Annotated in this window: 120 protein-coding genes and 6 tRNA genes (2 of these 126 only partly in view); 29 read left to right on the top strand and 97 right to left on the bottom strand. The window is 36.6% G+C overall.

Features of this window, described 5'->3' with window-relative positions; genetic code table 11:
• Positions 1-111, top strand: partial view of a cell division protein FtsZ gene (ftsZ, locus tag MTT30_RS02390; protein WP_021090604.1) — the 3' end only. Its footprint begins 1,029 nt before the window's first position; the window shows 111 of its 1,140 coding nt (coding positions 1,030-1,140); the start codon falls outside the window, past its left edge; the stop codon is at positions 109-111.
• Between the two features lie 89 nt (positions 112-200).
• Here the strand turns inward: ftsZ and MTT30_RS02385 are convergent, their stop codons facing one another.
• The 17 genes from MTT30_RS02385 to rpmH all read right to left on the bottom strand — a co-directional run bounded on the left by MTT30_RS02385 (position 201) and on the right by rpmH (position 15,953).
• Complete coding sequence (locus MTT30_RS02385; RefSeq protein WP_021091019.1) at positions 201-494, bottom strand: metal-sulfur cluster assembly factor; 294 nt, start codon at positions 492-494, stop codon at positions 201-203.
• A 3-nt stretch (positions 495-497) separates the two neighbouring features.
• The gene (locus MTT30_RS02380) at positions 498-1,688 is read right to left on the bottom strand and encodes a peptidase M50 (RefSeq protein ID WP_429800857.1); all 1,191 of its coding nucleotides are present in this window, start codon (positions 1,686-1,688) and stop codon (positions 498-500) included.
• A gap of 1 nt (position 1,689) precedes the next feature.
• Positions 1,690-2,028, bottom strand: coding sequence for a hypothetical protein (locus tag MTT30_RS02375; protein WP_429800856.1), 339 nt, complete (start codon positions 2,026-2,028; stop codon positions 1,690-1,692).
• A gap of 73 nt (positions 2,029-2,101) precedes the next feature.
• Complete coding sequence (gene msrB, locus MTT30_RS02370; RefSeq protein ID WP_429800855.1) at positions 2,102-3,142, bottom strand: peptide-methionine (R)-S-oxide reductase MsrB; 1,041 nt, start codon at positions 3,140-3,142, stop codon at positions 2,102-2,104.
• A gap of 80 nt (positions 3,143-3,222) precedes the next feature.
• Positions 3,223-4,755 carry a bifunctional phosphoribosylaminoimidazolecarboxamide formyltransferase/IMP cyclohydrolase gene (gene purH / locus MTT30_RS02365; RefSeq protein WP_429800854.1) on the bottom strand — a complete coding sequence of 511 codons (1,533 nt, stop codon included), beginning with the start codon at positions 4,753-4,755 and terminating at the stop codon, positions 3,223-3,225.
• 22 nt (positions 4,756-4,777) lie between these two features.
• Positions 4,778-5,350, bottom strand: coding sequence for a hypothetical protein (locus MTT30_RS02360; RefSeq protein ID WP_429800853.1), 573 nt, complete (start codon positions 5,348-5,350; stop codon positions 4,778-4,780).
• On the bottom strand, positions 5,351-6,085 hold the full coding sequence (locus tag MTT30_RS02355) for a TerB family tellurite resistance protein (RefSeq protein WP_429800852.1): 735 nt from the start codon (positions 6,083-6,085) through the stop codon (positions 5,351-5,353).
• A 1-nt stretch (position 6,086) separates the two neighbouring features.
• Positions 6,087-7,148, bottom strand: coding sequence for an SDH family Clp fold serine proteinase (locus tag MTT30_RS02350; RefSeq protein WP_429800851.1), 1,062 nt, complete (start codon positions 7,146-7,148; stop codon positions 6,087-6,089).
• Between the two features lie 3 nt (positions 7,149-7,151).
• Positions 7,152-9,341 carry a phosphoribosylformylglycinamidine synthase subunit PurL gene (purL, locus tag MTT30_RS02345; protein ID WP_429800850.1) on the bottom strand — a complete coding sequence of 730 codons (2,190 nt, stop codon included), beginning with the start codon at positions 9,339-9,341 and terminating at the stop codon, positions 7,152-7,154.
• Positions 9,342-9,683: 342 nt separating this feature from the next.
• Positions 9,684-10,421 carry a hypothetical protein gene (locus MTT30_RS02340; protein WP_429800849.1) on the bottom strand — a complete coding sequence of 246 codons (738 nt, stop codon included), beginning with the start codon at positions 10,419-10,421 and terminating at the stop codon, positions 9,684-9,686.
• Between the two features lie 32 nt (positions 10,422-10,453).
• Positions 10,454-11,161: a hypothetical protein gene (locus MTT30_RS02335; protein ID WP_429800848.1), complete on the bottom strand. Its 708-nt coding sequence runs from the start codon at positions 11,159-11,161 to the stop codon at positions 10,454-10,456.
• Positions 11,162-11,213: 52 nt separating this feature from the next.
• Positions 11,214-12,539, bottom strand: a complete 1,326-nt coding sequence (mnmE, locus tag MTT30_RS02330) for a tRNA uridine-5-carboxymethylaminomethyl(34) synthesis GTPase MnmE (RefSeq protein ID WP_429800847.1) — start codon at positions 12,537-12,539, stop codon at positions 11,214-11,216.
• Entirely contained in the window at positions 12,536-13,597 is a 1,062-nt protein-coding gene (locus tag MTT30_RS02325) for a Jag N-terminal domain-containing protein (RefSeq protein WP_429800846.1), read from the bottom strand. Before MTT30_RS02325 ends, mnmE begins: the two co-directional genes overlap by 4 nt.
• Positions 13,597-15,156 carry a membrane protein insertase YidC gene (gene yidC / locus MTT30_RS02320; protein WP_429800845.1) on the bottom strand — a complete coding sequence of 520 codons (1,560 nt, stop codon included), beginning with the start codon at positions 15,154-15,156 and terminating at the stop codon, positions 13,597-13,599. The genes MTT30_RS02325 and yidC overlap by 1 nt, the downstream gene beginning before the upstream one ends.
• Before the next feature lies 1 nt (position 15,157).
• Positions 15,158-15,499 carry a membrane protein insertion efficiency factor YidD gene (gene yidD, locus MTT30_RS02315; RefSeq protein ID WP_103604416.1) on the bottom strand — a complete coding sequence of 114 codons (342 nt, stop codon included), beginning with the start codon at positions 15,497-15,499 and terminating at the stop codon, positions 15,158-15,160.
• Entirely contained in the window at positions 15,496-15,831 is a 336-nt protein-coding gene (gene rnpA, locus MTT30_RS02310; RefSeq protein ID WP_072594909.1) for a ribonuclease P protein component, read from the bottom strand. The genes yidD and rnpA overlap by 4 nt, the downstream gene beginning before the upstream one ends.
• Complete coding sequence (gene rpmH / locus MTT30_RS02305) at positions 15,819-15,953, bottom strand: 50S ribosomal protein L34 (RefSeq protein ID WP_002940373.1); 135 nt, start codon at positions 15,951-15,953, stop codon at positions 15,819-15,821. Before rpmH ends, rnpA begins: the two co-directional genes overlap by 13 nt.
• Before the next feature lie 123 nt (positions 15,954-16,076).
• Here rpmH and MTT30_RS02300 point away from each other — a divergent pair, with 123 nt between their 5' ends.
• Both MTT30_RS02300 and MTT30_RS02295 read left to right on the top strand, forming a co-directional pair.
• Positions 16,077-16,730 carry a uracil-DNA glycosylase family protein gene (locus tag MTT30_RS02300; protein WP_429800844.1) on the top strand — a complete coding sequence of 218 codons (654 nt, stop codon included), beginning with the start codon at positions 16,077-16,079 and terminating at the stop codon, positions 16,728-16,730.
• On the top strand, positions 16,727-17,977 hold the full coding sequence (locus tag MTT30_RS02295) for a hypothetical protein (RefSeq protein WP_429800843.1): 1,251 nt from the start codon (positions 16,727-16,729) through the stop codon (positions 17,975-17,977). The genes MTT30_RS02300 and MTT30_RS02295 overlap by 4 nt, the downstream gene beginning before the upstream one ends.
• 43 nt (positions 17,978-18,020) lie before the next feature.
• Here MTT30_RS02295 and MTT30_RS02290 read toward each other — a convergent pair whose 3' ends face one another.
• The 14 genes from MTT30_RS02290 to MTT30_RS02225 all read right to left on the bottom strand — a co-directional run bounded on the left by MTT30_RS02290 (position 18,021) and on the right by MTT30_RS02225 (position 30,832).
• On the bottom strand, positions 18,021-18,410 hold the full coding sequence (locus MTT30_RS02290) for a YbgC/FadM family acyl-CoA thioesterase (RefSeq protein ID WP_021090498.1): 390 nt from the start codon (positions 18,408-18,410) through the stop codon (positions 18,021-18,023).
• 190 nt (positions 18,411-18,600) lie between these two features.
• On the bottom strand, positions 18,601-19,572 hold the full coding sequence (locus MTT30_RS02285; protein WP_429800842.1) for a DUF4435 domain-containing protein: 972 nt from the start codon (positions 19,570-19,572) through the stop codon (positions 18,601-18,603).
• The gene (locus MTT30_RS02280; RefSeq protein ID WP_429800841.1) at positions 19,565-20,938 is read right to left on the bottom strand and encodes an AAA family ATPase; all 1,374 of its coding nucleotides are present in this window, start codon (positions 20,936-20,938) and stop codon (positions 19,565-19,567) included. Before MTT30_RS02280 ends, MTT30_RS02285 begins: the two co-directional genes overlap by 8 nt.
• 429 nt (positions 20,939-21,367) lie before the next feature.
• The gene (locus MTT30_RS02275; protein ID WP_429800840.1) at positions 21,368-21,895 is read right to left on the bottom strand and encodes a threonine/serine exporter family protein; all 528 of its coding nucleotides are present in this window, start codon (positions 21,893-21,895) and stop codon (positions 21,368-21,370) included.
• Entirely contained in the window at positions 21,888-22,670 is a 783-nt protein-coding gene (locus MTT30_RS02270) for a threonine/serine ThrE exporter family protein (RefSeq protein WP_429800839.1), read from the bottom strand. The genes MTT30_RS02275 and MTT30_RS02270 overlap by 8 nt, the downstream gene beginning before the upstream one ends.
• Positions 22,654-23,133, bottom strand: coding sequence for a DUF4149 domain-containing protein (locus tag MTT30_RS02265; protein WP_429800838.1), 480 nt, complete (start codon positions 23,131-23,133; stop codon positions 22,654-22,656). The genes MTT30_RS02270 and MTT30_RS02265 overlap by 17 nt, the downstream gene beginning before the upstream one ends.
• 10 nt (positions 23,134-23,143) lie before the next feature.
• Positions 23,144-23,956 carry a peptide chain release factor N(5)-glutamine methyltransferase gene (prmC, locus tag MTT30_RS02260; protein WP_429800837.1) on the bottom strand — a complete coding sequence of 271 codons (813 nt, stop codon included), beginning with the start codon at positions 23,954-23,956 and terminating at the stop codon, positions 23,144-23,146.
• Positions 23,946-25,148: a M48 family metallopeptidase gene (locus MTT30_RS02255; protein WP_429800836.1), complete on the bottom strand. Its 1,203-nt coding sequence runs from the start codon at positions 25,146-25,148 to the stop codon at positions 23,946-23,948. Before MTT30_RS02255 ends, prmC begins: the two co-directional genes overlap by 11 nt.
• An 11-nt stretch (positions 25,149-25,159) precedes the next feature.
• Complete coding sequence (locus MTT30_RS02250) at positions 25,160-26,533, bottom strand: sodium-dependent transporter (RefSeq protein WP_429800835.1); 1,374 nt, start codon at positions 26,531-26,533, stop codon at positions 25,160-25,162.
• A gap of 180 nt (positions 26,534-26,713) precedes the next feature.
• Complete coding sequence (locus MTT30_RS02245) at positions 26,714-27,154, bottom strand: hypothetical protein (RefSeq protein ID WP_429800834.1); 441 nt, start codon at positions 27,152-27,154, stop codon at positions 26,714-26,716.
• A 107-nt stretch (positions 27,155-27,261) separates the two neighbouring features.
• Positions 27,262-28,062: a 3'-5' exonuclease gene (locus MTT30_RS02240; protein WP_429800833.1), complete on the bottom strand. Its 801-nt coding sequence runs from the start codon at positions 28,060-28,062 to the stop codon at positions 27,262-27,264.
• A complete protein-coding gene (rpe, locus tag MTT30_RS02235) occupies positions 28,059-28,706 on the bottom strand; it encodes a ribulose-phosphate 3-epimerase (RefSeq protein ID WP_107953363.1) in 648 nt (215 codons plus the stop codon). The genes MTT30_RS02240 and rpe overlap by 4 nt, the downstream gene beginning before the upstream one ends.
• Positions 28,707-28,715: 9 nt before the next feature.
• On the bottom strand, positions 28,716-30,038 hold the full coding sequence (locus MTT30_RS02230; protein ID WP_187424697.1) for a hypothetical protein: 1,323 nt from the start codon (positions 30,036-30,038) through the stop codon (positions 28,716-28,718).
• A gap of 47 nt (positions 30,039-30,085) precedes the next feature.
• Positions 30,086-30,832 (bottom strand): hypothetical protein, encoded by a 747-nt coding sequence (locus MTT30_RS02225; RefSeq protein WP_429800832.1) that lies wholly within the window; start codon positions 30,830-30,832, stop codon positions 30,086-30,088.
• A gap of 173 nt (positions 30,833-31,005) precedes the next feature.
• On the opposite strand from MTT30_RS02225, the gene rpmB reads away from it, so the two are divergent.
• The 3 genes from rpmB to MTT30_RS02210 all read left to right on the top strand — a co-directional run bounded on the left by rpmB (position 31,006) and on the right by MTT30_RS02210 (position 32,667).
• Positions 31,006-31,197, top strand: a complete 192-nt coding sequence (gene rpmB / locus MTT30_RS02220; RefSeq protein WP_021090707.1) for a 50S ribosomal protein L28 — start codon at positions 31,006-31,008, stop codon at positions 31,195-31,197.
• A 23-nt stretch (positions 31,198-31,220) separates the two neighbouring features.
• Entirely contained in the window at positions 31,221-32,351 is a 1,131-nt protein-coding gene (locus tag MTT30_RS02215) for a potassium channel family protein (protein WP_021090478.1), read from the top strand.
• 115 nt (positions 32,352-32,466) lie between these two features.
• A complete protein-coding gene (locus MTT30_RS02210) occupies positions 32,467-32,667 on the top strand; it encodes a YdcH family protein (RefSeq protein ID WP_429800831.1) in 201 nt (66 codons plus the stop codon).
• A 25-nt stretch (positions 32,668-32,692) separates the two neighbouring features.
• On the opposite strand, the gene epsC is transcribed toward MTT30_RS02210, so the two are convergent.
• The 13 genes from epsC to yajC all read right to left on the bottom strand — a co-directional run bounded on the left by epsC (position 32,693) and on the right by yajC (position 47,570).
• On the bottom strand, positions 32,693-33,244 hold the full coding sequence (epsC, locus tag MTT30_RS02205; protein ID WP_429800830.1) for a serine O-acetyltransferase EpsC: 552 nt from the start codon (positions 33,242-33,244) through the stop codon (positions 32,693-32,695).
• 4 nt (positions 33,245-33,248) lie between these two features.
• The gene (cysK, locus tag MTT30_RS02200) at positions 33,249-34,154 is read right to left on the bottom strand and encodes a cysteine synthase A (RefSeq protein WP_429800829.1); all 906 of its coding nucleotides are present in this window, start codon (positions 34,152-34,154) and stop codon (positions 33,249-33,251) included.
• A gap of 118 nt (positions 34,155-34,272) precedes the next feature.
• Positions 34,273-34,941 (bottom strand): endonuclease III domain-containing protein, encoded by a 669-nt coding sequence (locus tag MTT30_RS02195; RefSeq protein WP_429800828.1) that lies wholly within the window; start codon positions 34,939-34,941, stop codon positions 34,273-34,275.
• A complete protein-coding gene (locus MTT30_RS02190) occupies positions 34,938-35,702 on the bottom strand; it encodes an ATP-binding protein (RefSeq protein WP_429800827.1) in 765 nt (254 codons plus the stop codon). Before MTT30_RS02190 ends, MTT30_RS02195 begins: the two co-directional genes overlap by 4 nt.
• Positions 35,699-38,644, bottom strand: a complete 2,946-nt coding sequence (gene mfd, locus MTT30_RS02185; RefSeq protein ID WP_429800826.1) for a transcription-repair coupling factor — start codon at positions 38,642-38,644, stop codon at positions 35,699-35,701. Before mfd ends, MTT30_RS02190 begins: the two co-directional genes overlap by 4 nt.
• Complete coding sequence (locus tag MTT30_RS02180) at positions 38,625-39,827, bottom strand: Mur ligase family protein (protein WP_429800825.1); 1,203 nt, start codon at positions 39,825-39,827, stop codon at positions 38,625-38,627. Before MTT30_RS02180 ends, mfd begins: the two co-directional genes overlap by 20 nt.
• Positions 39,824-41,398: a GGDEF domain-containing protein gene (locus MTT30_RS02175; RefSeq protein WP_429800824.1), complete on the bottom strand. Its 1,575-nt coding sequence runs from the start codon at positions 41,396-41,398 to the stop codon at positions 39,824-39,826. Before MTT30_RS02175 ends, MTT30_RS02180 begins: the two co-directional genes overlap by 4 nt.
• On the bottom strand, positions 41,379-41,918 hold the full coding sequence (lptE, locus tag MTT30_RS02170) for an LPS assembly lipoprotein LptE (RefSeq protein WP_103649415.1): 540 nt from the start codon (positions 41,916-41,918) through the stop codon (positions 41,379-41,381). Before lptE ends, MTT30_RS02175 begins: the two co-directional genes overlap by 20 nt.
• A gap of 3 nt (positions 41,919-41,921) precedes the next feature.
• Positions 41,922-44,387 (bottom strand): leucine--tRNA ligase, encoded by a 2,466-nt coding sequence (leuS, locus tag MTT30_RS02165; protein WP_429800823.1) that lies wholly within the window; start codon positions 44,385-44,387, stop codon positions 41,922-41,924.
• An 8-nt stretch (positions 44,388-44,395) separates the two neighbouring features.
• Positions 44,396-44,734 (bottom strand): DUF6394 family protein, encoded by a 339-nt coding sequence (locus MTT30_RS02160; RefSeq protein WP_021090699.1) that lies wholly within the window; start codon positions 44,732-44,734, stop codon positions 44,396-44,398.
• 9 nt (positions 44,735-44,743) lie between these two features.
• Complete coding sequence (gene secF / locus MTT30_RS02155) at positions 44,744-45,715, bottom strand: protein translocase subunit SecF (protein ID WP_149716350.1); 972 nt, start codon at positions 45,713-45,715, stop codon at positions 44,744-44,746.
• Positions 45,716-45,717: 2 nt separating this feature from the next.
• Positions 45,718-47,298: a protein translocase subunit SecD gene (gene secD, locus MTT30_RS02150; RefSeq protein ID WP_429800822.1), complete on the bottom strand. Its 1,581-nt coding sequence runs from the start codon at positions 47,296-47,298 to the stop codon at positions 45,718-45,720.
• Positions 47,298-47,570 carry a preprotein translocase subunit YajC gene (yajC, locus tag MTT30_RS02145; RefSeq protein WP_429800821.1) on the bottom strand — a complete coding sequence of 91 codons (273 nt, stop codon included), beginning with the start codon at positions 47,568-47,570 and terminating at the stop codon, positions 47,298-47,300. Before yajC ends, secD begins: the two co-directional genes overlap by 1 nt.
• Between yajC and MTT30_RS02140 the strand changes: the two genes are divergently transcribed.
• Positions 47,546-48,838 (top strand): apolipoprotein N-acyltransferase, encoded by a 1,293-nt coding sequence (locus tag MTT30_RS02140; RefSeq protein ID WP_429800820.1) that lies wholly within the window; start codon positions 47,546-47,548, stop codon positions 48,836-48,838. The genes yajC and MTT30_RS02140 overlap by 25 nt on opposite strands.
• 44 nt (positions 48,839-48,882) lie before the next feature.
• On the opposite strand, the gene metK is transcribed toward MTT30_RS02140, so the two are convergent.
• A complete protein-coding gene (gene metK, locus MTT30_RS02135; protein WP_429800819.1) occupies positions 48,883-50,088 on the bottom strand; it encodes a methionine adenosyltransferase in 1,206 nt (401 codons plus the stop codon).
• 138 nt (positions 50,089-50,226) lie between these two features.
• Between metK and sstT the strand changes: the two genes are divergently transcribed.
• The 13 genes from sstT to MTT30_RS02070 all read left to right on the top strand — a co-directional run bounded on the left by sstT (position 50,227) and on the right by MTT30_RS02070 (position 61,969).
• On the top strand, positions 50,227-51,594 hold the full coding sequence (gene sstT, locus MTT30_RS02130; RefSeq protein WP_429800818.1) for a serine/threonine transporter SstT: 1,368 nt from the start codon (positions 50,227-50,229) through the stop codon (positions 51,592-51,594).
• 87 nt (positions 51,595-51,681) lie between these two features.
• Positions 51,682-53,412 (top strand): M3 family oligoendopeptidase, encoded by a 1,731-nt coding sequence (locus tag MTT30_RS02125; protein WP_429800817.1) that lies wholly within the window; start codon positions 51,682-51,684, stop codon positions 53,410-53,412.
• Positions 53,406-53,855 carry a hypothetical protein gene (locus tag MTT30_RS02120; RefSeq protein WP_429800816.1) on the top strand — a complete coding sequence of 150 codons (450 nt, stop codon included), beginning with the start codon at positions 53,406-53,408 and terminating at the stop codon, positions 53,853-53,855. Before MTT30_RS02125 ends, MTT30_RS02120 begins: the two co-directional genes overlap by 7 nt.
• 51 nt (positions 53,856-53,906) lie before the next feature.
• Positions 53,907-55,976: an ATP-dependent helicase gene (locus MTT30_RS02115; protein ID WP_429800815.1), complete on the top strand. Its 2,070-nt coding sequence runs from the start codon at positions 53,907-53,909 to the stop codon at positions 55,974-55,976.
• Positions 55,973-56,794 carry a tRNA pseudouridine(55) synthase TruB gene (gene truB, locus MTT30_RS02110; protein WP_429800814.1) on the top strand — a complete coding sequence of 274 codons (822 nt, stop codon included), beginning with the start codon at positions 55,973-55,975 and terminating at the stop codon, positions 56,792-56,794. The genes MTT30_RS02115 and truB overlap by 4 nt, the downstream gene beginning before the upstream one ends.
• Positions 56,788-57,018 (top strand): carbon storage regulator CsrA, encoded by a 231-nt coding sequence (gene csrA, locus MTT30_RS02105; RefSeq protein ID WP_429800813.1) that lies wholly within the window; start codon positions 56,788-56,790, stop codon positions 57,016-57,018. The genes truB and csrA overlap by 7 nt, the downstream gene beginning before the upstream one ends.
• Complete coding sequence (locus tag MTT30_RS02100; RefSeq protein ID WP_429800812.1) at positions 57,015-57,758, top strand: 4-(cytidine 5'-diphospho)-2-C-methyl-D-erythritol kinase; 744 nt, start codon at positions 57,015-57,017, stop codon at positions 57,756-57,758. Before csrA ends, MTT30_RS02100 begins: the two co-directional genes overlap by 4 nt.
• Positions 57,759-57,772: 14 nt before the next feature.
• Positions 57,773-58,225, top strand: coding sequence for an SsrA-binding protein SmpB (gene smpB, locus MTT30_RS02095; RefSeq protein ID WP_429801800.1), 453 nt, complete (start codon positions 57,773-57,775; stop codon positions 58,223-58,225).
• Positions 58,226-58,233: 8 nt separating this feature from the next.
• Positions 58,234-58,830 carry a TlpA family protein disulfide reductase gene (locus tag MTT30_RS02090; RefSeq protein WP_429800811.1) on the top strand — a complete coding sequence of 199 codons (597 nt, stop codon included), beginning with the start codon at positions 58,234-58,236 and terminating at the stop codon, positions 58,828-58,830.
• Between the two features lie 62 nt (positions 58,831-58,892).
• Positions 58,893-59,327, top strand: coding sequence for a flagellar basal body rod protein FlgB (flgB, locus tag MTT30_RS02085; RefSeq protein WP_429800810.1), 435 nt, complete (start codon positions 58,893-58,895; stop codon positions 59,325-59,327).
• An 8-nt stretch (positions 59,328-59,335) separates the two neighbouring features.
• Positions 59,336-59,836: a flagellar basal body rod protein FlgC gene (gene flgC / locus MTT30_RS02080; RefSeq protein WP_054196420.1), complete on the top strand. Its 501-nt coding sequence runs from the start codon at positions 59,336-59,338 to the stop codon at positions 59,834-59,836.
• Entirely contained in the window at positions 59,836-60,129 is a 294-nt protein-coding gene (gene fliE / locus MTT30_RS02075; protein WP_054196419.1) for a flagellar hook-basal body complex protein FliE, read from the top strand. Before flgC ends, fliE begins: the two co-directional genes overlap by 1 nt.
• Before the next feature lie 7 nt (positions 60,130-60,136).
• A complete protein-coding gene (locus tag MTT30_RS02070) occupies positions 60,137-61,969 on the top strand; it encodes a peptidoglycan D,D-transpeptidase FtsI family protein (protein WP_072594993.1) in 1,833 nt (610 codons plus the stop codon).
• A gap of 112 nt (positions 61,970-62,081) precedes the next feature.
• On the opposite strand, the gene MTT30_RS02065 is transcribed toward MTT30_RS02070, so the two are convergent.
• From MTT30_RS02065 to MTT30_RS01925, 29 genes are all read right to left on the bottom strand, one after another.
• Positions 62,082-62,582, bottom strand: a complete 501-nt coding sequence (locus MTT30_RS02065; protein ID WP_429800809.1) for a hypothetical protein — start codon at positions 62,580-62,582, stop codon at positions 62,082-62,084.
• Between the two features lie 54 nt (positions 62,583-62,636).
• Positions 62,637-63,068 (bottom strand): fatty-acid--CoA ligase, encoded by a 432-nt coding sequence (locus tag MTT30_RS02060; protein WP_429800808.1) that lies wholly within the window; start codon positions 63,066-63,068, stop codon positions 62,637-62,639.
• The gene (ccsA, locus tag MTT30_RS02055; protein WP_429800807.1) at positions 63,069-66,164 is read right to left on the bottom strand and encodes a cytochrome c biogenesis protein CcsA; all 3,096 of its coding nucleotides are present in this window, start codon (positions 66,162-66,164) and stop codon (positions 63,069-63,071) included. It lies immediately after the preceding gene.
• A gap of 45 nt (positions 66,165-66,209) precedes the next feature.
• Positions 66,210-66,767, bottom strand: coding sequence for a c-type cytochrome (locus MTT30_RS02050; protein ID WP_429800806.1), 558 nt, complete (start codon positions 66,765-66,767; stop codon positions 66,210-66,212).
• A 92-nt stretch (positions 66,768-66,859) separates the two neighbouring features.
• Positions 66,860-68,134: a major outer membrane protein gene (locus tag MTT30_RS02045; protein WP_429800805.1), complete on the bottom strand. Its 1,275-nt coding sequence runs from the start codon at positions 68,132-68,134 to the stop codon at positions 66,860-66,862.
• Between the two features lie 255 nt (positions 68,135-68,389).
• The gene (locus MTT30_RS02040) at positions 68,390-68,827 is read right to left on the bottom strand and encodes a hypothetical protein (RefSeq protein ID WP_429800804.1); all 438 of its coding nucleotides are present in this window, start codon (positions 68,825-68,827) and stop codon (positions 68,390-68,392) included.
• A 133-nt stretch (positions 68,828-68,960) separates the two neighbouring features.
• Positions 68,961-69,548 carry a hydrogenase-4 component G gene (locus tag MTT30_RS02035; protein WP_429800803.1) on the bottom strand — a complete coding sequence of 196 codons (588 nt, stop codon included), beginning with the start codon at positions 69,546-69,548 and terminating at the stop codon, positions 68,961-68,963.
• A gap of 82 nt (positions 69,549-69,630) precedes the next feature.
• Entirely contained in the window at positions 69,631-70,065 is a 435-nt protein-coding gene (locus MTT30_RS02030) for a Dps family protein (RefSeq protein ID WP_429800802.1), read from the bottom strand.
• A 154-nt stretch (positions 70,066-70,219) separates the two neighbouring features.
• Complete coding sequence (locus MTT30_RS02025) at positions 70,220-70,597, bottom strand: rhodanese-like domain-containing protein (RefSeq protein ID WP_021090898.1); 378 nt, start codon at positions 70,595-70,597, stop codon at positions 70,220-70,222.
• Between the two features lie 404 nt (positions 70,598-71,001).
• Positions 71,002-71,078: transfer RNA gene (locus tag MTT30_RS02020), tRNA-Arg, on the bottom strand.
• Positions 71,079-71,157: 79 nt separating this feature from the next.
• Positions 71,158-73,236, bottom strand: a complete 2,079-nt coding sequence (fusA, locus tag MTT30_RS02015; RefSeq protein ID WP_103624494.1) for an elongation factor G — start codon at positions 73,234-73,236, stop codon at positions 71,158-71,160.
• A 12-nt stretch (positions 73,237-73,248) separates the two neighbouring features.
• Positions 73,249-73,719: a 30S ribosomal protein S7 gene (rpsG, locus tag MTT30_RS02010; protein ID WP_021090980.1), complete on the bottom strand. Its 471-nt coding sequence runs from the start codon at positions 73,717-73,719 to the stop codon at positions 73,249-73,251.
• A gap of 77 nt (positions 73,720-73,796) precedes the next feature.
• Positions 73,797-74,195 (bottom strand): 30S ribosomal protein S12, encoded by a 399-nt coding sequence (gene rpsL, locus MTT30_RS02005; RefSeq protein ID WP_021090705.1) that lies wholly within the window; start codon positions 74,193-74,195, stop codon positions 73,797-73,799.
• A gap of 131 nt (positions 74,196-74,326) precedes the next feature.
• Positions 74,327-74,716 carry a DoxX family protein gene (locus tag MTT30_RS02000; protein ID WP_054196410.1) on the bottom strand — a complete coding sequence of 130 codons (390 nt, stop codon included), beginning with the start codon at positions 74,714-74,716 and terminating at the stop codon, positions 74,327-74,329.
• Between the two features lie 120 nt (positions 74,717-74,836).
• Positions 74,837-79,351: a DNA-directed RNA polymerase subunit beta' gene (rpoC, locus tag MTT30_RS01995; RefSeq protein WP_021091033.1), complete on the bottom strand. Its 4,515-nt coding sequence runs from the start codon at positions 79,349-79,351 to the stop codon at positions 74,837-74,839.
• Positions 79,338-83,483: a DNA-directed RNA polymerase subunit beta gene (gene rpoB / locus MTT30_RS01990; protein WP_107686545.1), complete on the bottom strand. Its 4,146-nt coding sequence runs from the start codon at positions 83,481-83,483 to the stop codon at positions 79,338-79,340. The genes rpoC and rpoB overlap by 14 nt, the downstream gene beginning before the upstream one ends.
• 118 nt (positions 83,484-83,601) lie before the next feature.
• The gene (rplL, locus tag MTT30_RS01985; RefSeq protein WP_103593119.1) at positions 83,602-83,982 is read right to left on the bottom strand and encodes a 50S ribosomal protein L7/L12; all 381 of its coding nucleotides are present in this window, start codon (positions 83,980-83,982) and stop codon (positions 83,602-83,604) included.
• A gap of 30 nt (positions 83,983-84,012) precedes the next feature.
• On the bottom strand, positions 84,013-84,498 hold the full coding sequence (rplJ, locus tag MTT30_RS01980) for a 50S ribosomal protein L10 (protein ID WP_021090459.1): 486 nt from the start codon (positions 84,496-84,498) through the stop codon (positions 84,013-84,015).
• A gap of 104 nt (positions 84,499-84,602) precedes the next feature.
• On the bottom strand, positions 84,603-85,304 hold the full coding sequence (gene rplA / locus MTT30_RS01975; RefSeq protein ID WP_021091006.1) for a 50S ribosomal protein L1: 702 nt from the start codon (positions 85,302-85,304) through the stop codon (positions 84,603-84,605).
• Positions 85,305-85,363: 59 nt separating this feature from the next.
• Positions 85,364-85,789 carry a 50S ribosomal protein L11 gene (rplK, locus tag MTT30_RS01970; RefSeq protein WP_021091067.1) on the bottom strand — a complete coding sequence of 142 codons (426 nt, stop codon included), beginning with the start codon at positions 85,787-85,789 and terminating at the stop codon, positions 85,364-85,366.
• Positions 85,790-85,799: 10 nt separating this feature from the next.
• A complete protein-coding gene (gene nusG, locus MTT30_RS01965; protein WP_054196403.1) occupies positions 85,800-86,330 on the bottom strand; it encodes a transcription termination/antitermination protein NusG in 531 nt (176 codons plus the stop codon).
• 14 nt (positions 86,331-86,344) lie between these two features.
• Positions 86,345-86,524, bottom strand: a complete 180-nt coding sequence (gene secE / locus MTT30_RS01960) for a preprotein translocase subunit SecE (RefSeq protein WP_087585687.1) — start codon at positions 86,522-86,524, stop codon at positions 86,345-86,347.
• Positions 86,525-86,541: 17 nt separating this feature from the next.
• Positions 86,542-86,617 (bottom strand) — tRNA-Trp (locus MTT30_RS01955).
• 19 nt (positions 86,618-86,636) lie between these two features.
• Positions 86,637-86,795, bottom strand: a complete 159-nt coding sequence (gene rpmG, locus MTT30_RS01950; RefSeq protein WP_087585686.1) for a 50S ribosomal protein L33 — start codon at positions 86,793-86,795, stop codon at positions 86,637-86,639.
• Positions 86,796-86,851: 56 nt separating this feature from the next.
• Complete coding sequence (tuf, locus tag MTT30_RS01945; protein WP_087585685.1) at positions 86,852-88,051, bottom strand: elongation factor Tu; 1,200 nt, start codon at positions 88,049-88,051, stop codon at positions 86,852-86,854.
• 74 nt (positions 88,052-88,125) lie between these two features.
• Positions 88,126-88,200: transfer RNA gene (locus tag MTT30_RS01940), tRNA-Thr, on the bottom strand.
• Positions 88,201-88,326: 126 nt separating this feature from the next.
• Positions 88,327-88,403 (bottom strand) — tRNA-Gly (locus tag MTT30_RS01935).
• Between the two features lie 7 nt (positions 88,404-88,410).
• Positions 88,411-88,495: transfer RNA gene (locus MTT30_RS01930), tRNA-Tyr, on the bottom strand.
• 53 nt (positions 88,496-88,548) lie between these two features.
• Positions 88,549-88,624 (bottom strand) — tRNA-Thr (locus tag MTT30_RS01925).
• A 237-nt stretch (positions 88,625-88,861) separates the two neighbouring features.
• On the opposite strand from MTT30_RS01925, the gene MTT30_RS01920 reads away from it, so the two are divergent.
• On the top strand, positions 88,862-89,110 hold the full coding sequence (locus MTT30_RS01920; RefSeq protein WP_021090800.1) for a hypothetical protein: 249 nt from the start codon (positions 88,862-88,864) through the stop codon (positions 89,108-89,110).
• Between the two features lie 208 nt (positions 89,111-89,318).
• Here the strand turns inward: MTT30_RS01920 and MTT30_RS01915 are convergent, their stop codons facing one another.
• The 11 genes from MTT30_RS01915 to hemB all read right to left on the bottom strand — a co-directional run bounded on the left by MTT30_RS01915 (position 89,319) and on the right by hemB (position 102,212).
• Complete coding sequence (locus MTT30_RS01915; RefSeq protein ID WP_429800801.1) at positions 89,319-89,957, bottom strand: response regulator transcription factor; 639 nt, start codon at positions 89,955-89,957, stop codon at positions 89,319-89,321.
• An 18-nt stretch (positions 89,958-89,975) separates the two neighbouring features.
• Positions 89,976-90,467, bottom strand: a complete 492-nt coding sequence (locus tag MTT30_RS01910; RefSeq protein ID WP_429800800.1) for a DUF5416 family protein — start codon at positions 90,465-90,467, stop codon at positions 89,976-89,978.
• Entirely contained in the window at positions 90,467-91,933 is a 1,467-nt protein-coding gene (locus MTT30_RS01905) for an HlyD family type I secretion periplasmic adaptor subunit (protein WP_429800799.1), read from the bottom strand. The genes MTT30_RS01910 and MTT30_RS01905 overlap by 1 nt, the downstream gene beginning before the upstream one ends.
• A 2-nt stretch (positions 91,934-91,935) precedes the next feature.
• Positions 91,936-94,074 (bottom strand): type I secretion system permease/ATPase, encoded by a 2,139-nt coding sequence (locus MTT30_RS01900; RefSeq protein WP_087579855.1) that lies wholly within the window; start codon positions 94,072-94,074, stop codon positions 91,936-91,938.
• 3 nt (positions 94,075-94,077) lie between these two features.
• Positions 94,078-96,027, bottom strand: coding sequence for a LapD/MoxY N-terminal periplasmic domain-containing protein (locus MTT30_RS01895; protein ID WP_429800798.1), 1,950 nt, complete (start codon positions 96,025-96,027; stop codon positions 94,078-94,080).
• Positions 96,024-96,680, bottom strand: a complete 657-nt coding sequence (locus tag MTT30_RS01890; RefSeq protein ID WP_054196396.1) for a transglutaminase-like cysteine peptidase — start codon at positions 96,678-96,680, stop codon at positions 96,024-96,026. The genes MTT30_RS01895 and MTT30_RS01890 overlap by 4 nt, the downstream gene beginning before the upstream one ends.
• Before the next feature lie 19 nt (positions 96,681-96,699).
• Complete coding sequence (locus MTT30_RS01885; RefSeq protein ID WP_429800797.1) at positions 96,700-98,370, bottom strand: TolC family outer membrane protein; 1,671 nt, start codon at positions 98,368-98,370, stop codon at positions 96,700-96,702.
• 115 nt (positions 98,371-98,485) lie between these two features.
• A complete protein-coding gene (gene hemN / locus MTT30_RS01880; protein ID WP_429800796.1) occupies positions 98,486-99,847 on the bottom strand; it encodes an oxygen-independent coproporphyrinogen III oxidase in 1,362 nt (453 codons plus the stop codon).
• Entirely contained in the window at positions 99,840-100,325 is a 486-nt protein-coding gene (locus MTT30_RS01875; RefSeq protein WP_087579851.1) for a DUF2603 domain-containing protein, read from the bottom strand. Before MTT30_RS01875 ends, hemN begins: the two co-directional genes overlap by 8 nt.
• On the bottom strand, positions 100,322-101,239 hold the full coding sequence (argF, locus tag MTT30_RS01870) for an ornithine carbamoyltransferase (protein WP_429800795.1): 918 nt from the start codon (positions 101,237-101,239) through the stop codon (positions 100,322-100,324). Before argF ends, MTT30_RS01875 begins: the two co-directional genes overlap by 4 nt.
• Position 101,240: 1 nt before the next feature.
• Positions 101,241-102,212 (bottom strand): porphobilinogen synthase, encoded by a 972-nt coding sequence (hemB, locus tag MTT30_RS01865; protein WP_429800794.1) that lies wholly within the window; start codon positions 102,210-102,212, stop codon positions 101,241-101,243.
• 68 nt (positions 102,213-102,280) lie between these two features.
• Here hemB and ribA point away from each other — a divergent pair, with 68 nt between their 5' ends.
• From ribA to htpX, 5 genes are read left to right on the top strand one after another with little or no spacing between them, the layout of a single operon-like run.
• On the top strand, positions 102,281-102,844 hold the full coding sequence (gene ribA, locus MTT30_RS01860; protein ID WP_429800793.1) for a GTP cyclohydrolase II: 564 nt from the start codon (positions 102,281-102,283) through the stop codon (positions 102,842-102,844).
• A complete protein-coding gene (gene rsmG / locus MTT30_RS01855; RefSeq protein WP_429800792.1) occupies positions 102,844-103,410 on the top strand; it encodes a 16S rRNA (guanine(527)-N(7))-methyltransferase RsmG in 567 nt (188 codons plus the stop codon). Before ribA ends, rsmG begins: the two co-directional genes overlap by 1 nt.
• The gene (locus MTT30_RS01850; RefSeq protein WP_009294554.1) at positions 103,407-103,601 is read left to right on the top strand and encodes a hypothetical protein; all 195 of its coding nucleotides are present in this window, start codon (positions 103,407-103,409) and stop codon (positions 103,599-103,601) included. Before rsmG ends, MTT30_RS01850 begins: the two co-directional genes overlap by 4 nt.
• Positions 103,598-103,963: a hypothetical protein gene (locus MTT30_RS01845; protein ID WP_429800791.1), complete on the top strand. Its 366-nt coding sequence runs from the start codon at positions 103,598-103,600 to the stop codon at positions 103,961-103,963. The genes MTT30_RS01850 and MTT30_RS01845 overlap by 4 nt, the downstream gene beginning before the upstream one ends.
• Positions 103,964-103,971: 8 nt before the next feature.
• Complete coding sequence (gene htpX / locus MTT30_RS01840; RefSeq protein ID WP_429800790.1) at positions 103,972-104,841, top strand: zinc metalloprotease HtpX; 870 nt, start codon at positions 103,972-103,974, stop codon at positions 104,839-104,841.
• 237 nt (positions 104,842-105,078) lie between these two features.
• On the opposite strand, the gene MTT30_RS01835 is transcribed toward htpX, so the two are convergent.
• The 5 genes from MTT30_RS01835 to MTT30_RS01815 are packed head-to-tail and all read right to left on the bottom strand — an operon-like array spanning position 105,079 to position 108,125.
• A complete protein-coding gene (locus MTT30_RS01835) occupies positions 105,079-105,480 on the bottom strand; it encodes a hypothetical protein (protein ID WP_429800789.1) in 402 nt (133 codons plus the stop codon).
• Positions 105,471-105,902, bottom strand: coding sequence for a peptide deformylase (locus MTT30_RS01830; RefSeq protein ID WP_072594848.1), 432 nt, complete (start codon positions 105,900-105,902; stop codon positions 105,471-105,473). The genes MTT30_RS01835 and MTT30_RS01830 overlap by 10 nt, the downstream gene beginning before the upstream one ends.
• 9 nt (positions 105,903-105,911) lie before the next feature.
• The gene (locus tag MTT30_RS01825; RefSeq protein ID WP_429800788.1) at positions 105,912-106,925 is read right to left on the bottom strand and encodes an alanine racemase; all 1,014 of its coding nucleotides are present in this window, start codon (positions 106,923-106,925) and stop codon (positions 105,912-105,914) included.
• Positions 106,918-107,157: a CmeU family protein gene (gene cmeU, locus MTT30_RS01820; protein WP_087576821.1), complete on the bottom strand. Its 240-nt coding sequence runs from the start codon at positions 107,155-107,157 to the stop codon at positions 106,918-106,920. Before cmeU ends, MTT30_RS01825 begins: the two co-directional genes overlap by 8 nt.
• A 2-nt stretch (positions 107,158-107,159) precedes the next feature.
• On the bottom strand, positions 107,160-108,125 hold the full coding sequence (locus tag MTT30_RS01815; protein WP_021090919.1) for a L,D-transpeptidase family protein: 966 nt from the start codon (positions 108,123-108,125) through the stop codon (positions 107,160-107,162).
• 137 nt (positions 108,126-108,262) lie between these two features.
• Here MTT30_RS01815 and MTT30_RS01810 point away from each other — a divergent pair, with 137 nt between their 5' ends.
• From MTT30_RS01810 to MTT30_RS01800, 3 genes are all read left to right on the top strand, one after another.
• Positions 108,263-108,685, top strand: a complete 423-nt coding sequence (locus MTT30_RS01810) for a copper chaperone PCu(A)C (protein WP_429800787.1) — start codon at positions 108,263-108,265, stop codon at positions 108,683-108,685.
• Between the two features lie 71 nt (positions 108,686-108,756).
• Positions 108,757-109,152: a hypothetical protein gene (locus MTT30_RS01805; protein WP_021090968.1), complete on the top strand. Its 396-nt coding sequence runs from the start codon at positions 108,757-108,759 to the stop codon at positions 109,150-109,152.
• A 9-nt stretch (positions 109,153-109,161) separates the two neighbouring features.
• On the top strand, positions 109,162-109,704 hold the full coding sequence (locus MTT30_RS01800) for an SCO family protein (protein ID WP_429800786.1): 543 nt from the start codon (positions 109,162-109,164) through the stop codon (positions 109,702-109,704).
• A 297-nt stretch (positions 109,705-110,001) separates the two neighbouring features.
• Here MTT30_RS01800 and MTT30_RS01795 read toward each other — a convergent pair whose 3' ends face one another.
• The 7 genes in view from MTT30_RS01795 to napA are tightly spaced (at most 9 nt apart) and all read right to left on the bottom strand, a layout consistent with a single transcriptional unit that may run on beyond the window.
• A complete protein-coding gene (locus MTT30_RS01795) occupies positions 110,002-110,343 on the bottom strand; it encodes a chaperone NapD (RefSeq protein WP_072594844.1) in 342 nt (113 codons plus the stop codon).
• Positions 110,340-111,275: a WD40 repeat domain-containing protein gene (locus tag MTT30_RS01790; RefSeq protein WP_429800785.1), complete on the bottom strand. Its 936-nt coding sequence runs from the start codon at positions 111,273-111,275 to the stop codon at positions 110,340-110,342. Before MTT30_RS01790 ends, MTT30_RS01795 begins: the two co-directional genes overlap by 4 nt.
• Positions 111,272-111,739: a 4Fe-4S ferredoxin gene (locus MTT30_RS01785; protein WP_429800784.1), complete on the bottom strand. Its 468-nt coding sequence runs from the start codon at positions 111,737-111,739 to the stop codon at positions 111,272-111,274. The genes MTT30_RS01790 and MTT30_RS01785 overlap by 4 nt, the downstream gene beginning before the upstream one ends.
• Positions 111,739-112,266, bottom strand: a complete 528-nt coding sequence (locus MTT30_RS01780; RefSeq protein ID WP_072594841.1) for a nitrate reductase cytochrome c-type subunit — start codon at positions 112,264-112,266, stop codon at positions 111,739-111,741. The genes MTT30_RS01785 and MTT30_RS01780 overlap by 1 nt, the downstream gene beginning before the upstream one ends.
• Entirely contained in the window at positions 112,263-113,054 is a 792-nt protein-coding gene (gene napH, locus MTT30_RS01775; RefSeq protein ID WP_103560247.1) for a quinol dehydrogenase ferredoxin subunit NapH, read from the bottom strand. Before napH ends, MTT30_RS01780 begins: the two co-directional genes overlap by 4 nt.
• Entirely contained in the window at positions 113,051-113,809 is a 759-nt protein-coding gene (gene napG, locus MTT30_RS01770) for a ferredoxin-type protein NapG (protein WP_429800783.1), read from the bottom strand. The genes napH and napG overlap by 4 nt, the downstream gene beginning before the upstream one ends.
• Before the next feature lie 9 nt (positions 113,810-113,818).
• Positions 113,819-115,343, bottom strand: partial view of a nitrate reductase catalytic subunit NapA gene (gene napA, locus MTT30_RS01765; RefSeq protein WP_429800782.1) — the 3' portion only. The gene runs 1,256 nt beyond the window's last position; 1,525 of the gene's 2,781 nt are visible here — the last part of the coding sequence; the start codon falls outside the window, past its right edge; the stop codon is at positions 113,819-113,821.

The following is a 115,343-nucleotide window of genomic DNA, read 5'->3' as shown; positions in this document are numbered from 1 at the left end:
ATCATAAAAAAAGAGCGTATATTAAGACTTAAAAAAGTTAGTGGTGGATATGACGAAGACTATATGTCACAACTTGATGTGCCATCATTTATGCGCCATCAAATGGACTAATAAAAAACAAACTCCTTAAAATTTCTAGAGAGCTTTTGCTCTCTAGCTTATAAAAATTTACAAACTTTCAAATATAAAAACTTAAAAATTTAAACTCCAAGTTGTGCTTTTACAAAATCGCTTGCCATTTGTATATTCCACTCAGGCTCCCAGACAAGATCGATCTCACACTCTTTGACACCTTCTATATCAAGTACAGCAGTTTCTACCCAGCCAAGTATCATTTCGTGCAGTGGACAAGATTTAGTTGAAAGCGTCATAGTAACTTTTGCTTTGCCATTCTCATCGCAGCTCGCATCGTATATAAGTCCAAGCGAAACGATATCAAAGCCAACTTCTGGATCAACGATATTTGACAGTGCGTTATAAATTTTTTCTTTCATTTTTTATCCTTTAAAACCAGTAAATCTAAAAATATTTATTATATTTATTGATAGTAAAACTATACTAAGAGCTATAAACATCATACCAGCTTGCACTAAAATTTCTAGTTCAAAGCAAGTTGAGAAAAGATAGCAAAGAAGCGAGATAGCATTAAAAGCTATACCAAAATAAGCTATCTTTTTTAGTATCATGGCATCAAGAAGTGGCACTTTTACCTTTCCGACAAAAGGTGCTACGTAGTGATACCATATGAGAAATGGTGCGATCTTATAAAGATGAGCTACGATAAAAGCAAACAAAAAGCCATATATTAAAAAATATGCAGCTAAATTTAATTTGCCTAAAGCTATAAAAACAGCAGCACCAAGCAAAGCCACCAACGAAAGTATGATATTTGCATTCCAGTAATCATACGCCTTTCTAACACGCTTTTTTAAAATATAAAGTGCTTGAGCTATAAAAAGTAAAGCCGCCACGCATATTGACAAAACAGATAAATTTTCATTAAAAGCTAGTAAGATACCACCCAAAATATAGCATGCTAGTGAGGCCTTGCTAAGTGTAAATTTTAGATCATGGGCCAATGCAAACATAGGTAGGAGTACGCTAGCAGCTCCAAGTATCACGAGAAACACAAATCCCAGCACAAAATAAACGTGAAATTTTAGTGTCATCTCAAAATCAAGCATCAACGTGCCACTAAGTATCATAAGCAAGCAAAAACCAAGCGTTATTCCAATTACCAAAAAGATAGCTGAAACAAAAAGTGTAAAGGCCGCAAAACTCTTTTTTTCATTATCCATAAAGCTTAATGCATAAGTCGTAGCAAAAAAAGCAAGCGAGCAAAAAAGCAAAACTCCACTAATTTGTAAAATTTTAGCCTCAGCAAATAACATCCCGTAGCACATGCCCAGCAATGATAGACAAAAAATAGCCAAATTTAAAATAGCACCTTTTGCTGTAAAAAACGGCTTTTCTAAGATGACTGAAGTTAGCTGATAAAGTGCTCCGATGATAATGCTCATAACAAAGCCAACAAAAAATATATGCAAAAAACCAGCTGTATTTAGCGAGCTAATTGCATCAAAATCTGCATAAAAGAATGCCGGCACACTTAATGCTAAAAAGAAAATTCCAGCAATAAAATATCCACCAACTAGCTTAAATGGTGGTGCGTAAGTATTTAAAAGCATCTTAGTGGCAAAGACTCGTATCTACGTCTTCTATGTTTGCACCGTCTTTTAGGCTAAAAATCATCTTTACAGCCCCACCATCTATATCTTCACGCTCTATGTCAAAGCTCTTATCTATCTTTGGTATAAGACCAGCTGGAAATTTATGATTTAGCATCATAATTTTTGTATTTTTATCAGCAAATTTAATAGCAATTAATGCATTGACCATTGGCTCTGGCGGCACGCAAGGACGTGAATCAAAGCCAACAAAATTTACACCATTTTCATTAAATTTATAAAATGGCACCGTTGCACCTTCGGCGTTAAACTGCTCTGCATTTTTGAAAAAATCACTCATTTTTTCTCCTTTTGATTTTGGAGAATTATACTCTGATTAAACTTTTCAAACTATTGATTTGCTTCAACAAAAGCTATTTTACGTAAGGTATAAATTCCTCGTATCCAAGCCTAGCCATATCTTCAAGCGGTATAAATTTAAGGCTCGCACCATTTATGCAATATCTTAGCCCACCCTTATCGCTTGGGCCATCGTCAAAAACATGCCCAAGGTGCGCATCGCTATTTTGAGACTTAACTTCGACCCTTTTCATCATAAACGAGTTGTCCTCCTTATACGAAAGAGCTGTTGTCGTGATAGGCTTTGTAAAGCTTGGCCAGCCACATCCTGCATCAAATTTATCTGCACTTGAGAAAAGTGGCTTTCCGCTCGTTATATCTACATAAATGCCTTTTTTATCAAATTTATCATACTCGCTACTAAATGGCCTCTCAGTCGCTGCTTCTTGCGTCACGGCATACTGCTCGCTACTTAAATTTTTCTTTAGCTCATCTTTACTAAGCGGCTTAAATTTCGCCTCATCGTAAAGCGGTTTATCAGCTAAGCCTAGATCGATATGGCAATATCCAAAAGGATTTTTATCAAGATAGTCTTGATGATACTCCTCACCTAAGACGAAATTTTTAAGTGGCGCTACCTCAACCACGATCTTATCTTTAAATTTCTTTTGCTCTATTTTCATAAAGCTCTCTATCGTTGGCAGATCACTTTCGCTCACATAGTAAATTCCGCTTCTATACTGCCTACCGACGTCATTACCTTGTTTATTTAGAGAGGTCGGGTCGATCACTCTAAAAAAGTGAGCCAAAATTTCAGCTAAAGCGACTCTATTTTCGTCGTATTTTACATAAAGTGTCTCAGCATGATCGCTCTCATGAAGCTCGCGGTAGCTAGCATTTTCGCTCTTGCCATTTGCGTAGCCTACCTTTGTATCCACTACGCCAAATATCTTTTTAAAATATCCCTGCATACCCCAAAAGCAACCGCCTGCTAGATAAATTTCTTTTAAATTTTGCCCTGCCATCGTCTGCTCCTTTATAAGCTCATCTTTTGCCATCAAATTTAGACCAAAAAACACCGCCACCATTAAGATAAATTTTAAGATCTTCTTCATTCTATCTCCTTTCATTTTTAAAAGATTATATGAAAATTAAAGTTATAAAGTGTGAAGAAAGGGGCAAGTGCCCCTAAATTTTAGTGCAAGAAGTGCCTAACACCAGTAAAATATAGTGACATGCCGTGTTCATCGGCAGCCTCTATCACCTCATCATCTCTGATGCTACCACCTGGTTCAATGACACATTTTACGCCGACTTTGCTAGCGATGTCGATGCTGTCTCTAAATGGAAAGAACGCCTCACTAGCAAGCACGCAGCCGCTTAGATCGATCTTTAGCTCTTTTGCCTTTGCCACAGCCGCACGTGCAGCATCCACACGGCTTGTCATACCCATGCCAATGGCTACCATAGCGCCGTCTTTTACATAAACTACACAGTTGCTCTTCGTTAGCGCAGCCACTTTCCACGCGATCTGAGCGTCCTTTAGCTCGCTACCAGTTGCAAATTTCTTACTCATTTGCTTCATATTTTCAAGCTCTTCGTCTTTTACATAGTCTCTTTCTTGAAATACAAATCCACCATCAACGTGCTTAAAGTCAAATTTATCATTTGAGCGAACTAAAAATTTATTGTCTTGAGTGAAAATTTTGATGCGTTTTTTACTCTCAAATACTTTAAGAGCTGCATCATCGACATTTGCAGCTATTATTACCTCAACGTAAATTTCATTTATCTTTTTAGCTAGCTTTTCATCAAGTGTACCATTTATAGCGACCACGCCGCCATATGCTGAGATCGGATCGCACTTAAGCGCAGCCTCGTAGCTCTCAAGCAATGTATCTTTTACCGCAAAACCGCAAGGGTTAGCGTGCTTGATGATAGCCACTGCTGGAGCATCATCAAAGCTAGTTGCAAGCATCAATGCACCATTTATATCGGTCATATTATTAAAACTTGCCTCGCCTTTTAGGGCTCTAAAGTTGTTTGTGAAGAAATAATCAAACTCATAAAGTGCGCCTTTTTGATGTGGATTTTCGCCGTATCTCGTGTTAAAAACCTTGCTTCCAACGATAAATCTAGCATCACCAAAACCGCCATTAAATCTATCATTCATATAGTTTGCGATCATGCTATCATAAGCTGCTGTGTGCTCGAATGCCTTTATCATCAGCGATCTTCTAAACTCAAAATCATCGCTTTTCTCTTTTAGGCGCTTTAAAATTTCGTCATAATCAAGCACGCTTGTAACTATAAGCACGTCTTTAAAATTTTTAGCAGCACTTCTTACCATGGCTGGGCCACCGATGTCGATATTTTCGATGATCTCAGCAAAGTCATCTGTCCTAATAGTAGTCTCTTTAAATGGATATAAATTTACACAAACTAGGTCTATGCCATCGATACCATGCTCTTTTGCCTGAGCCACGTGCGTAGCGTCGTCACGTTTGTGCAAGATGCCGCCATGTATCTTTGGATGAAGCGTCTTTACCCTGCCCTCAAACATCTCAGGTGACGCCGTAAATTCGCTAACCTCAGTAGCTTTGACGCCATTTTCTTTTAAAAGCTTAAATGTGCCACCAGTTGAAAGTATCTGCCAGCCAAGCTCTTCTAGCCCCTTTGCAAACTCTACAATGCCCTCTTTATCGCTAACGCTAAGCAATGCTCTCATTTTTTCTCCTTTATTAAATTTTTTATCTTTTTGTTAAACATATACCTTTTACTAGCAGAAGCTGCCCCATTTTTATATCTTTTGCGATATTCTTTATCGATAAGGCTTCTAGCGTAACCATAACATTTGCAGCTGCATCTATATAATAGTCTTTTCTCTCTACAAAGTTTTCACGCTTTTGACCAACAATATCAACGCTAAAGGCATAGCTTGAAATTTGATTGCCGTCAAAATATCTCGCATCTAATACGCTTAAATTTATAGGCTCCTCTTTCTCAAGCGCCTCGCATATCGGCTTTTTCGAGCTAAATTTCATCACCTTTATGCCGCGATCATACGAAAAGATATACTCACTAATTTCATTTAATTTTTTTGCTTGAACTGACATAATGTCGCTCTTGTTGCCATCTTTGTCGACAAATATTATGCTCACATTGCTGTCTTTAACATCATAGTTGCTGATGACTAATCTTTGATCTTGATAAAGCTCACTTTGCGTAAGCTTAAATTTTATCTCTTTTCCATCGACATTTACCACTTTAAAATCATTACAAAAGCCAGCCACCGCTAGCAGCAAAATAATAAATTTCTTCATCTAAACTCCAAATTTCTCTTTTAATCGCCCATAAGCCTCGTTTATCTCCTGAAGCTTTTTAGTTGAACGCTCGATCACCTCTTTACTCTCTCCCCTGCCCATTAAAATGTCGGGATGATACTGCCTTACAAGCTCTTTATAACGAGCTTTTACCTCTTCAAGACTTGCATTTTTACTAAGCCCTAAAACCTCAAACGCATCTTTTTCTTGGATAGCTTCATCGGGATTTGTATCAAATCTTGAGCCATAAAAGCTATCAAATTTAAAGATGATCTCATCAAGCGTTTCTTTATCAATGCCAAATCCATAAGCGATATTTCTTATAACATCTTGCTCACTTTTGTTAAATTCTCCATCGATGTAGGCTAAATTTAGAAAAAATGTGAGCCTAGCGACGCATATATCGTAGTTTAGATTAAAAGCACTCTTGTAGTTTCTAGCGGTTTCGTAGGCGTTATCTACATTTTCTTTTTGGCTCTTATAAACCTCTTTTAGATACTCACGCACACCGCTAACGCCACTAACTTTTTTACTTAGATCATCAAGCACCTGACTAATGAGCCTAGCTTCTAACTCACCTACTCTACCGTCACTCTTAGCCACTTTTGCCAAGAGTGAGACTAAAAATTTAGCCTCATTTACGTTTGCTTGTTTTCTACGGTTATTGCTTAACTGTACCTTTAGCAGCAAAAATATAGCACCGCCTAGTATCAATAAAAATAAGACACCAGACATGTTACCACAAGTGATAGATAGTATTTTTTATTTTGCCATTTACTAGCTCGTTTTTACGCCAAGAGCTCTCGTCGTTCATGACATTCCAGCGACGCTCCTCAGGGCGATAAAACCAGTCTTTATCGATCTGATAGTAAATTTGCTTGCCATTTGTTTCAATGATATTTGCGATATTGTTATCGTGGTAACTGTTTTCATCATAGTCAGTAAAAGCCCGCTGTCCCATCTCAGAGTAAAGTAGCGTTAGCTCCTGAAGCATTTCATTTAGATCATCATCCATCTTTTTTACATGAAGGCCGATCTCGTGTGCCTCTCTAAAGAGGATTGGATATTCATGAGCCGGGTAGTCACCATTTAGTCTTTCAGAAATTTCTGCGATCTTTTTATCGTCCTCGATGTGATACCTAAGAAGCTCGGTGCAAATCTTAAGCGATAGCGAGCTAGCACGGTCAACCGCACCAAAGACTAGCGGATGAATATACTCATAAAGTGAGTTATAAGGGTTTGTGTCGTTTGGCCTATCTTTATCTTGCTCTTTCCAAAGCTTAACCACACGACTAAGTTCATCCATCGAAACGCTCACAAGCTCATTACCTTTGTTTGTTGGACTAAGCTCGTGTTTGAGCGAGGTATCGACAGGCGTTAGATAGGCAAGTGGCCCCATGACGATCTCATTTGCGCCAAGTGCCATCATGGTAGCAGCCGAGGCGCAGTTTGCAGGTATTAGGGCTATTAAATTTTTGCAGTAATTTCTAAGTGTAGTGATAATCCTAAGAGCGGCAATACCACTTCCGCCGTCACTTTTTATAAAAAGATAAGCAGTATCTATCTTTTTACTCTTTAAAATTTCATACATAGCACTTGCATCGTTGCCGCAAACGCTACCAGCGTTTGAATTATAGTAAGTTATCAAGGTAGCGTTTAGTCTTTTTTCGATTGATTTTATTAAATTTTGTGTCTTACTAAAAAGCACTGGCGGTTTTGCTACGCCTCGCTTTTCAACTTGTTCTGCTTCCTTTTGCTCATTTTCAGCCTCAGCGACCTTGCCCTTTTTCAAAGCCATTTCTTAATCCTCTTTTCTAACGATTTTTGCAAACCCATTTAGATAAATTTCTCTTATCTCATCCACGCTCTCATCGATATCATTTAGTTTAAATCTCTTACCACCACTAACGCCAATTTTTTCAAATTTTACGCCAAATTTAGCAGCAAGCGCTTCAAATTTAGCCTCGTCTTTTACTCCCACAACTGCTCTTGAAAAGCTCTCATCAAAGATAAAATTTGGCTCTTTAAATTTCGCCTCGCAGTTTACACCGATGTTTGATATGCTAGCCATTTTTGCTAGCGTAATAGCAAGGCCGCCTACGCCTACGCTATTTGCAAACTCTAAAATTTGCTCTTTATTTGCTTCGATCACTAGGTCCCAAAGAGCTCGCTCAGCTTTATAATCAACCTCTTTTAGCTTTCCGCCAACCACGTTAAATAGCGCCTTTGCGTAAAGTGAAGCAGCAAATTCCCCGCTTGTCTCGCCAAGCAAGTAAATCGCCCTGCCCTCGCTTAAAAATGTGCTTTTTAGGTTTAAATTTGCATCTTCATTTACGCCAACTGTAACAATGGCTGGTGTCGGATAGACGCTCACGCCGTCAGTGTCGTTATAAAGGCTCACGTTGCCACTAACAACTGGTGTATTTAGCTCACGGCAAGCCTCTTTTATGCCTTCACATCCCTCTTTGAATTGCCACATAACCTCTGGATTTTGCGGATTGCCGTAGTTTAGGCAGTCAGTAATTGCAAGTGGCACAGCACCACTCATCGCGACCTTTCTACCAGCTGCAGCGACAGCTCTTGCAGCACCAATTTTAGGATCAACGAAATTTGCTCTAGGATCGCACTGCGCAGCCATAGAGACGGCCTTTTTAGTGCCTTTTACTCTGATACTTGCAGCGCCTAAGTGACCTGGCTGTTTTATCGTATTTGTCTGGATATTTGCGTCGTATTGATCGTAGATGAAGCTTTTATTCAGCACTTCTGGCTCTTTTAAAAGCTTGAAAAATGCAGTTTTGTTATCAATATTGTTTGGAATTTTTAAATTTGCTATCTCATCAAGGTATTTTGGACGTGCGACTGGACGATCAAGCACCGGAGCTGCCTCGCTAAGTGGGCCGATAGGGATTTCGCCTGCAAGCTCACCGTGCCAGTAAAGCTGCATCACGCCGCTACTTGTGACCTCACCGATGATCTCAGCATCAAGGTCCCACTTTCTAAAAATTTCAAGCACCTTTTGCTCATAGCCTTTTTTGGCGCATATTAGCATACGCTCTTGAGACTCGCTTAGCATTAGCTCATAAGGCGTCATACCAACTTCGCGCATCGGCACGCGCTCTAAATACATCTTCATACCGCTACCACTTCTGCCAGCCATCTCAAAGCTAGAGCTTGTAAGTCCTGCTGCGCCCATGTCTTGGATGCCGATGATGTAGTCTTTTTTAAAAAGCTCCAAGCAAGCTTCCATGAGCAGTTTCTCAGCAAATGGGTCGCCTACTTGCACCGTTGGGCGAAGTGATTTATTTTCGTCGTTAAAGCTATCGCTAGCCATCACAGCGCCGCCAAGTCCGTCCCTGCCAGTCTTTGAACCCACGTAAATGACTGGATTGCCCACACCTTCAGCCTTGCCGTAGAAAATTTCATCACTTTTGCAAAGTCCAAGCGCGAAGGCGTTGATTAGGATGTTGCCATTAAAGCTAGGATCAAATGTAGTCTCGCCGCCTATCGTTGGGATACCCATGCAGTTGCCGTAGTGACCGATGCCAGCGACGCTTCCTTTTAGTAGATATCTATGCTTTTTGGCTAGCTCGTCATCGCCTCTTATCTCACCAAAACGAAGCGAGTTCATGTTCGCAACAACTCTTGCGCCCATCGTAAAAACATCTCTTAAAATTCCACCAACGCCGGTTGCAGCGCCTTGAAACGGCTCGATAAAGCTTGGATGGTTGTGACTCTCCATCTTAAACACAGCTGCGATCCCGTCACCAACGTCGATGACGCCGGCATTTTCACCAGGCCCTTGTATGACCCAAGGAGCTTTTGTCGGAAAGCCATTTAGGTATTTTTTACTTGATTTATAGCTGCAGTGCTCGCTCCACATCGCTGAAAATATGCCAAGCTCGAGCAAATTTGGCTCTCTGCCTAGGATCTTTAGGATCTCCTCATACTCTTGATCGCTGATTTTGTGCGCTTCTACGGTAGTTTTGTCCATTTTTAGCCTTTAAAAAATTTTGGTTGATTTTACTTAAATTCGCATAAAAACTTGATAAACCAAAGGGACGAAAACGAGACAAATTTGACAAATAAAACAAGAGCCTAAATTTCATACGGCAAGCTAAAAATATTCTGTTTGTAGTTATTGATTCGGCTCTAAATTTAACCGAAAATCAGCATTTTTGCGACGCTGGTCTTGGCGAGCGGCTCAAATTTTAGACAAACGCCAAATTTGAAGTAGCTGTGGAAATTAAAATTTAAGTATATTAGTACCCTAAATTTGACGTAAGTAAGTCGGATGCTACGCCAAATTCGGCGGGCGATTACCCGCCGCAAACGACTACTTGCTTGGCATACCATAGTAGTAAAGTATGTTTAGCAGGATGCGTCCTTGCTTTTTGAGGTCTTGATCGATGACGTCTTGTTTAAATTTCGCGGAGGTCGCCTGCTCTTTAGCTTCGGCTAGCTTACTACTCGGTAGGTTAAATTTAAAGTCCAAATTTTTTATCTCAAAGCCCTTATTACCGACTATCTTCGCGTCGATCACGGTAGCAAAAAACTCGTCAGACGCGCCCACATAGTAGTTCGTCACGCTTCTAGCGCTTATAGGTTCGCCGCTAAAAAACGCCTTGCAAACGGGAGATTTTTGCGCGCTATAAACCACGCTCTCAAGGATCCCGCCGCCAAATTCGTAAAATTTAAATTTCTTTGAGTTTTGTAGCTTTTTTATCTCGTCTTTATCGCTCAAATCTACATTTCTACCACTATCTAGATCAATCACTATCAGGGTTTTTACGCCGTCGCCGCTTGCATAAACCCAGCCTAGATTTTGGCTCGCCGAGTCGCTCTTGCCAGGCGATTTCACCTCGGCCCCACCCTTATAGTCGCCGAATTTTTCCTCTTTTTTGCCGCCGCTCATCTCGTAGACTGTAGTCTCGGTTATAAATCCGATCTGCTGTATGCTAGCGTCGTTTTCCATATATGTACGCCACGCTCTCTCGCCGCCCATCTCGCCTGTAATGGCCGCGCAACCGCTAAACGCCAATACCGCAATAGCCGCTAGAAATAATTTTTTCATCTCGCGCTCGCGTTTAAATTTGATAAAAGCGATCAGTTTTTAGGCCCGGCGCACACGATGTTTGATAGGATTTGCTCCTGTTTTTTAGCGTCGGCGTCTATGACTTTGCTTCTAAAATCCGCCGAGCGAGCTCGCGTTTGCGTACTAGCAAGCTTGCCGTCGCTAACGAAAAATTTAAAGTCTAGATTTTTGATCTCGGCGCTTTTGCCTTTTTTCACTCCGATATCCATCAGGGTCGCGAAAAATTCGCTATTGTCGACGCTTTCTTTATCGTAATAATTAGTCACCGCATGAGCTTTTACCGTCTTGTCCGCCGCAAAACTCTCGCACACGGCGCCCGAGTCCGCGCTAAAAACTACGCTCTCTAATATGCCGCCGCCAAACTGATAAAATTTGACCGTTTTTGCCTTTTTTAGGGCTTCATGCTCGGCTTTATCGCGCATATTTACGTAGCGATAGCCGAATTTTTCCTTGTCATCAAGCTCAAGTACCGTAAACGAAAGCCCGTTTAGCGCATACATATCGCCCAGTTTCAGCGCCACATCGGCCCTTTTTACGATCGCCATACCGATGACGTCGCCGTCTTTTAGCGCGTAAGTTTTGCTTAAATTTTCCGAGTAAAACGCGATATTGCCGAGGTTGCCGTCGTTTTCAAAATACTTACTCCACTTTGGTTCGGATGAGGCCGCACCCGTTAGATTATCTTGCAAAGGCGCGCAACCGCTAAATAACGCCGCCAAAGCGACGACTGATAGAATTTTTTCATTGTTTTCTCCTTTAAGATAAATTCGCTCACTTGCCCAGGCAAAAGCTGCTAAACATTTCGTCTAAAATTTCACTTCTCTCAAATGGTTTCGTAATACTTGCAAGTGCTTTTATCGCACTATTTAGCTCATAAGCAAAAATTTCTAGCTCCTCTTCGCTGAGTCTCAAAAAGGCTCTTTTTAAAGCCTCACTCGCCTCTTTACAGCTTAAAATTTGGCGGTTTGAGCTTAGCATGATCTCGTCGGTATCTTGTGTCTTGAGGTAGCCCTCAAGCTCTTTTAAAACTACGCTTGTATCGGTTTTTGCTGAAATTTTGATAGCGCCATCTAGCTTGGTGTCAAATTTAAAAGATAAATCACTTTTATTTAATATAAAAAAAGCCTTTTTATTTGAGTCTAAAACGAGTCTAATTATCTCTTTGTCTTGCTCATCACTTGGATTTGAGCCATCAAAGACAGCCAGGATGATGTCAGCTTCATTTATAGCTGAAATTGAGTAGTTTATGCCGATTTGCTCGATCCTTCCAGCATCTTTTCTGATGCCAGCGGTATCTATTATGCGAACTAGATGTGAGCCGATCTTGAAATTTTCTTCTATCCTATCTCTGGTCGTGCCCGCCTCGTCGCTAACGATCGCCCTCTCGTATGCCAAAAACGAGTTTAAAATGGAGCTTTTGCCAACATTTGGCTTACCAACGATAGCGATCTTAAAGCCATCAATCAGCCCTCTTCTTTGCTCGCTAAGAGTTGCTATGCGCTCTAGCTTCTCGCTATTTTTTAAAAGCATCTGCTTGGTCTGCTCTAGTAAATTTGCAGGCAAATCATCATCAGCATAATCAATCATCGTCTCAACAAAGGCAAGAGTTTTGACCACTTCGCCCCTGATCTCGCCTACAAATTTACTAAGATCGCCTTGCATCTGGCGGGTCAAAATTTTAGCAGCGATCTCGCTTTTTGAAGTGATGAGCCCTTGCATAGCCTCAGCCTTAGCTAGATCCATCTTGCCATTTAAAAATGCTCGCTTGCTAAACTCGCCTGGCATAGCAAGCCTAGCACCAGCCTTTATTAACTCGTTTAAAATTCTCTCGCTCACCATCACGCCACCATGAGTTTGAAATTCGACGATATCCTCGCCTGTAAAGCTTGCTGGGGCTTTAAAATATATAACGATGCCCTCGTCTAAAATTTCATCATCAAGGGAGTAGATTTTGGCTAGTTTTGCGTATCTTGGCTCTAAATTTGAAAGTTTAAGGAGTTTTAAAGAGATAGCTAGGGCGTCCTTGCCGCTAGACCTTACGATAGAAACTGAGCCAATGCCATAAGCTGTGGCAAGGGCTGCGATAGTTTCACTCATTTTTTGAAAAAGTCATTTACGACGACAAATTTGCCGTCATTGCCGCTTTTTATGCCGACATATTTATCTGGGAACTTCTCGCGAAGCTTCTCAAGCGCGATCTTGACCAAAACCCCATCAAGTGGCTTTGTTTGAGCTCTGCCACTATTTTGCACACGCTCAATCACGCCATTTAGATATTGATCCATCATCGCTTCTTGATTTTGCAAAAATTGCGCGATTTCAAGGCGGATAGCAAGGTTGTATTTTGAGTTTAGCCAGTTATAAAGCATGTAAGATATCGCTTTATATCTATAACCTTCTTTACCTATAAGTAGAGCCGCATCAGCTCCATCAAGCTCTATAAGCACCGTTTCATCGTCAAATTTGCTAACTTCAATTTTACTAATATCAAAACAACTTGCCTTAAAAAGACGGTTCATGCCCTCTTTGATCTCAGGTAAAATTTTATCAAAGTCGATTGTTGCTTTTTCTTTTTTATTATTTGGCAAAGCTTGAGTCGCGCTCTCTTCATCAGTTTGGTTAAAATTTTCAATAATAGAATTATCTAAAATATTTTTAGGAGCATTTTTGCTAGCTTGTGGCTCCTTTATTTCTTTTGGATCGTCAAGTCTCTTTATCACATATCCTGGTTCAGCTTCTTCTTCACTCTTTTGAGCAAACGCATCTTTAGCTAGAGCTTCATTTTTTTCACTTAAATTTGACTTTTCATTTTTATGTTCTTTTTGCTCAAATTTAGTTTCGCTTTTTTCATCTCTATGTTTTTTAGGGCCTCGCTTTTTATCACTATGATCGTGTTTTTTAGCTTGCTTTTTATCTTCTTTTATAGCCTCGTTCTCATCATTTTTTTTAACAAAATTTTTATCATTTTTTGGCTTGTGTTGTGGTTTTGGCTGATTTTCTAAATTTGCTTCAATGATCGCACTTCTTTTAAAAAATCCAAAAAAACCACTACTTGGATGCTGTAAAACTTTTATATCAAGCTGAGTTACTGAGCAGTTAAGCTGCTCAGCTGCCTTTTGAAATGCCTCTTGAAGGGTATTTGCTTCTATTTTCATTAAGCCTTTACCTCCGCAGCTTTTTTATGTTTTTCAAAAAGTTTATTTACAAACACTTGCTGAACAACTGAGCAAACGTTATTTACAAACCAGTAAAGTGTAAGACCTGCTGGGAATGTCACGAAGAAAAATGTAAATATAAGAGGTAAAAATTTCATCACCTTTTCTTGCATAGGATCAGTAAATGTCGTTGGTGTAAGCTTTTGCTGCAAAAACATCGTAAGACCCATCAAAATAGGCAATACAAAATATGGATCCATTACTGAAAGATCGTGTATCCAAAGTATCCAAGGAGCGCCTTTTAGCTCGATCGCATTTAGTAAGACGCGGTAGATCGCAAAAAATACTGGAATTTGAAGTAAGATCGGCAAGCATCCACCCATTGGATTTGCGCCATGCTTTTTATAAAGTTCCATCATATGAACTTGCATCTTTTGCTTATCATCTTTATATTTTGTCTGAAGCTCTTTTACCTTTGGAGCAAGCTCTTTAAGCTTGTTCATGGATAACATACCCTTATATGTAAGTGGGAATAAAACTATCCTTATAACAAGTGTTAGCACAACTATAGCCCAACCCCAGTTGCCAATGTAGTTATGCAAGAAATTTAAAAATGCAAACATCGGTTTTGCTATAAATGTAAACCAACCATACTCAATAACATCATTTAGTCTCTCGTCCATTGAGCTTAAAATTTTATGCTCTTTTGGTCCAATATATGCACCTAATTTTAAATTATCATTTGCCTTTACAAAAAGAATAGGATTGTTGTTAGAATCTTTGTCTACGGCTACTTCAAATGGCTTTTCAAATGAGTAAAATAGAGTTGTATAGTATCTATCAGAGGCGGCTGCTATTGTGGTATTTGCATAGTTTTTAACCTCTTTGGCGTCACCATCTTCTATAATATTTAGGCTATCATCTGCATTTCTAAGCATAACGCCATGAACTGTGTAGCTATCTACTGCGATGTTTGGCCTAAAGCCAGGAGTGATGAAATAATCAACATTTTTGCTTAAATTTACTTCAACTTCATATCTGCCATTTGGGTAAAATTTGATATTTTTTGTGACTGTAACTCCATCTAATTTTTGAGTAAGTTTTATGGTTTTAGGCTCGCTGCTAGCATCTATCTCGCTAGCGTCACTACTATATGCAACCTTAAAAGCATCGGCATTTAGCATACTATCGTTAAATCTAAGCTCAAGGGGCAATGGATTTTGCGAAACAAGCTCGATTTTGTTACCATCTTCAGTTTTGTATTTCTCTTCAGTTAAGTAGAATTTTGAAATTCTTCCTAGTTTATCTATCTTTGCTTCGTAGCTTTGACCTTTGATAGTAGCGATTATCTCATTTGAAGCCAAATTTTCATTTGATTTTGGTGTATTTTGATTTATATTTGGAGCTTTATTTTGATCTATAGATTGAGATTGAGACACTGTAGTTTGGTTTTGCTCAGGCATCACTCTTTTTGGCATAAAAAAATCATACACTATAAAAAAAACAATAGATAAAAGTGCTGCAAGAAGCAACCTTTTTTGCATAGACATCTGTTCCATTTTATTTTTTTTCCTTTAATTTATCTAATACTTTTACGACATAAAATTTACTATTCTGACAAGGGACAAACCAAAAATTTACATTTTTGGTATCACTTTTTTGAGATATAAAACATAAGTTAAATTTTTTGTAGATGATTGGGTAGTTGATACCGCCTTTAAAAAGCTGATTACATTTTAAAATTCGCATGAAGGTTGCAAAAAAAGCAGAAAAAAAACTATTTGTTTGAAATTCCCAAATCGCGTATTGTGAACAAGTCGGGTAATAGCGACAGCTTTTTGGTAGAAGTATGGAAATATATTTTTGATAAAAAGCGATAGCTTTAATCGCAATTTTTTTCATTTTAAACATCCCATTTTTTTTGTAGACCAACTTAAATTTTTACAAATTTTTTCAAATGAAATTTCTGTAATTCCATTTTTTGCGATCATAATATATGTGCCATCTTTTAATTCACTAGAAATATTAAAAAAAGCGGCTCTCAAAAGTCTTTTAGCTCTATTTCTAACTACCGCTTTTCCTACTTTTTTACTAGCAACTACTGCTATTTTTTTTTCATTTGTTGGTTTATAAAAAACAATGCAAGCATCACAATGCCACTTGCTAGCCTCTTTATAAACTTGAGAGAATTCTTTTGAGCCGCTTAACGACTCAAAACCAGCTAAGCAGCCAATCTTTTTCTACCTTTGGCACGTCTAGCGTTTATTACCTTTCGGCCATTTTTAGTTTTCATTCTTAAGCGAAAGCCGTGAGTGCGTTTTTTAGGGGTTTTATGAGGTTGATAAGTCCTTTTCATTTCTATCCTTAAAGTTAATATAAAAAGTGGGATTTTATCAAAGCAATACTTAAATTCCTTTGAATAACTTAGCTTAAAAAAGCCATAACTCAAACTTTAAGCAAATCAAGTTATAATCCAAAAATGAATTTTAATAAAGACAATAGGCTTTTAAAAAAATTATTTTTCTTAAAACTAATTGGTTATAAGTTTATTGATAAAAATTTTCTTAGTCTAAGCAATTATCATGATTACAACAATATTGATGAGCTAAACCGTGAGATAAAAAAATGTTCTCTTTGCTCTTTGCGAAATAGTTCAAAAGGCGTAACGGCTGGCATCGGCAATGAAAATAGCAAAATCATGTTTATATTATTTTATAAAAAAAATGATTCTTATGAAAATAACAGTAAAAATTTTTTAGAAAATGCCATAGAAAAAAGTTTAAATCTAGATATAAAAGAAATTTATATAAGTTCTCTACTTCGGTGTGAAATTTCACAAAATGATGATAAAAGTCCGATTTTAAGCCGTTCTATTGAGCTTTGTCGTCCTTATTTGTTTGAAGAGATTAGGCTGATAAAACCAAAGATAATCGTGACTTTAGGAGAGAAAGCCTTTATGCATTTATATCCAAATTTATTGCTAAAAGGCGGATTTGCAAGCATAAGAGGTAGTATTTTAAAAAATGAAAATAGCCTTATTTTACCAACGTTTTCGCCAGAGTGGATCAGCAAAAATCCTAGTTTTGAAAATATTTTTATAGATGATTTAAGAAAGATCAAAGGAGTGATATGAGAAAAATTTTACTTTTTTTAGCCATTTTTTCGACTATTTTTGCATCACAAGATGAGATAAATTTTGAGAGTAATATTACAAAAAACCAAAGTCTATCAAGTATACCTCCAGCAAAGATTACTTATATAAATTTAGAACCAGAATTTTGTGATAATGCCTGCTTAAATGAGCTTATTAAGTCTGATTTACTGGCTAGTTTTATGGCAAGATTTGAGCCAGCAAAAATAGACGATAACGCTCTTTTGGAGCTTTATATCTCTCTTGGTGGTGAAGCTATTTTAAAAGTTAATAAAAGCGGCAAAATCGCTGTAATCATCCCACAAAAGATTATAAAATCTTATGCAAATGTTGTATCAAATGCGGTCTTAAGCTATGTCTTAAAGCAAGACGCAGATATCGAGATCAAATTTATAAATAGCAACGATGAAAGCCCACAAAGTCTTACAAATGCTATGCAAACGGCTAGAGCCCAAGGCTTTAATTATTTTATCGCAGCCCTTACATCAAATGGCACGAACATTATAAATTCGCTAGTTCTATCAAATGAGCTTATCTACATTCCAAGCGTTCATAGCTCTTTTATCATAAATCCAAAACCAAATTTGATCTTTGGTGGCATTGATTATAAAGACCAAATTTCAGCTTTGCTAGCTTACTCGAACGAAAAAATAGTTGCATTTGATGATGGTAGTTCATTAGGGCAAAAGCTAAATGAATATGTCCGCATGCAAAGTAGCGATTATCATGAAGCCTCTATCGTAGGTAAAGATATAAATTTAAATGATACTTTAAGTAAAAAATCCAAATTTGATAATGCAAGTATGTTTTTAAACATCCCAATCGTCAAAGCTTCTCTTGTAGCAACGCAGATGAGAGGCTTTGAAATAAAGTCATACGCACTTTTAAGCACACAGATAAATTTTTTACCAAATATCTTTAATGCCATCGCGCAAAGAGATAGACAAAATCTTTTCATCGCAAACTCACTAAGTCCTGTTAACGACTTGTTTTTAGGACTTGGTGATCTTTTTGATGTAGATTTTAGATATTCACAAATCGGCTATTCAAGTGCTTTTGGCGCCGAGTATATATACACAAATTTTATAGATAAAAGCGCTGATAGAATTTTTACCGAAAGAGTTGAAAACTCTCAAGTCTTATATGGAGTTAAAATTTATAACGCAAAAGGCGACCACTTTGACGAAGCAAATCAAGAAATTTTGCTCGATCAAAATAGCTCAATGTAAAAGCACAAAGTGGCTAAAGTTAAATTTTTAATTTAGCCACGATCTAAAATTTAGAATTCTCCAAAAATTTCTTTATCTCGTCATTTATCTTAGCAAGCTTCTCTTCTTTCATAAAGGCTAACGTAATCGTCGCTCTAAAAAGTAGCTTTTCGGCATTTTTGTCATCAAATTTATAAATTTCTTGCTCCAAAACAAGACTAGCTTTTTTAAGCTCTAAAATTTTGGTTCTAACAAATACTTCATCGCCAAGCACAGCAGAAGCTATAAATTTAGCCTCCAGCGACGAAACTACAAAGTATCCGCCCTCTTTTGTGAAGTTTAATCCAGCCTGAAAAAATGCTTCACTTCTGGCTCGCTCACAAAATTTAATATAGTTTGTATGATAGACTATGCCACCAGCATCGGTATCTTCGTAGTAAATTCGTATTTTCATATTTTTCCTTTAAATTTAAAATGCAAAGCTCTCGTTTACTATAATTTTGGCTTACTTTAATCATAGCTTAGGTTACTAGAGTTTGCTTGCCAGGCAGATATTTAAGCCATGCAAATACTAATTGCTTTAGCCTTAGATTTTGTTTCTAGCAATCAAATATGCAGTTTTATTAATTTTTTTGTTATTTTATTTAAAAATTATCACCAAATGATGTAGTTGCTAGGTTGTTCTTCAAAAATGATTTTAAACAGCTAGGGGTAATGGCATAAGTAGTCAAAGTCAAAATTCCAGTATCAATTTCAAAAGATATCTTACATTTGTACCTATTAGTTAAAAGTTTTTGATTTCTAGCACCCACCTCTTCTTTCAGCTTTTTTAAAAAATCTATAAAGAACTTAAATTCAAATTTACCTCTAAAACTATGAGAGGGATTGGTCTGAAGTAATATAATTTTTTTTTCTTCTATATTCTCAATTGATATTTTAGTCGAATTTGGAAACAACTCTTTTTCTAAAATATCTATATTCTCTAAATCATCAAAAATATTAGCTTTTATTCTTAAGTCTTTATTAAACATACTATTAGTATTAAAATATTTTCTTAGGGCATCATTAATATTAAGTCTAGCGTCTATTTTTGTTTTCATCCTAATATCATGTTGACATGCCAGCCATGCATTTAAAAACAGTAGTTTATTATGAAAAGTTTTTAAGGCATCCTCATATAAGTTAATTACCTTTTCAACATCTTCATTATTGTTCATATTAAATTCATCCAGTAAAATTCTGGTTAGTGTTTCTTTGGAAGAATAAAAATTTTCTATTGAATAGAAAGGTGTTACATATAATGTATTATTGGTTTTATCATCAGAATAATCCTTATCTACAAAGAATAATACATTTGCCGCATTATACTCTGTTCTATTTTTTATTAACTCCCGAGCCTTAACAACCTTGTCTTTTCCACCACATGTAAAATATTTGCATTTTTTATAGTAAGCAAATTCAATTCTTGCGCCATAATATTTTTTATCCTCATCTCCTTCAAAAAAACAATAAACCGAATCTTGATTATTTTTTACATAGGCCATTACAAAATTAATGTACGCAGCATGCCCAGATTCAGTTGAATCCTTCATTATTTCAAGCAAAGAATTATTCATTGCACTCATTCATATACATATCAATACCAACAGCAAATTTTTCTAATTCATTGTCAAAAATAAAAGGTGAATGGGTTACTGCTAATAAAAATTTACATTTACCTGATTCAATAATATCAGGTAATAACCTTTTTTGCCAAGGTAAAGAAAGTGAAAGCTCTGGCTCATCAAATAATACGATTAAAATTTCATTTTTTTCTAAATAAATTTTTGAAAAAATTGAAACTATCTGTTTTTCTCCAGACGATAATTTATCTATTTCAACCTTTTCTTCCGTATTCTTTCTGCATATATATAAATCTACCAAACTTTCATCATATACAACCTCTTTATCAAATAAGTACTGATTACAAACATCTCTAAATTTTTTCATTTTATCATCAAGATGCTTATGAGCATTATATATATCAATGAGTTTAAAAATAAAAAAAACCAAATCACTTTTATTGCTTAATTCAGTTTTTTTATCTAATAAATTCAGTATTGACTCTTTGTCTTTTTTGGATATATTATCTCCTACTCTATGTAAAATAATCCTAATTGTATTCTTATCTAACGATTCAATTTTATTGAAGTCGTTGCTTGTTGTATGCAAAAAGTGAGATAACATCTGTCCAGTTAGCTTAGAAAAACCAGTAATTGTTGACCTTTCAATTTCCTGTTTTATACTTTTAATTTTTTGCTTGACATCATTCATTCCAAAATGTATCAATGTCTCCTCGTCATCCAATTCATCGGCTAATTCCACATTATATGATTCTGTATAATAACTACGGGTGTCACGACGGCGCATACCTCTTTCCTCGAATACTCCAAGATTTTTCAAATCCTCCTCAACTCTTCTATACGTTGGTAAATATAATATTGAAAATTTTAATTCTTGTCTAATATTATCCATTTTATCAAAAACCTCAAAATTCGGTCTTTCCGTAATAAAACGAAAAATTTCAATTGCCATGAATCTATCGGGAGCAAACTGTCTAATTTTATTGTCTTTAACGTAATTTAGTATTTTTTTTTCAGCATCTTTATTAAAATCATCAAATTCGGATAAATCTAACTTTTCTAACATGGGAACAATGCTACTTGGCAATCTTCTATTATCATTATCTAAGTAATTTATATAATCATCTAGATTAGACTTTGAAAATTGAATATGTCGTTTATTTGTAAAAAATAACTCTATTGACTCGAATTCTATTTTTGATAGCTTAATATACTTACCGTTTAATAAATAATATAACGAATTTAAAACTGTTGTTTTTCCAAAACCATTTTCACCGATCAATATTTTTATGTTATCTTCAAAATTAATCTCAACATTTCTAAAACCAAAAAGCCCATTTATTTTAAATTGTTTAATCATTTATTTCTCCATATTAATTCTAGTTATTGCAGGAATAAAATTTATTTATTCCTAAAACATAAACATAGCTTATGTATATAAGCAAAAGTTCCAAAATATCGTAAATTTATACTGTATTTTAACTTTATAGAATGAGTGCGCTTAATCAAACATAACTTCCAATTATTATATTTTAAATTAATTCTTGGTATATTATTTTAGATATTCAATTTTATCACAAAGCCTTTGAATATATCTTGAAATATATCTTATCTTATAAAAAATAAAAAATTATTAAAAATATACAATATAATATTTTTTGACTCAACGAAACTTAATACCAATATAAGGAGTATTAAATTAAAGAGAACTTTTATTTTTATAATGATTTTTAAAAATACTTCACTATGCTTTTTACTTTAATCATAATTGTTTTTAATAATTCTATTTTTAGCTTTTATTGTTATCTTGCATCGCTAGATCGCACTTGGCGCCTCTAGTTATCATCAGCGACTGATCGTAAAATAAAATAAGCACCACCGAAACGCCCACGCCAAGCGCTAGCGAGACCGTCGTAGTCGTGATCGCGTTATCGAAAAATATAATTAGGTATTCGTTTTTCTTAGCGATATCAGGCTCGTTTAGAAACGAAAATAGCGCCAAAATTCCCTTATACGCGTAGACTCCCGGCACCATCGGCAAAAGCGCGGGAAAAGCGATGATCTCGGCGGGCACTTTGAGCCGTTTGGCAAAGAGCATACCTAAAATTCCGCTTAAAAAAGAGACGATGAGGGTGGCGACGCTGATGTTAAAAAATCCCATCTGCATGATCCAAAAGCGGCTGGCGTGCGCAAATGCCGCAAGCAGCGCGCAAAATGCGAGAGTCCTTTTAGGCGGAGAGCTAGCATAGGCAAAGCCAAGCCCCGCCACCGCGGCAAAAGCGCCGTCTATGAGCGTCGCGGTCAAAAGATCAAACATGTAAAATCTCCGCGCTACTAAGCGAGAGCGTGATATAAACGCCCACTGCTATGCAAAGTATCAAGATACCCGTACTCACGGCTCTGCTGATGCCCACTAGCGTGTTGTCGTTTATGATATCAAAGACCGAGTTTATGAGAAAAACGCCCGGCATCAAAAAGAGTATCGACGAGCCGATCGCTACGTCGCTAGTGTGTGTAAAGCCATAAAATACGCCAAGATAGGCGATAAAAGAGACCACAAACGAGACTAGGACGTACTGGATTTTTAAATTTACGCTCATTTTAGCAAGCGCAAATCTAAGGCTATAACCCACGAGCGTCGCGAAAAATACGCAAGCTACCGAGCCAGCATCGCCGCCAAAAAGCTTGCAAAACGCCGCATTTGCAAGGCTTATTAAAATAAGCGAGCTTGTAAATTTATGCGCACCGATGCGTATGACGCCCTCAAACTGCTCTTTGGCCTCGTCTAAACTCAAATTTTCATCCAAAATCCGCCAGCTAAGCGACGAAAGCTCGGAAATGCGGTTAAAGCTCACATGACCAAACGGGATCTTTTTTACGTAGGTTCGGCGCAGGGAGTTGTCGGCCGAATCCATGACGCTAATGGTAAAATACTTCACGAAAATCGTCACGCTAATGTCGTAGCCGTAGTGTTTAGCTATGCGGTCTACGCACTTTTCTACACGCGCTGTGTAGGTGCCAGCACTCACCATCGCACTCGTGTATTCGGCTAGAAAATTTGTTAAGACTTGAATATCAGGCTTTGCGTTCATTTTGGCTAATCTTAAATTTCACAAAAAATAAAATAATTTGTAAAACAAGCATGATTTTCATCACATATTCACTCGCACTATGCATTTTGGCAAATTCAGCCGTCTGTGTCGCATCAACACCCAAATTTTGAGCGTAAACTATAAAAGGCGTAAAGAAAAATACAAAGCTTAAAGCTAAGGCTAAATTTAAAAAAGCAAGCATTAACATGCTAAATTTTAGTGAAAAAATAAGCTTTTTTCTAAGATCAAATAGCTCGCTAATTATTACAACTATGCTTATAAAAAGCAAAATATAATTAAATTTCAAAAATATCTTTGTCATCATTTGACCGCTCATAAAATGCGTAAGTACGCCATCTCCTATGATGCTTTGTGGGAAAAATATGACTGGCGCCACCAAAATACCAAGCGTTAGCTCAGCTCCTATAAGTACTGCCAAAAGCAAAAAATAAACTCCTCTCAAATTCTCTCCTTTATATTTTTAACTTCGCGCAAAAGCCTCTATCAAAGCCAGCCAAATCTTTGTAAAAACTATATTCAAAACCATTAGCCTCTAAGAATTTTTGCATACTTACTTTTTGATCGTACCCCATCTCACAAGCAATGTTTTTGATATTACGATCTTTGGCTATGAGAATAATATCTTTTAAGATTTCATCTCCTACTTCGCCTCCAAAGAGTGCACTTTCTGGCTCATTTAGTACAAATTTACTAAGTTTATAGCCTCTTGCAATATATGGCGGATTTGAAACCAAAATATCAATATCTTCTAAAATTTCATCCACATAAGAGCAGTTTAAAAATTTGATCCTCCCACCTACATCAAATTTATCTGCATTTTTTCTAGCAAGCATCAAAGCTTTTTCATTGATGTCTGTTGCTACGATATTTGCCTTTGTTTTTAGAGCTAGCATGATACTAATAATGCCGCTTCCTGTGCCTATTTCTGCGATCTTTGGTTCATTATATTCATGTGAAATTTCTATTACTTTATCCACTAAAATTTCTGTTTCAGGTCTTGGGATCAGCACTCCGCTTTCCACGTAAAAATCAAGCCCATAAAAGCTAGCTTTACCAGTTATATATTCAAGAGGCTCGTAGTTTTCATACCTTTTAACTTGAGCGAAATAGCCGCTCTCATCAAATTCATTTTTTTGATTTAAAAATATCCATTCAATGCTTACATCAAGATAATTCATAAGCAAAATTTTAGCCACTCTGCTTGGATTTTGGCAAAGTGAGCTTAGCCTTAAACTAGCCTCTTTAAGAGCCTCTTCAATTTTCATTTTCCAGCTCGTTTATACGCTCAAAAAGGCTTGGGTGCGAATGATAGACGAACGCATAGATCGGATGAGCCTTCGGGAAGGCCTTGTTTTCGGAGCCTAGTTTTTTTAGCGCGCTTATCATGTCGGTTTTGTTTGAGACGTCGCCCGCAAATTTATCGGCGCCAAATTCGTTTGCGCGGCTAAAATACGAGCTCACCGGCGAAAATAAAAATCCGAAAATCGGTGAGAAAAGCAGCAAAAACACGATCATTCCGCCACCTCCGCTATGAAGTCCAAGTGCTTGATACGCCGCGTCTGAGATATTGCCGAACATCAAAAACATCGCAAAAAACATAACCGCGCTTAGAGCAATCATTTTTAGGATATCTTTGTGCTTAAAGTGTCCAAGCTCATGCCCCAAAACGGCGATTATCTCCTCTAGGCTTAGTTTTTTAACGAGCGTGTCGAAAAGCACCACGCGTTTAGTCGCGCCAAGACCGCCGAAATACGCGTTTAGGCGGTTATCGCGCTTGCCGGTGTCTATCGTATAAACGCCGCTACTTTTAAACCCGCACTGCACTAAAAGCCCTTCTATACGGCTTTTTAGCTCGCCCTCTTCTAGCGGCTGCATTTTGTTAAAGATAGGCGCGATGAGCGTCGGGTAAATTAAATTTATCACGAGCGCGACGGCAAAGCTAAGCAAAAACGCCCAAAACCACCAAAAATCGCCCAAAAATCTAATGCAAAGCAGCACCAGCCACACAAACAGCGTGCCGAAAACCAGCGTTAGCGCGAGCGTTTTAAGTAGATCGAGCGCGAAAATTTTGGGCGTTACGTTTGAAAAGCCGAGCCTTTTATCTTTGACGAAGGTTTCGTAGATATTTAGCGGTAGTTCTAGCAGCGACGAAACGAGCAAAAATACCATAACCATAAAGACGTTATCGCCTATATCTCCCGTTTTATAGGCATGCCCCGATATCGCGCCAAGCCCCCAGCACGCCCACATCATAAATATCGTTGCGTGATAAAACAAGCTCGCTATCTCAAATTTTTGATTCGTTATCGCGGCTGCGGCGGCTGATTCGTACTCGCCCTGCTCTAGCACGACGGCGGGCCTTTTCGCCTCCGAGCGGATAAAGTTTATCTGCAAAATCGCCAAAATCGCCTTTGCGGCAACGTAAAAAAAGTAAATACCGAGTAAAAAATAAAACATATTTTTACGCCCTATTTCAAAAAATTATCGTAAAACGAGCTGATAAAAAGCACCAAAATGATAAACGGCACGACAAATTTTATATACCAAAACCAGACATTTATTAATTTTGCATGTTTTTCACTACCTTGCAAAATTTCTTTTTTTGCATCATCTTTTAGCACCCAACCTACGAATATTGCACACCCAAATGAAGTAAATACAAAAAATATCGTTGCGCTTATTGCATCATATGCATCAAAAATATTCTTACCAAAAATGCTTACGTGACTTAGTATGTTTGTAGCCATCAGCGAAGGTAAATTTCCTAAAATAAATATGCCTCCAAGAACTAAAAATATTGCCTTTTTGCGTTTTATCTTAAATTTTTCTTGAAGTGTCGTGATTATTACTTCATATATTGGTAGCGATGTCGTAAGCGCAGCGATCATTAATAGTGCAAAAAACGCCACCGCAAAAAATCCGCCAAAAGGCATATGCGAAAAAACGATTGGTAGCGATTTAAACACCAAACTTGGGCCACTATCTGGCGATACGCCGTAGCTAAAAAGAGAAGGAAAAATCATAAATCCTGCAAGCACGGCAATTACTGTATTTAAAATGCCTGTAATGATAGAAATTTTAACCAAACCCTCATCCTTTTTCACAAAGCTAGAAAGCGTGATCATCACACCAAAACCAAGCGAGAGCGCAAAAAATACCTGCCCCAAAACATCAACGAAAAGCTTTAAGTTTATCTTTGAGAAATTAGGCGTTAAGTAAAATTTTACGCCCTCTATTGCACCATCTAGCGTGATATTTTTAGCGATCATAATAAGCATTAAAATAAAAAGTAGTGGCATTAAAAATTTCGCTGATCGCTCGATACCGCCGACCGCACCCTGCACCAAAATAGCGTAATTAACCAGCACAAAAACAAGCGTCGCAAAGCTTATGGCAAGTGGATTGCTTACGATATTTTGCTCATAAAATGTACTTGTCTCCTCAAAACTAACCACATGCGAGAGATCAAGTAAACCAAATGAAATTTGGGCGATGTAGTTTAGCACCCAGCCACCAATAACCATGTAGTAAGCCATGATACCAAATGCGCCAACAAGCCCCATCCAGCCAACGATCTGCCACTTTTTGCTGATCTTTTTGCCATTTATCGATCCACCAAAAGCATCCACGGCGTTGCATTTTAGGCGTCTGCCGATCGCGTTTTCGGCTAAAATCATCGGTATGCCGATCACGATCATAGCGATGCAAAACACGAGTACATAGGCACCGCCGCCGTTTTGCCCGACTAAATACGGAAAACGCCACGTCGCACCAAAGCCAACCGTAGCTCCTGCAACAGCTAAAATGTATGTGAGCCTTGAACTCCAAGATTTTCTATCCATCTTTTTGCCTTTGTGAAAAATAGGAATTATATAAAAAAATTGATTAAATTTTGCTAGCAACAAGCTGTGTTAGGATGCAAGCTCAGTTTTTTTGTTAATTTTAAGAATTTTTACGAATAATTTTTCTTTCACGTTTTGTTTTTATGGACAATTTTAGACAACTGCTTAAAAATAAATTTATTAGTGCAAAACACCAAATTCCACATATCCCTCTGTTGCAATGAATAATATCCAGCCCTCCTTGGGACTACAAAAATAGTGATGTTCTGGGATATTTTCAACTATAAATTTTAAAAAATCATAAAAATACTCGGGTGCAAATTTAACCTCTATATTTGTTAAGTTGTCGCCGATGTAGCTTATCTCGCCACTTAAAATTTTACTTTTGATGCTTGGATTTGAGCTGAGGAATTTTTTAATGTCTGCAAAATTTTTATATTCAGCCGTTTTGTAATCTTCTAAATTTTGCAAAACTGGCTTTGAGCCAATGAAGGTAAAATTTTGCTCTATAAATTTCGCCCCATCGTTACTCACGCACCACTTATTGCTAAAATTTGATAAAAAAGCGAGCATCTCATCGTCAGCTGAGATAAAATTTGAAATAGGATTTTTCTGGCTCATTTGCCTCCTTTTTTGTAAAATTTAGCAAACTGCCCACAATCCTTTAAAAATAGAGATTGCATAAAAAATTAATGATTAAATTTGAGATTGTGGATATTTTTTTATCGCTAATTCGCACACAAAACTGGTTCAGGTTTTAGCTTCACACTTGGAGCTGTTTTGCTAAAGTTTATGAGATCCTCTGTCGTTTGGATACTAAAAGGTAAGCGTGTAAGGCAGACTTTAAAAATTTCAGCTGCTGCTATCGCGTCATTTAGAGCTCTGTGATGGGTATTGTTTATGCCAAGAAGCTCTTTTAGCGAGCCAAGACCGTATTTTTGCGAAGCGATAGTGCGACGACTAAGATCGATGGTACAAAGCTTCCTATTTAGCAATATGCCAAGACCGATCTCATTTAGGCTATGAGAGATAAATCCGTAGTCAAAATTTACGTTGTGCGCGATAAAGACGCTAGTTCCAAGAAAAATTTTAAACCGCTCAAGTACATTTAGCAAATTTGGCGCACCGACTAAATCGCTAGCCTTTATGCCAGTTAGCTCGGTGATATTTTCAGGCACCATAGGAGCTGCTATAAAGCTTTCAAAACGCCCCATCTCAACGCCATTTTTCATTTTTATTGCGCCTATTTCGATGATCTGTCCACTCGTCGTACCGCCAGTCGTTTCGATATCAACCACGCAAAATTCCTGCTCGCTAATGTCTCGAAATCTCGTGCCAAGCTCGATCTCATTCTCTTCATTTCTAGTGATGTCAAGCCCAAGAGTTCGCCACATATCAAGGTCGCGCACGTCAATAATAGATGAAATTTCCTCGATATCGCCAAATCTTAAAATAAACTCATGATAGCTTAAATTTTGCCTAGCTAAAATTTCTATGCTATTTTCTAAACGCTGTTTTTTTGGTTTCAAAACTCAAGCTTTATGGCACGGATGGCTTGTTCGTAGGAATTTGATGAGAAGATGTAGTTACCAGCCACCAAGATATCAGCTCCGGCCTCCTCAAGATCAGGCGCATTTAGTCCGTTTACGCCGCCATCTACTTCGATCAGACACTTAGCGTTTTTTCGTTCTATCAGCTCTCGTAGCGCCCTTGTTTTTTTAAGCACGACTGGCATAAATTTCTGACCGCCAAAGCCAGGATTTACGCTCATCAAAAGCACCATATCGACTTCATCAATAATATGCTCGATCACACTAACTGGCGTATGCGGATTTAACACGATGCCAGGGCCAACGCCGTTTTTCCTGATGTGATCAATGAGCCTCATTGGGTGCTTCTCTTCTTCAATGTGAAAGGTTAGAAATTTTGGCTTTAGTGGCAAGAAAAGGTCGGCAAAAAACGAGTTATTTTCAACCATTAAATGTATATCAAGCGGCTTTGTGGCTGCTTTTGCAACAGCATTTACCACAACTGGTCCGATGGTTAAATTTGGCACAAAATGCCCATCCATAACATCAACATGCACCAGATCGCACCCAGCCTCGCAAATGGCTCTTATCTCAGCTGCCAAATTTCCAAAATCAGCCGATAAAATACTAGGCGCAACGTACATTTTTTCTCCTTATTTAGTTACAAATATAAAGCCAATTTCGTCATCTTTTGCATCTAGCCTATTCATGATGCCTACACTATTGTGATCGAAAAAAACATCATCGGATAAAATTTTAGGCAAGCTAACTTTTACTTTTATGCCTTTTTGCCAAAGATGAGTCAAAAATTTATCCGTAATGATACTAAAAATTTGAGAATATCCACTTAAATAATCATTTGAATCATTGCCTTCAGGCATAAAAATAGAGCAAATTTTGTCTAATTTATCTTTTTTTACTCCAAATAGCACTCTTGCGTAAATATCACCATAATACTGAACACAAATACGCAAGTAATCGCACTCATCCTCTATGTCAAGCGCACTAACTTTGGTATCAACACACAAAATTTCTTCTTCTGCTAATTGTGAGATAATTTTGCTCACAATTTGTGTCACATAAGATGAAATTTGAGCAACGCTCTTGTTGATATCTACTGGCTCTGCATCAAAGTCTCTTTTTTTAAGATAAAAAATAGTGTCGTCTTTGTAAAAGTCATTTAAATTTTTATAGATAAATATATTTGCATCTTTAAGGTATGTTACTAATTCGATAGATAAATTTGATTCGTTTATGCCACAAAGCGAAATAAATGCACCTGATCTTTTGCTAATGCTAGCAAGTTTGATTAGAAATTTTGCACCCCTTATATTTAAAGCGCCAGAAATATTTACCCATAAAATAAAAAATTTATATCCGATTTTTAGCATAATGTCATGAGCTGACATATCAAAATCTTCAATAAAATCTGAGTCCATAAAACTTTTTATGGCATAAACAACGACACCATCTTTTATAAAAGTATCTATCTGATTTTGTCTTAATCTCACATGATTTAGCTGCGACACTGCATAACTATATAAATTCTTTTTTTTATTAAACTCGGTTGCATCTCTAGCCTCAACCACATCAAATGAGCGATTTTTGAGATAATTGGCCAAATAGTGCTTATACTGCTCAGTTGAGTTATAAATGAAAACTTTGTCATTTGCGTTGTTTAGAAATTTATTTAAAAACAAGCTTGCGATATTTTCACTTTCAAACATCGAAATATTTAAAATATTTTTAACTGTTTTCATCATCAATTCATAAAAAATTTCATTGTAATCACAAATCGCAAATACTACGCCAAGCTTTTGCGCTTCTTCGCTTAAATTTTCAATTATTCTACCAAGCCAAATAGGACTAAAAAATGTAACATTTTTTAGTGAGAGCAGTATAGCGCTGATATCACGCGATGAAATTTGGTTTATATATTTTTCACTTAATTTTAATGGAACATTCTCTGCTTCCAAAAAACCAAAAGGCCTTATAATAGCCATAGAACCATTAAAAGTTAATTTCATTTTTGTAGAGCTTTTTTAATAAATATAATGGTTTGCATCTCTAGATAAATATTGATATCTAAAATTTTATCAACTCCAAAATCATAAAATTCAGGCCTGCTGGACTCATAAGAGAGCAAAATTTCAAAAAAGTAAAGCATCTCTTTATCAATCTTGCTTAATGATTGTTTATTCATATTCATTGCTTTTAAAAAAATATCCCAAAGATTAAAGCCATATTTTTTTTGCAAAATTTTATTATAGCTTACATCAGAATACGAAATAACATCTGACATATAAGATGGAAATTTCGAAAATAAATTCTCACACACTATAATACAGGCCATAGAATACGGAGCAAGCGATAAATAGTTATAGTGTTTTTCTTTAAAAGAATTTAATACCTTTAGCCAATCTGATAAAATTTTAGCATTAAGCTCGATCAAATCAATGATTTTAAAATTAAATACCTTATAAATTTTTGGGGATTTTAAAAATATAAAATAAGAAAGCACTATCGCTCTAAAAGTATCAATGCCAAGCATATTTGCTATTACTACCAAATCGTTGCCATCATAAGGAATATCAAATTTTACACGTTTAAAAATGGAGCTAAAATAAGTTTTAAAAGATGCTATATTTTGCAAAGTAGCAACTGCCTCAGTCACATTACCAGCTAATAAAAAGTGCTCGATCTTTTCAAAAAGAGTTGGCATCTGTAAAACAAAATCAACATTTTTTTCGATCAACTCTTTACTAAGCATTTTGTATCACTCAAGATTTCTAAATATTTTTGCTATTTATAATTATAGGCAAAAGTGTTATTTTATCTAGATTATTAATAAAAATCAATTCTTTTAAAAAAGAATCTATTTAAGCATTACTTTTGTTTGTTTTAGATAAAATCAGCAGAAATTTTTGTTTATAAGGAAAAAAAATGTCAAAAAGATGTGCGATAACAGGCAAAGGACCGATGATAGGCAACAATGTGAGCCACGCTAACAATAAAACTAAAAGAAGATTCTTGCCAAATCTTAGAACGATTCGCGTTACGCTAGAAGATGGTACTACAAGAAAGATAAAAGTTGCTGCTTCTACTCTAAGAACGATGAAGAAACAATCAAACTAAGAATATAAAATGAAGAGGAATTTATGTCTTTTCTCTCAAGACTTTTAAAATTCCTCAACTGGTCAAACTCTACAAAACCAGAAATAAGCCTAGATACTGAGCTTTATGAACAATTAAAACCTTTTAGATTTCCACTAATTTCAGTCGTATTACTGTTACTTTTTGGAACATTAGGTTATGTCTTAATAGATAATTTCTCGCTAATAGATGCCTTTTACCAAGCTGGCATGACTTTTACAACAGTTGGTTTTACCGAAGTTGCTCCAATAACTCCAAAGGGCAGAATTTTTACTATCACGTTTATACTTATTGGTTTTATTATATTTACGCTATCGATCGGTATTGTGGTTGAGGTTTTAAAAAGAGGTACATTAATTAGCATTTTAAAGGAACGACGCATGCTTTATAGGATCGCAAGACTAAAAAATCACTTCGTTATTTGTTATCACAATCTATACACAATCGAACTTAGTGCTCAATTTCGTGAAAATCATATACCTTTTGTAGTGGTCGATGATAGAGAAGATATCGCAGAGCTAGCTCAAATTTATAAATATCCATATTTCATAAAAGCTCAGCCACACACACAAATTGCCTTTTTAAAAACACATCTATCAAGTGCAAAAGGACTTATAACTCTTAGCTCAAATATTGCTGATAACATCGCCCTTATAGCATCTGTAAGACTTTATGAAAAAGAGATAGGTCGCAGAAAGCCTTATCATATCATCACAAATGCCGAGACAGAAGACGATACACAAAGATTAAAAAAATTAGGCGCTGACAATGTGGTAAGTCCATCTCGCTTAGTCGCGCAGCGGTTAAGTGCCATGAGCGTAAGGCCGGACATGGAAAATTTATTAGAGCAGTTTTTGTATACAAAAAATTCACCTATCGATATAGAAGAAATTCTTGTGCCTGATTACTCTTGGATAAGATTTAAAAGATTAAAAGAGACTCATTTGCGAAATATTACAAATGCAGACATAGTAGGCATTAGAGATATAAATAATAATTTTGTGCCAATGCCAAATGGCGATACATTAGTAGGAACAGGATCAAAGCTTTTAGTCATCGGTACCGTTGATGGAATACGTCTAACCAAGCGTGTTGTAAAAAGCAAACACAAACCTGAAGAATTCAAATACGTATAAAATAAATTTTTCTACTCGCTCTTTTTAAAAATTTAAGCAATGTCTTGGCACCTTTTTTATATCCAAGCATTTACAAAGCCTTGATAAAATTTCTCAAAATTTTATAGGAGCCAATATGTTACATGAATATACAGACCTTATAAATGAGCTAAAGAAAACCGATGCTCGTTTTGCTACTCTTTGCAAAAAACATGATGAGCTAAATAAAAAAATAGACGACAATCTAGTAAAACCATCTGAAATCGATAATTTAAAGAAAGAGAAATTAAAACTAAAAGACGAAATTTATGCTCAAATTTTAAAGTATAAAAAGTAAGAATAAATTTATCTAATCTTTAAGGTTAGATAATAAACTCTGGTTCAAATTTTGTCCCATTTACTCGAACTATTCTTGCTGGTATACCAACCACTGTCGTGTTTGCTGGGACATTTTTTAGCACGACCGAGTTTGCGCCGATCTTGGCATTTTCGCCGATCGTTATGGCACCTAGTATTTTCGCGCCAGCTGCAATAGTCACGCCATTTTTTACAGTCGGATGCCTTTTGCCACACTCTTTTCCAGTGCCTCCAAGTGTTACTTGATGATACATCATCACATCATCACCTATCTCTGCTGTCTCACCGATAACCACACCCATACCATGATCTATGAAAAATCTCCTACCGATCTTTGCGCCTGGGTGGATCTCGATGCCTGTTAAAAATCTTGCAATTTGTGAGATGAGCCTAGCTAGAAAAAAATGCTCTTTTTTATATAGAAAATGAGAAATTTTATGAAACAAAACCGCATGAATACCAGGAGTGTTTATAAGTATTGCCAAAAAGCAACACTTATGTACCGATGGGTCTTTTTCACGAACAGTTTGAACTAGCTCCTTTAGACTCTCCCACATATTTTTATGCTCCGTAAAGCTCTGTGCTTAAGTATCTTTCACCATTATCTGGAGCTATGAAAAGTACTTTTTTGCCAGCGCCAAGTCTTTTAGCTACTCTTTTTGCAGCCACGTAAGCAGCACCACCGCTTATACCTATCATGAGTCCATCACTTTTTGCAATTGCTCTAGCTGCGTTTAGTGCGTCATCGTTGCTTACTTTTTCTACTTCACTAACTAGGCTCATATTCATAGTATTTGGTAAAAATCCGGCTCCAATGCCTTGAATTTTATGCGGTCCTGGGTTGCCACCACTTAAAACCGGCGATGCCTCAGGCTCAACTGCGATGATCTCAGTATCATAGCCCTTTTCTTTTAGAACTTTTGCCACGCCGCTTATCGTGCCACCTGTACCAACGCCAGCTACAAATGCATCAAGCTTACTAAAATCAGCCACAATCTCAGCTGCTGTTGTTAGTTCGTGAGCTTGTGGGTTATACTTGTTTTCAAACTGGCTTAGCATTATGTGATTTGGCTGAGCTGCTAGCTCTGTAACTCTTGCGATCGCTGCTTTCATACCACCAGATGCTGGAGTAAGCTCAAGTTGTGCGCCATAAGCAGCCACTATTTTACGTCTTTCGATGCTCATGCTCTCTGGCATGCAAAGTATCACTTTAAAACCAAGTGCAGCACCACACATCGCTACGCCAATACCAGTATTTCCGCTCGTTGGCTCAACGATCGTATCGCCATGTTTTAGCGTACCGTCAGCTAGCATTTTGGTTATCATATTAAATGCGATCCTATCTTTTACAGAGCCACCTGGATTAAAAAACTCTAATTTTACGTAAATTTCAGCCTCGTCAGCACCTGTTTTAACCTTTACGATAGGTGTATTACCGATCGTTTTTACGATGTTATCGTAGATCATCACTCCTCCTAAAATAAATAAGATAAATTTTGTGTAAATTTAGCACAGAATTTTAAAATAGATTATAAAAAGCCCCAATCTTTGGCAAATTTATAAAGAGTTGTTACATATTAGTAGTTTAATTTTTAATGCTGCTTAATATTTTTTGACCATTTTGGCTTAAAATTTTACCTTTGAAATTCTCTTTACAAAACTCCAAAATAAGAGCGTGGTAGAGTTTTAAAATTTCAACCTCATCAAATTTCTCGCTATCAAGAAATTTATAAATTTCATCATAATCAAGCGAACTAAACCACTCAGCCGCCTCATCGTAGCTCTCAAAAGTATAGTCAAAATACGCCATTATCCTAAGCGCGTAAGCATCAACGACCATATATGGCTTGTCACAAGCATAAGCAAGTATCGCATCGCAAGTCTCGGCTCCAACGCCTTTTACGTTTATTAGCCACTCACGACTTACGTTTTCTTTAAAATTTTCAAAATTATCAAATTCATTTTTTATAGCTAGACAAAGTGTCTTTAGGCGTTTTGCCTTTGTGTTGTAAAAACCACTTGGCTTTATGAGTATGGCAAGCTCACTGTTTTCAAGCGCGCAAATGCCTTGTAGGCTATCTTTACTGGCATTTTTTAGATTATTTAGCGCTTTTTCTACGTTTTTCCAGTTAGTATTTTGCACCAAGATAGCACCCAAAATAACCTCAAAAGTGCCCTCACCTGGCCATTTTAGCTCGTCTAAATTTCTCTTTTTGTGATTTAGCAAAGCTAAAAACAGATCGGTTGATCTCATTTTAAATTTTCTTTAAAAGTTAGATAAAACTGCTTTGCAGTCCTGCCGCTTCTGCTGGCTCTTAGCGTGGCAAAATTTTTAGCAAGAGTGTGAAGCTCATCTTTGTCGCCAGTGTAGTCTTTAAAGTAAAAATCAACCATTTTTAGGTACTCGTCGTAGTTGCCTTGATAAAAGCTGATCCAAAGACCAAAGCGATCTGATAGAGAAATTTTCTCCTGAGCTGCATCGCTGTAGTGGATTTCGCCGTCAATTAGCTCTGAGTTTTCATTTTCGCTTTTAAACTCGCTTATTAGATGTCTGCGGTTTGAAGTGGCGTATAAAAGGACGTTTTTTGGTGGCTTTTGGATAGAGCCATCCATTATAGGCTTTAGAAATTTATACTCATTGCTGCCATTTTCAAAGCTTAGATCGTCACAAAAAATGATAAATTTAAACTCACTTTTTCTGATCTCATCGATGATATCACCAAGGTATTTTAGATCCTCGCAGCCGATCTCTATGATGCGAAGTCCAGCTTTATAAAATTTAGTAAAAACAGCCCTTACAAGGCTTGACTTGCCACATCCTCTCTCGCCCCAAAGAAGCACGTGATTTGCGTCTTTACCTTCTATAAAATTTAGAGTATTTTTTAGTAAAATTTCTTTTTGTTTTTCTAGTCCATAAAGTGAGTCGATATCTACAAAATCAATATCATCAACTGGTTTTAGCATGCTTTTTGTGCTTCTATATATCGCTGCATACTTCACGCCCCAATCTATCACTTCTTATCCTTTCTTAGATAGACCAAAATTTCAGCCAATACATCGTCATCGTCCTTACTACGTGACTTTAGTCTGATCTTCTCATCATCATTTTTTGTTATTAGTATGTTTTGCTCGCTATTTGAGATCATTTTTATGCCAGCTTTTAGAGCTAAAATTTTAATGATGATGACATCTAAAAACTGCTTTGTAAATATATCTATCTTGCCAAATCTATCCTCAAGCTCACTTTGTATCTCATAGACCTCACTCACTTCTTTGCACTTGCTAAGGCGCCTGTAAATTTCAAGCCTTAGTCTATCTTCTCTTATAAATTCTTGATTTAAAAAGGCGCTCACACTAAGCTTTAGATCGATCTTGTCAAGCTTTGCGGAGTCTTGATTTAGCAGCTTGTTTATCTCATCTTCTAGCATTTTTAGATATAGCGAGTAGCCGATAGCCTCGATATGGCCGCTTTGCGCCTCGCCGATGATGTTACCACCACCTCTTATCTCAAGGTCGTGATAGGCTAGCACCGAGCCAGCGCCCAAAAATGAGTTGCCTTCAAGTGCCACAAGACGTTTTAGCGCGTCTTTACTAATGGCATCTTTATCTTCCACCAAAAAGTAGCAGTAAGCCTGCTTGTCGCTTCTACCAACTCGCCCGCGCAGCTGATGCAGGTCAGCCATGCCAAATTTATTGGCATTTTCTACGATTATGGTGTTTGCATTTGGCAAGTGAATGCCGCTTTCAACGATGCTGGTGCAAAGTAGCAAGTCATACTCGCCTCGCTCAAATTTCATCATCTCATCTTCAGCGACTTTTGCATTTACCTTTGAGTGAAGTATCAAAATTCTAAGCTTTGGCAAAATTTTTCTTAGCTCATTTGCTGTCTGCTCAATGTCTGCGATGTGGTTGTGAATATAAAAAATCTGCCCGCCACGTCTTAGCTCACGCATGATCGCCTCTTTGATGACCTTTTCGTCCCACTCTCTCACGCTTGTTCTTACATCCAGCCTTGAGCTTGGCGGAGTGGCTAAAATGCTATATGTTTTTATCTTGCTAAGCGCCATATTTAGACTTCTTGGTATCGGCGTGGCGCTCATACTTAAGATATGTGAGTGCTGAGAAATTTCTTTTAGCTGCTCTTTTTGCTTAACGCCAAATTTATGCTCCTCATCAACGACGATAAGCCCTAAATTTTCAGCCTTTACACCAAGAAGTGCATGTGTACCTACGCAAACTATTGGCTCATTTTCTTTTAGCGCTTTTTGTAGGCTCGCCTTTTCTTTAGCACTTGAGAAGCGATCCAGTCTAAAGACCTTTATGCCAAATTTGCTAAATCTTTGGCTTAGCGTCTTGTAGTGTTGCGAGCTAAGAAGTGTCGTTGGCACGAAGAAAAATGCACTAAAACCTGATTTTATGCAGGTAAATATAGCATTCATCGCAACTTCAGTCTTACCAAAGCCAACGTCTCCACTAAGCAGCCTATCCATCACCTTACCGCTTTTTAGCTCATCTTTTATATCATTTACCGCTTTTTGCTGATCACTCGTATATGAAAAGCCAGCGTCTTGGACAAAATTTAGATAAGAAATGTCTTCTTTTTGCAAAATTTTACCAGCCACAAGCTCTCTTTTTGCCGCCATTGCTACGATCTTTGAAGCGATCGCAAATAGTTTTTCTCTAACCTTTTCTTTTATCTTGGCAAAATTTGCCTTACCCAAGCGATCTAGCACCGCCATAGAGCCATTTTGCGCGATGTAGCGATCGATTAGATTTAGATGCTCTACTGGCAAAAGAAGCTTATCATCATTTTGATAAGCAATGACCACAAATTCCTTCGTAGCACCCAAAACTTTGATCTTTTCAAGTCCTAGAAATTTACCTATACCATAGTCTTCATGCACGACGTAATCATTTACTTTTAACTCGTCTACCACGAGACTTGAACGTTTAACTCGCCTTTTTTTCTCAAATTTATTTAGTGAAACGACTATCTTGTCGCTTGAAGTTATATTTACTACAAGGGACGAAATTTCAAGCTTTACATTTGTAAAGCTATCAAGCTCATAGCCCTTAAAAAGTCCCTCATTTCTTGAAAGAACAGTTATGCTTTTACTCTTATTTAGTTCAAAAAAGTCAAAATTTAAAGTGACTTCAAGATCCTTGAATATCTTTGGCTCAGGCAAAATTTCAATGCCCCTAAATTTCTCCTCAGGCACATCATAAATTCCAAAATCGATCTTTTTAACAAGCTTTGAGTCAAATTCTTTTAAGTAGTCACTAAAACTATCGATCGCCCAAAATCCAAGCGAATTTAGGTCACTCACCAAGGCGTCGCTTTGCATATCCTCGATCTTTTGGCTGACCTTTTCAAACTCGTCTTTGCTCAAATTTGCGATAAATGGCACGATCTCGGCCTCGCTTAACTCGGCTTTATTACTAATTTGCGTGGCAGTGTTGTAGTTTCTTATGCTCTCAACCTCATCACCAAATAGCAAGATCCTAACAGGATCATCCATATTTACGCCGTAAATGTCAATGACTTCGCCACGGATACTAAACTCACCAACGCTCTCAACGATATCTACACACTCATAGCCAAATCGTATAAGCAGATCGGCAAATTCATTTAAGTTTATATTATCTTTTAACTTGACCGTGGAGCTCTCTAAATTTTTTTGCGTTGGAAGTGGATTTAAAAGCGTACTAAATGGACTAATGATAATCTTTTTGCCATCAAATTTATAGTATTTGCTAAGTACTGATGAAATTTCAAAAAGCTCTTCGTTAAAGCTTCTTAAATCATCACCCTTTTTAGCTCTAAAATCAGGCAACCTAAATGCATTAAAACCAGAAAAACTAGCCGCATCCGCACAAAGAGCTGCCTCCTTCTCATCTTCGCAGATGAGAATTTGTGGAGAATTTGCTAAAAGATACTCATAAACCTTTGCTTGCATAATACTCTTTTAAAAAGGCTTCAACTAGATGAAATGAGCCAAAAGCTAGATAAATTTTGCCGTTTATAGCCTCTTTTACGTCGTTCATATCACTTGGCTCAAAGTCTTTATATGAAATTTCTAGCTCATTTAGAGCTTTGTTTATAAGTTCTCCGCCAAGCTCCCTGCCATCGCAGTTATAGTGATATAGTAGCACGTCATCAATAACCGGCTTAAGTGCTGCTAAAACTGCCTTGAAATCTTTATCCAAGAACGAATTATAGACTAAAGTAAGCTTCTTACTGGCAAACTCACCTTGGCTAAATTTCTTAGCCACAGCTTTTGCTCCAAGCTCGTTGTGACCGACATCTACATATAAATTTGAGGCGATCTTTTCGCATCTGCCACGAAGCGATAAAACGCCAAGTTTTTTGATATCTATGCTGTTATCTAAAATTTTAGCTGCGGCGTAGGCTAGAGTTAAATTTGAGCGTAAAAACTCTGGCAGATTAAATTTATCTGCATAGTTTGCGATCTCGTTTAAATTTTCTTTGGTCAAAATTTCTCTTGGAAAGCTTAAAACCGCTTTTTTCTTGCTTGCGATCTCTTTTGCGATAGCCACACTTATCTCGTTCATCTCATCATTTAAAATAGCTCTTTTGCCCATGGCTTCAAATTTCGTACGTGAAATTTCTTCTAAGCTACTACCCAGTATCGCCGTGTGGTCAAAGCCGATCGGAGTAAAGATGCTTAGCTCTTTTTCAAAGACATTTGTCGCATCAAGCACACCACCCATACCAGCTTCGCAGACAAAGTAGTCACAACCCTCAAAGAGTACAGCTGAAAGCAATGTCATATACTCAAAATAGCTCGTTTTTATCTTGTACTCGTCGCTTAAAAGAGCCTGCAAACGCTCATGAGCTGCCTCTAAAATTTCATCGCTAGCAACCTCACCATTTAGCCAAAATCGCTCGTTAAATTTAAATATATGAGGGCTTGTGTAGTGCCCTACTTTTGCGCCATTTTGGCTTAAAATTTGCGCTAAAAAGCGGCCACTGCTACCTTTGCCATTTGTGCCTATTATGTGAATAATCTTAAATGGCTTTATATGCTCTTTTATAGTCGCATACGCTCTAATAATCCTGCCATAGTCAATCTCTTTATAGTAAAGTGGTTTGCCATCAAGAAATTTAGCTAGGTTCATTTTTCCTCGATTATCTTTGGCATTACTTGATTTCTACCATTTTCTTTTGAAAGATAAAGCATCTTATCAGCAGCCTCAAGCGTCATTGTCTCACTTAAATTTGCACTTCTTGTCGCTATACCAGAGCTGATAGTAACTTTGATGCGCTCATTTTTATAGATAAATTTGAAATTTTCTATCATGCTTCTTAGTTTATCTCCAAATTTAACACTATCTTTTAAGCCAGTGCTTGGAAGTAAGATTACAAATTCTTCACCACCATATCTACCAACGAAATCAACCTTTCTAGCATTTTTCTTAAGCACTTGAGCTACCGCTGAAAGAATAACATCTCCAGCCTCATGCCCATAAGTATCGTTTATGCTTTTGAAAAAGTCAATATCAACAAAGCATATAGAGTAATCAGTCCCATAGCGTTTATATGCCTCTTCAATGCGTTGAATCTCGTTCATCAAAGCACGCTTAGTAGATACTTTTGTCAAAAAGTCCTCTTTGCTCTCCAGTTTAGCTTCCTCAAGCTCTTTTTCAAGGCTGTTCACTCTATTTTGAAGCTCTAAGATAGTAGCTTGCCTATTGTGCATCTCGATACCTAGCTCTTTACTCTCGATCTCCAAAGCACCAGCGATCTCAATAAGCATACTTCTTACTTGATCAATGCTATTTGTATTTAAATTTACATTTTTTAGATCATTTTTAATGCTTTTTACTTTATCAGAACTACTTTGTGAACTAACTGCAATATCAGAAATTCTCTCACTTATATTTTGTAAGACATTATTTAGCGAACCAACTTTTTCTATGATCTCCGTTCTATCTTCTTCTATTCTTCGATCAACAAATGCCTTTACCTTTTCTTGAAATTCTTTGCTATTTAAGGTTTTAGGATTTTGCTTCAAAGTACTTCTTATCGTGCTAAGCTCTTCATCAAGATCCTTTGTAATAGAAGGCTCAAGAGTAAGGCTTAAAAGCTGAATCAAAACATCCTCTTCGCCATCTTCATCTTTTTGTGCAAGAAATTTCTCAAGTTCAGAACTCATTGTCTTTAAATCATCAAAATTTCTAACACCATAATATTTCAAAAATTCTAAAAATTCAGTGTCGTAAGAACTAACAAAGTCAAACCATCTAAGGCACATTTCTTCAAGATTTTTCTCATCATATCTTCTAGCGAGCAGTTGCATACTTTGCTCTGCTAAGCTTTTTGCATCTTTATTGTGAAGCATTGAGATAGCTTGGAGAATTCTTCTAGCAAATGCATTTAGTGACTGTAATTTTTTATCGTCAGCCGCAAGTCCTGCTCCTTGTTGAGCACCTCTAGAGAGCCTAGCAGTCATAAAAGCGACAAACTCATCGACCGTCTTTATATGAAGGCTTAGGGCTTGATTTTTATATTCATCACCAAGTCTTGAGATATATTTTTCTATCTTTTTACTCTCTTCTGTAGTAAAGCCGTATTTTTTAGAAATTTCATTATATACTTCAGTGTAATTCTCTGGCGTTAGCATCAAATGGCGATCTTTGATCTCATTTAAGGCTTCCTTGACTATTTGACTAACGGTTACTGCTGCCATTTCTATATCCTTTTACCGCTAAACTTGCGATATACTCATCAAAGGCCTCTTTTGATGCCTCTTTGATAGCTTCGTATTTTTGAGTATCACTAAGAATGCTGTCAGCAAATCTTACATCTTTTTGACGTCTTGCGACACTAAAGTCATACTCGCCAGTGGCTGGAATATCAACCACGCTACCATCTTTAAATTTAGTCTTATAATTTAAGCTTAAATGTGCTTTATACGACGTAATGTAGCCAAACTCATCATAAATAATTGCTTCATAGCTTAAATTATTAACTGAAACTATTATCGAAGTATCAGCACTTTCTTTGCTTGATAAATTTTTATGTAGCCTTGCGACCATACCCTCTTTTACAGCATCCTTTATCCAGACACTATTTTTTGGCTCTTCTTTGCTGATAATCACATCAACGTAAATTTTATCACCCACTAGATCATGTGTGATCTTTGAAACTGGTTTATACCCACACCCGCAGATAAATATCGCAATAAAAAACGCTAAAAAATATCTCAAAATTTATCCTTTAATGACAAAATTTACTAATTTGCCTTTTATATAAATCTCTTTTAAAATTTCTTTTCCTTCAAGCCATTTAGCTACGTTTTGCTTAGCTATGTTTAAAATTTCACTCTCACTCTCACTTGCTGCCACTTCAAACTCAGCTCTTTTCTTACCATTTACTGTAACTGCAAGAGCGATGCTATCTTTTACAAAAACCTCTTCTTTTACGGCTATCTTTGTGAAATTTTTTCTACCAAAAAGCTCTTCACTAAGCTCATTTGCGATATGCGGCACAATAGGCTCAAGTAAATTTAATATAATAAAAAAGCCCTCAGCATTTACATCTTCGTTATCTTGTGCATTTATGGCGTTTAGTGCCTCCATGCAAGCAGCGATTAGTGTGTTAAAAGCAAATGTGTCGCCAAAAACCTCGGTTGATTTTTTAAGCGCTTCATAAATTTTTAGTCTTGCAAATTTCTCATCTTTGTTTAGGCTTTCATGATCTATCTGAGGCAGTTCGTCTATCTTTTTGATAGTTTGTGCCTTCTCCCAAAGCCTATTTAAAAACCTAAATGCGCCTTCAACTGCGCTATCGTTCCACTCAAGCTCTTTTTGAGGAGGCGCTGCAAAAAGGATAAATAGCCTTGCCGTATCAGCACCATATTTATTGATGATATCATCAGGATCTACGACGTTGCCCTTACTTTTGCTCATCTTTTTGCCATCTTTTAAGACCATGCCTTGAGTTAGCAAATTTTCAAATGGCTCATCATCTCTTAGATAGCCCAGATCTCTTAAGACTTTTTGGAAAAATCTAGCGTATAAAAGGTGCAAGATCGCATGCTCGATGCCTCCGATATACTGATCTACATTCATCCAGTAATTCACGCTCTTTTCATCAAGCGCTTTTTGTTCCCAAGTCTTCTCATCGCTTGCAAATCTAGCAAAATACCAGCTACTCTCCACAAACGTATCCATCGTATCAGTCTCTCTGATCGCATCTTGTCCGCATTTTGGACACTTTGTAAATTTCCAAGTTGGATGTTTATCTAAAGGATTGCCCTCGCCTGTGATCTCGACATCTTCAGGTAGCGCGATAGGTAAATTTTCCTCTTTTTCAGGCACTACGCCGCAGCATTTGCAGTGAACTACTGGTATTGGTGCACCCCAATATCTTTGACGAGAAATTCCCCAGTCTCTTAGTTTGTAGTTTGTGATCCTTTTGCCTAAACCATCTTTTTCAAATTTTTCTATTATGAAATTTTTAGCTTCTTCTGAAGTAAGTCCATTTATAAGCTCAGAATTTATAGAAATTCCATACTCAGAGTATGCTTTAGAACCGTCGCTCTCGCCCTCAAGCGGCTTTACTACTGGCTTTATAGGAAGATTAAATTTAGTTGCAAACTCGTAATCTCTTTGATCATGTGCAGGTACAGCCATGATAGCACCACTGCCGTAGTCAGCTAGGATAAAATTTGCAACCCAAACTGGGATTTTTTCATTGGTAAGTGGATGAACGACATAAATTCCTAAAAATTCTCCGTCTTTATCACTTGCTTGACGCTCTCTTGGGCTTTGATTTAGGATTGTTTTTATCTTTGTCTTTTTGTTTTCATCAATTTTATCACTCTCAAGCAATACTTTTACAATAGGATGCTCAGGTGCAAGGGCTGTGTAGCTAACGCCATAAATCGTATCAGCTCTTGTAGTAAACACCTCAAAGCCGTCAAATTTACCACCCAAAGCCTCTTTTGAAGCCTCATCAAGATAAAATTTAAACTCCAAGCCGTAGCTTCTGCCGATCCAGTTTTCTTGCATTGTGATTACTTGATTTGGCCATTTGCCTTCAAGAAGTTTTAGATCATCAAGTAGCTCGCTAGCGTATTTTGTGATGTTAAAGTAATATCCTGGAAGCTCTTTTTGCACCACTTCATTACCACATCTCCAGCATTTACCATCCTCTACCTGCTCATTTGCAAGCACAGTTTGATCGTATTCGCACCAATTTATAATTGCATTTTTTCTATAAACAAGCCCTTTTTCAAACATCTTTATAAAAAAGCTTTGCTCCCACTTTGTGTAAAGTGGGTCAGATGTGGCTAAAATTCTCTTTTTAGAAAATGAAAAACCAAGGCTTGATAGCTCTTTTTTCATATAGTCGATGTTTTCATAAGTCCAAATTTTAGGGTGAATTTTATGTTTTATGGCTGCGTTTTCAGCTGGCATACCAAAGCTATCAAAGCCGATAGGATGAAGCACGTTAAAACCGCTTTTTCTATACGATCTAGCAAGTGCATCACCGATAGAGTAGTTTCTTACATGCCCCATATGTATGCGCCCGCTTGGATACGGAAACATACTTAGGATATATTTTTTTGGCAAGCTTAGGTTATCTTTTGGTTCAAATTCTTCATTTTTATCCCAAATTTCTTGCCATTTTTTTTCTATCTCTAAAGGCTCATATTTTCTCTTTTCAGCCATTTTCTCTCCTAAAATTCTTCTTGAGCTTTACTTGATTCTATTAAAACCAAGGCTAGTGAAAATATATTTGCAATGACTGCGCCAATAGCCAACGAATAGCTAAGTGTTATATTTTCAGAGACTTGCAAAATAACAAAAGCTGGTATAAGGTGTAAATCAGCAACCAGTGAGCTTGCAAAAAGCTCAGCCGAGAGTAAATTTTTAACACCGATCTTAAGTAGCGTTGAAACCAAATTTATACTAGCCGCCACAAAAAGCGCAATCTCATTTTTATCATATAAAAATTCTGCCGTAGTCGTAAGACTCATCAATGCAAAAAATATGTAGATAACTTTTCCCCAGTTCATTATCCCTCCTTACACAACGCCTTTCTCAAACATAGCACGCTCTTTTTCGCGCTCTTTTTTTATCTTTTGCTTTTCAGTCTCTCTACTTCTAAAATGCTCGATGCTAAATTTAAACCAGATAAGAAACGGCGAAGAGATGTAGATCGAACTGATCGTTCCTATGACAATACCAACGATAAGAATAAATGAAAATCCATGTATCATATCTCCACCAAATAAAAATAACACAAGAACTGTCATCATCGTAGTTGCTGAAGTTAGGATAGTTCTTGAAAGCGTAGCAGAAACTGACTCATTGATAACGCCCTCGATATCAGTCCTCTTGCTCTCTTTGATGCCTTCTCTGATCCTATCAAAAATGATGATCGTATCGTTTAGCGAGTAGCCAAGCACTGTTAATACAGCAGCTAGCGTGTCCAAATTTACATCAATGTCAAATAGCGAAATAGCACCGACTGTTATAACTATATCGTGAATTTCAGTTGCGATCGCAGCTAGCGCAAATCTCCACTCAAATCTAAATGTTATATAAAGAAGCACGCCAATTAGTGAAATTCCAAGAGCCATTAAGCCTTTTTGCCTAAGCTCGTCACCAACCTTTGGACCAACGATATCAACACGTCTTACTTCAAAATTTCCAGTATCTTTTAAAATTTGCTTTATCTCAGTACCAATGTCACCAGTTAAATTTGAGCTTGAACCTGAAAATCTAATAACAGCCTCATCTTCGCTTCCAAACTCAGTAACAGAGGCGTTTTTAAGCACTTCATTTGTGCCAAAAGCGTCGCGGATTTTATCAAGTGGCGCTTTGGTGTCGTATTTTAGCTGAATAAGCGTACCGCCAGAGAAATCAATACCGTAGTTTAACCCCTTTGTAGCAAGTAAAACGATAGAGCCAACAAATAAAAATATAGAAAATGCTAGTGAAGCAAATCTAAAACGCATAAAATCATAAACTTTTGCTTTAGTAAAAATTTGCATCATTAGCTCCTTTTATAACCAAACCAAAGTCTGGTATTTCCACTTTTTTCTATCTTATCCATAACAGCATCAAACATACCGTGAGTGCCAAGTATAGCTGTTAGCATCGAAGCCATGATACCTATTGCCATTGTCACAGCAAAACCTTTAACTGGGCCAGTGCCATAAGCATAAAGCACCGCAACTGTGATGATAGTAGTTAAATTTGAGTCGATAATTGCGCTCATAGCGTGCTCATAGCCTTTTTGAACAGCTGTCCTTATCGCTACACCTTCACGCAAAAGCTCACGTATACGTTCATTTATGATGACGTTTGCATCAACAGCCATACCGATCGTTAGCACGATACCAGCCATGCCTGGCAAAGTAAGCGTCGCTCCAAAAAGCGCCATGACAGCAACTAATATAACAACGTCTGCAACTAGTGCGATATTTGCAAAAATCCCAGAAATTCCATAATAAACTAGCATAAATAACACGACTAAGATAGATCCAGCAGCAAGTGCTACCATGCTTTGGTTGATACTCTCTTGTCCCAAAGATGGGCCAACGCTTCTTTTTTCTAGCATCTTAACAGGGGCTAAAAGTGCACCGCTTCTAAGAGCGATCGCTACGTCGTGAGCCTCATCAAGGGTAAAGCCGCCGCTAATCTGACCGCTGCCGCCACCTATTCTTTCATTTATAACAGGAGCTGAATAAACCTTCCCATCAAGCACAATAGCAAGCCTTTTGCCAACATTTGCGCCAGTAAAATCACCAAAAATTCTAGCGCCTTCTGAGTTAAGAGTGAAATTTATGATCGGTAGGTTATTTTGCTGAGAAAATGCAACCTTTGCATCAGTTAGCATAGAACCGTCAAGTACTGGAATATTTTTAACGACATATTTCACGCGGTCATTTTTAGCATCTTTAAAGATCACATCGCCGTAGCTCTCAGCTTCAACCTCGCTCATTGTATTAGCCTGATCTTGTCTTTTATCATCAACTGCCATAAGCTGCAAGTGAGCAGCCTTTGCGATGAGATCTCTTGCTCTTTGCTCATCCTCTTCAGTCTTTATACCAGGAAGCTCAACTAGGATATTGTCTTTGCCCTGTCTGGCAACAGTTGGCTCAGCTAGACCAAACTGATCGAGTCTGTTTCTAATAGTTTCAACAGCTTGCGAGATCGCATACTCGATCGTATCCGCTCTTTCTTGTTCGGTTAAAGATATGCTGTAATTTAAACCATCTTTTTTGATATCAAGCCCCTTTATCTCGGCTAGTGCTTTATCTACTTTTGGAGCTTCGTCGCCATCAAGAAGAGTAAAGTCAATGTTCTCTTCTTTAATCTTAAATTTATCAATTAATACATCTTCTTTTTTAGCATAATAATTTATACTTCCAGCTATTGATTTTATTTTTGAGTGGATAGCTTCGCTCGTTTCAACACCAAGCAGCATATGAAGGCCGCCTTGAAGATCAAGGCCAAGTGAAATTTTAGCCCCATTTTGAGTCTGAAAAAAAGATGGCACCGAAAAGCCAAAACCAAAAATTAAGGCTAATATTAAGATAATTAGCCTATATGTGACTCTTGCGTTACGCATTATTTATCTTCGATCTTTTTAGCTACAAACTCACGTGCTACACGAACAATTACATCATCGTTAAGTTTAACTTTGATAAAATCATTTTCGGCTTTAATCACTTCGCAGATAAGTCCGCCATTAGTTATTATCTTATCACCTTTATCAAGAGCTGCGAGCATTGCTGCATGGGCTTTTTGTTGTTTTTGTTGAGGTCTAATAACCAAAAAGTAAAATATGGCGAAAAGCACAACAAGAGGTAGTAATGATGTTAAAAAATCAGCGTTTTGCATGGATTTCCTTATTTGTAAGATTTTTAAATGGGCATTTTAGCACTAAAATTATAATAAAAGCCTTTGTCGGTGCTTTTTTGCTTTCCAACTTTATTTTTTTAAGCCTCTTCGAGAATTTGCTCTTAAATTTCATCTCACCGTTTCTAACTTTGACTGGAATTTACATCATCATAAATTTAAGCAGAGCTGGTTTTTTCGCAGCTGGATTTTTCACAGGAATTTTGTGGTTTTATTGGATCAGCTTTAGTTTTATCTACTATGAGCTCGTTTGGCTTATACCGTTTGTCATTCTCTTTGTAGCATTTGTTTACGGATTTATGTTTTGGATAGCCTCTTTCCCAAGTTTTGTAGCACTTAGAGCCATTTTGCTATTTTTAGCAAGCTACGTTCATCCATTCGGCTTTAACTGGTTTAATCTCGAGGCCACACTTGTTGTAGGAGCTTTTGAGCCAAGCACAAGAGGGCTTATATTTATATTTTTAGCAGCCATTTCTTTGAGTTTAAAAAGCAAAATTTTAAAATTTATCCTAGCTTTTATCTGCCTGATCGCCGCTTTGCAGTTTAAAGGTGGTGAGGCAAAGACTTTGCCATTTGACGTGGAGCTAATAAACACCGATGTCGCTCAAAGGGTGCGCTGGGATAAAAGCTTACGCATGGAATTTACAAATGAAAATTTAGACTTAATAAATAACGCCATAGCCGAGCAAAAGCGTCTCATCGTGCTGCCTGAAAGCGCGTTTCCACTATTTATGACAAATGAGCCACTACTTGTTGATGAGCTAAAAGAGCTTTCAAAAAAGATAACCATCGTAGCTGGCGCGCTTGCCTATGAAAATAAGCAAATTTATAACTCTGCATTTTTGTTTCAAGATGGTGGTCTAAGGCGAATGGATAAGAAATTTTTAGTGCCATTTGGAGAAGAAATTCCTTTGCCAAAATTTATGCAAGATGCGGTTAATAAGCTATTTTTTGGCGGAGCTAGCGACTTTAAAAAGGCTGAAAAATTTAGCGACTATGAGATAGACGGAGTTAAAATTAGAAACGCTATCTGCTATGAGGCGACAAGAGAAGAGCTTTATAAGGGTGAATTTGATGTGGTTGTGGCTATCACAAATAACGGCTGGTTTGTGCCAAGTAGCGAACCTGTGCTTCAAAAGTTGCTTATAAAACACCTTGCCACAAAATACAATAAAGTCGTCTATCACAGCGTAAATGGCTCAAAAAGCGAGATCATAAAGCCTAAAAAAGCGTTTTGGGATGAGTTTTAAAAAGAGAGATTTAAAGTGGCTTTTGAATAAAGCCACTTTTTTGATTATTTTTTTAGTAAAGCTTTGAAAGTATCGACAGCGTCAAGCTTTTCCCAAGGGTATTTTGCATTTCCCACTTGACCTTTTGCAGCTACCTTTGCGTATAAAAATGTATCTTTGCTTGGCTTATCAAGTCCAAATTTATTTGTTATCCAGCGAGGAGTTAGAGAAAAATGCTCACTTACAAAATTTGAAAGCATATCGTCATTTACGCTGTTTGCGTGAGTTCCCATGGTATCAACACTAACTGAAGTTGGCTTTGCAACGCCGATAGCGTAGCTTATCTGAACGATACATTTTTTAGCAAGACCAGCTGCGACAATATTTTTAGCTATCCAGCGCGCTGCGTAAAGTCCGCTGCGATCAACCTTTGTGTAGTCCTTGCTTGACTGAGCACCACCGCCTATTGGACTATATCCACCAAAGCTATCAACGATTAGTTTTCTACCTGTTAGACCGCTATCGTGAAGTGAGCTATGGTTTACATATCTACCTGTTGGGTTTATGTAAATGATCGTTTTTTCTTTATTATATAGCTCTTTTGGAAGGCCAGTTTCGTCTATTAAATTTTGAATCAAAGCGCGAAGCTCTTCTATCTTCATACTTTCCGTGCAAGGTGCAGAGACAACGATAGTGTGGATACTTTGAGGTTTGCAGTTTTCAAAGTTGTCTTTGCTACCATAGTCAATCGTAACTTGTGTTTTTATGTCAACACCAAGCTTATCAGGATTTGCCTTGGCAAATTTATAGACTTTTTCGCAAAGCATTCTTGCATAAGTTATAGCTGCTGGCATAAATTCTTTCGCTTCGCAGCTTGCAAAACCAAACATAATGCCTTGATCCCCTGCTCCAATCTCTCCGTCGCTTTGATCAACACCTTGATTTATATCTGGGCTTTGTTGATTTAAGCAGACTTTGACCTCGATATCATCTGGATGCAAGCACTGCTCTTTTGTAAATTTGCTTTTTCCGTCATACCCGATATGAGCAAGAGCGTCTTTTACGATCTTTTCGTAATCTTTAAAGGAGAGTTTTACTTTTGAGTTTATCTCTCCGCCTATTACTATGTTTTTTCCAGCCACAAAAACTTCACTTGCAACACGGCCATTTGGATCTTGTGTTAAAATGGTGTCAACAATACTATCAGCAATTATATCAGCACATTTATCTGGATGACCTGGACTTACAACCTCAGAAGTAAATAGATACATTTTTGTCCTTTTTTCTTGACTAAATTTTGTGCAATTGTAACAAATCTATTTAAAAGGCTAATTAATCTTTATTAAATTCTTTATATTTAAAAATTGTTTAGCTAAAATCAACAAAAAACTAATTTATTAAGGTGTCAAATGAATATGCTTAAAAACATAGCAAGAAGATACGCCGATGGAAATTTGATAGTTCAAATTTTAGTTGGTATCATCCTAGGTGCCCTAGTTGGCTTTTACACACACTACGAAACAGCTCCTTACAACAATATTTCAGCTAAAATTCAAACTATTCAAAACGAGAGTGGTTTGAGCGTAGATGAAGTTATAAAAACTCGCCTTAGTCAGGATGAAGCCAAGCAGCTAAACGAAGCCAAAGAAAAAGCTAGCTCAGCCGATTCTATAGCAGCTTCTGCTTCAGTTTTAGGCGATTTATTCAAAGGTGCTTTAAAAGCTATCGCACCAATTCTTGTCTTTGTTTTAGTGGCAACATCCATCATTTTAAGAGATTTTGGCCATACAAAAGGTATGCAAAAGATCATTACACTCTATCTAATTGGTACATTTTTAGCAGCTGTTGTTGCAGTTGTTGCTAGTTTCTTATTTCCAGTGGAGCTTTCTTTAAAAGGTCTTGCAAGTGCTGATATGTCAGCGCCTCAAGGGATTACCAATGTTTTAAAAGATCTCATTTATAAAATGGTTGAAAACCCAATAAATGCTTTAGCCAATGGTAACTATATAGGTATTATCACTTGGGCAGTTGGTAGTGGTATCGCACTTAGAAACTCCACAGCCGAGACCAAAAAAGTATTTAAAGACATAAGCGATGGTGTGACTCATATCGTTAAATTTATCATTAGACTAGCTCCATTTGGTATCTTTGGTATGGTTACTATCAGCATTCATGAAACTGGATTTGAAGTACTTGCAGGATATCTAAAACTGATCTTAGTTCTTGTTGGGGCAATGCTTGTTGTCGCATTTATCATCTATCCAGCGATGGTTTTTGTATTAACCAGGAAAAATCCTTATCCGCTTGTCATGATCTGCCTAAAAGAGAGTGCTATTTCGGCATTTTTTACAAGAAGCTCAGCTGCAAATATCCCTGTAAATATGGCGCTTTGCAAAAAGCTTGGTCTAAAAGAGGAGCTTTACTCGATCTCGATCCCACTAGGTGCCACCATAAACATGGGTGGCGCAGCAGTTACGATCAGTATTCTAGCGCTCACAGCGGTAAATTCTATCCCATCTATCACAGTTACATTTGGCGATGCGCTACTTCTTTGCTTCATCTCAGCTCTTGGTGCATGCGGTGCATCTGGCGTGGCTGGAGGCTCACTTCTTTTAGTGCCATTAGCATGCGGTCTTTTTGGTATCAGCAACGATATCGCTATGCAGTTTGTAACAGTTGGCTTTACGATTGGTGTCATCCAAGACTCAGTTGAAACTGCGCTAAATAGCTCATCAGACGTGCTTTTTACAGCCGTAGCCTCAGAGACGTCAAACTAATACTCATAAAATTTCAGCTAAATTTTGGCTGAAATTTTACTTTTATCCATTTTTTTGTAAAATGTCCCAAAAATTTAAAGGATAAATATGCAAATTTGGGATCTAAAAGCACTTTTTGCAAACGAAAAAGAGTGCGAGCAAAACGCACTAAATTTACAAAAAGAGTGCGAGAAATTTAAAGATAAATACCTTGAAAAATATGAAAATTTAAAAACAGACCAGTTTTTAAAGGCATTTGGCGAATATGAAAGCTTGATAGCTAAAATTTCAAAAGTAATGACATACGCTTTTTTAAATTTTGCCAAAGATACAAGCAAGGGTGCATTCTATGCAAAGATCGATGAGATCGCGACAAAAGCAAATGAAAATTTGATATTTTTTGAGATCAAATTTAATGAATTTGCCCCTAAAAAACAAGAAGAGATCATCAAAAGCTCTAAAAAATATGGCTACTATCTAAGCAACCTCGCCAAAGCAAAACCGCACCAACTTAGCGTTGCCGAAGAGAGAGTGCTACTTCGCACGGCAAGCACCGGAGCCGAGGGTTTTTCAAGGCTTTTTGATGAGAGTATGAGCAAGATGAGGTTTAAATTTAAAGGCGAGCTTTTAAATGAAGAGGAAATTTTAGCCAAGCTTCATGAGAGCGACCAAAGCGTGCGAAAACTGGCCGCCAAAAGCCTCTCTAGCGAGCTTAGCAAACACCAGCACCTTCTTGGCTACATATATAATATGATAAAAACCGATCTAAAAACGAGCTGCGAGCTGCGAAATTTCAAGCTTCCTGAAGAGCCAAGACACCTTGAAAATCAAATCACCAAAAAAAGCGTTGATTCGCTCATCACTGTAACTGAGAAAAATTTTGACCTAGTCTCTAAATTTTACGAGCGCAAAAGAGAAATTTTAGGCCTAAAAAAGCTCTATGACTACGATAGATACGCGCCTCTTAGTAGCGAGGGGGAGTATAAATTTGATGAGTGCAAAAAGATAGTTTTAAAGGCATTTTCAAATTTCTCAAGCGAATTTGGTAAGATCGCTAAAAGTGCCTTTAATGACGGCTGGATCGACGTTTATCCAGCGCCAAACAAACGAGGTGGGGCATTTTCTCACTCAGGATCAAGCGATACACACCCTTATGTTTTGCTAAATCACACAAACCAGCGAAGAGACCTTTTCACGCTAGCTCACGAGCTTGGCCACGCCGTGCATCAAAAGCTATCATATAGTGTAAGCTACCTAAACTCAGACACTCCGCTAACCACGGCTGAGACGGCTTCAGTCTTTTGCGAGATGTTAGTTTTTGACCACATAAAAGACGGCCTTAGTAAAAAAGAGAAAATTTCACTGCTTGCTGGCAAGATTGAGGATATATTTGCCACGCTTTACCGCCAGATAAATTTCACCACCTTTGAAAGGGCCGTGCACGCGCACGAGGGCGAGATCAGCCTAGATGAACTAAATAAAATTTGGCTAAGAGAGAGCAAAAAGATGTTTGGCAAAAGCGTCACGCTAAACGACTACTACAAAATTTGGTGGAGCTATATCCCGCACTTCATCCACACTCCATTTTACTGCTACGCCTACTCTTACGCGCAGCTTCTTGTGCTTGCACTTTTTGGGCTTTATAAAAGCGGCAAATGCAAAAATTTTGTTGAAATTTACACCGAGTTTTTGAGCCTTGGCGGCAGCCTTAGTCCAAAGGAGCTTGTGGCTAAATTTGGCTTTGATATCGATGATAAAAATTTCTGGCGGATAGGCATAAATGAAGTTAAAAAGCTAGTAGATGAATTTTTAGAAATTTCAAAAGGAATGAGATGTTAGATGAAATTTTAGACGATGAGAAATTTGCGCTTTTGATGAAGATGCACGTTTATGAGTGCATTGATTTTTTGCTTGAAAAAGGGGTAAATTTCTCAGTTGTGGCAAATTTGCCGCTAGTTAGCTTTGAGCCTAGCTTGCCAGATGAGATAAGTAGAAGCTTTAATATGCCAGTCATTATGTTTTCACTTGGTGGCTATACGCTTGAGAGTGCAAAGTTAACGCAAGATGAGCTTAGCTTTGAGGCTGGCTTTGGTAGTGAAAATTTTGCCTCAGTGGTCTCTTTCCCACTTGGTGCAGTGGTTCAAATTTTGGTTGAAAATAGCCCGATCCTTGTAAATTTCTCTATCTACAAGCCAAAAGAGAAGCAAGCGGACCACACAAAAAAATCGGTTTCAGTCTTTTTGCAAAATCCTAAAAATAAAGATATATTTAAGAAAAAATAGTAATTTTAAGCATTTTTAGCTAAAATCAAAAGAAAATTTAAAAAGCAAAAAATGGAAAAATTACTATCAAATTTAAACGAAGCCCAGCGCGAAGCAGCTACTCATATAGATGGTCCGATGCTCATACTTGCAGGAGCTGGTAGCGGCAAGACAAAGACCATCACAACTAGGCTTGCCTACCTCATCGGCGAGGTCGGCATAGACGCGGCAAATACACTAACTCTTACTTTTACAAACAAAGCTGCCAACGAAATGCGCAGTAGAGCTATGGCGATGCTAAGCCAAAGTGGCAAAAACTACTCGCCACTACTTTGCACATTTCATAAATTTGGACTCTTATTTTTAAAACTCTATATAGAAAAGCTTGGCAGAAAAAACAACTTCGTCATAATCGACACAGATGATAAAAAACGCATCATCAAAAGCTTTGAAAGTCCAGTTGCCACGGCAATACTCTCAAGTGAAATTTCAAACTATAAAAACTCGCTTTTAAGCGTCGAAGAGGTCTATAAAAACGCAAATTTCTCTTCATTTGATAAAAGCAAGGATAACTTTTACAAACAAGCAGCACAAATTTATGAAAAATATGAAGATTATCTCAAAACAAATAATCTTGTTGATTTTGATGATCTGCTTGGGCTTACATATAAAATTTTAGATGAAAACGAAGATCTTGCTAGAGAAATTTCAAACCGCTACAAATACATAATGGTCGATGAGTATCAAGATACAAACGACCTTCAGTATAAACTGCTAAAAAAGCTCTGTCTATGCCACGAAAACATCTGCGTCGTGGGCGATGATGATCAAAGCATCTACGGCTGGCGTGGCGCGAAAATAGATAATATCTTAAATTTTAAAGATCAGTTTAAAGATGTAAAGATCATTAGACTTGAGAAGAACTACCGCTCGAGCGAGGCAATACTAAAAGCCGCAAATGAGCTGATAGATCATAACCGCAACCGCCTTGGCAAGAAGCTAGTGGGCACAAAAGGCGAAGGCGAGGCCGTAAATTTGATAGAGAGCTTTGATGAGAGCGTTGAGGCTGGCAAGATCGCAAAATACATAAAAGAGCTTTTAAGCAAAGGTGTGCAGGCAAAAGATATCGCGATCTTATACCGCATAAACGCGCTCTCTCGTTCGCTTGAAGATGGACTAAACAAAGAGCAGATCGCCTATAAAATGGTTGGCGGCGTTAAATTTTATGAAAGAGCCGAGATCAAAGATATCATAAGCTACTTAAGACTGATAAACAATCCAAACGATGACTTTTCAATAAGGCGCATCATCAATCGCCCAAAACGAGGGCTAGGCAAAGTGAGTCTTGATAAGCTTGAAAAAATGGCATTTGAAGGCAAAATTTCCATTTACGAGGCGATCTCAAACATCTCTGATAACGACGAAGCCTTTAGCAAAAAGGTGAGATCAGCTCTTGTTGAGTTTGCAAACAATCTAAAAGAGCTTCAAGAAAGCAGCTCAGTTTTTGACCTAATAGATAAATTTGAAGCTAAATTTGGCGTGAAAAAATACTACGAGAGCTTGCCAGATGGTGCTGAAAGAGCGGCGAACATCGACGAGTTTTACGCTGTTTTAAAAGATCAGATCAAGCAAAATCCAAGCTTTGATCTGGAAGAGTTTTTAAACGAAATCACGCTGACAAGTGAGCAAGACGGCATTAGCGATGAGGCTATTAGTATCATGAGCGTGCATGCGAGCAAGGGACTTGAGTTTGAGCACCTTTTTGTGATCGGTCTTGAAGAGGGATTTTTTCCACTCATTGGCGACGGCAGCGATATCGAAGAAGAACGCAGGCTTGCATACGTGGCGATCACAAGAGCCAAAAAGACACTTAGTCTAAGCTTTGCAAACTCACGCTTTTACAAGGGTCAGCGAACAAGACTAAATAAAAGTAGATTTTTAAGCGAGAGTGGCATCACGCATGGCTCGCTAGTCATCGAGCAGAGCAATGAATTTAAAAAAGGTGACCTTGTTAAGCATAAAATTTTTGGTATCGGCAGGGTGAGCGCTGTCAGTAAGATCAAAAAAGAGTTTAAACTAACTATAAATTTTGGTGGCAACGTAAGAGAGATCATGTCAAGCTTTGTGGAAAAAGCTGTATGAACGCCATTTTCGTGGCAAATAAGCCAGCTGGCATGAGCTCAAACCACTTTTTAGGACGACTAAAGAGAAAATACGGCGTTAAAAAGGCTGGATTTTCGGGCACGCTTGATCCATTTGCAAGCGGCTGCCTAATAGTCGCTTTTGGCTCGTATACGAAATTTTTTAGATTTTTAGATAAAAGTCCAAAAGTCTATGAAGCTACGATCTGGCTTGGGGCGAGTAGTCCAAGCATGGATAATGAAAATATCACTGAAATTTCAAATGTAAAAGAGCTAAATTTAGAAAAACTTGAAGCCATAAGAAGTGAGCTGACTGGCAAGATAAGCTACATCCCGCCAAAATTTAGCGCCAAGCATGTAAATGGTACAAGAGCCTACAAGCTAGCTAGAAACGGCGAAGAATTTGAGCTAAAGACAGAAACGATGGAAATTTTTGATAGCCAAATTTTAAACTACTCGCACCCATTTTTAACTATCCGTCTAAGTGTAAGCGAAGGAAGTTATATCCGTTCGTATGCAGAAATTTTTGGAAAAAAGCTTGGTTATAATGTAACTTTAAGCTCATTAAAAAGGACAAGTGAAGGCAAATTTTGCTACGAAAATGAAAAATTTTTGAATATTTGTGATTTTTTAAACATTCAGAAAAATACATATCTTGGGGATATAAACGATATTCTTGATGGTAAGAAATTAAAAATTAACGATTTTGAAACACAAAAGCAAGGAATTTATTTGCTAAATTATGATAAATTTATGAGCGTAATCCAAATCACGGATGATACTATAAATTACACTCTAAATAAGGTTGAAAAATGTTAATCCTAGCAAGAAAAGAAAATGAAGAAATTTTAATAGGAAATGACATAAAAGTCGTCATAGTAAATATTTCAAAAAACACTGTTAAGCTCGGTATCGAAGCGCCACGAAATACAATGATACTAAGAAGCGAACTAGCAAATGATATCAAAAATGAAAATATCCATGCCACAAAGACTACAAGCGAAGCCGATATTCATGAGCTAGCTAAAAAAATCGAGAAATGAAAAGCTTTGCAAAGATAAATATATTTTTAAAGATAGTTGGTACTAGAGGCAGCTACCACGAAATTTTATCGCGCTTTATCCTCTGTGAGCAGCTTTTTGACGAAATTTATTTTAAAAAGTCAAATTCATTTGCTATAGAATGCAACAACCACGATATAAAAGATAACATCATTCAAAAAGCGATAGATGAGCTAAAAAGAGCCGGCTTTTCAAACGAGCTTGACGAGTTTTTTAGCTCTCATAAAATCATCATCAACAAAAATATCCCAATTGGTGCGGGCCTTGGTGGAGGTAGTTCAAATGCCGCCACCTTTTTGCTAATGATAAATGATGAGCTAAATTTAAATATAAAACATGAAAATTTGATGCAAATAGCGTCTAAAATCGGTGCGGATATCGCTTTTTTCATAAGTGGCTACAAGGCAGCAAATGTGAGCGGCATAGGCGAGATCATAGAAGAATTTGATGATGAAGTGCCCAATTTAAATATCTTCACACCAAATGTTTTTTGCTCTACACCGGCGGTTTATCAAGAATTTAGAAGCAATTTCTTACAATACATAAACGTTAATACTGCAAAAAAGATGCAAAATTTAAAGAGCAAAGAGCTACTTGAAATTTATAAAAACGGGGAGTTAAACGATCTTTTTGCCCCATGCTTTAAGCTCTATCCACAAATGAATGAGTTTAAAGATAAATTTCTAAGTGGTAGCGGTAGTAGCGTATTTAGCGTAAAATAAAAGGTAAAACTTTGATAAAAGATATGGCAAAAAACAAAAAAGCTTTGCATGACTTTAGCATACTTGAAACCTTTGAAGCTGGCATCGTTTTAAAAGGCAGTGAGGTCAAGGCTCTAAGGGCTGGCAGAGCAAATTTAAAAGATAGCTTTGTGCGCGTCATAAAGGGCGAACTTTTCTTACTAAACGCCCACATTAGCTATCTTGAGACTACACATAGCGCATTTCGTCCAAATGAGCGAGCAGCCAGAAAACTTTTGATGCATAGAAAGCAGATCGATAAAATTTTTGGTCAAGTCTCACAAGATGGACTAGCACTGGTTGTTTTAGCACTTTATCTAAGCGATAAAAACATCGTAAAAGCAAGACTAGCCCTTGCAAAAGGTAAAAATTTACACGACAAGCGTGAGACTTTTAAAAGACGCGAGGCAGACAAAGAGGCAAGAGCTGCCATAAAAAGATATGTTTAAGGGATAAGATGAAAAATTTACTTGTTTTAATAATCGCTTTATTTTCTTTTTTTGGTTGTGGAGAAGATGAGGAGAGTAGTGTAAATTTTAAAGAATTTAGTCCAAATGAAGAGGTTAAGCTCGTAGATGTGAGCGGCAAGGAGCTTACTTTAGTTAGAAAAGATCACGGCTTTGCTATCAAAAATGATGAAAATAAGGTTTTAATGATCGATATTTTTGGTACATTTTGCCCCCCTTGTCAAAAAGAGGCAGCTGAGCTTACAAAATATCAGCTTGAAAACAAAGATAAATTTACACTAATTGGACTAACTCACTTTGAAAATATCACAAATGAGTATGTTTTGCACGAATTTATGCAAAAATTTAACGCCTATTATTTCATAACAAACGATCAAAAGATAAATGACAGACTTGCCGAGCAAATCGTAAGAGACATCGAATACAAACACGAGATCGCACTACCTTTTAAGGTCGTGATAAAAAATGGCGAATATCAAATTTTAACAGACGTAGATAGCGGACAATACGGGGTAAAATACTATCTTGGTGGTATAAAAGTCACAAAAATGAAAGAAGATCTGGTAAAAATTTATGAGACAAAATAAATTTGCCCTATATTTGGAACATCGTTTGCTTATAAAAATATGAAATTTCATAAGGATTTTAAATGTTTGTTTTAGATAAATCAAAATCTAGCCCACTTGTTGAATCAGCTCTTGCAAGCAGAGAACTACGCCAAAAACTAATCTCTGGCAATCTTGCAAACGTTGATACACCATTTTATAAAGCTAGAGATATAAGATTTGAAGATGTTTTAAAAGAAAAAGCAAATGAAATTTATAACACTTCAAGCCAAAAAAAACTACAACTTGCTAAGACAAACGAAGCGCATATGGCTGCAGTTGATTTTCCAAAAAGCGACACAGCTCAAATTTTCTTGCGTGATGGTCATATGGCTAGAAATGACGCAAATACAGTCGACCTTGACGTGGAAACAACAGAAATGGGCAAAAATACAGTTATGATAAACGCCCTTGATAACGCCTACAAGGCTCAAAGCAATATCTTTAAAAGCGTAATAGACGCAAGTGCTAAGAACTAGGAGAGATGATGTCATACTTAAATGATTTTGATATTAGTGGATACGGACTAAGCGCACAACGTTTCAGAATGAACGTCATCAGCTCAAATATAGCAAACGCTCAAACTACAAGAACGGCCGAAGGTGGGCCATATAGAAGACAAGAGGTCATCTTTAAAGAGATGAATTTTGATAAAATTTTAAACGATCAGCTTAAAAGCTCACAAAGTCTACTCGAGTATGAAAATCCGCTTGACGATCCAAGCTCACCAAGAAACGCTCACCCTGCCCTAACTAGTGTGATCGTAGATAAAGTGGTGCGCGACGATAAGGACTTTCAGCTAAAATATGACCCAAGTCATCCAGACGCAAATGCAAATGGCTACGTCGCATTTCCAAATATAAATCCAGTCATCGAGATGTCTGACCTGCTTGAAGCAACAAGGGCATACCAAGCAAACGTGGCAGCCTTTCAAAACGCAAAAACAATAGCACAAAGTGCGATATCACTTATTTCAGGACAAGCATAATGATAAATAGTATAAATTTAGACAAAATAAATAAAAATGAAAATTCAAATAAAATAGCAAAAGCAGGCGAACAAGGCGGCTTCGAAAATGCTTTAAACGACTCTTTAAAAGAGCTAAATAAAGTCCAAATCAACGCTGATAAAGCCATAGCTGATCTTGCAACTGGCGAGGTAAAAGATCTTCACCAAGCTGCTATTGCGATAGGTAAAGCAGAGACTAGCATGAAGCTTATGCTAGAAATTCGCAACAAAGCACTAAGTGCTTATAAAGAAATTTCTAGAACACAAATTTAAGTCATTAATGAATTCCAGAAAATCAAAAATAACCATACTTTTTTTATTAATTACTTTTGGAATTTCAATATTTGTGCTTGTCATATTTTATAGAGCAAGTATCGAGCGAAAGCTTCCTAGGCTTCAAACAAGCGATATAAACACAGCAATTCGTGGCAATATAATCACAAAAGATGGCTTTAGCATCTCTTCAAGCCAAAAACTCTACAAAGTGATGCTTGATACTAGAAACATTGATCCTAATAAAAAAGAGATGTTCATTAAATTATATTCGCTTTACAGCGGCGACGATCCAAACAAAGTAAGAAAGATTATAAATGGTACAAAAGGCATCGTTACACTCTCATATAGTATTGATGCAAAGGGTGCTACCTACCTTCAAGAGCTCTCAAGAAAGCTAAATCGCAAGAGCATTTTGGTTTCATACCTTGATCCAAAAACAGGACTTGCTTCATTTCAGGGCATGAGAGTAATGGAGAGCGGACAAAATCGTAAATTTATGTCAAAAGACGCCCTCACACCAGCTATTGGCTACGTGAGCAAAACTGAAAGTGACGCACTTACAAAAAGTAAAGGCGTAAAAGGTCTTGAGAGATATTATGAAGATTATTTAGCTCCGATACAAAATGCAAAAATTTTAGGGCCTCGCGATATTGGAAATAATATCATTTTAACAAGCGACTCAAATTTAGCAACAAGAGTAGATGGCTACAATGCAGTACTTTCTATACCGCTTAAATTTCAAACCAAACTAGAGCAAATTTTAGATGAAAAGCGTGAATTTCTAGATGCAAAAGAGCTAGTCATCTGTATAATGAATAGCAAAAATGGAGAAATTTTAGCCCTAGCTTCTAGCTCAAGATATGATCCTTCAAATATAAGAAAGCAAGATTATAGCGCTCTAAATTCGACCGTTAGCGAATATGCTTATGAAGTTGGCTCGGTTTTTAAACCATTTATATTTTCCATCTTGCTTCAAGAGAAGAAAGTAAATCCATTTGAGCTTGTAAATACCTATAATGGCCGATACCAACTCGGCAAAAGGATAATCAAAGATACCCATCCGGAGCCTTTTATGAGTGCTGAAGATATAATCGTGCACAGTTCAAACATCGGCATGATTCAGCTTGTTGAACGTTTAAATGGGCCACAAATTTATCAAGGACTTTTAAATTTTGGCTTTTCAAGAAAGACTGGCATAGATCTGCCTTACGAGCAAGTAGGCATGATGCCAACAGTTACAAAGCTAAACTCATCGACATATAAGGCGACTGTGAGCTACGGATACGGCTTGCAAGCTACATTTATGCAGCTTTTAAAAGCCTATAATACATTTAATAATAAAGGCATTGAAGTTACTCCTCACATGGTTGCCTACTTAGAGAGAAATGGAAAAAGATACGATTTGCCAAAGTCCGAGCCAGCTCAAGTTATATCACAAGAAACCGCAAAGATAATGAAGAGAATTTTAATAAAAACGGTTGAGAAAGGTACTGGGCTAAAAGCCTTTACGCCAGGGCTTGAGATAGGTGGTAAGACCGGAACTGCACACATTGCTTCAGGTAGTGGTGGATACAGCAATACCTATAATGGCTCATTTTTTGGCTTTGTAAACGACACAAGAGGTAATAGCTACACAATAGGCGTTTTAGCAAGGGATCCTAAAAGGCCTTACTACTACTTCGGTGCTCAAAGTGCCTTGCCTATGTTTAAAAAAGCAGTTGATCTGATGGTTGAGGATGGATATTTATTTCCTGATGCAAATGTAATAGCTGAGTTTGAAGCCAAAAAAGATAAGCTTAAAAACGATAAGACAAAACAAAAGCCTGCTTTGGACTAAAATTTTAAAAACAAAAAAGACCTAAAAACCAAACAAAAACTAAATGTAAAAATTTCTCTTACTTTTTGGCGTTTTCTCTAATTGCAAAACCTTTAATGCTCTTAAAATACTTTTAACTTCTAATAGCAATTAAATTATAAATAGAAAATCTAAACTGATCAAAAAGATTTAAGCCTCTCATATTTTTAGAGGTTACCTCTTTGTCATCTTTGTAGTTTTTTCCGCCTAAAAAGAGCAGATAAATAAGCGGCATAACATAATTAAATCTTAAGAAAAGTGCTACGATACAATGAAAAAAGCCATAGTTATATCTGATACAAACATAAAAGGCATAAATTATATAGGCTATCATTAAAATTAAAAAAGCATAGAATACAAAGCTTAAACCAGCATAATCTGAAATATTTAAAAAGCTGCAAACAAAAATAAAAGTACCTACCAAAGTAGGCAATATAATAATTGGAAAAATTAGATGAAGTCCAATTAGATCAAATTTACTCGCATAAACCTTTATGTTATATCTACCTGCAGGAATTATCGAAAATATAGGCAATACGATTGAAAAGAAAATAAGAAATATCACGTACATAGAATCAATATCATAAGAACTCATTTTTATCCCAAGCTTAATTTTAAGATATTTTAACTACACTTTTTTTGAATAAAATTATCTACGATTTTTGCGATTTTCTATGCCAATTTTCTCACTCTCTTCTATCTCGACAATATAGCTTGGATTTTTCTTTTTAGCCTCTTTGTCTAAAAAACTAATGAGCTTAGCATCAGAATTTTTATGAGAGCAGATTAAAATTATGAAATTTATATAGTTATTTGCTTCTTTTGGCATGATTTGGTTATTTTTGGCTGGTATACTAAAATTTCCTACAAAGATTTGAATAAGTTCGAAAAGCTCGTTTTTACTTAGATTATTATCACCGGCAAGCTTTTCAAGCTTTTCGATCGTTATCTCTTCTTTTTCTAATGCAAGGTCCTTTGTTTCGATGCTATAATCCCTATTTCTTAAAAGTATATAGATTAACACACAAATTGCAATTAATAGCAATACAACAAAGAAAACTATTAGACCTTTTATTAGCATCTAAAGCCTTGAGCAAAGTGATCGCTTTGTAAATGCTAAAGCACTCATAAGCACCATTATTACGATACTAATCCAGACAAAATCAGGCACTGGCAATGGATCGCCAGCTGCATATGAGTGCATGCCAGCTAAATAAAAATTTACACCAAAATAAGTCATAATAATCGACCAATAGGCAAAGAACGAAGCAACTGCAAACGCATATTGATTGTTTAGCTTTGGAATAAATCTTATATGAAGAACTGCGGCATAAACAAGTATCGAAACTAGCGCCCAAGTCTCCTTGCTGTCCCAGCCCCAATATCTGCCCCAACTCTCGTTCGCCCAAACACCGCCTAGGAAATTTCCAAGAGTAAGCAAGCTAAGTCCTAGTATCATAGCCATCTCATTTATACGGGTAGCTTCGAGGATATTGCGAGAAATTTCTGGATTTGGCTTTTTCTTATTTTGTAAAATGATAAGCAATAGCGTGAAGCCACCAAGTAATGCGCAAAGCCCTAAAAATCCATAACTTGCAGTAATGACAGAAACATGTATTGTTAGCCAGTAGCTTTGAAGCACTGGCACAAGTGTAGTGATCTGCGGATCCATCCAGCTAAGGTGCGCAACAAATAATGTAACGCCAGCCAATATAGACGTAAGAGCAAGAGCGATAGGGCTACGTTTTGCAAAGACGATACCAGAAAATCCCAGAGCCCAAGCGATATAGACCATCGATTCATAAGCGTTACTCCAAGGCGCATGCTCAGCAATGTACCAACGAAGTCCAAGTCCGACAGTATGAGCAAGAAAAGCTAGTAAATTTACAATGTATACAACTCTTACAATACCATTTATCTGAACTTTTGGAGCTAGCATTTTGACAAAAACAAAAAATAAAAGTGCAAGGCCAGCCAAAAGATAAACCGGCGTCAATCGTTCAAAAATTTGAATTTTATTAAACAAAATTTCTATATTTATCTTTTCTTCACTTGGCATTACAGCAGAACCGTACTTTTGCTGATAGGCTGAAATTTTATCAAGTGTGGCATCAGCCTTACTCCAATCATTATCTTTTGTTGCTGCATCAACTGCTGCAAAATACTCTCTCATCATATTAATGACTAGATCGGCCTCCTTAGGCGGAAAATACATCATTGCACTAGCAGGTGAATACCAAGAGTTTGATGGGTCATCTTGCTTTGGAAAAATTTTAAAAATTTCACCAATAAATATCATATAAAAAACGTTCAATCTCTCATCGATCTTGATCACGTCTTTATCAAAGGTATTGCGTGATCCAGGGTGCTTGCGATTAGCAATTTCAGCAAATTTTGTGAGTTTATATTCACTTCCGCCATCTTTTGTAGCTCTAAAAAAATCATTAAAACTTGCATATTTTGCATTTTCATCTATGCCAAGCTCTTTTTTTAGCTCCTTACTTTGTCCAAGTGAGATAATTTTTTCACTTCGCCAAAAATCAGGCGTTACCATTATTGAAAGCATCGCTTGATTCGAGTTTAGGCTGTTTATATTCTCGCTTCTATGTATTTTATTTAAAATTTCTTTGCTAAGAGTGTCAAATGGCTTCATTCTACCATCTGAGCTTTGTACAATAAGCCTAGAAAGCTTTTGTGTGTGCTCTTTGCTGATATTAGGAAAAAAGTCTTCAGCCTTTAATGAGCTAAAATTTAAACTTAAAAGCATAATGGTAATGATAGCAACAACCTTTTTACCACCCTTTGTTGATTCATTGTCTATTAACTTAGCTAGTTTTCTAAAACGGCTACCAGGATTTATAACATTTAGCACAAAGCCAAGCCCAAGCAAAAAGTAGCCGATATAAGTTGGTATCTTGCCTGGATCTTTATTGACAGAGAGAATGGTTCCTTTTTCATCTGTATCGTATGAACTTTGGAAAAATCTATAGCCATCATAGTCAAGCACGTGATTCATATAAATTTTATAGTCAAGCCCCGACATGTTTGTATCATCTTTTACAATAACTTCACTTGAGTAGCTCATAGGCGAATTTGAGCCAGGATATCTTTTAAGCTCAAAGTCTTTTAAGTATAAGCTAAACGGAAGTTTAACTTGCTGTGCGCCCCATGAAGCGTTAAATTTTTGTCCAGCCACAGCTAAGCGTGAAGGCTCTGTTAAGTTATAAAAAATATGCATCTCTTTACTCTCGCCTTTATAATTTAATTCAGCTATCAAGGCGTTAAATTCGCTATCTTTTGTACTAACTAGCTTTCTTGAAGCATGAGCTGAAACTAATCTTGGAGCAAAATTTATATTTGAAATAGTATAAAGACTACCCATGCCAAATTCATTTACGCTACCAGCTTTTAACTCAGTTTTTGAGCTATCACTCATTGTAAATTTTGAAAGATCGGTATTTGAAGTAACTGTGAAATTTCCGTCCACTAATTTAAAAAGTACATATTTTTTGCTCTCGTCTGGCTTAGCATTAAAGATAAAACTAATATCTGCAACCCTTGCTTCCTCTTCTTCTAACAAGAAAATTTCTTCACTTTCACTCTCGTTTGAAACCACAAATTCCACTACTGGTTGCCCGTTTTTATCATCCACAAACTTATAGCTTGCATTTGGCACAAATTCTTTAAATTTTAAATTAGCTTCATTGTCTACTATTTTTAGCTTTAAATCAAAACCTTTTTTTGCATCAGAAAGCCCTAGTGGTAAAGCAGCGTTTATCTCTTCTCCATTATCGTTTAATGCGGTTAAATTTAAATAGGATATTTTTGTCGTAACGATATTTGACTGAGTTTTTTCTCTTATATGCATATCGGCCTCAAAGCCAAGATATCTTGTTATTCCAGCGCCGATTAAGATAACGATAAAACCAAGATGGAAGATAAGCGAAGGGAGTTTTTTTGGATCGATTAAGTTATATCTAAAGATATTATAGGTCAAATTTATGCCAAGAAGTAGTTGAATGAGAGCGAACCAGCTGGCACCATAAACATAGTACCATGCAGCTTCTGTACTAGTTTTACTTTCTATTATCGTAGCGGCTCCACTAGCTATGGCAAAGATTATCATCAAAATGATAGCCGAGCCCATACTTAAAAATAATGATTTTGGATTTAACATCTGCTTCCTTTTATTTACATTATGACAAAGCTATCAAAGTGAAACTTATCTTAAATAACTGCCTTGCTTTGTTTGAGTAGAGACTGGCTTGTTCTCATTCGTATCTTGTTCAGTAAATGCATCTTTACCTTTTAGATAGGCGAGAATCGCGCCAAGATCATTATTTGAAAGAATTTTAGCTTGGTTTTGCATTACATTTTTACCGCTTCCACCGAAACTTGAGTCACTTCTATAAGAGATGATGCTATCTTCAATATCTTTAGCATCCATATTTTTTAGAGGTATTGAACCAAATGGCCTTTTATCAGCATTCTCGCCATGACAGCTAGCACATTGCTTTTCATAAAGCTCCTTACCCAAAGAAACACTATATCTACCCTTTCTATCAACGCCTAATTTTAAAATTCTATTATCTTTATAGCGTCTTGGATCTTCATCGACATAAACATTTACTTTTTCATTTCTATCATTAGCCTGCTTTTTTGCCATTTCAGCAAGTTCTTTACCAAACTCACCACGAGCTTCTATATAGTAGACTTGTGAAGCTGCAAAGGCATTCGCCACCAAAAAACACGCCAAAAAAGAAATTTTAATACTTTTCATAACTTTCCTTGAAATTTTGCTCTAAATTTAAAAAACCCGGATCAGATTGCTCCGACCCGGGATTATATCATAAGTTGATTAATGAGCTACGATTAGAATGAGTATTTAGCTTCAAATCTGAATTGATCTTCTTTGTTTTTAGCCTCATCAGCAAATTTTGAAGTTTTGAATGCATAGTATGAGCTAAATGTTAGCTTTTTGCTGTACTCATATGCAAATCTTGGGGTAACCTCTTCAACTTTTTCTTTGCCATTTTCGCCAGCAGCTGCAGCGTGTTTAATGTGGCCTTTTATGTAATCAACACCAACTGTAAATTTATCAAATGTATATCCAGCTGTAGCATATACTAAGTTAGCTTTACCATCAGCCCATGTTGGATCAAGTGTAAGCTCACCCACATCTATTAGGCTACCTTTATCTTCAAAAACAAATGATGTTACACCTTTATCTTGAACTTTCCAACCCATATAGCCTAATCTAGCATCAAGACCAAATAGTGAAGCTGTAAGTTCTCCAGCATAAAAGTTACCATCATTGTAGTTTGCAACACCATTAGATGCAGCTATTCTTTCAGATAGGTGTGATTTTGCGCTTACGTCTACTGTGCTATTAACATAGTTGATTCTACCACCTAAGCTAACATTATCATTTATAGCAAAGTTTGCAGTTACATCAGCTGCAAGTAGATCAGCTAGATTTGTTAGGCTAGCATACCATAGTTGGAAATTGATAGGATCATATGAACCAGCGATGCCAGCTGCATATAGATTACCTGCATCATAATCATTTAAATAATTTGTAATTTCATACAACTTGCCATCACTTTCAACACTATCACCCTCAATTGCGTCAAAAGCTAGAGCTGTTAGAGTAAGTCCTTCGATATCTTCATTCACTACTCTTACACCGGTACCAATAGCATCATCTGTAAAGAATGAGCCAATCTCTTGTTTGCCAGCTGTTATAGTAGTGTTTCCAGCTTTATAACCAAGATAGAACTGATGAACTCTAAATGGCTCAGTTGTATTAGTTTTATCTGTGCCAATTTCTTGACTACCTTGATCGTTCTGAGTATTATCACCAGAATTATCAGTAGCGTTATATCTTAAACCAATAACGCCAAAGAAGTTATCATCAATAGCAGCTTTAAAATTTGCTACTGCTTTAAATTGATGACCGGCTTTTGAGCCAGATTCTGATTTTGTATTAGAAAACTCACCGTGTTTTTTATCATTTGTATATCTATATCTTGCAAATCCTGAAAGATCTACATTTTTTATAGCTTCTTCAAGTGGAGTAGCACTTGCTACGCTTGAAAATGCACCTAAAGCAACCAAAGCGGCTAAACTAATTTTTGTTAGTTTCATTTTTTCTCCTTTTAAGGTTTTGTGCTGACGATTATAATCAATAAAATTTAACATGAAGCTTAAAATTTTTAATTTCAGTTACCGATCGTTTACCGAAATTAATCAAAAATAGGCAAAAGTTGATAATTTTAAATAAAACAAGGACAAAATTTTAAATGAGTAAAAAGAAAAAGGGGCTGTTATTTCGCCCCTTAAAAGGAGTTCTAGTTTTGATTGCTGTTGAAATTATATAAGCAAGCAGTAAATCAACGGTAATTAAAAAGAAATTTTTTCCTCTTTTGGCACTTCGATATTTGTTTTTACATTTTTTCTTTTAATAATCACATCATTTTGTGGCTTTTTTATACCATTATATAAGCCACGAGAGCCGCCCTCTTTTATAAGAAGCATATCTATAAGTTTATCTGCATAAAAGGTCGCATAGACTAAGTCGCCTTTATCATAATAGTATCTATTTGCACAAAAATTTGCTTTATTAAGTTTATGGTTTTTTGTATCGCTCGCCACTATTTCATAGCAGTATTTTGAATCTTTATAAGTAACTTCTTTTATAAAACCTTTGATTGAGCTTTTTACTGGCGTATTTTGCATGATCTGTCTTGGTTGTTTTCTGACTGGTGGGTTGTCCTCAAAAAATGAGCAACCCAAAAACATGATAGTGGTTACCAGTGGAAGTAAAATTTTAGCTTTCATCTCTTCTCCTTAGTGTAAAACGGCGAAGTATAGCTTTTAAGATTAAATAAATTTTGTGGGAAATTAAAGGCTTGTATTTAAATTTATATACACGATCATACAAATTTATCTTAGGCGAGCCTACCTAAGATAGTTAAGCTGAAACATTTAAAACGTTGCCGCCAAGCTCGGCGATCTTTTTATCAAGTGTCTCAAGGGTCTTTTCAATAGTCTTTTGAGAAATTTCAGGAAGCTCACCTCCCCAAATTTTCTTCGCATCCTCAAAACCCTTTGCCACACCCTCTCTACCAGCTTTTAGTTTTTCCACGTCATCGCCTGCACCATTTAGCACAAAACTAGCTATCCTATCAGCCGTATTTGCGATACCAAAAAATCCATTCTCGCTGATAAGATCATTTGCCTCGTCACTACTTAGCTCGTTTAAAGATTTACCGTTATAGCCGATATTTGCAAGATCAAGTCCTGATAAAATTTCTGATAAATTTTTAGGCGCATTAAAGCTTAAGCCGCTTTGGGCTAGTAAATTTGAACTACTACTTTTAACGATATCTTTTTGATACTGCAAAAAGTAGCTATTTGAAATGTCTTTGGCTGTTAAATTTGTAATTTCAGACTCTTTTTTAGAGATATTCTTTTCATCTTTATGAAGCGAAATTTCTGATTTTACATTTTCTTTTATACTTGAACTATTATATGAGTTTGCGATTTGATAAATTTTCATTTTGGCTCCTTAAAATTTATAGAATCAATATCGCCAAAAAGTAGAATTTATTTAGATAAAGCGGGGAAACTCCCGCTAGTAGTTATTTGCTAAGTGTTGCGTTTAGCATCCAGATTGCTTTTTCAAATTTTGCGATTTGATCTTGTGCATACATTTGAGTTGTTGTATCGCCTTCTGCAAGCTCGTCAAGCTTTTTAAACTCGCCCAAAAGGTGCTTGTAATCAGCCAAAACAATATCCAAAACTTCAGTTGGAGTGTAGCTCTCTTTTGGCTCATGCTTGATGTGAGCGACTTTTGCTAGCTCCTCAGCCTTTGCGATAGGTCTGCCGCCAAGCATAAGAGCTCTTTCTGCAACTGCATCAAATATCTCACTCATATCTTCATAAGCTTTTTCTGTGTATTCATGGACGCTAAAAAATTGAATACCTTTTACATTCCAGTGAAGATCGTGAAATTTAATGTAAAGCGCATTCGCATCAGCCTGAATTGTGTTTAACTGTAAAATAACTTTTGACATTTTTGTCTCCTTTTTTATTGTTTAAATGTGATGAAATTATATGTAGTTAGAGTTAATCACTGGTTAATCAAATAATAAAATTTATTATTTAGTATAAATTTTGACTACAAAATAAATTTATCTTGTAGTCAAATATAGAATCACAAAAATTTATCTATTTTTTATAAGGCGTAGTTTTATAGCCTTGTTCGATCAAGCTACTCATACCTCCATCTAAATTTATTATCTTAAGATCTGAGCTATCTATCGCTGCGGCTGCTGCCGTACTTCTTCTGCCACTTCTGCAAACAAGAGCAATAGGTTTTTTGATATCAACTGCCTTTGAAAGCTCCTCTAAAAATGCACTCTTATCGTTTGGATTAAAAGTTATAGTCTTTGCACCTGCGATAACGCCGGTCTCTTGCCACTCAGATGGAGTTCTTATATCAATAATCTGATCATATTTTTTGATCTCATCTGGGCTTATATTAACGGTTTTAACATCAGCTGACAACATACAACAAACAGCTCCTAAAAGTAAAATTTTTTTCATCTACTCTCCTTAAATAAATTTTTGAAATGTTAGCACGAATTATTAAATATATAAAAATTTTTGTTGATAAAATTTATTAGTTTAGATAAAAATTAATGATATAATGTGTTGATAAAAAACTAAATCTACTACGAATGCATATATAGATAAACCGACTAGATTGATGAAAATATAGTCATTTACCATTACGCTTTTTATAAAATTTTCTTTGATATTAGTGATCTTGTTTGCATATAACTTATAATCTTTTTTATAAAGTCCATTCTTTGTATTTTTTTCTTTTACTCTATTTGCTGATCAGCATAAGAATATTTTTTATAAATTGTTATATCTTGTTGTACGTTTTAGTATATTTAAAAAACACTTGTTTGAGCACTTTGTATTTTACAAAGGCGATTGTATGATGGTGTCCCCAACAGGGTTCGAACCTGTGGCCTTAGAATTAGGAATTCTACGCTCTATCCAGCTGAGCTATGAGGACAATTCATGTATTTTGTAGATAGATTTTATCAGAATAAATAATTTTTGAAGGACAGATTACTCTGCCCTTCTTTGGTTAATTAGCCATTTCTTTTTTTAATAATCTCATCACTTACGTTTTTAGGAACTTCTTCGTAGTGATCGAATTCCATTGAATAAGTTGCACGGCCTTGAGTCATCGAGCGAAGATCTGTTGAATAGCCAAACATTTGAGCTAATGGACAATAAGCTGCAATGATCTTCACACCATTTCTATCATCCATTGAATTTACTTGACCACGGCGTTTATTAAGGTCGCCTATAACATCACCCATATACTCTTCTGGAGTTTCTACTTCAACCTTCATCATAGGCTCAAGAATAACAGCACCTGCTTTTCTAGCACCTTCCTTAAAGCCCATTGAAGCAGCAAGCTTAAATGCCATTTCAGACGAGTCAACTTCATGGTAGCTACCATCAAATAGTGTGACTTTAACGTCTTCAACTGGGTAACCAGCAAGAACACCACTTTGAAGTGCCTCTTTACAACCTTTTTCAACAGCTGGAATATATTCTTTTGGAACAACACCACCTTTGATATCATTAACAAACTCAAATCCACTAGCAGCTGGAAGCGGTTCAATACGTAAAAATACGTGACCATATTGACCACGACCGCCTGATTGTTTAGCATACTTATACTCTTGTTCAACTGTCTTACGAATAGTTTCACGATAAGCAACTTGTGGTTGTCCAACTTCAGCATCAACTTTAAATTCACGAAGCATACGATCAACTATAATCTCTAAGTGAAGTTCACCCATACCGCTAATAATAGTTTGACCACTCTCTTCGTCTGTGCTAACTCTAAAACTTGGATCTTCTTGAGCTAGTTTTTGAAGCGCTATTGCCATTTTTTCCTGGTCTGCTTTTGTTTTTGGCTCAACTGCAACACTAATAACTGGTTCTGGAAAGTCCATTCTTTCAAGGATAACTTTATCTTTTTCACTAGCTAGAGTATCACCTGTCAGAGTGTTTTTTAGACCAACAACAGCGCCGATCTCACCAGCGAAAAGCTCAGTAATCTCTTCACGTTTATTTGAGTGCATTTTTAGCAAGCGACCGATTCTCTCTTTACTATCTTGAACGGTATTATAAGCATAGCTACCACTTTCCAAGCTTCCTCTATAAACACGAATAAATGTTAGCTGTCCGACAAATGGGTCAGTCATAATCTTAAATGCAAGAGCTGCAAATTCACCATTATCAGTACTTTCAACAGTTACTTCGGTACCATCTTCATATACACCCTTAATAGCTTCAATTTCATCTGGAGCTGGCAAGTAGTCAACAACAGCATCAAGTAGAGGTTGAATTCCTTTGTTTTTAAACGCAGTTCCACAAAGCATAGGCGTGATAGTCATTCTCAAGCAGCCTGCTTTTATGCCTTTTTTGATCTCTTCTTCACTTAGATCTTCACCAGCAAAAAATTTCTCCATCAAGCTATCATCTGTCTCTGAAACTGCTTCGATTAGTTTTGCACGGTATTCCTCTGCTTTATCTTTAACTTCAGCTGGAATTTCTTCTTCAACATAGTCAGTTGGCTTTTTCTCATCATTCCAAACGTAAGCTTTCATTCTTACAAGGTCAACCACACCTCTAAAGTTATCCTCGGCACCTATAGGAATTTGAATAGGAATTGGGTTTGCTTTTAGTCTTTCCCTAATCTGCTCTTCAACTCTAAAGAAATTTGCACCAATTCTGTCCATTTTATTAACAAAAACGATTCTTGGTACGTGATATTTATTTGCTTGTCTCCAAACAGTCTCAGACTGTGGCTGAACACCACCAACAGAACAAAATACTGAAACAGCACCGTCAAGAACACGCATAGAACGCTCAACTTCGATAGTAAAGTCAACGTGTCCCGGAGTATCTATTAGGTTTATTTGATAACCCTTCCAAAACGCCGTAGTTGCAGCTGAAGTAATAGTAATACCACGCTCTTTTTCTTGTTCCATCCAGTCCATGGTAGCAGCACCATCATGAACCTCACCTATTTTATGGCTCATGCCAGTAAAGAATAAAATTCTCTCACTAGTAGTTGTCTTTCCAGCATCAATGTGAGCCGCGATACCGATATTTCTTACCTTATGTAAAGGCGTTTTTCTCTCTGCCATATTAATTCTTTCTTACCAGCGGTAGTGAGCAAATGCTTTATTAGCCTCTGCCATTTTATAAGTATCTTCCTTCTTCTTGAAAGATGCACCTTTTGAGTTTGCCGCATCTAAGAGCTCATTCGCTAGTTTATCTATCATAGTTCTTTCGCTTCTCTTTCTAGCGTAAGTTATAAGCCAGCGAATAGCAAGAGCTTGTTGGCGAGCTGGGCGAACCTCAACTGGTACTTGATAAGTAGCACCACCAACACGGCGTGATTTAACTTCTAAAATAGGTTTTACATTTTCAATAGCATCGTTAAAAACGTCGATGCCTTTAACCTCAGCATTTTTCTTTTCTATGGCTTTAATAGCACCATACATTATCTCAGTAGCGACGCTTTTTTTTCCATCATACATAAGAGAATTAATAAATTTAGTGATTATTTTATTTCCGTAAATCGGATCAGGTAAGACTTCCCTTACAGGGGCTTTTCTTCTTCTCATTTTGATCTTTCCTTCAAATTTTTATGAAATTTTACTCAAACGTTTGCAAATTTTAGCAACGTCTGCGAACCTAAATTTTACTTTTTTGTTGCAGCTGCAGCGCCAGCTTTAGGGCGTTTAGCACCATATTTAGAACGAGAAACTGTTCTCTTTGCAACACCAGCAGTATCAAGTGCACCACGAACGATGTGATATTTAACACCTGGTAAGTCTTTAACCCTACCACCGCGAACTAAAACGATACTGTGTTCTTGTAGGTTGTGACCTTCACCGCCGATATAGCTGATGACTTCAAAACCACTTGTTAGCCTAACTTTGGCAACTTTCCTCAAAGCTGAGTTTGGTTTTTTAGGAGTTGTAGTATAAACCCTAGTGCAAACTCCTCTTCTTTGAGGACACTCTTTTAACGCTGGAGATTTTGACTTAACAGTCACTTTCTTGCGTTCTTTTCTGACCAATTGATTTATGGTTGGCACAATAATTCCTTTCAACTAAATTTATTAAAAAGACCTAATTTTATTTAAAATAAACTTAAATAACGGTTAATAAGTTAGACTTACTCATCTAATTCTTGATTTTATAAAAACTCTGCTGTCTTTATTTTGTATTAGTCTTGCTTGACAGCATATTTGCCGCTACCTATCAAAAGAATACAAAGTGAAATAGCAATATAAAGGTAAATAAGCTCTGATTTAAAGCCATTAACCTCGTTTAATGCAAATAAATTTGCAAATCCATAGTACGAGTATAAAATAGTAATACTAGTACCTAAAACTAGGATAGCTCCTACCCTTGAGTAAAAACCAATAATTAACATAATGGGCGCTAAAACTTCTCCAAGGTAAGAAAAATATGCCAAAAATCCAGGCAAACCAGCATTTACCAATATACCTTTTACCCCACTAAGTCCATGTAAAATTTTACCAAAACCATGCATAAAAAGGCAGATACCAAGTCCTAAACGTATAAATAAAAGTCCAAGATCAATGTTTTTCATAAATTCTCCATGATGTGATTTAAAGATAAGGATTTTATTAGGTGATAGTTAATAGCTTGTAAATTTTTAATTGACTTAATTTTATAAAGAGGTTAAGCCCCAAAATAGGGGCTTGAAGTATTAGTTTTCTTTGATTTTTACTTTTTTATCCTTATAAAAACCAGTTCCAACCGGAATCATACGTCCTAGGATAACGTTCTCTTTTAGATCTTCAAGATAGTCAAATTTAGCAGCGATAGATGCTTCTGTTAAGACTTTAGTTGTCTCTTGGAACGATGCAGCAGAGATCACACTATCACTTCCGATAGCCGCTCTTGTAACACCAAGAAGGATCGGCTCAGCAATAGCTGGCTCACCACCCATGTTCATGATACGCTCGTTCTCTTCTTTAAATTTGTTTCTTGAGACCATATCGCCAACTATGAAATTTGTATTTCCACTATCAACGATTTTAACCTGGCGAAGCATTTGAGAGACGATGATCTCGATATGTTTATCTGCGATCGCAACACCTTGGCGACGATAAACTTGTTGAATCTCGCTAATCAAATAATAATGAAGCGCTTTTTCGCCAAGAATTCTTAAAATATCGTGGCTTGAGATTAGTCCATCAGTTAGTTTCTCGCCAGCGTGGACAAATTCCCCATCTCTTACTTGGATCTGACGACTTTTCTCGATCAAATACTCAGCAGTTGTGCCATCTTCAGCTTGGATGATTATGCGCTCTTTTGAGCGAAGTGGCTTGTCAAATCTAACCACACCATCAATCTCTGCAACGATAGCTGTATTTTTAGGGCGTCTTGCTTCAAATAGCTCACTAACTCTTGGAAGACCGCCGGTAATATCTTTTGACTTAGCGACAGCTTTTGGGGTCTTGGCCAAAATATCAGCCTGAGCTACTTCATCACCGCTTGAGACAAAGATCGCAGTTTTTGGATCAAGCGGATACTTAATTAAATTTCCTTTTTTAGTAGCGATAATAATCGCAGGTTTTACACCACTTGGCAAATACTCATTGATAACAAGACGTCTTTGTCCAGTTGCCTCATCTGCTTGCTCAGTCGCACTATATCCTGGCTCAATATCTTCAAAGCTAACCACGCCAGCTTCTTCAGCAATAGTTGGAGTTGAGTATGGGTCCCACTCAGCAATAATCAACTTATCATCTTTTTCAGGCAATGAGACTACTGTCGCTCTCTCAACTGCATCATTATCAGAAACTTGAATGATAGAATTTCTTGGGATATAATGGCGAACTGCTTCACGTCCATCTTTATCAGAAACAACTACAAAGAAACCTTTTTCAGTTACCTTGTGACCTTTTTTGATATCTTTAACCCTATCAAGATAATCACCCTTTAATATGAAAAATTTAACCACACCATTTGCGTCAGCTAAAATTTTACGAGTTACAGGATCTCCGTCTGAAATTTTAAGTTCACTAGCGTATGGGATACGATTTGGAATATTCCAACCCTCTTTTATGATCTCAACGATACTTTCATTCTCTTTTACTTTATCGCCACTTACATAAGGTATATACATCTTTCCTTCGATCTTTCCGCTAACACCAGCTAATTCATTTGGCTTAGCAAGATCGTTTCTTCTAATTGTATATTTAACCTCTTCTTTTTTACCTTTTATCACGATATTTACATCTTCGTGGGCATATTCGATCTCTATTTTGCCATCAATCGTTGATTTAATCTTTGGTTCAACAAGTAGCACAGCTGCGCTTCTTCTATTTGCAACGATCTTCTTATCACCGTTATCATAAGTATTAAGGTTGTAATATCTGATAAAACCTTCTTTTTGGGCGATTACTTGACGATCTTGTTGCTCAGTAGAAGCCGTACCACCGATGTGGAATGTTCTTAGCGTTAGCTGTGTACCTGGCTCACCGATAGATTGAGCTGAAATGATACCAACTGCTTCACCTGGTTTTACAAGTTTGCCCTCACCCAAATTTAAGCCGTAGCATTTTGCACAAACGCCTTTAGGTGCTTTGCAAGTAATAGGCGTTCTAATGCTCACTGATTTTATGCCAGCCTCAGTTATAGCTCTAGCTTTTTCTTCATCAAGTAGAGTACCTTCACTAAATAAAATTTCATTTGTTATAGGATCAATCACATCATCCGCTAAAACACGGCCCAATACTCTTTCTTCAAGGCTTTCGATTAGCTCGCCGCTCTCTGTAATATCTGTGATCTCAACGCCCTCGTGCGTACCGCAGTCATGCATTGTAACCTTAACGTTTTGAGCTACGTCGATTAGTTTTCTTGTTAGGTAACCAGCGTTGGCAGTTTTTAGCGCAGTATCTGCAAGACCCTTTCTAGCTCCGTGGGTAGAGTTAAAGTACTCCATTATGTTTAGACCCTCACGGAAGTTTGAAATGATCGGTGTTTCGATAATCGAACCGTCAGGTTTTGCCATAAGACCACGCATACCAGCTAGCTGACGAATTTGCGCTGCACTACCTCTAGCGCCTGAGTCTGCCATCATGTAAATTGAGTTAAATCCGCCTTTATCATTTTGGATAAGCTTCATCATCTCACTTGCAACGCTGTTGTTTGTATCTGTCCAGATATCGATGATCTTGTTGTATCTCTCACTATCTGTTAAAAGACCAGCGCCGTATTGCTTTTGAATTTCGCGAACTTTTTTCTTAGCTTCGTCGATATATTTTTGCTTGCTATCTGGCACGATGATATCTGCGATAGAGATAGAAATTCCCGCTTTTGTAGCATATCTAAAGCCTAAATTTTTAAGCTTATCAAGGAAGTCAGCCGTTACTTCAAGACCACCATTTCTATAAACATAATCAACCAAATTTGCAATATCTTTTTTCTTCATGATCTTATTCCACATATTTTCAGGAACAAAATCAGGAAGTATGGCTCTTAAAATCAAGCGACCAGCCGTCGTAAAGATGATCTTATTATCAACCATTGTCTTGATTTTAGCATGAAGACCAAGAGTATTAGCCTCTTCAGCGATCATTACTTCATCAACGCTTGAGAAAATTTTATTTGCGCCTTTTTCGTCATTTCTCTCTAGGCTTAAATAATAAATTCCTAAAACCATATCTTGTGAAGGAACTGTGATAGCCTTACCGCTTGCAGGAAGCAAGATGTTCATTGAGCTAAGCATTAAAATTTTGCACTCAGCGATAGCCTCTTGTGATAGTGGCACGTGAACAGCCATTTGGTCACCGTCAAAGTCTGCGTTGAACGCCGCACAAACTAGTGGGTGAAGTTGGATAGCCTTGCCCTCAACAAGCACTGGATGAAATGCCTGGATAGAAAGCTTGTGAAGTGTTGGAGCACGGTTTAACATAACTGGATAGTCTTTGACGACCTCTTCTAGGCACTCCCAAACCTCATTTGTCTTATCTTCTATCATCTTTTTAGCTTGCTTAACAGTTGTCGCATAGCCTTTTTCTTCAAGGCGAGCAAGCAAATGTGGTTTAAATAGCTCTAGAGCCATCTTCTTTGGAAGACCACACTGATCCATTTTTAGCTTTGGACCAACAACGATAACAGAACGTCCAGAGAAGTCAACACGCTTACCTAGCAAATTCTGACGGAATCGGCCTTGCTTACCTTTGATGATCTCGCTTAGTGATTTTAGTGGGCGCTTATTTGCACCTTTTACTGCATTTGCTCTGCGGCCATTATCAAATAGCGCATCAACAGCTTCTTGAAGCATTCTCTTTTCATTTCTGATAATGATCTCAGGTGCGTCAAGCTCAAGTAGACGTTTTAGACGGCTATTTCTGTTTATTACGCGGCGATATAGGTCGTTTACGTCTGAAACAGCAAATTTACCACCATCAAGGCTGACTAGCGGTCTAAGATCAGGTGGAAGAACTGGTAAATTTGTTATCATCATCCACTCTGGGCGGTTACCTGAATTTAAAAAGCTCTCGATAACTTTTAGGCGTTTTACGATAGTCTTTTTCTTGGCCTCAGAATTTGTAGACTCCATCTCTTCTTTTAGTTGATTTAAAATTTCCATCAAATCAAGCTCAGCTAGCATGTCATAGATGACCTCACCACCCATTCTAGCTGTAAAGCCAGTCTCTTCATATCTTGAAGCTAGGCTTTGATATTGCTCTTCATTTAAAACGTCGTATTTTTCAACTTTTTTAGAATTTTCATTGTCGTAATAAGCCTCGCCAGCATTATCAACAATGTATGCCTCATAGTAAAGTACGCGCTCAAGATCCTTCATCTTAATACCAAGAAGTGCACCAATACGGCTTGGCAAGAAATTTACATACCAGATGTGAGCCACTGGAGTTACAAGCTCAATGTGACCCATGCGAGAGCGGCGAACCTTAGATGTTGTTACTTCAACGCCGCACTTTTCGCACTTGATGCCTTTATAACGCATCTTTTTATATTTGCCACAAAGGCACTCGTAATCACGGATCGGTCCAAAAATTTTCGCACAAAACAAGCCGTCACGCTCAGGTTTTAGTGTACGATAGTTGATAGTTTCTGGTTTTTTAACTTCGCCATAACTCCAAGATTTTATCTTCTCAGGACTTGCTAAACGAAGTTGAAAAGCTTCAAAATCACGAGGTCTATGCTCTTCTTTTATCTCAACTGGTTTTAAATTAGTTAGTTTCATTTGTCTCATCCTCATCATATACTTCTACATCAAGAGCTAGTGATTTTAGCTCGTTTGTTAGAACAAAGAACGTCTCAGGGATACCAGTCTCAGGAACGTTTTCACCTCTTGTTAAAGCTTTGTAAGCAGAAAGTCTTCCCTCAACATCATCTGATTTTACAGTTAGCATCTCTCTTAGTGTATGAGCGGCACCATAAGCCTCAAGTGCCCAAACCTCCATCTCACCAAACCTTTGACCACCAAATAGCGCCTTACCGCCGACAGGTTGCTGTGTAACAAGGCTATATGGTCCAGTACTTCTTGCGTGAACTTTTTCATCGACCAAGTGGTGAAGTTTTAGCATATACATACAACCAACATTAACGCGTTCTCTTATCTTTGAGCCTGTGCGTCCGTCATATAGTTCAGTTTTACCGTCGCTATCTATCTTTGCCATCTCAAATAATTTTGCAAATTCGTCAGCCTTAACGCCTTCAAAAATCGGAGTCGCAAATCTTACGCCATTACTCCAATCTTTTGCGTACTCAAGAAGCTTCTCATCGCTCATCTTACCAAGAGCTTTTTTAGCGTCCATTAGCTTAGCAACACCTGCTATCTCTATCATCTTAGCTCTTAGCTCTTTTATCCACTCGCCTTTTTTGGTCTCAAAAATTTCATTGATCTGCTCGCCTAAGCGGTAGCCAACAAGACCAAGGTGGCTCTCTAAAATTTGACCGATGTTCATACGGCTTGGAACACCAAGTGGGTTTAGCACGATGTCTACGATCTGACCACTTGGAAGATAAGGCATATCTACTTCTCTAACTATATTTGAAACGATACCTTTGTTACCGTGACGTCCAGCCATCTTATCGCCGACTTTTAGTTTGCGTTTTGTAGCTATATAAACCTTTACAAGTTTTACAACGCCACTTGGTAAAATGTCATCTTTTTCTAAAATTTCTATCTTAGCATCATGCTCTTCTTTGAGCTTTTTCTTCTCATTTTGAAAGTAATTTTTTAGCTCGTCATATTTCTTTTGAATATCTTTTGAAAAGCTTTTAACGATAGCATTTAGAGTAAACCTATTTATATTTTCAAGATCGGCCTTATTGATCTTTGAGCCCTTTTTATACTCTTTTTTATTTACCTCTTGATCACTTGCTAGTGGATTTTTAGAAAGAAGTGCTGTAACTTTTAGCATCTCTTCGCGGTCTAGCATAAGTAGTCTATCGTGATGTTCTTTTTCTAAAAGAGTCTTCTCTTCTTCGTAAGCTTTATTTGTTCTGCTATCTTTTTCATAACCTTTTTTGGTGAAAATTTTAACATCAACAACCACGCCTTCCATCGAAGCTGAAGCGTAGAGCGATTTATTTACCACGTGGCCAGCCTTTTCACCAAAGATCGCACGTAATAGTCTTTCTTCTGGAGTTGGTTTAACTTCGCCTTTTGGAGATACTTTGCCAACAAGGATCATACCAGGCTTAATCTCTGTACCAATTTTGACAATACCACTCTCATCAAGGTGCATAAGCTCCTCTTCTTTGACATTTGGTATATCTTTTGTTATCTCTTCAACGCCATCTTTTAGCTCACGAGCTTCGATCTCTTTTTCATAAATATGAACGCTCGTAAAGGCATCTTCACGTATCATTTTTTCGCTAATGACGATCGCGTCCTCGTAGTTGTAGCCATTCCAAGGCATAAATGCAATTAGTGCATTTTTACCGATAGCTAGCTCGCCTTTTTCCATACTTGGGCCGTCAGCAATTATTTGACCGGCAACGATCTCATCGCCTTTTTTAACTATCGGATGTTGAGAAAAAGTCGTATTTTGGTTTGTTCTTAAATTTTTCTCCAAAGAGTAATGATCGATATATGGACCAGCTTCGTCTTCGCCTAAAATGAATATATTTTTATTATCAACCTTTTCAACCACACCACTACGTTTTGCTTTTACACTTTCCCATGCATCTCTTGCGATAACGCTCTCCATACCTGTTCCAACAATAGGAGCAGTTGAGCGAAGTAGTGGCACTGCCTGACGTTGCATATTTGAACCCATGAGAGCACGGTTAGCATCATCATGCTCTAGGAATGGAATAAGTGAAGCCGCAACACCAGCTATCATACCAGAACAAAGGTCGATCAAAGTAACATCTTCTCTACGGGCAAGCATCATCTCGCCATCTTTTCTAACCTCAATCAAGTCCTCAACGATGTGTCCATTTTCATCAAGCTTAGTTGATGCTGGAGCTATAACATTGCCCTCTTCTTGAGTTGCAGTTAAATAAACTATCTCATCAGTCACTTTACCATCTATAACTTTTTTGTAAGGTGCTTCAACAAAGCCAAGATCATTCACTTTTGCATAGGTTGAAAGCGTATTGATAAGACCAATATTTTGACCTTCAGGAGTCTCAACCGGACAAATTCTACCGTAGTGGGTTGGGTGAACATCACGCACCTCAAAGCCAGCACGCTCTTTTACTAAGCCACCCTCGCCAAGTGCAGATAGACGGCGCTTGTGAGTAACCTCACTAAGCGGGTTTGTCTGATCCATAAACTGGCTTAACTGCCCGCCTGTGAAAAATTCCATAATCGTAGCAGTAATCATTTTTGGATTAATAAGGTCGTATGGCATAATCTCTTCAGTATTATTGCTTAAGCTTGTAAATTTATCGCGAATTGCCTTTTGCATCTTTACGAAACCAAGGTGAAGTTCGCTAGCAAGTAGCTCACCGATTGACCTTATACGGCGATTACCAAGGTGGTCGCGGTCATCAATGTGACCTTGTCCGTTTTTAACTTTTATAAGATATTTTGCAGTTTTTATGATATCTTCACTTGTTAGCAAAGTAACATACTCTGGCACATCAAGCGAGAGCTTATGATTCATTTTCATACGACCAACTTTTGTTAAATCATATCTCTCAGGGTTAAATAGCATATCATTTACAAAACTCTTTGCGGCCTCTTTTACAACTGGCTCTCCTGGTCTCATAACCTTATAAATTCTAATAGCCGCAAGATCGTTTTCGTCATCCACGCCCTCAGTTTGTTTTAAAACCTTAAGCATATCGTTGTCAGCTATGAAAGAATTTATAATCGCATCATCAACACCAGCAGCAGAGTTATTTATAATCTCAATACTTTCATGTTCAGCTAAAATTTTTGCAAGTTTATTCTCGTCAAGAGCAGATAATGTATCATATAAAATTTCTCCACTCTCTGTATTTATTACAGGATTTGCCAAATATCTACCGATAAGTGCTTCAACTGGGTATTCAACAAATTTTACGCCATCTTCAATTAACTTATCAGCTTTTTTCTTAGTAAGACGTTTACCTGCTTGGTGAAGAATTTCTCCATCTTCGTTTTTTATATCATATTCAACTCTTCCCAAATAATCTTCAGGATTAAAAAGAGTTAAGAATTTGTTATTTTTAATAATTAAATTTTGTATCGGATAAAACAACTTAATAATATCTTGTTTTTTATATCCAAGCGCCCTAAATAATATAGTTACTGGTACTTTTCTGCGTTTATTTATCCTAACATATAAAATATCTTTTGTATCATATTCAAAATGTAGCCAAGAGCCACGGTCTGGTATTATTTGAGCTGTATAAATTAATTTATTTGCAACAGTCGCACTCTCTTCTTGTTTAAAAATAACACCTGGACTTCTATGGAGTTGATTTACAACAACACGCTCAACACCATTTATAATAAATGAAATCCTATCAGTCATTAGTGGAATTTCACGTATAAAAATTTCTTGTTCTTTTATATCTTTAACACCAACTTTATCACCTGTCTTATCATCTTTCTCATGAACGATAAGACGTATTTTCATCTTTAAATTTACAGAGTATGTAAGACCTCTTTCTATACACTCTCTAATTGTATATTTTGGTTTTCCAATTTCTGAGCCAACATATTCTAAAGTCAAACGATTTTGCGGATCATGTATTGGGAAGATTGATTTGAAAACTTTTTCTATACCGCTTTCTGTTTGATTGTTATTTAGATTTAAAAAATTATCAAAGCTCTTTTTTTGTAGTTGTAGTAGGTTCGGAACGTCTATCTCCTTAACGACATTAGAAAAGTCAACCCTAAGACGATTTCCTGAGTATAAGCTATTTAACATTGCATCTACCTCGTGGTAATTTTGAAAGAAAAGTATAGCCTTTTAACAAGGCATCTAAAATTTAAAAAAGAGAGAGCCTTTGCCCTCTCTTGAAATATTAAGCTCAAATAATAAAAAATTATTTAAGTTCAACCTTAGCACCAGCTTCCTCAAGCTCTTTTTTAGCTGCCTCAGCCTCATCTTTGCTAACGCCTTCTTTAAGAACAGATGGTGTACCCTCAACTGCGTCTTTGGCTTCTTTAAGACCAAGACCAGTAAGCGCTCTAACAACTTTAATAACGTTGATTTTCTTATCACCAGAATCAACCAAGACAATGTTAAATTCTGTTTTTTCCTCTGCTACAGCTGCTGCACCGCCTGCTGCAACAGCACCACCAGCTACCATTACAGGAGCTGCGCTAACACCAAATTTCTCTTCGAACTCTTTTACAAGTTCACTAAGTTCAAGCACAGAAAGATTAGATATAAACTCTAATACATCTTCTTTAGTAATTGCCATTTTTAATCCTTATTATTTTTTTAATTTAAATTAAGCTGATTGTTCTTTTTTCTCTTTAAGCGCATTCAAACCAATTGTAAAATTTTGAATTGGCGCATTCCAAACTTGTAAAAGCATCGCAATAAGCTCATCACGGCTAGGCATTTTAGATAGAGCTTTAACTTTATCAACACTAGCAACTTCGCCATCAATATAAGCTGTTTTTATTTTGAAAAGATCAGCATTAGACTCTTCAAATTTTGCGGCTACTTTAGTTACTGCTAATTGATCTTCACTCCAAAGATAGATATTTGTATCTTTGAGTTCCATTCCGACTTTATCAGAATTTTTAAGAGCAATATTTGCAAGAGTATTTTTAATAACCTGAACTTTTACATTTTGTTCTTTAGCAGAATTTCTTAAAACTTCAAGTTTCTTTACTGAAAGGCCACGATAGTCACAAACTACAATAGCTTCAGCAGTTTTAAATTCACTCTCTAATTTTGCAACAACTTCAGTTTTTTCGTTACGTGTCACTTTTTCTCCTTTCCGACCGGTAATTTCAAGCAGAGCGGGTCGAATCAATTAAGCCCAATGGCCTCGGCTATCTCCAATCTAAGATATAAATTTTAATTTTAGTTTTATTTTAAGTCCATAACTTCTTGAGTATCAAGAGCTATAGATGGGCTCATTGTCAAAGACAACGAAGCATTTTTAACATATCTACCCTTTGCAGTTGCAGGCTTATGTTTATTGATCGCTTTAATAAATGTTGAAATATTTTCATTTAGTTGTTCTTTAGTAAAATTAACTTTACCAAGGCCTGCATGTATATTTCCTTGCTTATCAACACGGAAATTTACTTGACCACTTTTTGCATTATTAACTGCTTGTGCAACATCCATTGTAACTGTACCAGTTTTTGGATTTGGCATTAATCCTTTTGGTCCTAAAATTCTACCGACCTTACCTACAAGGCCCATTAAATTTGGAGTAGCTATAAGAACATCAAAATTCATTATACCTTTTTGAATATCTTCGACCAAATCATCTGCACCAACAATATCAGCACCAGCTGCTTTAGCCTCATCAGCTTTAGCATCTTTTGCAATAACAGCAACTCTTACAGTTTTACCTGTACCAGCTGGCAAAACTACTGAACCACGAACCATTTGATCAGCATGTCTTGGATCAACATTTAATTTTAATGCAATCTCAACTGTTTCATTAAATTTAGCAGAAGCTAGAGTTTTGACCGTATCAATAGCCTCACTAAGATTATAAATTTTATCTTGCTCTACTTTTTTGAGCAATTCTTGAAATCTCTTGCTAGTTTTTCCCATAAATTTCTCCGCATATATATTGCTTCCGTCTTTTGCTAATCAACCTGACGGTAAAGGCTTTAGTCTACTACTTCGACACCCATTGAGCGAGCTGAGCCAGCAATAATCTTGGCTGCTTGCTCTTTATCATTTGTATTCAAATCAACAAGTTTTTTCTCAACTATTTCTAGAACTTGAGCTTTTGTCAATTTGCCTACTTTATTTTTTAAAGGATTATCAGTTCCTTTTGTTATACCTGCAGCCTTTTTAATAAGATCTGTAGCAGGAGGCTGTTTTGTGATAAATGTAAAACTCTTATCAGCATAAACAGTTATAACAACTGGAATATTAAACCCAACCATATCTTTTGTTCTCTCATTAAAGGCTTTACAAAATTCCATAATGTTAACACCCTTTTGTCCAAGTGCTGGACCAACTGGAGGGCTAGGATTTGCTTTTGTTGCGGCAATTTGTAATTTTATTTCACCTATAACTTTTTTAGCCATTTCTTGCTCCTTAAATTATCTTCTCAACTTGCGAATACAAAATATCAACAGGGGTGCTTCTACCAAAAATAGAAACATTAAGTCTAAGTTTTCCATGTATCATGTCATACTCTTCAACAATACCTGTAAAGTTAGCAAAAGGACCTTCTGTTATACGAACACTCTCACCATCCTCAAAGAATATCTTAGGTTTTGGTGCAGCTCTTTTTTGAACTTTTTCTAAAATAGTATTTATATCTTTTTCAGATAATGGTGTAGGTTTTTTAGCTTCACCAATAAAACGTCCAACTTTTGGCAAAGACTGAATTCTGTGCCAAAGAGCTGTATCAAGATCTAAGCATGCAAAAGCATAGCCTGGGTAAAGAGTTCTTTCGTTGATTTTTTGCTTGCCATTTTTTATTTCTATTACATCTTCTGTAGGAACTATAACTTCTTTTAGTTGATCTTCTATTCCATGATCTTTTACTAAGTTTTCAATTCCTCTTTTTACTGCCATTTCGCTTCCAGCGTAAGTCTGTATAGCATACCATTTATGTGACATTACTTTTCCTTATCTCATATAACTTTAGATAAAACAAAGGACATAATAACATCAACAAGAGCTAAAAAAAGTGAAACAACAGCAACTACGATAAAAACTGCAAAAAAAGCATTTCTAATTTGTTCTTTTGTAGGGTAAATAACCTTCATTATTTCCAATTTAGAAAGCTTAATATAATTTATAAATTTTTCCATAATCTTAACCTTCGTTGTGGCAGGGCAAGAGGGATTCGAACCCCCAACCATTGGATTTGGAATCCAGCGCTCTACCGTTGGAGCTATTGCCCTAATAGCTGCTTATTCTTAGTTAGCTTTTTAATTTAACTTCTTTATGAACAGTATGTTTTTTTAATCTTGGGCAATATTTTTTGAGCTCAACCTTTTCTGTAGTAGTCTTACTATTTTTTGTTGTAGTATAGTTTATATCACCACTTTCAGAGCATTTTAAACCGATTTTAATTCTCATATATATTCCTTATTATAGAAAGCCAAAGGGAATTCCCTTTAGCAAAATTTTATAAATTAACCAAGTATTTTTGAAACAACACCTGAACCAACTGTTCTACCACCCTCACGGATAGCAAAACGAGTACCTTCTTCAAGCGCAACTGGAGCGATTAACTCAACAGAAATTCTTATGTTATCACCTGGCATAACCATTTCTGTACCCTCTGGAAGAGTAATAGAACCAGTAACGTCGGTTGTTCTTACATAGAATTGTGGTCTATAGTTGTTAAAGAAAGGAGTATGGCGACCACCCTCTTCTTTAGTTAGAATATAAACCTCACCCTCAAATTTTGTATGAGGGGTAATTGATTTAGGCTTGCAAAGAACCATACCACGCTCAACGTCCTCTTTTTTGGTACCACGGAGAAGAACGCCGACGTTGTCGCCAGCCTCGCCTTGATCCATCTCTTTTCTAAACATCTCAACACCAGTAACTGTTGTTGTTTGTGTAGGTTTGATACCAACGATTTCTATTGTGTCACCAACTTTAACAACACCTTTCTCGATTCTACCTGTTACAACTGTACCACGACCTGAGATTGAGAAAACGTCTTCGATTGGCATAAGAAGATCTTTATCTGTAGCACGAACTGGAGTTGGAATATAGCTATCAACTGCATCCATTAGTTCCATAATTTTTGCTGACCATTCGCCATCTTGTCCAGCTTTTGCTTCATTTAAAGCTTGAAGAGCTGAACCAGCAACAATTGGAGTGTCATCGCCTGGGAAGTTATACTCATTAAGTAGTTCGCGGATTTCCATCTCAACTAGCTCAAGTAGCTCAGCGTCGTCAACCATATCAGCTTTGTTCATGAAAACAACAATATAAGGAACACCAACTTGGCGAGATAGCAAGATGTGCTCTCTAGTTTGTGGCATTGGACCGTCTGCTGCAGAAACAACTAGAATGGCGCCATCCATTTGAGCAGCACCTGTAATCATGTTTTTAACATAGTCGGCGTGACCTGGGCAGTCAACGTGAGCATAGTGGCGTTTCTCTGTCTCGTACTCAATATGTGAAGTAGCAATTGTAATACCACGCTCTTTTTCTTCTGGAGCATTATCAATATTATCATAATCTTTTAGCTCAGCAAGTCCTTTGCGTGAAAGAACAGCAGATATTGCAGCTGTTAATGTAGTTTTACCATGATCTACGTGACCAATAGTACCTATGTTTACGTGCGGCTTGTTACGTGAAAATTTTTCTTTAGCCATCTTTTCCTCCGTATGTGATATATGTCTTTTTTCTTACCAAATTTGTATAATCATAATAAAATCATATTAACCAGTGGAGCTCATAGCGGGACTTGAACCCGCGACCTCTTCCTTACCAAGGAAGTGCTCTACCTCTGAGCCATATGAGCGAAAAACGCTTGGCAGAGATGATTCCAATTAAATAATACAAACAACTAAAAATTTTGAAAATAAAGTAAGGAATAACTGTGTTTAGTAAAATCTAGATACAGCTCCCAGTTTATTTTCCCAAATTTTGGAGCGGGAAACGGGGCTCGAACCCGCGACCCTCAGCTTGGAAGGCTGATGCTCTAGCCAACTGAGCTACTCCCGCATAACAATGGTGGTGAGACGTGGATTCGAACCACGGAAGACATAGTCAGCAGATTTACAGTCTGCCCTCGTTGGCCGCTTGAGTATCTCACCTTAAACATTAATAAACTATTTTGGTATTTTCTGGTCAAACACTGTTACAAAAATGGAGCTGGTGAACGGACTTGAACCGCCGACCCACTGCTTACAAGGCAGTAGCTCTACCAACTGAGCTACACCAGCACCTATTTTGTGAAGTGGCAATTATATATCAAAACAAGGTAAAAGTCAAGGGAAATTTAAAAAATTTTCATAAAAATTAAAATCATAAAATACAGCCATTTAAGAATACAAATTTTTATTACATTTAAATCCGTAATGCACTATTAAGTATTTATGAAATATGTATAATTTTTATGGTTTTATTTTTTTTAAAAGCTAAAATTTCTATAATTACAAAAAAATATATAAGGATTTAATATGCAATTTTTACCTTGGGCAATAATTTTATTACTAATTTACGTAATTTATTTTCTAATGATACGTTATGAGAAAAGAATATCAACTCTTAGCAAATTAATTGAACAAAATAGTGATGGTATTAAAGAAAATAGGGATTTGATTGGACAAAATAGATCGCTTATTGAAAAAAATAAACACGATATCGAAAAAAATACAAAAGACATTATAACAAATGTTGAAAAAGTAGATATTGATTTAGAAGACTAAAGTTTCTGGTTTTTTTGTCTCAGCTATTAATCAATTTGCTAGAATTTTTTATTTAAGATTTTAGCAAATTATTTTTTATTTGAAAATTTTATATTTATTGTATTCTTCAGCTAGTAAAAGTTATGTATGTATTTCTTATGGGCGCATGTATAAAAATTTATGGTTTTTGAAGAAGAATCTTAATTTTTTCAAAAAATAAATCAAGATTTTATGCATCAAGCTGCTTCATTAAAAGCACAAGCCCTATTCTATCCTTTACATTTAACTTACTATAAATCGAGCTTGTATGTGCTTTGACTGTTCTTAGTGTAATACCTGTTTTTTCTGAAATTTCATTATTTGTTAGACCCCGATAGATCAAATCTGCAATTTCTCTTTCCCTTAAACTAAGCTCAGAGAGGTCAGTCCTTTTATCTGCCTTTTCACTTTCACTATTAATATATGAGCCGGTTAGCTCACTAATCATTGCCTGAACAAATTCTTGGTAAAGCCATATATTTCCATTAAAAATAGCTTCAAAAGCATCTTCAAAGTGTGTCTTTCTCATGTGAGAATTTGCATAGCCCTTGATTCCAAGCGTAAGCAGATGCTTACCTTCGTTTATCGTTGGCCTATTTGAGAGTGTGAGTATTTTTATATTTGGTGATTTTTCAATTATATTTTTTATAACATCATCAATATTATCTTTAAAAACATCAATATCAATGCCTATAATATCAATATCATCATTTATATGAGAAAAAAACTCTTTTCTATTATGTATAAATTTCACATCGCTATTGCCAGTAAAATAGCTTCTCCAAATATTGTTTAATGCACTATTTTGTGTAAATAAAATAACTTGCATTACCTTTCCTTGGATTATTTATATGATTCTTTCATAAATTTTTTTATTATTTATAAAAAAATCTATATGACGACTTTCGCCGTTTTTGTGTATCTTGTAATCTATTAATGAGAAAAATTTAGTAACCACTGAGGATTTTTCTTCTAAAAAAATAGTCATTTCAAAAAAATCTTGTGATATAGCATATTTATAAGGAGTATTTAAATCTAAAATTCCGAGATCAAAGTCAAATTTATCCAAACTCTGGTCAAAGCCTTTTATTAAAATTTTAATGCTTCTTACTATATCATCTTGAATTTTTATATTTTCAAATAGTTTTTTATGTCTACTAGCAACATCTACTAATTGTAAAAATTCTATTTCACAATCACTAAATTTAAATCGTTCAATTTCATCATTAACTATATCGCAGCAATGATCATCTTTTATGAGATAGAAATTTTGTAAATTTTGAAATTTTTCAATCTCATATTCACCAAATTTCTTATCATAAAAAGCGATCTTGCCCATTACCTCTCCGTTAAGGCATTTTGTTTTGCCTTTAAAATAGGCTTTAATAAATAATCAAGTATTGTCTTTTTGCCGGTAATGATATCAGCTGAGACTATCATACCAACTTTTATCCTAAGTGGCTTTTCTTCGCTACCAAGATAATTTTTTTCAGTTTCTATCCTGACCAAATAATAGCTCTCGCCAGTTTTTTCATTAGTCTCCGTATCGGCACTAATCTGCGTTACTTTGCCTTTTAAACCACCGTAAATACTAAAATCATAAGCCGTAAATTTAACCATCGTATCAAGTCCAGGCCTCAAAAATGCAACATCAGCTGGTTTTACTTTTACTTCAGCAACCAATTTATCCTCAAGAGGAACGATCTCGGCAATATTTTCGCCAGGCTTTATAACTCCCGATACGGTATGAACCATCATTTTGCTGACGATACCATTTACTGGAGATCTTACATATGTTCTTTCCACTCTATCACTTAGGCTGATTTGTGATTCATTTATCCTTGCGATCTCTGCTGAAACTTCATTTAGCTCTTTTTTTGCATTATTTTTAAAAGCAAGTTTTGCTTCTTCGATCTTATTTTTCGCTTCTTTTATAGTTGATTCAACTCTTGGTACAGCAAGAACAGCAGCATCAAGCTCGCCTCTTAGATCGTTTACACGTCTTTGAAGCTGGATGTATTCAACCTCACTAACAAGACCTTTTTTAAAGATTGGCTCCATAATGGCCTTTTCTTTTAGAACAAGGTTGTAGCTATTTTGAGTTTGAGAAATTTTATTTTTTAGTTCGACTAATTCACTCTGGCGTTGATGAATTTGCTCTGTTAAAATTCCTATCTGTTCATTTAAGTGATCGATATTTGAACTATGCAAACTTAGCTCATATCTTATGGCTTTGCTATTGTTCGCATCTCTAGCTTCATCGTAGTCAAATTCCTTATCATTCGCCTCAGCATCAAGTCTCATAAATTTTGCTTGAAGTTCATCAAGTCTTAGTTTTGACTCACCATAACTACTCGTAAAATTTTTATTATCTAGCCTTATTAGAATTTGATCTTTCTTGACTTCATCGCCCTCTTTTACAAAAATTTGATCGACTATACCGCCTTCGAGATTTTGTATCGCTTGGTTTTTTCCAGATGGGATGATTTTACCACTACCTCTTGTGATCTCATCTATTTGTGCCCAAGAGGCCCAAACAAGAAGCCAAAACATAGTTATAGCAACCGTATAGAGTATCTTTTTAGATGTTGATGGGGCTTTAGCCAAAACAGCCTCAGAAAGACTTGACATAAATTTCAAATCATAAGCATCATAATTTTTTGTTTGAAGATTAGACTTTATGTCATCTACACTATTTAAAATTTTATTACTAGCTTCCTCTTGTTCTTTTATGCTATTTTCAGAAATTAATCTTTTTTCAGTTTTTGGATTTTCATTTTGTTTATTCTTGATATCTTCTTGCATGATCACTTCCCACTAAGTCTTGCTAAAACTTCATCTCTTGGTCCGTCCAATAAAATTTTGCCATTATCCATAACTATAAGTCTATCAACAAGATCTAGCATCGACGTCCTATGCGTGACAAGCAGCATCGTTTTATTTGCTGTGTTTGTCTTTAAATTTATTTTTAATTTATTTTCAACTGTATTATCAAGAGAATTTGTTGGCTCATCAAGCAAAATAATAGGACTGTCTAGCAAAAATGCCCTAGCCACAGCTATACTTTGACGCTGTCCGCCACTTATGCCGTCGCCTCTTTCAAAGACTGGCATGTCAAATCCAAGTGGATGGGCATTTACATACTCATCAACTCCGCTTACTTTAGCTGCTTTTATAATCTGAATATCATCAACATATGGTGCTTTTTGAACAATATTTTCTCTAACTGTTCCTTTAAAAAGCACAACATCTTGCGGAACATAACCGATATTTCGCCTAAGATCGGCTGGATCAATTTGATTAATATCAATACCATCAATTAGCACTGAGCCTTCAGTTGGTGAGTAAAGTCCCAAAATGAGCTTTTGTAAGGTAGTTTTTCCAGAGCCATTTTTGCCTATAATGCCAACTTTTTCACCTGGCTGAATAACAAAATTTATCCTATCAAGCGAACCTTTTGTAGTATCTGGATATGTAAAGCTTACATTCTTAAACTCGATCTTTCCATCAAAAGAATTTCTTCTAACAAATTTTTTACCCTCTGGCCTTTCAACAGGCATTTGCATAATCTTACTAAGACTTTGATAGGCTGTTTTTGTCTGCTCAAAATTTGCAGCTAGTGAAGCTACCTGCCCCATAGGAGCGATAGCACGAGAGCTAAGCATAACCGCAGCGATAAGACCACCCATTGTAAGATGTGTATCTTGTATCATATAGACACCAAGAACGATGATAGCAATAGTATTTAATTGCACTAAAAAAGATGTAACAGTGGTTATCGAAGTTGTGATAATTTTTGATTTAATGCTTCTATTTGCTATCTCACCAGTTGCCTCTTCCCAGTTCCATTGTATATGTCCGCTAGCACCAAGAGTTTTGATAGTCTCAAGACTACTAAGGCTCTCTATTAAAATTCCATTTTTTATAGCTGAAGCCTCAAATGTACTCTTAATAGCATTTTGAAGTGGATCTTTTATAAAAAATGTATAACATAAAATAGCTATCATAATAATAATCGGCACTAGTACGATATAGCTTCCTATAAAATAAGTAACTATCAAGAAAATGATCGCAAATGGAAGATCGACAATGGCTGCCAATGAGGCTGATGAGAAGAAATTTCTAACCGTATCAAACTCTTTTAGATTACTAGCAAACGAACCAACAGATTTTGGTTTATTGCTAAATTTCATATCCATAACGCGCTCAAATAAAATAGAGCTCATTATGATGTCACTCTTTTTGCCAGCAATCTCAAGAAAATATGATCTTACAAATTTTAAAAAAAGATCTATGCCATAAACTACACTTACACCAAGTGCCAAGACCCAAAGTGTCTCAACCGCATTATTTGGCACGACACGGTCATATACGTTCATCGTAAAAAGCGGACTAGCAAGAACAAATAAATTTATAATAAAACTTGCAAGAACAACATCAAAATAAATCTTTTTTGAACGTTTTAGAGTTCCCCAAAACCAGTGGTCGTTGCCCGCATCAATTAGCTTTGTTGAGCTAGTATCCTCTGGAACAAACTCGCGCTTTAGATAGTATGCATAGCCTAAATATTCTTCTTTTAATTTACTTATTTCTATCGTGCTAGTACCAGTTGAAAGTTCTGGTGTTATGATATTTGCTGTCTTTTTATCTTTACTAAAAGATTGCAAGATGCAAGCTTTTTTGCCTCTAAGCATTAAAATGCAAGGTAAAACTAAAGGAGAGATTTGTTCAAGATCTTTTCTTACAAGAGTAGAAGCAAAGCCAGCACGAGAAGCAGCACGAGAAAATAAAGACCTTGAGCTTTTAAGTGAAAAAAGCTCAATCTCATCGCCATCTTTTACTGGCAAGCCAATAGTTAAAGCATCAGCACTATATGGATTATTATGAAGCTTGGTAAAAATAACCAAACATTGAAGCAGTTCATCTTTTATCTTATCACTATGCATCTATCATCCAATGTTCTTAATTTCATCTATATAAATTCCTTGCATATTTTTAATGCCAAGATCAATTAGCTTTTTCTTCTGCTCTTCCCCTTCAACACCGATTGCGATCAAAATAATGTCTTTTGAGCTTAAAACAACATCAAGTGATTGTTTTGTGTTTACTCCTGACTTATCACTTAAGAAGTCGATTAAGACATTTGACTGAATTTTTACATAATCAGGGTTAAATTCTTTTAGCTTCTCGATACCTTTTGCGTTAAGCTCGAAGTGGTCAAAACCAAATCCAAAGCCAAGTTCTTTTAATTTTTTAGTAAGCTTAACTATACTTTCTATGCTAATATCGTCTTTATTTGGAATTTCTATATAGTTTTTATATTTCGAAATCTGACTTATCTTTTTAAGTGTAGCTTCAAGTTTTGAAAAATTTTCATCTGAATTTAATATCTCTTTTCCCAAATTTATGGCTAAATTGCCACTTGGCAGGATATTCTCTGGTAAAATTCTGGCTACCCTATTTAAGATATGAAGATCAAGCATTGCACCTAAATTTAACTCATTTACCATCGGCATGAAATATGAGGCCATACGCCATACACCATCTTTATCAACAAGCCTCAAATAAAGCTCATACTGCTCAAAATTTGAATTAAGATCAATCACTTTTTGAGCTGCAAATTTAAATTCATCCTCTTTTATTGAGTCAAAAATAAGCTCTTTATACTTCTCTTTACCAATCACTAAAGTATTTTGATTTTCATTAAATACCTTATATGTAAAGCTACCAGCAGGTCTTGAGCTAGCCAATGTAACGTCAGCCGAAGTAAGAAGTGTCTTGATATCAGTATTTGGTGAATACTCAACTATTGCAGCATTTACTGGATACTCGCTATCATTTAGTGCAAAATTTGCATAAAGCTTTTTAAAATCATTCATAATTTCATCACATAGAGCCAAGAAATTTGATGAATTTCTACCATACGAAAGTACGATGAAATCATTATCGTTGAGCCTTGCAACAATCGCATTTTTATCATTATGGATTGATTTTTCTTGTAAAATTTGAGCTATTTTCATTACAACGCTTTGCCATTTTTCAAAGCCAAGCGTACTTTTTAAATTTATTAGATCTTTAAAACTAACAAGTAGAGCAACGCCACTTGAATATTCTTCACTAGCTAGGTACTCACTAAATTTAGTTTGAAAAAATCTTCTGTTATTAGCACCACTCATTGTATCTTTATATAAAAGTTCTTGATACTTACTAAGTGTGGCCGCTTCTCTCTCAAAAATGTCTTTTACCTTACTAACCATAGAGTTCATAGCTAGAACCATTTTTTTAAGATCGGCTGTAAATGGAATTCTTTTCTGAATAATAAATTTATTATCAAGTATGGCCTCAGCCTGATCTTGAACCTTCATAAGCGGCCTAAAAATAGCTTTTAGAGCGAAATATGCCACCACAAGAGTGACAATTATCATTAGAAGAAGAAAATTAAAAATATTTTTTGAGTTAGTATAAAGCTCATTATAGGCTAGTGCGGTACTACCTTGAACATAAAGCGTGCCAAATTTTGCCCAGCCAGTCATAATCTCGCTATCTGCTATTGGCGCTTCAAACTTGGCTATTTTGTAAAACCACTCAGGAATATCTTTAACAACTGTTTGTTGAGAATTTTCAATAAGAACCTTACCATCAACATCTTCAAGCTTGATAAGCTTGTATCTGCCGCTGTCAAACATAGAATTTATCATTGTTTGAGCCAAGGACATATCGTCTGGATCGATAATAGGTTTTAAAGCAAGTCCAAGCGAATTTGCTGTATGCCTTGCATTTTCACCAAGCTGGTCATTAATATATCCATTTAGGCTCTTAAAATTTAAGTAGCCAACAGCCATAAAAATCATGATACCAAAAGTTATCACGGCGATCATAATTTGTTTAAATAGCGTCATAAATCCTCTTTTCCTATCCTATCTATTAGTTCCATCCACTTAGGATTTTGTTTTTTATTTCCACCTGGTATTGCTTGACCAAGACCTTCTTGTTTTGCCAAGTATAGCGAATCACCATTAAAACTATAAACCGGAACAAGGTCTGTTCTTTGAGTTGCGATTTTTATTTTACCATTTATGTTATCTAAAATTAATGGAATAGATTTTGGTGTATCATAGTATGCTAAAACCATATGAGCTTGATTGTATCTTAAGGCTTTAACATATGTAAAGTATAATTTTTGAGTTGGAATTCCTAGCTGCTTTAGTGTAAAATATTTTGCGATAACGTAGTCTTCGCAGTCACCAGCACCTTTTCCTATAAATTCCATTCTAGTAGCCCAATAATCCTTTTTGTGCCAAAGTTGCATATCATCAACCCATCTAAAAGAGTTAAAAAAGTCATTTACTTTTATTAATTTCTCTTGTTCAGTTGCATCTTGCAACGAAGTCATTAAAGAATTTAGAGCAGAAGCCCTTCTTCTTGCATCTTCTCCATAAATTTTAGCTACCTTTGCTATAGTTGTTGATTTTATAAAATCTCCAATAGCACTTGCTAATAATAAAAAAAGGACGCTTACAATGAGCGTCCAAAAATTTGTCTTGACCCTCATGGTCATTACTTTTACATTTTTATCTTAAATCGTTTTGAATGCTGCAAGCACCTTGAATGTATCTCTTTGCAAAACCTGGTTCAAAGCTATCTGAGATCATTCCCATGTTATCTAACAGTCTGTATTTTGCATAAGATAGTGCTGTCTCAGTTGTAGCGATCTCTTTTAACGCAGAGTTATATTCATTTTCAGCATCAAGTAAGTTTATAAGATCACGACGACCGATTCTAAACTCATCCTGATAAGCATCAAGTGTAGCTTTAGCATATTCAACGTGTTGATTTAGGTATCCCATTTTTTCTTGGTTAAGAACATAATTTTGCCATGAAAATTCCAAAGACTCTTTAAGCTCTCTTACAAGATTATCTAAAGTTTGTTGCTCTTGTTGAACAGCAAGTTGGCTTTTTTCTTTATCTAGTTTATCATTACCTTTATTGTAAAGGTTATAGTTTAGTCTTAAAAGTGCGTCAAATGTTTGTTCTTCATAATTGTCATATAAAACATTTGAATGATCATACGCACCAGATACAACAAGATCTAGTTTTGGCAAGAATGGCGCATTTTTCTCTTTTACAACTGATTCTGCCATAGCAATATTTGATTTTTGAACCAAAAGTGACGGATTGCAAAGAATTGCTTTATTATAAACAGCTTCTTTTGTGCTAGGCAAAGGAAGGCTAAATTCAGGCATTACTAAATTTTTAGCTGCAACTTTTTTTCCATATAATTTCTCAAATGTAGAAAGTGCATCTTCATAGTTATTTTTAGCGGCTGTATAGTTTGATTGAGCTAGGGTATAGCGCGATCCAGCTTGTCTCTCTTCGGAAGCTACGCCATAACCTGATCTTGCTCTATCTTTAATTTGGCTATAAATTTCCTCATGGCTCTTTACGTTTTCTTCTTCAATGTCTAAAATTCTCTTAGTTTGAAGAACTTGTAAGTAAGCATTTGCAGCATTTAATGTAAGTCTATCTGCAGCTTGTGCTACTGAATAAGCAGCTGAATCAAGCCTTGCGCTTTGGGAATTTATTCTATTTTTATCAGCACCACCATTGTATAAATTTTCAACTAAGGTTAGAGATGTGCCAGAAATTCTTCCATCTCCTCTTCTTGTAGAAACTCCATCATCAAGGCGTTTTTTCTCATATCCCACTCTAGCAGCAGCGTCAAGTGTTGGATAATAGGCATTTTTTGCTATTTTTAGATCTTTACCAACTTGTAGATAGTTAAATTCTGTAGCTTTTAAACTTGGATTTTCATTTAAAATAGTCTTTATAACTTGATCTAAAGTCAAAACTCCATCATCAACTTGTGCTACTGGTTTTACTTCAGTTGATATAGCTTGTTCTATATTAGATTTTTTTGTTATTTGAGTATCAGCCACAGGTGCTTTTGCTCTCATTAAAGCATCTTTATAGCCTGATTCGTTTTGAACTTTAACTAATAGACTATTAGCTTCATCCTCAGAGACTGGAGTTGTGTCAATATATAAAAATTTTCGTCCACCAACCTCATAGATACCTGTGGTTAGCCTACTATCAGAAATTTTACTATTAACTTTATTAATAGCACTGTCGATTCTAGCCTGATTATCATCTTGTGCAAATGAAGCTAGAAAAATCCTATAAGGAACATCTTGAGCTGACAGTACAGTTGCTGCCAAAGCACTAATTGCTAACATCTTTTTCATAACTAAGATCCTTTTACCTTTTTTTATCATTAAGTCTATACTTAAATTTTGACACGAATTATACACCAAGAAATATTAAATGCATTTTAAATATCTTATGACAAAAAAATAATTTTTATATAGTCTTAGAAAAACGCCTTAAATTCTCGGGAATTTTCTTTAGATATTCATCAAAACACATTGCAATATTTCGTATTATCAGTGTTCCAGTTTCATTTATGCTGATTTTATCTGCTGTAACATTGACAAATTCGCTTAAATTTTTAAGCTCCTCAAGCTCGTCCTTAAAGTGTTCAAAGAAATTTATATGGAATTCATTCTCGATAGATTTAATATCAAGCCCAAAATTACTCATTAAGTTCATAATTACACTCTTTCTAAGCAAATCTTCATCACTTAGATAAATTCCCTTTGCATATGGCAACTTTCCACTATCGATCGCCTTTTCATACTCGTCCATATCTTTATGATTTTGTGCGTAGTGTCTTTTGCACTCACCGATACTTGTCACGCCTATACCAATAAGATCAGCGCCACCCTTTGTCGTATAACCTTGAAAATTTCTATGCAAAGTACCATTTGCCAGAGCACCAAAAAGCTCATCGTTTGGCTTTGCAAAGTGATCCATGCCTATCATTTTGTAGCCATTTTTAGTTAAAAACTCAGCTGTAAATTTTAAAATTTCAAGCTTCACTTCTGGATTTGGTAGGGTTGTCTCATCAAATTTACGCATTGACTTTTTTATCCATGGCACGTGAGCGTAGTTAAATACTGCGAGCCTATCTGGATCAAGCGTAAGGGCTAGTTCAAGCGTCTTTTTAAAGCTCTCTAGGCTTTGATACGGCAGGCCATAGATCAGGTCCATATTGATTGATTTTATGCCCTTTTGCCTAGCCATTTTTACAGCATTTTGGGTGATCTCATAGGGCTGAATTCTATGAATTTCTTTTTGCACCTTTTCATCAAAATCTTGCACGCCGTAGCTTATGCGGTTAAAGCCATGAGATATGAGCACGTCAAGCTGCTCATTTGTCAAAAATCTCGGATCTATCTCACAACTTATCTCAGCCTCTTTTGAGAAATTTTTAAATTTAGCTTTAATAAGTTTGATGATCTCATCAAGCTGAGCGGCATTATAAAATGTTGGCGTACCGCCACCAAAGTGCATCTGTAAGACCTCAGCACTGGTGTCCAGGTGGTGAGCTAAAATTTCAAGCTCTTTTTCTATATATCTTATATATTTCTCTTTGCGATCCTCTTTGCTCGTGTAGATGACATTACAGCCACAAAAATAACAAGCACTTCTGCAAAATGGCAAATGTAAATAAAGCGAAAGCGGTCGATTGAGATCACGATTTTCAAGCTCTTTTATATAAGCTTCATAGCTAAATTTATCACTAAACTCTGGTGCTGTCGGATAGCTAGTATATCTTGGCCCTGGCCTTGAATACTTCACATAAGCACTAAAATCAATCATCTGCCCTACTCCTTGCCATTTGAATCACCTCTTTTATGTCTACAAATAAATTTGGGTGCTCTTTTTTGATATTTTTTACTAGTTTGTCAAGATCAATATTAAATTGTCTGCTTTTTTTATCGCTTGCGATCTTTTTTATCTCATCCATAGCAACTACCCAAACATCGCTAAAATCAACTGGAATATTTTGCCAGATCGTCTTTTCAAGCCTTAGATCAAAATTTTCTTTTTGAGACTCTTTTAAGGCCTCGATCAAAGCCGAAAGCGATTTTACAGAGATTACTGTGTGTAAATTTTGATTTTCATCAATGCCAAACCATGGTTCTTTTGAGTCCCAAGAGCCACTTTTTAAATTTAAAATATGCTCATTTGGATTTTTGGTTGACACTATCTCAAAGATCGTCTTTTCAGGACTACTCAGCCCAAGACTATTGCCGATCTCGTCTATCTCATCATATATACTTTTCTCTTTGCTCATATTCTTCTCTCATCTAGCCAGACCATTACACCTTTTTGGGCATGAAGTCTGTTTTCAGCCTCACTAAAAATTTCATCCGCGTGCTTCTCAAAAACTGTCTCGCTCACCTCATAGCCCCTATAAGCTGGTAGGCAGTGCAAAAATATCGCATCTTTTTTAGCTAAACTCATCAAATTTTCATCCACGCAGTATCCAGCAAAGTCCTTTAGTCTCTTTTCTTTCTCGGCTTCTTGCCCCATCGATACCCAAGTGTCCGTAGTCACTACATCGGCACCATTTACCGCTTCTTTTATATCATTTGTGATAAAAATTTTCGCACCTGAAATTTTTGCGTTTTCATTAGCCATCTTTAAAATTTCAGCGTCCGCCTCGTAGCCTTTTGGTGTGGCGACTCTTAGCTCAAGTCCTAGCTTGCTTGCTAGCATGAGCCACGAGTGAGTCATGTTGTTGCCATCACCTACGTACGCGACCTTCTCTCCTGCGCTAAATTCTAGCATCGTGAGATAATCCGCCATGAGCTGCACTGGGTGAAATTTATCACTTAGTCCGTTTATCACTGGTACACTTGAAAATTTAGCAAATTCTTCTAGCGTTTCATGCTTATCGACCCTTAGCATAGCCATGCCGCACATCCTGCTTATCACCCTGGCAGTGTCACGGATTGGCTCGCCACGGCCTATTTGTATATCATTTTTGCTTAAAAATAGCGCATATCCGCCAAGCTCATGCATGCCCACATCAAAGCTCACTCTAGTTCTAGTTGAACTTTTTTCAAATATCATCGCAAGCTTTTGGTCTTTAAGATAAGGCTTAAATTCCCTAGCCTTCGCCTCTTTTTTGATCTTGCGGGCTAAATTTACCATCTGCTCGATTTCATCTTTGCTAAAGTCATTTAGCGTCAAAAAGTGCCTCATCTTAGCCCCTTAAAATTTTGGCTGCTTCTTTTGCGTGATATGTGATGATCAAATTTGCTCCTGCTCTTTTAAAGCCAATCAAAGTCTCCATCATAACACGCTCGTAGTCAATGATGCCGGCTTTTGCGCCAGCTTTTAGCAATGCGTACTCACCACTTACGTTATAGACGCAAAGTGGCAGAAGGGTTAAATTTCTAAGCTCTCTAACGACGTCAAGATAGGCAAGTGCTGGCTTTACCATCAAGATATCAGCGCCTTGCGCCTCGTCCTGCAAGCTCTCATTTATGGCCTCCAAGCGGTTTGCACTGTCCATTTGATAGCTCTTTCTATCACCAAAGTTTGGTGCGCTCTGCGCCACATCGCGAAATGGTCCGTAGTAGGCTGAGGCAAATTTAGTTGAGTATGCCATGACTGGTAAATTTTCATAGCCATTGCTATCAAGCGCCTCTCTTAGCGTTGCGATGATACCATCCATCATACCGCTTGGCGCGATCATGTCAGCGCCATTTTGAGCGTGTATCAAGGCTTGTTTGGCTGAAATTTCAAGCGTGGCGTCATTGTCGATGGTGTTGTGCACGTGATCGATTATGCCGCAGTGACCGTGGTCTGTGTACTCGCAAAAGCAAAGATCTGTGATGACAAATAAATTTGGAAATTTATCTTTTATGGCTCGAAGCGCCGTTGCGATGATGCCGTCGTTGCTTAGTGCATCGCTGCCAACGCTATCTTTTAGGCTTGGGATACCAAATAAAATGATCGATTTTATACCCAAATTTACTATCTCTTCGCACTCTTTTAAAATTTCATCGATACTCATTTGATAAACGCCCGGCATTGAAGCGATCTCGTTTTTAACGCCTTTGCCCTCAACCACAAAGAGCGGATAAATGAAGTCATTTACGCTAAGGCTCGTCTCTCTTATCATATCTCTTAGGACTGGATTTATTCTCAATCTTCTAAAACGTTTAAACATATTTTTGCCTTTTCTTTGTTAAAATGCTTGATTTTTAGCTAGTTTAGCACAGTTGGAGTAAATTTAAAATGAAAATAGAAATTTCAAACGCGGCAAATCTACCATCAAGATTTGGCACTTATAAGGTTCAAGCCTTCAAAGAAGGGACAAAAGAGCACCTCGTGATCTACAAAGAGCCTTTGAGTGAGGTGGTAAATCTTAGAATTCACTCCGAATGCCTAACTGGCGATGCGATCGGAAGCCTAAAGTGCGACTGTCGCGACCAGCTAGAAGCGAGCCTAAAATATATCGAAGAAAATGGTGGTATGGTTATCTACTTGCGTCAAGAAGGCAGAAATATCGGACTTTTGAATAAGATAAACGCTTACAGCCTGCAAGACAAGGGCTTTGACACGATAGAAGCCAATCACCAGCTAGGTTTTAAGGCTGATGAGAGGACATATGAAGTGGTTGATTTTATCCTAAATCACTACGACATAAAAGAGGTAAATTTACTCACAAATAACCCATTAAAACTTCACGGGCTAAGCTCGGTAAAGATCGTAAAACGCGTGCCTATCGTTATAAAACCAAATAAATTTAACGAAGACTATCTTCGTGTAAAAAAAGAGCAAATGGGACACATCTTGTGATGAAAAATGAGCTTTGTTTGCCAGCTGAATTTGACGAAAAAGTAAAAGCTTACGCTCAAATTTTTGCTAAATTTAATAAGGTTCATAGCTTAAGCAATTATAAAGACATAAGTGAGCAGGTGCTTGATAGCATAAAGCCGCTTGAAATTTTTGATCTAAGTGCCAAAACTGCGGTCGATGTAGGCAGTGGAGCTGGCTTTCCAGCGATATTTTTAGCCCTTGCAATGCCGCACACTAAGTGGCACCTTTTTGAGCCGATAGCCAAAAAGTCATCATTTCTAAGCTACGCTAAGATCGAGCTTGGCATAGAAAATTTAGAAGTTCATAGCCAAAAGATCGAGCTTGCAGATAAATTTACGGCTGATCTCATCACCTCAAGGGCGCTTAGCAAGACAAAAGAGCTTATAAAAATTTGCGATGGATTTTACGATGAAAATACTAAATTTCTCATCTACAAGGGCTCAAGCGTCATGGATGAAATTTCAGGCATCGACGCGCAAATTTATAATGAAAAAAACAGAAACTACATATATTTTAATCTCAAAAACCGAGGGGAGATACGTTGAAATACTTGCTTTTTGTAGCGATTTTGGTTGCGATTTACATCATATTTTTTAAAAATAGAAAAAAAAGCGACAAGATAAGCACCAGCAACTTCGAAGAGTGCAGCAAATGCGGTGTCTTTAGCGACATCGACCAAATGGTGCTAAGGGACGGAAAATACATCTGTAAAGAGTGCATAAAGGGTGAGAGATGAAAATTTTAGGCGACGAACTGATCAAATTTGAACCGCTATTTCTTTGCAAAAACGAAGATGAAATTTCAAGCGATAGGCAAAATCTCTTTAAATTTGATAGAAATTTTATAAAAAGAGCGCTAGAAGCTGAAGCAAACTTTAGCGTTTTTGTGATAAATATAAATGAAGCCATTATCGCAAACGCGGCTGGAGCAAAATTTATTATCGCAGATATTGACATTGCAAAAGATCTAGCAAAGATAGCTGAGAGCTATTTATTTGATGCACTTATAGCTGTTTTGGTAAAAGATGAAAGCGAGCTAGCACAGCTTGCAAAATTTAACATCGATGCCGCAATCTTGCCAAACGCTATAAAAGAATAAGGACAAAAATGGAAATTTTCAAAACCGCTTTTTTAATGGTTGCTTTAATGCTAATTTTTATCGCCGTTGGTGGATATGTTGGAGGTGAGCATGGCATGATGATCGCCTTTTTGATAGCGGCTGGCACAAATATCTTTTCATATTTTTTTAGTGATACTCTGGTGCTTAAAAGATATAACGCTATCCCTGTCGATGAGAGTAACGCTCACGGGCTTTATGAGATCGTATCTCGCCTCACACAAAAGGCAAATTTGCCGATGCCAAAAATTTACATCATCCCTGAAGAAGTGCCAAATGCCTTTGCCACGGGCAGAAACCCAAGCCATGCAGCCGTTGCAGTAACCGAGGGGATTTTAAAAATTTTAAATGAAAACGAGATCGAGGGTGTGCTAGCTCACGAGCTAAGCCACGTAAGACACTACGACATCCTAACTGGCTCAATCGCTGCCATACTAGCAGGTGCTATCGCAATGCTTGCAAATTTTGCTAAAGTTGGCGGTATTGCTGGGCAGAGTGGCGGTTCAAGAAGAGGTGGTGGTAATGGCATCGTTATGCTAGCACTTGCTATACTCATGCCAATAGCTGCCACAATCATACAAATGGCAATCTCAAGAGAGCGCGAGTACAAGGCAGACAAGGGTGCTGCCTACCTAACAGGACATCCAGAGTGGCTTGCAAGTGCTCTAAGAAAGCTTGAGAGCTACTCAAATTCTTACATCATGCAAAATGCAAGCGAACAAAGTGCTCATATGTTTATCGTAAATCCATTTGGCTCGCTAACTAACAAGCTTAGCGTACTTTTTAGAACGCATCCAAACACTAGCGATAGGATCGCTGAGCTTGAAAGACTTGAACAAGAGATAAAAAGAGGCATGTAGAAAATTTAGTTCTAGTAAAATTTGGACTAAATTTCTTCTTTTTGCTATCTTTTTTGGCTTTAAATATAGACATTTACAAGAAATTTTAAATTTTATGGGCGAGTATATAACGACTCTAAATTTAGTGGCAAGCTTTTCGAGGCCTAAAATCAGTAGTCAATTCTTGCAAGTAATTGAAATTTTAAAATTTGTAAAAAATCAAATTTACAACCAAAAACTGAATTTTAGCCCCAAATTTCACTGCAATTTCTTGCAGTCGCGATCTTCTATAGTGTACTCAAAAATAAGCTCACCATTTTCTGAATAAAAAAGCTCATCCAAGGTAACACCGATGCTTAGCATATTTAAGATCTCTTTATCTTTGCAAGCGGTTCGTAAATTTTCCTTTTTGATAGCTTCGATAAATTCCAAAAGCTCTTTCTCCTCAAGCCTTTTGATCTCTTGCTTTCTTGCGTGTTTGACGGCGTATCTATAAATGAGCGTATCACCGACATTCAATATATCATTAAGTGTAAGTGTTGGCGTGCAGATAAATGGAAGCTTTTTTTTGTAGTAAGTTGCATGATTTTTCGCTGCCATATCTGGCGTAATAGCGAGGGCAAGCGAGTAAAAAAATAGTAAAAAAATGACTACTCGCAACTGCTTTTATCCAAATTTATATCAAAAAAATGCCTACCTTCAAAGCCGTAACTACCACTTAGAGTGATGCCACGATTTAGCACAGCTCTAGCCATACCTGAGTTACAAAGCGCATCTTTTCCATTTTGGTAAAACTCATCTTTTAAAGCTAAAATTTGAGCTTTGTTGTAGCCTTTTATCCTCTTTGTCTTGGTCTCGTTTAAAACAAACTCACCATGTATGTTTAGCCCGCTGCTACTCACATCTTTTAGCGTAATCATCTCATCGACCCTGCTTGGTAAATTTGGCTTTGCAGTTTGGACGACAAAAGCTGGGATCTGCTTAGTATCAAGCTGATTTAATATCTGCTCATAAATCTTAAACTCGCTCTCTTGTACGCCAAAAGCAAGGCTAGCAAGAGCTAATAAAACGATCTTTTTCACATATTTCCTTTATATAAATTTCCTAGTGATGTTTGGCGAGAGCTTTACTAAAATGTCATAACTTATCGTATTAAAAAATTTTGCCCAAATATTTGCATTCTCAAGCACACAGACCCACTCACCACTATCTTTACAGCTAAAGCTATCCATCGAAATTTTGCCCAGTATTGGCTCGCCATTTGCAAGTCTTAGCTCGCCAAGTCCGTTGTATCTTAGCAATCCATCGCCATATCCAAGATCATAAGTGGCTACATTTATATCTTCTTTTGCGCTAAATTTAGCACCATATCCAACACTTTGACCACTTTTTAAAATACGCTTGCTAACTCTTCTTGCCCATAGTGAAAGTACTGGCTTTAAGTCCAAACTATCACCAAACTGAGTGTATCCATACTGAGCGATGCCAACACGCACCATATCATCATCGATTTTGCTTGCTCTTTCAAGCGCAGCTGAGTTGTGAGAGTGAAAGATCGGTTTTTTTATACCAAACTCATCGCAAAGAGCTAAAGTTTTCTCTTTTGCAGCCCTAAAATTTTCCCTTTGCACAAAATAATCAGCATTGAGCTCATCACTTGCGCGAAAATGAGTATAAGCTCCAAGAAGCTCTAAATTCCTTCTTGTTAAAATTTCAAACGCATAATCAAGCTCGCTAATATCAAGCCCATTTCTATGCATACCAGTATCGATTGCAAGATTGATTTTTGAGCCATCTTTTATCTTCAAAAGTGCCTCTATATCGTTTATCGCATAGATAAATTTACTACTTTCATTTCCGGTTGGGATATGCGAGAGAATGAGAATATTTTCAAATATGTCAGAAATTTCATCTGCTTCAAACTCGCTTTTTACAGCGCAAACTTCTATGCCAAATTTTTTAGCTTCATTTGCAATAAGCCTTGCACCATGTCCATAAGCATTGTCTTTTAATACAACTATTACTTTTTCTTTACCACCGGCTTTAGTACAAATTTGAGTGAGATTATGAATATATGAAGCTTTATTTAGGCGTATTTCAGACATTAAAATTCACATTAAAAGCAGTATAAACATCCGGTAAAAGTTTTCTTACGTTGTAATCAAATGCATAAAATTTGGCGTAAATTTCTTTCAGATCAGCCTCTTTTACTTTGCTAAAATCAAAAACATCAGTACCATTTTTCTTTGGAACCTGACGGTCAAGCTCAGCAAAAAAAGCAGCTCTTGCCTCTAAAATTTTTTCGATTTTTTCTTTTACTTCTTGAGATTTTTCCACTTTTACTCCTCTATAAAAATTTTCATATCATCGTTATAAAGCTTCACATAAAGCGTCTTTTGCCCAGCAAATTTATGTGTATCTGAAACATAATCCTCATAAAAACTCACACGAAAAAGCCTATCGTTTTTAAGATTTGGATAAGGCGTGATAAGAAAATTTGAAAAACTAATGCGTTTTTTCTCTTTTTTAGAAAAAATAGCCCGCTTCATACTTTTAAATTTTTCCAAGCTCATACCATCGTATCTCTCAAAGTTTTTATCGTAAAATTTAAGATAGTTTTCAATGTCGCTCTCACTCCAGGTCTTTTTCCAGCCCAAAAGCCCAGAAATAATCACTGCAATATCTTTTGCGCTAGCTTCTGGACGCTTATCTTCATAAATAAATGCAAGTGTTTTTTTGTGATCCACAACATCATCAAATTTCATCAAAGTATCATTTTGCATAGCCACGCAGCCTTTTGTTTTTAGCTCATCTGTCCTTTGACCATCAAGCGGATAGCCATGTATCCAAATGCCACCGCCATTTCGTTTTGCAAGCTTATCAAGCAAATTTGGGTATGAAAGCGAAAATGCAAGTGGGCCAAGATATCTATCATTTGGCGTAAATCTACGTGTAAGCTGATACACTCCAACCGGTGTTTTTAGATCGCCTTCAAGAAGCTTATCGCCATTTTTGCCAACTATAACACTTGAGCTAAAAAGCTTTTTTGTAATACCGCCATTATAAGAGATCACTTCGAGCTTCTTTTTAGTTTTATCAACTACACTTAGAAGTATCTCATTGTCATAATATCCATATCTTACATCCTTGCCCTCAAGCTTTTTTAGCCAGTAATCCTTACTTAAAATATTTTTTTCGATGGCATCAATAACAGCAGCAGAGCCATTTTTTAAGTAAATTTCTTCGTAATTTTGGGCAAAAAGACAAGGCGATAACGCGATGAAGAAAAATATAATTTTTTTCAAGTGAAATATCCCAAAAAGTAAAATTTAGTCCGTAATTATATCCTAAAAAATTTATATTTTTAGATTTTAAAGGTAAATTAAGTAGTTCTAAATGTATAATGTGAAAACCATTATTAATTTTATCACAAAGGAAAAATATGAAAAAAATCGTTTTTGGTGCGATGCTTGCAGCTTCTGCTCTTATGGCGGCTGATATCAGCCTAGAAAATGTTAGAGCTAGAGATACAAAACCTGGCACAAACAATAGTGCAATTTTTATGGATATAAAAAATGCTTCAAATTCCGATGTAAAGCTCATCGGTGCTCACTCAAGCGTTTGCAAAAGTACAGAAATTCATACACACAAAATGAATGATGGTATGATGGCTATGGTTCAAATCAAAGATGCAGTGATCCCAAAAAATGGCGAAACAAAACTAGCTCCTGGCGGTCTACACATTATGCTTATGGATCTAAATAAGCCATTAAAAGATGGTGATAAAGTTGATTTAGAGCTAAAATTTAGCAATGGCGAGAGCATAAAGCTTGATAATATCGGAGTAACTAAAAACTTTAAATAATGAAAAAAATCATAATTATTTTTTCATTTATCTTTATTGTTTTAGGTGCTTTTTCGATAGGCTATAAGCTTATGACAACAAGCAAGGAAGATCCACCTGAATTTGCCGATGTAAACACATCGCTAGATCCTTTAAAATGTGATCTAAACAATAAATCTTGTGAGATGGAATTTAAAGGCGTAAAGCTAAAAATAGACATCTCGCCAAGACCTATTTATGCTATGAGACCTTTTAGCTTTAAAATCATTAATGGTAAAAATTTAGGGCTAAAAAATCCTAGTCTTGAGATAGATGGCATAAATATGAATATGGGATCAATCAAAGCAAGACTCGAGCCAAGAGGCGATAACTTAACTGCTCAAGTAGTGCTAAGCGCTTGTGTTGTCGAGCTTATGAGATATCGATTTAAAGTGCTTGATGACGAAAAAGAAACTGGTTTTTTTGTAGATCTTGATCTAAAATTATAGAGGGTAACGATGAAAAAGGCATTTTGGGGCTTAATAATAATCTTAATTTGTATAGGTGTTGCACTTTTGCTAATAAAGCCAAACAAGTATGATTTTAAGGCACTTTCGAAAAATGGTGAAGTAAGTCTTAAAAATTATGATGGAAAGTACAAAGTTATATATTTTGGTTATCTTTTTTGCCCCGATGTCTGCCCTACTGCACTCTCTTTGATTGGCGATGAGCTAAATAAACTAAAAAGAGATGACTTTGAGCTACTTTTTATTACGCTTGATCCTGAACGTGACACTCCTGAAAATTTAACTCTAATGGCAAAAAATTTCTACAAAGATGCCGATGGATTAAAACTAAACGCCTTAAAGGAAGTAGCAAAAACCTATGGTGTAAAATTTCAAAAAGTCCGTCTTGAAAACTCAGCCATGGGCTACTCTGTTGCCCACAGCTCTTCAATATATTTAATAGACAAAAAAGGAAATTTTTATAAAGAAATTTCAAATCTAACAAATGAAAACATTGGAGAAAATTTATTAAATTTGATCAAAGATAGACCTTAGGCTGGAAATTTTAGTAAGCCAAAACTGACCTACTAAAATTCTTTATGCAAATATCATCTCAAGATCTTCTAAACTAAAATTAATTCACTTGTTATGTTTTTGATTTTAATGCTCGCTGAGTGATTTTTTCACCCAAAATCTATTAACCCTTGAACATAAATTTAATCTACAAGCTAAACAAAGTTGATTAAGCGAAAACAGTACTATCAATGAATTTATTAAGAGGATCTATACGAAAGGTAGGCTTTTGCACTATAAATTTTAATGATAATGCAAAAGCTAAAAAGTTAAGTTTTACTATTTCACTCTATGATGCACGCTGCCACCATAAGTAATATCCTCTGCCTTTACCTCATCACTTGTTAAAATTTCACTTATCTTGCCATTTTCTTCTAGTTTTTTCCTATTTTCTTCGGCATCTTCTTGATAGCTGTAAACCATCGCAACGCTCACCACTCCACTGATAGCTTCTATCTTTTTAAAATTTTTTATCTCATCCTCAATGCTATCTGAACTAACTACCACTACGATTCTATCGTCTGCATCGGTTATTATTTCACACTCTTTTAGCTTTTTTATCTCATTTTTTACACTTTCATTTTTATTATCCGTATAAACTATTAAACTTGAAATATTCATTTAATTCTCCAAAACAAAATTTTATTCTCATAGGCTGAAGTTACGACTTCATTATCGCTTATAAAAACTATGCTATTTATCGTACTTTGTCCAGTTTTTAGCATTGCGATATTTTCTAAGCTTTTGCTATCAACTAAATTTACATCGCTCATCTCATCGCTCATATAAGCCGCCACTCTGCCATCATCGCTAAGGCCGACGCCATAGACCAAAAAGCCGGTATTTATCTTTTTTAGGCTCCCAGCTGAGAATATCCCCACGATCCTGTCGGTACCTCCGCTGATCATGACACCATTTTTATAGGAGATGTCGTAGATATTGTCTGTATGAATGTCTAAAATTTGATCCATTTTTTTAGCTTTTATATTATAAAAGTAGACCTTCCCACTCTCACAAGCGATAGCTAGCGTGCTTCTATCTTCGCTTATCTCCATATCTGAGAGCATCGCGATTGAAATTTTAAAGCTATCATAGATTTCGCCACTTTTTAAGTTTAAAAAGTAAATTTCATTGCTGATTGAAGCAAGTGCAATATGCTCATCGTCTAAAAATAATGCCTTTTTTATCGCTTGATTTGGTATTTTTATGCTTTTCATCTGCCCATTTTCTCTTATATAAAGCACCTTTGTAGCATAGTCACCCTCACTTAGGATAAGTATCTTGCCATTTAACTCATCAACGTTTAGAATTTTTGGTCTTTCGTGATCACTAACGTAGGTTTTTATATCATCCATCTTAATGATCTCTTCAAATTTAGACTCTTTAGGATCATAAATTTCAACCGTCCCTCCATCAGTCGCGATAAAGAGTTTGCCATTTATTAGCGTTGTGTTTAGCACATTTGCACTAGCTTCTATTTGCTTGTATGGAGTGGTGATCTCGCTTGCAAAAATAAAATTTAATAGACAAAAAATAAAAAACAAAGCTCTCATAAGGCCTCCATTTGAAGTGAATTTTTAAAGCAAACATCAAAGCACTCACCGCAATTTACGCAGTTTTGATTAACAATAGGACGAAAAACGCCAAGAAATTCGACTGCTTTAAATTTGCAAGCATCAAGGCAGTTGTAGCAGATCGTATCGTTCCATGCTAGACAGCTAGAAACATCGATACTAACTTTTGCGTTTATACTCTTTGGTGAGCTTGGGCTTAATGTCTTCTTACCAAGACTCTCACAAGCCTTTGCGCACTCTTCACAAAAGTCACAGCCCAGCTTTTTAACTTTAAAAATTACTCTTTCATTTTCAAAGCTAAGAAGCTCTTTTTCACAAGCATTTACACAGCTAGCATCGCATCCATCGCAGTCAAACTCACCGCTAAAAAATGGTGGAGTTATAAATTTGGGAGCAGATTTTGCCCCCAAAATTTTACTAAAAAGCTCTCGCCTGCTTTGCATTATTTAACACCATCGTTTAAAACATCTAGCAAGTTTGACTTATGAGTGCCGTTTTTATCTCTAAAATCAGGCTTAAATTTATTGCCAACAAGCTGCGTTACACCATTTTGTTGCTCAACGTGGCATGTTGTGCAGTTATATCTTTCATCATCAAGCTTGCCTGCAAGATCTTTTTTATTTCTGATGTCATAAAGGTGAGATGATGGTATCGGTGTTGCTCCACTATCTTTTGCAAACTCAGGCATATGGCAGGTTACGCACATATTCATATCTTTTGTGATAGGCACTAAACCCTCAGTATCGTGTGGGATAAATGGCGGTGCATTTTCAAAAGACCTATCAAATTTCTTTGACATACCAGCCGGCTCTTTTGTGTAGTTCACATCTTTTAATACAACGTCTTTATCGTCTAGCAAATCGATATTTCTAAAGCCGATTTGCGAATCACTAATACTTGGATTATTAAAAGTACATGCCGCAAAAAACGCAGCACACAATCCTCCAAGCATCATTATTTTTATTTTCATTTTTCTCTCCTTAAATTTCTAATACTAAATTTCAAAGCCCCGTCTCCACAAACATCAATGCACCTGCCACAGCTTATACACTCGCTTGAGCTAACCGAGCGGCTCTCTTTACCGATCATATCAAGCACTTGCATCTCTGGGCAAATAAGCTTACATTTCATACATTTTGTACAAGCCTGGGCATCATGTTTTACTCTAATTAGGGCAAATTTTGAGATGATGGCATAAAAGGCACCAAGTGGACAAACGTGCGAGCAAATGCCACGCTTTAACACAAACATATCAAAAGCAATGATCGCAACCGCTATGCCTAAAGCACTAGCTGAGCCGTAAATAATGCCACGCTGAATAATGCCAATATAGCTAACGCTCTCAAATACTGGATAAGATAAAGCAAGGCTTAATATAAGAGCAAGAGCCAGCAAGTAATAACGTAAATTTTTACTCACATTTAAGACTTTTTCGCCCTTAAAGCCAAATTTCTCTCTTAGTTTAAAAGCGATATCAGTTAGCAAATTTATCGGGCATATCCATGAACAAAATGCTCTTGGAGCAACCAGTGCATAAAATGCAAAAATAATGCCAGCTCCAATAATTGCATTTATGCCAGCACTAAAGCTTGCAAGTAAAATTTGGACCAAAGCAAATGGATCGCTTAGTGGAATTTTTCCAAAAAGCAAAGATGAACTTAAATTTCCGCTAAGTATCTTAACTCCATAAAAATTTCCTAGGATAAATAGCGCTAGGATAGAAATTTGAGTTATTCGTCTTAAGATTAAAAATTTCATAGCTCACCACCATTTAGATAATCAGTCGCTTTTTTAATGTCAAGCTTTATTTTGCTGTCTGCATCATTTATGCGTCTTTCATCTTCTTTGACCCAGCCTTTGACGTAGTTATCACCTACTTTGCCAAGCACCGCGTCACGATTTAGCACGGTAATGGCTGCTTTTTTAGTGATACAGGCTCGCTCGCATAGGCCACATCCGGTGCAGATGTCGCTATCGACCACTGGAAGTAAAAACGCATGCTTTTGCGTCCTTTCGTTGCGGCGATACTCAAGATACAAGGCCTTATCTATGAGCGGACAGGATCTGTAGCAAGCATCGCACTGTATGCCCCAGTATGCCACGCAGTTTTTCATATCGACCACCGCAACACCCATCTTGGCCTTATTTATATCAAGCTTGCCTTTTGTACTTACTAAATTTACGTCCAAAGCTCCAGTCGGACAGGCTGGCACACAAGGGATATTTTCACACATATAGCAAGGAATTTTTCTAGGCTCAAAATAAGGCGTTCCAATGCTTATGCCATCTTCTAGCGATGAGAGCTTTAGCGTATCAAATGGACAAGCCTCTACGCAAAGCCCACACCTAATGCAGCTTTGTAAAAATTGCTTCTCTTCCTTTGCACCAGGAGGCCTAAGAAGCATAAGTGGTGAAGCTTTAGTGCTAAGCGACCAAACAAAGCCTCCGCCAAGAGCTAAAAGCGCTACTTTTGCTCCAAATTTTAAAGCCTCTCGCCTACTTGAAAATCCCATATCGCTCACCTATGCTTTGTAAATTTTAACCGCACACTTTTTATAGTCAGTCTCTTTTGAGAGTGGGCAAGTAGCGTCTAGTGTTACTTTATTGATAAATACGTTTTCATCAAACCAAGGCACATAGATAAGACCTACTGGCGGCTTATTTCTACCTTTTAGATCGACTCTTGCTTTTACCTTGCCACGACGTGATTCAACCCAAACGATCTCGTTTTGCATTACGCCAAGTTTTTTAGCATCATCTTCGTGCATATAGCAAAGTGCCTCTGGAACAGCCCTATAAAGCTCAGGAACACGCATAGTCATCGTGCCTGAGTGCCAGTGTTCTAGCACACGGCCAGTACATAGCCAGAATGGATACTCTTTGCTTGGCATCTCGCATGGATCCATATAAGGACGGAAGAAAATTTTTGCTTTATTTGCAAGAGATGTTTTATCTTTATTTGTAACGCCTTTTAGATCACCTGTTGGAAGTGCTGCATTTTTGTTACCATAGAATGCAAATTTCTCATTTGGAGCAGCTTTTTTAGCATATGGGTCAAATTTAGTGTTAAATCTCCACTGAGTCTCTTTACCATCAACTACTGGCCATCTTAAACCTCTTACCTTATGGTATGTGTCAAAGTCAGCTAGGTCGTGGCCGTGGCCAACGCCAAATTTTCTATACTCTTCCCAAAGATATTTGTGAACGAAAAATCCATATCCTTTAAATTCTTTACCATCTGAGCCGATCACTTTTCTGCTATCACCAAATACTTCTGTATTGTCGTAGTTTTCCATAATAGGATCGTTTGCACTAAATTTCTTAGCCTCTTCGTTAGCAAAAAGTACATCAAATAGCGTATCTTCTTCGCTATATCCCATAGCTTTTGCAGCATCGAGCACGTTTGGAAGTGTAACTTTGTCATTTACTTTTTTCTCACCCCAAACATCTTTTAGCTTAAAGCGCTTACTAAACTCCATCATTTGCCAAATATCAGGCATCGCTTCACCAACAGGAAGCACTTGTTGTCTCCAGTGCTGTGTTCTTCTCTCAGCGTTACCGTAAGCACCCCATTTTTCATAGATCATCGCAGTTGGAAGAATAAGGTCGGCTACTTTTGCAGAAATTCCTGGATAAGGATCACTGACAACGATGAAGTTATCCATCTCACGAGCCGCTTTTATCCAGTGGTTTGCGTTTGCAGTATTTTGCCATGGGTTGTTTACTTGAACCCAGATAAATTTAACCTTACCATCTTCAAGATCACGCATCATTTTTACGTAGTGAGAAGCGAGTACACCGCTTAGTGTTCCGGCAGGAAGTTTCCAAATTTTTTCAGTTATCTCTCTATGTTTTGGATTCTCAATAACCATGTCAGCTGGCAAGCGGTGAACAAATGTTCCTACCTCTCTTGCTGTACCGCACGCACTTGGTTGACCAGTTAGAGAAAACGCTCCTGAACCTGGAAGTGCTTGTTTGCCGAGCAAGAAGTGAACCATATAAGCTTGCTCATTTACCCATGTACCACGTTGGTGTTGGTTAAAGCCC

The organism is Campylobacter concisus, assembly GCF_050447445.1.
In the GTDB taxonomy this organism is placed as follows: Bacteria; Campylobacterota; Campylobacteria; order Campylobacterales; family Campylobacteraceae; genus Campylobacter_A; species Campylobacter_A concisus_BI.
This window is presented reverse-complemented; position numbering and strand designations above follow the sequence as displayed.

Excerpts from the sequence above, each read along its gene's own strand:
- MTT30_RS02385 (WP_021091019.1), bottom strand. The coding sequence starts at position 494 with ATGAAAGAAAAAATTTATAACGCACTGTCAAATATCGTTGATCCAGAA.
- MTT30_RS02380 (WP_429800857.1), bottom strand. The coding sequence starts at position 1,688 with ATGCTTTTAAATACTTACGCACCACCATTTAAGCTAGTTGGTGGATAT.
- MTT30_RS02375 (WP_429800856.1), bottom strand. The coding sequence starts at position 2,028 with ATGAGTGATTTTTTCAAAAATGCAGAGCAGTTTAACGCCGAAGGTGCA.
- msrB (WP_429800855.1), bottom strand. The coding sequence starts at position 3,142 with ATGAAGAAGATCTTAAAATTTATCTTAATGGTGGCGGTGTTTTTTGGT.
- purH (WP_429800854.1), bottom strand. The coding sequence starts at position 4,755 with ATGAGAGCATTGCTTAGCGTTAGCGATAAAGAGGGCATTGTAGAGTTT.
- MTT30_RS02360 (WP_429800853.1), bottom strand. The coding sequence starts at position 5,350 with ATGAAGAAATTTATTATTTTGCTGCTAGCGGTGGCTGGCTTTTGTAAT.
- MTT30_RS02355 (WP_429800852.1), bottom strand. The coding sequence starts at position 6,085 with ATGTCTGGTGTCTTATTTTTATTGATACTAGGCGGTGCTATATTTTTG.
- MTT30_RS02350 (WP_429800851.1), bottom strand. The coding sequence starts at position 7,148 with ATGGCTTTGAAAAAGGGCAAGGTCGCTGAGGCTGAAAATGAGCAAAAG.
- purL (WP_429800850.1), bottom strand. The coding sequence starts at position 9,341 with ATGGACAAAACTACCGTAGAAGCGCACAAAATCAGCGATCAAGAGTAT.
- MTT30_RS02340 (WP_429800849.1), bottom strand. The coding sequence starts at position 10,421 with ATGAAAAAATTATTTCTAGCGGCTATTGCGGTATTGGCGTTTAGCGGT.
- mnmE (WP_429800847.1), bottom strand. The coding sequence starts at position 12,539 with ATGAGTGAAACTATCGCAGCCCTTGCCACAGCTTATGGCATTGGCTCA.
- MTT30_RS02325 (WP_429800846.1), bottom strand. The coding sequence starts at position 13,597 with ATGAAAATAGAAGCAAATACCCTTCAAGAGGCATTTCAAAAGGCAGCT.
- yidC (WP_429800845.1), bottom strand. The coding sequence starts at position 15,156 with ATGGAACAGATGTCTATGCAAAAAAGGTTGCTTCTTGCAGCACTTTTA.
- yidD (WP_103604416.1), bottom strand. The coding sequence starts at position 15,499 with ATGAAAAAAATTGCGATTAAAGCTATCGCTTTTTATCAAAAATATATT.
- rpmH (WP_002940373.1), bottom strand. The coding sequence starts at position 15,953 with ATGAAAAGGACTTATCAACCTCATAAAACCCCTAAAAAACGCACTCAC.
- MTT30_RS02300 (WP_429800844.1), top strand. The coding sequence starts at position 16,077 with ATGAATTTTAATAAAGACAATAGGCTTTTAAAAAAATTATTTTTCTTA.
- MTT30_RS02295 (WP_429800843.1), top strand. The coding sequence starts at position 16,727 with ATGAGAAAAATTTTACTTTTTTTAGCCATTTTTTCGACTATTTTTGCA.
- MTT30_RS02290 (WP_021090498.1), bottom strand. The coding sequence starts at position 18,410 with ATGAAAATACGAATTTACTACGAAGATACCGATGCTGGTGGCATAGTC.
- MTT30_RS02285 (WP_429800842.1), bottom strand. The coding sequence starts at position 19,572 with ATGAATAATTCTTTGCTTGAAATAATGAAGGATTCAACTGAATCTGGG.
- MTT30_RS02280 (WP_429800841.1), bottom strand. The coding sequence starts at position 20,938 with ATGATTAAACAATTTAAAATAAATGGGCTTTTTGGTTTTAGAAATGTT.
- MTT30_RS02275 (WP_429800840.1), bottom strand. The coding sequence starts at position 21,895 with ATGTTTGATCTTTTGACCGCGACGCTCATAGACGGCGCTTTTGCCGCG.
- MTT30_RS02270 (WP_429800839.1), bottom strand. The coding sequence starts at position 22,670 with ATGAACGCAAAGCCTGATATTCAAGTCTTAACAAATTTTCTAGCCGAA.
- prmC (WP_429800837.1), bottom strand. The coding sequence starts at position 23,956 with ATGAAAATTGAAGAGGCTCTTAAAGAGGCTAGTTTAAGGCTAAGCTCA.
- MTT30_RS02255 (WP_429800836.1), bottom strand. The coding sequence starts at position 25,148 with ATGTTTTATTTTTTACTCGGTATTTACTTTTTTTACGTTGCCGCAAAG.
- MTT30_RS02250 (WP_429800835.1), bottom strand. The coding sequence starts at position 26,533 with ATGGATAGAAAATCTTGGAGTTCAAGGCTCACATACATTTTAGCTGTT.
- MTT30_RS02245 (WP_429800834.1), bottom strand. The coding sequence starts at position 27,154 with ATGAGCCAGAAAAATCCTATTTCAAATTTTATCTCAGCTGACGATGAG.
- rpe (WP_107953363.1), bottom strand. The coding sequence starts at position 28,706 with ATGTACGTTGCGCCTAGTATTTTATCGGCTGATTTTGGAAATTTGGCA.
- MTT30_RS02225 (WP_429800832.1), bottom strand. The coding sequence starts at position 30,832 with ATGCTTAGTAAAGAGTTGATCGAAAAAAATGTTGATTTTGTTTTACAG.
- rpmB (WP_021090707.1), top strand. The coding sequence starts at position 31,006 with ATGTCAAAAAGATGTGCGATAACAGGCAAAGGACCGATGATAGGCAAC.
- MTT30_RS02215 (WP_021090478.1), top strand. The coding sequence starts at position 31,221 with ATGTCTTTTCTCTCAAGACTTTTAAAATTCCTCAACTGGTCAAACTCT.
- MTT30_RS02210 (WP_429800831.1), top strand. The coding sequence starts at position 32,467 with ATGTTACATGAATATACAGACCTTATAAATGAGCTAAAGAAAACCGAT.
- epsC (WP_429800830.1), bottom strand. The coding sequence starts at position 33,244 with ATGTGGGAGAGTCTAAAGGAGCTAGTTCAAACTGTTCGTGAAAAAGAC.
- cysK (WP_429800829.1), bottom strand. The coding sequence starts at position 34,154 with ATGATCTACGATAACATCGTAAAAACGATCGGTAATACACCTATCGTA.
- MTT30_RS02195 (WP_429800828.1), bottom strand. The coding sequence starts at position 34,941 with ATGAGATCAACCGATCTGTTTTTAGCTTTGCTAAATCACAAAAAGAGA.
- mfd (WP_429800826.1), bottom strand. The coding sequence starts at position 38,644 with ATGCAAGCAAAGGTTTATGAGTATCTTTTAGCAAATTCTCCACAAATT.
- MTT30_RS02180 (WP_429800825.1), bottom strand. The coding sequence starts at position 39,827 with ATGAACCTAGCTAAATTTCTTGATGGCAAACCACTTTACTATAAAGAG.
- MTT30_RS02175 (WP_429800824.1), bottom strand. The coding sequence starts at position 41,398 with ATGGCAGCAGTAACCGTTAGTCAAATAGTCAAGGAAGCCTTAAATGAG.
- leuS (WP_429800823.1), bottom strand. The coding sequence starts at position 44,387 with ATGGCTGAAAAGAGAAAATATGAGCCTTTAGAGATAGAAAAAAAATGG.
- MTT30_RS02160 (WP_021090699.1), bottom strand. The coding sequence starts at position 44,734 with ATGAACTGGGGAAAAGTTATCTACATATTTTTTGCATTGATGAGTCTT.
- secF (WP_149716350.1), bottom strand. The coding sequence starts at position 45,715 with ATGCAAATTTTTACTAAAGCAAAAGTTTATGATTTTATGCGTTTTAGA.
- secD (WP_429800822.1), bottom strand. The coding sequence starts at position 47,298 with ATGCGTAACGCAAGAGTCACATATAGGCTAATTATCTTAATATTAGCC.
- MTT30_RS02140 (WP_429800820.1), top strand. The coding sequence starts at position 47,546 with ATGTTAAAAAATCAGCGTTTTGCATGGATTTCCTTATTTGTAAGATTT.
- yajC (WP_429800821.1), bottom strand. The coding sequence starts at position 47,570 with ATGCAAAACGCTGATTTTTTAACATCATTACTACCTCTTGTTGTGCTT.
- metK (WP_429800819.1), bottom strand. The coding sequence starts at position 50,088 with ATGTATCTATTTACTTCTGAGGTTGTAAGTCCAGGTCATCCAGATAAA.
- sstT (WP_429800818.1), top strand. The coding sequence starts at position 50,227 with ATGAATATGCTTAAAAACATAGCAAGAAGATACGCCGATGGAAATTTG.
- MTT30_RS02125 (WP_429800817.1), top strand. The coding sequence starts at position 51,682 with ATGCAAATTTGGGATCTAAAAGCACTTTTTGCAAACGAAAAAGAGTGC.
- MTT30_RS02120 (WP_429800816.1), top strand. The coding sequence starts at position 53,406 with ATGTTAGATGAAATTTTAGACGATGAGAAATTTGCGCTTTTGATGAAG.
- MTT30_RS02115 (WP_429800815.1), top strand. The coding sequence starts at position 53,907 with ATGGAAAAATTACTATCAAATTTAAACGAAGCCCAGCGCGAAGCAGCT.
- truB (WP_429800814.1), top strand. The coding sequence starts at position 55,973 with ATGAACGCCATTTTCGTGGCAAATAAGCCAGCTGGCATGAGCTCAAAC.
- csrA (WP_429800813.1), top strand. The coding sequence starts at position 56,788 with ATGTTAATCCTAGCAAGAAAAGAAAATGAAGAAATTTTAATAGGAAAT.
- MTT30_RS02100 (WP_429800812.1), top strand. The coding sequence starts at position 57,015 with ATGAAAAGCTTTGCAAAGATAAATATATTTTTAAAGATAGTTGGTACT.
- MTT30_RS02090 (WP_429800811.1), top strand. The coding sequence starts at position 58,234 with ATGAAAAATTTACTTGTTTTAATAATCGCTTTATTTTCTTTTTTTGGT.
- flgB (WP_429800810.1), top strand. The coding sequence starts at position 58,893 with ATGTTTGTTTTAGATAAATCAAAATCTAGCCCACTTGTTGAATCAGCT.
- flgC (WP_054196420.1), top strand. The coding sequence starts at position 59,336 with ATGTCATACTTAAATGATTTTGATATTAGTGGATACGGACTAAGCGCA.
- fliE (WP_054196419.1), top strand. The coding sequence starts at position 59,836 with ATGATAAATAGTATAAATTTAGACAAAATAAATAAAAATGAAAATTCA.
- MTT30_RS02070 (WP_072594993.1), top strand. The coding sequence starts at position 60,137 with ATGAATTCCAGAAAATCAAAAATAACCATACTTTTTTTATTAATTACT.
- MTT30_RS02065 (WP_429800809.1), bottom strand. The coding sequence starts at position 62,582 with ATGAGTTCTTATGATATTGATTCTATGTACGTGATATTTCTTATTTTC.
- MTT30_RS02060 (WP_429800808.1), bottom strand. The coding sequence starts at position 63,068 with ATGCTAATAAAAGGTCTAATAGTTTTCTTTGTTGTATTGCTATTAATT.
- ccsA (WP_429800807.1), bottom strand. The coding sequence starts at position 66,164 with ATGTTAAATCCAAAATCATTATTTTTAAGTATGGGCTCGGCTATCATT.
- MTT30_RS02050 (WP_429800806.1), bottom strand. The coding sequence starts at position 66,767 with ATGAAAAGTATTAAAATTTCTTTTTTGGCGTGTTTTTTGGTGGCGAAT.
- MTT30_RS02045 (WP_429800805.1), bottom strand. The coding sequence starts at position 68,134 with ATGAAACTAACAAAAATTAGTTTAGCCGCTTTGGTTGCTTTAGGTGCA.
- MTT30_RS02040 (WP_429800804.1), bottom strand. The coding sequence starts at position 68,827 with ATGAAAGCTAAAATTTTACTTCCACTGGTAACCACTATCATGTTTTTG.
- MTT30_RS02035 (WP_429800803.1), bottom strand. The coding sequence starts at position 69,548 with ATGAAAATTTATCAAATCGCAAACTCATATAATAGTTCAAGTATAAAA.
- MTT30_RS02030 (WP_429800802.1), bottom strand. The coding sequence starts at position 70,065 with ATGTCAAAAGTTATTTTACAGTTAAACACAATTCAGGCTGATGCGAAT.
- MTT30_RS02025 (WP_021090898.1), bottom strand. The coding sequence starts at position 70,597 with ATGAAAAAAATTTTACTTTTAGGAGCTGTTTGTTGTATGTTGTCAGCT.
- fusA (WP_103624494.1), bottom strand. The coding sequence starts at position 73,236 with ATGGCAGAGAGAAAAACGCCTTTACATAAGGTAAGAAATATCGGTATC.
- rpsG (WP_021090980.1), bottom strand. The coding sequence starts at position 73,719 with ATGAGAAGAAGAAAAGCCCCTGTAAGGGAAGTCTTACCTGATCCGATT.
- MTT30_RS02000 (WP_054196410.1), bottom strand. The coding sequence starts at position 74,716 with ATGAAAAACATTGATCTTGGACTTTTATTTATACGTTTAGGACTTGGT.
- rpoC (WP_021091033.1), bottom strand. The coding sequence starts at position 79,351 with ATGAAACTAACTAATTTAAAACCAGTTGAGATAAAAGAAGAGCATAGA.
- rpoB (WP_107686545.1), bottom strand. The coding sequence starts at position 83,483 with ATGTTAAATAGCTTATACTCAGGAAATCGTCTTAGGGTTGACTTTTCT.
- rplL (WP_103593119.1), bottom strand. The coding sequence starts at position 83,982 with ATGGCAATTACTAAAGAAGATGTATTAGAGTTTATATCTAATCTTTCT.
- rplA (WP_021091006.1), bottom strand. The coding sequence starts at position 85,304 with ATGGGAAAAACTAGCAAGAGATTTCAAGAATTGCTCAAAAAAGTAGAG.
- rplK (WP_021091067.1), bottom strand. The coding sequence starts at position 85,789 with ATGGCTAAAAAAGTTATAGGTGAAATAAAATTACAAATTGCCGCAACA.
- nusG (WP_054196403.1), bottom strand. The coding sequence starts at position 86,330 with ATGTCACATAAATGGTATGCTATACAGACTTACGCTGGAAGCGAAATG.
- secE (WP_087585687.1), bottom strand. The coding sequence starts at position 86,524 with ATGGAAAAATTTATAAATTATATTAAGCTTTCTAAATTGGAAATAATG.
- rpmG (WP_087585686.1), bottom strand. The coding sequence starts at position 86,795 with ATGAGAATTAAAATCGGTTTAAAATGCTCTGAAAGTGGTGATATAAAC.
- tuf (WP_087585685.1), bottom strand. The coding sequence starts at position 88,051 with ATGGCTAAAGAAAAATTTTCACGTAACAAGCCGCACGTAAACATAGGT.
- MTT30_RS01920 (WP_021090800.1), top strand. The coding sequence starts at position 88,862 with ATGCAATTTTTACCTTGGGCAATAATTTTATTACTAATTTACGTAATT.
- MTT30_RS01915 (WP_429800801.1), bottom strand. The coding sequence starts at position 89,957 with ATGCAAGTTATTTTATTTACACAAAATAGTGCATTAAACAATATTTGG.
- MTT30_RS01910 (WP_429800800.1), bottom strand. The coding sequence starts at position 90,467 with ATGGGCAAGATCGCTTTTTATGATAAGAAATTTGGTGAATATGAGATT.
- MTT30_RS01905 (WP_429800799.1), bottom strand. The coding sequence starts at position 91,933 with ATGCAAGAAGATATCAAGAATAAACAAAATGAAAATCCAAAAACTGAA.
- MTT30_RS01900 (WP_087579855.1), bottom strand. The coding sequence starts at position 94,074 with ATGCATAGTGATAAGATAAAAGATGAACTGCTTCAATGTTTGGTTATT.
- MTT30_RS01895 (WP_429800798.1), bottom strand. The coding sequence starts at position 96,027 with ATGACGCTATTTAAACAAATTATGATCGCCGTGATAACTTTTGGTATC.
- MTT30_RS01890 (WP_054196396.1), bottom strand. The coding sequence starts at position 96,680 with ATGAGGGTCAAGACAAATTTTTGGACGCTCATTGTAAGCGTCCTTTTT.
- MTT30_RS01885 (WP_429800797.1), bottom strand. The coding sequence starts at position 98,370 with ATGAAAAAGATGTTAGCAATTAGTGCTTTGGCAGCAACTGTACTGTCA.
- hemN (WP_429800796.1), bottom strand. The coding sequence starts at position 99,847 with ATGATTGATTTTAGTGCTTATGTGAAGTATTCAAGGCCAGGGCCAAGA.
- MTT30_RS01875 (WP_087579851.1), bottom strand. The coding sequence starts at position 100,325 with ATGAGCAAAGAGAAAAGTATATATGATGAGATAGACGAGATCGGCAAT.
- argF (WP_429800795.1), bottom strand. The coding sequence starts at position 101,239 with ATGAGGCACTTTTTGACGCTAAATGACTTTAGCAAAGATGAAATCGAG.
- hemB (WP_429800794.1), bottom strand. The coding sequence starts at position 102,212 with ATGTTTAAACGTTTTAGAAGATTGAGAATAAATCCAGTCCTAAGAGAT.
- ribA (WP_429800793.1), top strand. The coding sequence starts at position 102,281 with ATGAAAATAGAAATTTCAAACGCGGCAAATCTACCATCAAGATTTGGC.
- rsmG (WP_429800792.1), top strand. The coding sequence starts at position 102,844 with ATGAAAAATGAGCTTTGTTTGCCAGCTGAATTTGACGAAAAAGTAAAA.
- MTT30_RS01845 (WP_429800791.1), top strand. The coding sequence starts at position 103,598 with ATGAAAATTTTAGGCGACGAACTGATCAAATTTGAACCGCTATTTCTT.
- htpX (WP_429800790.1), top strand. The coding sequence starts at position 103,972 with ATGGAAATTTTCAAAACCGCTTTTTTAATGGTTGCTTTAATGCTAATT.
- MTT30_RS01825 (WP_429800788.1), bottom strand. The coding sequence starts at position 106,925 with ATGTCTGAAATACGCCTAAATAAAGCTTCATATATTCATAATCTCACT.
- MTT30_RS01810 (WP_429800787.1), top strand. The coding sequence starts at position 108,263 with ATGAAAAAAATCGTTTTTGGTGCGATGCTTGCAGCTTCTGCTCTTATG.
- MTT30_RS01805 (WP_021090968.1), top strand. The coding sequence starts at position 108,757 with ATGACAACAAGCAAGGAAGATCCACCTGAATTTGCCGATGTAAACACA.
- MTT30_RS01800 (WP_429800786.1), top strand. The coding sequence starts at position 109,162 with ATGAAAAAGGCATTTTGGGGCTTAATAATAATCTTAATTTGTATAGGT.
- MTT30_RS01795 (WP_072594844.1), bottom strand. The coding sequence starts at position 110,343 with ATGAATATTTCAAGTTTAATAGTTTATACGGATAATAAAAATGAAAGT.
- MTT30_RS01790 (WP_429800785.1), bottom strand. The coding sequence starts at position 111,275 with ATGAGAGCTTTGTTTTTTATTTTTTGTCTATTAAATTTTATTTTTGCA.
- MTT30_RS01785 (WP_429800784.1), bottom strand. The coding sequence starts at position 111,739 with ATGCAAAGCAGGCGAGAGCTTTTTAGTAAAATTTTGGGGGCAAAATCT.
- MTT30_RS01780 (WP_072594841.1), bottom strand. The coding sequence starts at position 112,266 with ATGAAAATAAAAATAATGATGCTTGGAGGATTGTGTGCTGCGTTTTTT.
- napH (WP_103560247.1), bottom strand. The coding sequence starts at position 113,054 with ATGAAATTTTTAATCTTAAGACGAATAACTCAAATTTCTATCCTAGCG.
- napG (WP_429800783.1), bottom strand. The coding sequence starts at position 113,809 with ATGGGATTTTCAAGTAGGCGAGAGGCTTTAAAATTTGGAGCAAAAGTA.